The organism is Pseudomonas sp. S10E 269 (assembly GCF_002798465.1).
Lineage (GTDB): Bacteria > Pseudomonadota > Gammaproteobacteria > Pseudomonadales > Pseudomonadaceae > Aquipseudomonas > Aquipseudomonas pergaminensis.
In genome coordinates this window covers 4,633,115-4,748,457 of sequence record NZ_PHIJ01000001.1, presented here as the reverse complement: position 1 = coordinate 4,748,457, position 115,343 = coordinate 4,633,115, and the positions used below count along the sequence as shown (strand labels likewise).

Here is a 115,343-nt window from a genome sequence, read left to right as displayed (position 1 = left end):
GCCGTCACGTTGATCACCGGCGGACGACTCGGCGATCTTTACGGTCGCGGGCGGATGTTTTTCCTCGGCTTGATAGGTTTCGCGGCAGCTTCGCTGATATGCGGGCTTGCCTCTTCGCCTTGGGTTTTGATCAGCGGTCGTGCACTACAAGGCATCACGGCCGCGGTGATGGCGCCCCAGGCGCTCGCTTCGGTGCAGGCGATTTTCCCGGAATCCGAAAAGCCCTTGGCGCTCAGCCTCTATGGGGCTGTCTTTGGTCTGGCGTCGGTGATCGGCCAGGCTCTGGGCGGAATCTTGATTTCGCTCAATCTGATGGGCATGGGGTGGCGGGCGATTTTTCTAGTGAATCTGCCGATTGCACTGCTGGTCATTCTGTTTGGCATCCCCGCACTGAGGGAAACGCGTGCCCGCCATGCGAGCAAGCTGGATCTGGGCGGCACGGCGCTGTCGATGATGACGCTGGGCGCGCTGATCGTGCCATTGATCGAAGGGCGTGAAGCGGGTTGGCCTCTGTGGTCATGGCTTTCAATTGCTGCCGCGCCGTTGTTGGCCTGGTTGTTCTGGCAATACGAAACGCGTTTGCGCCTGGTCGGTGGCGCACCGTTGCTCGACCCGGCCGCGCTGCAGGCGCCGGGGCTGGGTCGAGCGCTGCTGGTTGCCCTGTCCTTCTACTCGATCGGTGTGTTTTTCTTGTTGTTTTCGATGTATCTGCAGAGCGCACTGCATGCAACCGCACTCAGCGCGGGGCTGATCTTCCTGCCATTCGGCACGGGATTTCTGCTTGGGCCGTTGTCGACTTCGCAAGGCAGGCGCTTGTTAGGCGCTTACGTAAATTGCGCAGGCATGGGATTGGAGGTCGTCGGGTTGCTGGCCTTGACCTGGCTTGTCTTGGTGACACCGACCGGCGTCACTCCGCCATCCCTGCTGCTTGCGGTGATCCTGTTTGTGATCGGCTTCGGGCAAGGGCTCGCCATGCCAACATTGATGCGAATGGTCACGGGGCGCGTGGCGCCGGCCTACTCCGGCATGATTGCAGGTATTACCAGTTCCACGTTGCAAGTCAGTACGTCGCTGAGCGTCGCGTTGATCGGCGGTATTTTCTATACCTTGCTAGGCGCGCGCACAGACGCGGCGGCCATCACTCACGCCTTCACCATGTCCATACTGTGTATTGCCGCGTGCCTGGCCCTGGGCGCGGGACTGAGCGTCACCCTGGCGCGCCAGCCTGCGCCCATACCGGATGCATCAAGGGTGCGCCCAAGCTGAGTGGACCGGCCCACCCCTCACTCGGAGCCGATCATGCTGGACGCTAGGTCGGCGAGCGCGCGCAGCCTGTCCATCTGCCGCATGTCCTGGTGATACCCCATCCAGATATCACGGCCCGGTGGCGGCTCATCCGGATCAAGCAGCTTGAGTGCAGGCACCTGGTCGCCAAGCGAACGCGGCAGCACTGCCACGCCGAAGCCTTGCGCACACATCTGGGCCTGAACCGTGCGGCTGCTGCTGGTGAACACGGTCCGGGCAAGCGGATAACGCTGCTGCAACCATTGCACATCCGGGTAGTGGGCTTGGGCGATGTTCATGGTGATCAAACCCAGGCCTTCACCCTGGGGCTTCGGCACAGGTAATCCAACGGCCGAATACAGGCCGTAGGGCATGGTTGTCAGCTTGCGGTGAACGATGTCGGGTTCTGTGAAGGGGACGATACGAAAAGCGATATCCGCATCGCGGCGAGACAGGTCAAATAGCCGATGCCCGGCGATAACCTCAGGGACGATCAAAGGGTAACGTCGCGCCAACTCGCTCAGGACCGGGGACAGGACGTAACAGGCAAACCAGTCCGCAGATGAAATCCGCAACAGACCTTCAGGCTGGGCACTGTCACCCGCCATGCGCCGCTCGATGGCCAGCGCACTGTGCTCCATCTCTTGCGCCAGGCTGAGGATCTTTTCACCACTGTCGGTCAGTACCAACCCTTGGGCAGTCCGAAGAAAAAACGGCTGCCCGCTGCCCTGTTCAAGTACCTGCAAGCGTCGCCCCACTGTCGGGTGGCTGACACCCAACTGTTTGGCAGCACCGCCCAAAGAGCCGCTGCGGGCAATCGCCAGGAAGACCCGCATGTCACTCCAGTCCATCCCTCACCTCGTACAAACATGAACGATGAGAGTGCAACAATGACCCTCCCGTAGCAATCCCCTCGCCCACATACTCAGCGGCCTGGATGCTCGCCCGAGCCGAAAAGCGGGGCCCCGTATGAATATCGGCTTAATCGGGACGGGAAGCCTGGGCAAAGCCATCATCCCGCTGCTGATCGTAGAAAAGGCCAAATCGCAGGCAAAAAAAAGCCACTCGTTAGAGTGGCTTTTTCTTTGTATTTGGAGCGGGAAACGAGACTCGAACTCGCGACCCCGACCTTGGCAAGGTCGTGCTCTACCAACTGAGCTATTCCCGCGTCTTGGTGATGCGCATTCTATAGAATTATCAGAACCCGTCAACCCCTTGATTCAAAAAAGTTTTATTTCTTTTCAACGGTGGTGCGCAGATGCGGCCAGGCGGCGCGCAGATACTGGAGCATGGACCACAGCGTCAGGCCCGCAGCAATGAGCAGCAAGGCGTAGCCCAGCAGGACCCAGAAGGTGAAGTCCGACGGGTTGGCCAACAGGATAACCAGCGCAAGCATTTGCGCAGCGGTTTTCCATTTGCCCATATTGGAGACGGCGACGTGAGCGCGGGCGCCGATTTCGGCCATCCATTCACGCAGGGCCGAGACCACGATCTCGCGGCCGATGATCACGGCGGCCGGCAGGGTCAGCCACAGGTTGCCATGTTCTTGCACCAGCAGGACCAGGGCGACGGCGACCATGAGTTTGTCGGCCACCGGGTCGAGGAACGCGCCGAACGGCGTGCTCTGTTCCAGGCGGCGGGCCAGGTAACCGTCGAGCCAGTCGGTGGCGGCCGCGAAGGCAAACACCGAACTGGAGGCCGCGTAGCTCCATTCATACGGCAAATAGAACAACAGGATAAAAATCGGAATAAGCAGGACGCGTAGAACGGTGATCAGATTAGGGATATTCATCGGCACAACTGGCTACGAGGTGGAAAGGCATTCTATTCGCTATGCAGATTCGCATAAATCAACTCAGCGAGCTTTTTACTGATACCGGGTGCTTTGGCTATTTCGTCAATGCTGGCACGGGACAGCTCCTGCAAGCCACCAAAATGTTTAAGCAAGTCGCGACGCCGTGTCGGCCCAACCCCCGCCACCCCTTCCAGGGTTGAGGTTCGCCGGGTTTTGCCACGCCGGGCGCGGTGGCCGGTAATTGCGAAACGGTGGGCTTCGTCGCGGATCTGCTGGATCAGGTGCAGCGCGGGTGAGTCACCCTTCAAGGTGAACTCATGGGCGGCATCATTCAAGTACAACGTCTCGAAACCAGCCTTGCGCGTGGCGCCCTTGGCCACGCCGAGCAGGATCAAGTCGGGCACCGCCAGCTCGTTGAGCACATCGCGGGCCATGGACAACTGGCCCTTGCCGCCGTCGACCAGCAGAATATCCGGCAACTTGCCCTCGCCGTCCTTCAACTTGCTGAAACGCCGGGTCAAGGCCTGGTGCATGGCCGCGTAGTCATCGCCGGCGGTGACGCCTTCGATGTTATAGCGCCGGTAATCGGATTTGATCGGCCCTTCCGGGCCGAATACCACGCAGGAGGCCACCGTGGCCTCGCCGCTGGAGTGGCTGATGTCATAGCACTCCAGGCGCTGCGGCGGTTCGTCCAGGTTGAGGACTTCGGCCAAGGCATCGAAGCGTGCAGCGACGTGCTGTCGATTGGCCAGCCTCGCGCCCAGGGCCTGTTCGGCATTGGTCACCGCCAGTTGCTGCCAACGCGCGCGGGTGCCGCGAACGCGGTGGCTGATGTCCAGCTCGCGGCCGCGCAGTTCGTGGATCGCCTCGATCAGTGTGGGGAAGTCTTCATGCACCACATTGACGATCAGTTCCGACGGCAGGTCGCGCTCGGGGCTGCTGACGTAGTACTGCCCAAGGAAGGCCGCCATGACTTCGGCCACTTCCTCATCGATACCGGTCTGCGGAAAGAAGTTCTTGCTGCCCAGTACCCGCCCGCCCCGCACGCTGATCAGGTGCACGCAGGCGCCGCCCGGATTGACGAAGGCCGCGATGACATCCACGTCACCGCTGCCGCCTTCTATGCTCTGCTGATCCTGCACACGGCGCAGCAGCGAGATCTGGTCACGCAGCTCAGCGGCGCGCTCGAAGTCCAGGGTGCTGGCGGCCTGCTCCATGGCGCCGGAAAGCTCGTCGGTGAGGGCATTGCTGCGCCCTTCGAGGAACATCACCGAATGGCGTACATCCTCGGCATACTCGGCCGGCTCGACCAGGCCGACGCACGGGGCCTTGCAGCGCTTGATCTGGTATTGCAGGCACGGCCGCGTGCGGTTCTTGTAGAAGCTGTCTTCGCACTGGCGGACAAAAAAGGTTTTTTGCAGCAGGCTCAGGCTTTCGCGGATCGCGCCGGCGCTCGGATAGGGGCCGAAGTACTTGCCCTTCTGCTTCTTTGCGCCCCGGTGAATGCTCAGGCGTGGGAAGTTGCCGTCGGACAAAAACACGTACGGGTAGGATTTATCGTCGCGCAGCAGAATGTTGTAGGGCGGCCGCCATTCCTTGATCAGCGTCTGCTCGAGCAGCAGCGCTTCGGTTTCATTGGCGGTAATGGTGGTTTCGACCTGGGCGATACGCGCCACCAGCGCCGCGGTCTTGGGCGCGAGACCGCTCTTGCGAAAGTAGCTCGCCAGGCGGTTTTTCAGGTTCTTGGCTTTGCCGACATAGAGCAGGCGTGCCTCGCTGTCGAACATGCGGTACACGCCGGGGCGGCCACTGCAGGTAGAGAGGAAGGCACTTGGATCAAACGGTGTGGTCATGTCAGGCGCTGGCGTCCACCATGCCGTGGCGCACTGCGAGCAGGGTCAATTCAACATCACTGCTGATGGCGAGCTTCTCGAAAATGCGATAGCGGTAGGTGTTGACGGTCTTGGGCGACAGGCACAGCTTGTCGGAGATCGTCTGCACCTTCTGGCAACCGACGATCATCAAGGCGATCTGGATTTCCCGCTCCGACAGCGCATCGAATGGCGAGTCGCTGACGGGCTGGAAAGATTTGATGGCCAATTGCTGGGCAATCTGCGGACTGATGTAACGCTGGCCGGCAAACACCAGGCGGATGGCTTGCACCATCTCGGCCAGGCCTGCACCTTTGGTCAGGTAACCGGCTGCGCCCGCCTGCAACAGGCGAGTCGGGAACGGGTCTTCTTCACACACGGTCACCACCACGACTTTGATGTCCGGATGGCTGCGCAACAATTTGGTCGTGGCGCCAAGACCGCCGATACCAGGCATCTTGACATCCATCAGCACCACATCGGGTTTCAACTCCCGGGCCTTGATCAGGGACTCTTCACCCGATTCGGCCTGGCCGACTACTTGCAGGCCATCGATGTCAGCCAGCATTCGTGTAATGCCTGTACGAACGAGATCATGGTCATCGACTACTAGCACCCTAATCAAGCAGACACCTCGCGATATGGTCTTATAGGTTGCTGAACACCTTAGCAAAAAACCAAGGCGCAGACCTAGCTGCAAGCGTCATATATATAGCGTTTGAACACACAGTGGCCGCCCACCAAGGGGTGAACGGCTGTATTTGTTGGGCAGCGGGTCAGGAATCCTGGGACTGCGGCTTGGTTTTCCCGTTCTGCAAAACGGAGTGCTCGGCCAGAGTTGACGTCAAGCGGCGGATCGCAGCCTGGTCTTCCTTGAACATTGCGCGGTAGTCACCCAGTACCTTTTCTTCGATCTGGCTGAGGTTTTCCAGCTGGATCGGCGTAGTCACACCGGTCAGCACGTACAACACATCTACTCCCTTTTCGGCCACACGCGACAAGTAGTCAGCCTTGGGTGCTCGCCCTCCGCTTTCGTATTTACCTTGCGCGTTGGCTTCAACGCCTCCTATTTCACCAAATACTTTTTGCGACAGGCCAAGTCGCTCTCTCTCTTGCCTCAAACGCGAACCGATTCCACTCATTTGGATGTATGATCCTTTTTGGCACACCCCAAGAGGTGACACCCTCATCTCATTGTTAAACGAATTTGAACGGTTTTGAACTATGCCCGGAATCCGTACTGCTGCACAAGCCAAGGCCTGGCTGGAACATCAAGGCAAGTCAGTCCAAGCGTTCGCTCGTGAACATGGCGTTGATCCGGCAACCACCTATCAAGTGCTCGCTGGGCGCAAAAAGGGACGGCGTGGAGAAGCCCACAAGGTGGCGGTCCTGTTGGGCATGAAAGAAGGGATCATCCTTGCTGAGGCCGATAGCCAGCACAACGCTCAGGAAGTCATTTCCTGAAGCCAGTATGCGCTTATTAGCGTCAGATGCATGGTTTAGCTTGAATGGCAGACGCGCTCCATGCGCCAGAAGCAGTCTTCCTCACCGACAATGCTCAACCCGCAGCGCTGATAGAGCCTCCTCGCCGGATTGGTCTTGAACACGGTCAGGCGCAACAAGCCCAGGGCCTGGGCCTTGATTGCCATCTGCTCCAACACCCAACTGCCCGCGCCCAGCCCTCGACAGGCCTCAAGCATATGCAACTCGCGGATATAGAGCGCTCGGCTGTCGCGGCTCAAACTGATAAAGCCCATCACCTCATCCTCGTTGCAGACCAGCCAGTTCTCGCGGCCCGCCCAGGCGACGTCGAAGCCATCGTTGGACCACACCAGGCCGTACTGCCGGTAGTAACGGCTCATGGCTGCAAAGGTCAGGTTTCGTGCAAACGGCAGGTCCTGGTCTGTCGCCGCGCGCAGATGGAACGCCATTCAGACGGCAACCACTTGACCGGCCCACTGCCCGCCCTGGCGACGGGCAATCACCAGCGCCTCGCCGACACCAGAGACAGCGGCGAGTAAACCGCCGTCAGCCGTCCAGATAGCGCTGCGACCGGCGCACACATAACCACCGGATGGGCCACCATGGTTAGCCATCAACACCAGCAGGCCATGCTCGGCCGCATAGCCCTGGAGCAACGCGCTGTCTGTGGCGTAGCCGCCCTCGCTGATCAACACGCCGGCGGCGTAAACCGTGGCGCCGGCCTCAGCCGCGAGACGCGGATGGCTGGCATGGGTGAAGTCCGCGCACACCGCCAGCGCAATTCGGTCGCTCCCCCGTTCCAGGGCCGCGCCGCCCTGCCCCGCGACAAATGCCAGTTCTTCGCCAGGATGCAAATGCTGTTTGGTGTAGACCGCCACGGAGCCATCCGCGGCCAACACCAGCGCACCGATCAACACTCCCCCTTCAGGCGCCAGGCGGATGGGCATACCCACCACCGCCGTCAGCCGCAGTTCCCGCGCCATGTCCCGCAGTGGCGTCAACACAGGGTCGTCAGGCGCAATCGCCAAGCCTGCCGCCAATGACGGTTCGTACCCGGTCAACGACAGCTCCGGAAACACCAGCACTTGCACGCCATGGCCGGCAGCTGCTTGCATGAATGCCAGGTGGCGTTCGATATTGGCCGGCAGGTCGCCCGCGATGGAAAGGGTTTGAGCAGCAGCAAGGGTCAGGGCAGTCATGGTCGCGTCCAAGCATCATCAAGTGCCTACAAGCATATCTCGCCCCATAGCGGTTGGGGTCGGTGCGCGATAGAAATTACTGATTGAATCCTCCTGCATGCCTCTAGTAAGCTCCCCCCATCATTTGGAGACCTACCATGTTGCAACTCACCCACACTCAGGTTTGCCCTGCTGCCAGCGCCTCGCGCTCGGTGTCGGCTACCCGTGTGAGCGGTTCGAGCGCAGCGGTAAGCTTTTATTTTGGGTATTGGTTTAGCCACTGGCGCGCCTGATACCTGAAATCGGCGCCCACTACTCAAGGGGTCGCCTACCAGAGAAATCTAAACCCCCGGTCGGCTCCCCGATCGGGGGTTTTGTTTTTTCAGGCCTCTATCAACTTTGCAGAACACTTTAAAGGACACACGACATGAACTACGCCACCTATTACCGCTACGACACCTCCACCGCATGGCGATTTAGCCAGCTCCGCTCGGGACAGCCTGCCGCCTCCGATCGGTCACCTATTGGTGGCAAGCCAACACACGTAGCCAACACGGCCAATTGTCGAACACCCCAGTAGGGCAAAGCGCGCGGGAACTGCCCGCCGCTTGCCCAGGAAGCCTTGAATATGAACTCTGCCACCGCCGCTCTGCCCGTTTCTGCCCTCACCAGTGCCAATGAAGCCCTGACCCAGCGTCTGCCCAGCTCCCTGGATGTAAAGCTCAAGCTGCCGCTCAGCCCCTTCCTCAACGAACAAGTCCACGCCCATCGCCACGCCGTGCGCGCCATCCTCAATGGCGAAGATTCGCGTTTGCTGGTGATCGTCGGCCCGTGCTCGATCCACGACCCGGAATCGGCCATGGAATACGCACGCAACCTGAGGAAGCTCGCGCTGGAAGTCAGCGACCAGATGCTGCTGGTGATCCGTGCCTACGTCGAAAAACCGCGCACCACCATCGGCTGGAAAGGCCTGGCCTACGACCCGCACCTGGATGGCAGCGATGACATGGCCGCCGGCATCACGCTGTCCCGCGAACTGATGCGAGAAATGCTGCGCCTGGGTCTGCCGGTCGCCACTGAACTGCTGCAACCGATGGCCGCCGGCTACTTCGATGACTTGCTCAGCTGGGTCGCGATTGGTGCGCGCACCACCGAATCGCAGATCCACCGCGAGATGGCCAGCGGCCTGGGCATGCCCGTGGGCTTCAAGAACGGCACCGACGGCGGCGTGGCGATTGCCTGCGACGCGATGCGCTCGGCCTCTCACCCGCACCGCCATTTCGGCGTCGACAGCCAGGGCCACCCGGCGATTATCCAGACCACGGGCAACCCCGACACGCACCTGGTACTGCGCGGCGGTCATCGTGGGCCGAACTACGATGCGCAGAACGTGGCGCAGGTGAAGCACGACCTGGCCAAGTCCAAGGTGGCGGCGCGGATCATGGTCGATTGCAGCCACGCCAACAGCGGCAAGGACCCGTTGCGTCAACCGGCGGTGTTCAACGAAGTACTGGAACAACGCCTTAAGGGCGACACCTCGCTGATCGGCATGATGCTCGAAAGCCACCTGTTCGAAGGCTGCCAGCCGCTGAGCGCGTCGATGAAATACGGCGTGTCCGTGACCGACGGCTGCCTGGGCTGGGACGGCACCGAGCAATTGCTGCGCAGTGCGGCGGAGCGTTTGCGCCAACCACACAAAACCAACTGATTGGTCGAGATCGAAATGTAGGAGCCGGCCTGCCTGCGATGGCGCAGTGTCAGGCTACAAATCTGTAGCTGATGTACTGTTATTGCAGGCAAGCCAGCTCCCACATTTGATCAGTGTTTGGCTCACGACAGGGGATACAGCGCCTCATCAAACTGCTCAAGCTTCGGAAACACCAAGGGCTGTTCATCCGCCAGCCCTTGCAACCGCTGCGCATACCCCACCAGGAACTCCTGTCGCGCTTCAGCACTGATATACGGCACATGCCACGCCACGTACGGTGCCAGCACGTCATAGCCCACATACGCCAGCGTTCCGCGCAGAATAGGCCGTAACATATCCTCCAGCGGCCCGTGGATCGCGCCCTCACCAAACATGTGCTCACGTCCGCCCAGGGTCACCGTGACCAGCGCACGCTTGCCCGCCAGCCCACCCTGATCGTAAAAGCGCTTGCCGCCGTAACACACCCCCGACACCAGCACCCGGTCGATCCAGCCCTTGAGCATCGCCGGCGCCGAGAACCAGAAGATCGGAAAGTTGAGGATCAACAGGTCAGCCCACAGCAGCTTGTCCAATTCGCCCTGGATGTCCGCCGCGATCGACTGCTTTTTCACCCCCAGGCGCTGCTCCAGGGCATACACCAGGTAGTCGGGATTTTCCCGCGACGAAAAGTCCGCCGCCGACGCCACCGGGTTCCACTGCATGGCGTACAAATCACTGACCTGAACCTCATGCCCCTGGCGCTCCAGCGTGGCGACCGCCTGGTCGCGCAAGGCAGCGGTAAACGACTGTGGCTCAGGGTGGGCGTGAACAATCAAAACCTTCATACAAATTCCTCAAACGGTGTGCGCTGCCCGTTGGGCCAGCAAGTGATCGAGCCAGTCCGGGTCCATTTCCGGCTCCGATGAAAACAGCAGGCCGGTGTAGTCCTGGTACGGCGGGGTAAAAATCGCGTTGCGGCTGCCCTGGTCCACCACCCTGCCCCGCTGCATCACCACCACCTCGTCGGCAATCGCACGCACGGTGGCCACGTCGTGGGTGATAAACAGGTAGGCCACGCCCAATTGCTGTTGGAGGCGGTCGAGCAGTTTCAACACGCCCTCGGCCACCAGTTGATCGAGGGCCGAGGTGACTTCGTCGCAGATGATCAGTTGCGGGTCGGCCGCCAGCGCGCGGGCGATGCAAATCCGCTGTTTCTGGCCACCGGACAGTTCGCGCGGCTGGCGCGCCATGAACACCGCCGGGTCCAACTCGATCATCTCCAGCAACTCGGCGACCCGCGCGCGCAGGGCCTTGCCCTTGAGGCCCAGGTAAAACGTGAGCGGCCGGCCGATGATGTCGACGATGCGCTGACGCGGATTCAGCGCGGTGTCCGGGATTTGATAGATCATCTGGATACGTCGCAGTTGCTCCTTGCTGCGCTTTCGAAAGTCCGCGGGCAAGGGCGCGCCGTCATACATCACCTGCCCCGCCGTCGCCGGCAGCAACCCGGTGATCAAACGCGCCGTGGAGCTTTTGCCACTGCCGGACTCGCCGATCACCGCCAGGGTCTGGCCACGATAGAGCTTCATCGACACCTCATGCAGCACCGGTTGATGCCCATAACTGGCGCTCACCTGCTGCACATCCAACAACGGCACTTGCTGGACCGGACACGCCTTGGGCTCGGTGCGAAAACTGCGCACTGCCCACAGGGACTTGGTGTAGTCCTGCTGCGGCTGGCTGAGCATGCTGCGGGTATCGGCCTCTTCCACCAGCTTGCCATGGCGCAGCACCATGATGCGGTCGGCCATCTGTGCCACCACCGCCAGGTCATGACTGATGTACAACGCGGCGCTGCCAAAGGTTTTTACCGCGTCGCGGATGGCTGCCAGTACTTCGATCTGGGTGGTGACGTCGAGGGCCGTGGTGGGTTCATCGAAGATAATCAGGTCCGGGTGACAGGCCATGGCCATCGCGGTCATCACCCGTTGCAACTGCCCGCCGGAGACTTGATGGGGGTAGCGCTGGCCAATGGTCTGCGGGTTGGGCAGGCGCAGCACACGGTACAATTGCACCGCTTCGCGCTCGGCCTGGGCACGGTCGACGCCGCCGTTGATCACCGCCGTTTCCACATGCTGGTCGATCAGGCGATGCGCCGGGTTGAACGACGCTGCCGCACTTTGCGCCACGTACGCAATGCGCAAACCACGCAGCTGGCGCAGCGCCCCGGGTTTGGCCTGCAGCAACTGGATGCCGTCGAAACACACCGAGCCGCCGGTGATGCGGCAACCGTCCCGCGCATAGCCCATCGCTGCCAGACCGAGCGTGGATTTACCCGCACCCGACTCGCCGATCAGCCCCAATACTTCACCGCGCTGCAAGGTCAGGTCGATGCCCTTGATCAGCGGGTGCCAGGCGTCTTCGTAATGCCCTTCGATCTGCAGGTTGCGGATTTCCAGCAGTGGCTTGTCCATCCTCAACACTCCTTCAGGCCGCTGGATTTATGCAGCATCCAGTCGACGACAAAATTCACGCTGACGGTGATCAACGCCACCGCCAGGGCCGGCAGCAACGGGCTGATGTCGCCGAAGGTGATCAACACCGCGTTGTCGCGCACCATGCTGCCCCAGTCGGCGGTGGGCGGCTGGATGCCCAGGCCGAGGAACGACAGCGCGCTGATAAACAGAAACACAAAGCAGAAGCGCAGGCCGAATTCGGCAATCAGCGGCGCGGCGGCGTTGGGCAGGACTTCGCGGGTGACCAGCCACCACAAGCCTTCACCGCGCAGGCGGGCGGCCTCGACAAAGTCCTGCACCACCACGGTCATCGCCACGGCACGCGAGAGGCGAAACACCCGGGTCGAATCCAGCAACGCAATCACCAGCACCAGCGACGTGGCGTTGGTGCCCACCACGCTCAGAATCAGCAAGGCGAAGATCAACTGCGGAATGGCCATGAGCACATCCACCACCCGCGACAAACCCTGGTCAATCCAACCGCCCTTGATCGCCGCCACCAAACCGCTCAAGCCGCCGAGCAGAAACGCCAATGTGGTGGTCAGGAACGCGATGCCCAGGGTATTGCGCGCGCCGTACACCAGGCGGCTGAACATGTCGCGCCCCAGGTTATCGGTGCCCAGCAGGAACTGGCCGCTCCAGGGCGCAAAACCCTCGCCCACCACCTGGGTTTCGCCATAGGGCGCCAGCAGCGGTGCGAACAGCGCAACCAGGACGTACAACACAATGATCAGCAGGCCGAACTTGGCGCTCAACGGCGCGCGGGCCACTTGGCTCAGCAGGTTCATGGGCTACCCCTTGGGATGCATCAGGCGTGGGTTGCTGGCGATGGACAACACGTCAGCCCCGGTATTGAGCAGGATGTAGGTCGCGGCAAAGATCAGGCTGCAGGCCTGCACCACCGGGATGTCACGCTTGGACACCGAGTCCACCAGCAACTGGCCGAGACCGGGATAGACAAACACCACCTCGACCACCACCACACCCACCACCAGGTACGCCAGGTTCAGCGCGACCACGTTGACGATAGGCGCCAGTGCGTTGGGTAACGCGTGCCGCCAGATAATCCGCGATTGACTGATACCCTTGAGTCGGGCCATTTCGATATAGGGACTGGCCAGCAGGTTGATCAGCGACGCGCGGGTCATGCGCATCATCTGCGCGATCACCACCAGGCTCAGGGTCGCCACCGGCAGTACCGAGCGTTCCAGGATCGTGCCAAGGGTGGCATCCGGCGCCAGGTTGGAAAGGCTGGGGAACCAGCCGAGTTTCACCGAGAACACCAGGATCAGCAGGTAGGCCACAAAGAACTCCGGGAACGACACCGCGCTCAACGCAGAGGTATTGAGCAGGCGATCGAACCAGCTGTTGCGATACAGCGCCGCCAGCATGCCCAGCACCAGCGCCGTGGGCACCGAGACCAACGCTGCGAGTGCGGCCAGGCTCAGGGTGTTGCCCAGACGCGCGCCGATCAGGTCGGCGATGGGTCGCTGGTTCGCCAGGGATGCCCCCAGATCACCGTGCAGCAGCCGCAGCAGCCATTGCGCAAACCGCGTGAACGGCGGCAAATCCAGGCCGAGTTGCGCCCGGAACGCCGCCACGGTTTCCGGGGTGGCAGACTGGCCGAGCATGGCCTGGGCGATATCTCCCGGCAGCATGCCCACGGCCAGGAAGATGATCACCGACACGGCAAACAACGACAGCAGGCCGAGGGCCAGGCGTTGGAGGACCAGTTTCAACAAGCTATTCATCGTGGGATTCCTTGAAAGGGCACGCGTTCAAAGACATCACAGCCCTGATGTAGGAGCTGGCTTGCCAGCGATGAGGCCAGCGGTATCACCGCCAACCTCCGGTCCGCCATCGCGGGCATGCCGGCTCCCACAAGGGTCAGGCCTGCCACCACCGCTCGATCAACCGCAACCCATCCAACTCGCCATAAGGCGCCGTCAGCGGCCCATGGTTGACCCGGTTCGAACGCGCCGCCACCGAGCTGGCAAACAGCGGCACAATCGCGCCGCCATCGTCCCGGCACAGCGCCTGCATTTCGTTGTACATCTCCTGGCGCAGCGGCGCGTTCATCTCGCCACGGGCGGCGTTGAGCAGTTGGTTGAAGCGCGGGTTGTCCCAGTGGGTTTCATTCCAGGCCGCCCCCTTGGCATAGCCGATGCTGAACATGCGGTCGGCGGTCAGGCTGCTGTACCAGAAGGAGGTGGTGAACGGCTGCTTCATCCACACATTGGAGAAGAACCCGTCGGCCGGTTCGCGTACCACATCGATGTCGATGCCGGCCTGGCGTGCCTGTTCCTTGAACAACACCGAGGCGTCCACCGCGCCGGTGTAGGCGGCGTCAGAAGCTTGCAGGCGTACCTTGAGCGACTCCACACCGGCCTTGCGCAGGTAGAAGCGCGACTTCTCCGGGTCGTAGGCACGTTGCTCAAGGGCGCTGTTGATAAAACGGCTGCCGGGCTGGATCGGATGGTCGTTGCCCACCAGACCGTAGCCATGCAGCACCGAAGCCAGAAGCGTCTCGCGGTTAATCGCGTGCTTCATTGCCATGCGGATGTCGTTGTTCTTGAACTCATTGCTGTCGCACAGCATCGGGAAGGTGTAGTGCTGCGCGCCCTTGGTTTCTTCAATCACCAAACCGGGGTTGCGCTTGAGCAGCGCCACGGTTTTCAGGTCGACCTTGTTGATCACATCCACCTGCCCGGTGACCAGCGCATTGACCCGCGCGGCGCCGTCGGCGATGGCCAGTAGCTCGGCGCTGGCGAAGTGCGCGCGGCCGGGTTTCCAGTAGTCGGGGTTGCGCTCCAGGTCCATGCGCACGCCGGGTTCGAAGCTTTTCAGGCGATAGCCGCTGGTGCCTACGCCGGCTTGCCAGTCAGCCACGCCGTCCTTGGCAGGCATGATCACCAAGTGGTAATCGGCGACCACGTAGGCGAAGTCAGCATTGCCCGAATGCAACTCGAACACTACCGCCTCCGTACCTTTGGCCGTGACGCTGGCGACATCGCCGAGGACGGTCTTGGCGGCTGAAGTAGACTTGGCGTCGAGGTGATGATTGATCGACGCCACCACATCCTCGGCGGCCAGGCTCTTGCCGTTGTGAAAGGTCACGCCGGGGCGCAAGTAGAAGGTCCACACCCGCGCATCGGGCGTGGATTCGAACCGTTCGGCCAATTCGGGAATCGCGCTGCCATCCACCGCGATTTCGGTGAGGGTGTTGTACACCGCCGAAAAGCCGACAAAGGTGAAGGTGTCGACCCAGGAGCCAGGGTCGCGGGAATCGGTGGTACTGCCTCCGGCCAGGCCCAGGCGCAACACGCCGCCAGGCTTGGGCGTGGCTTCGGCGGCAAAGGCGTGCAACGGCAGGCCCATGGAAAACGCCGCGGCCACCGCGCCAGCCACGGCGCTGTGTTTGAGGAAGTCGCGGCGGTGCATCGCTTGAGTCATTTTGTTGTTGTTTTCGCTCATGGTCTTGTCTCTCTAAAGGTCAACAGGCACAGGCATGTTTCAACTCGATCAAGGTCACGCCGTTGCGTTTGAACGCGTTGCGCAGGTCCGTCTGCAATTCATCCAGGTTGCGGGGCTGGTTCACGGTGCAGCCGAACGCCTGAGCGAACAGTGCGAAATCCGGGTTGCGTGGCAGCACGCCGATGGGTTCGATATCCAGGTCGAGCATGTCGTCGCGAATCTGGCCGAGGGCGTCGTTGTTCCACAGCAGCACCACCAGTGGGCTGTCCAATTCCTCGACGGCAGTGGCCAGTTCCTGGGCGGTGTAGAGAAAACCGCCATCGCCCACCAGCACCAGGCCCGGTCGTTGCGGCGCGCCGAACTTGGCGCCAATACCCGCCGGCAGGCCATAACCCAAGGTGCCGTAGCCGGTGGGATGCAGCCAGCTTCGAGGGGCGCGACTGCGGTAGGCGTAGTTGCCGGTGTAGGCCAACTGGGTCATGTCGCTGCTCACAAAGGCGTTGGCCGGAAGCTCCGCTGCAATGCGGTCGAGAATGGCTTGGTGGATGGACTGCAAGGGGCCGTGGCCCAACTCGACCGCCTGCAGCAAGGCAGACACCTTCGCGATGGCGTCATCCGCGTTACGCGGGGTGGACGGCAGGCGTTCCAACAAGGCTTGAACGGTCTGGCGGGCATCGCCTTGCAGCGCCACGGCACAGGGGTAGAAGTCATTGAACTTGCGCGGGTCGATGTCGACCCGCAGCAGCTCACCGCCGAGGGGCAGACGCTCGCGCCAATAGTCGGTGTCGGCCATTTCCGTACTCACCGCCAGCACCACATCCGCCTCGCTGATCAGTTGCCAGCCCGGAGCGACACACAGGGTGGAACCCGCATTGAGCGGGTCGTCGACCGGTAACAAGCCCTTGCCCGCCACACTGGTAAAGAAGGGCGCCGCCAAGTGAGTGCTCAAGCGCTGCAACGCCTCGCCCGCCCCCAGTGCACCGCCGCCGGCAATGATCATTGGCCGCTTGGCCGCCGAGAGCTTGGCCGCGGCCTGATCCAAGGCTTCAGCAGGCGGCAGGCCGCGACCTGGGCGACGCACCACTTCGTGGCTCCAGTCGCGCTTGATCGGCGCGGCCAACACATCCAGCGGCACCGAAATATGCACTGGGCGTGGTCGCTCACTGTCGAACACCGCGAAGGCGCGGGCGACCAGCTCGGGCAAATCCTCCGCGCTCAACGCCACCGCCGAAAACGCCGTGATCGGCGCGGTGATCGCACGCTGGTCCTGGGTTTCGTGCAGGCTGCCCCACCCTTTGCCGAGGCTGGCGGTGCTGTTGACGCTGGAGATCACCAACATCGGAATCGAGTCGGCATAGGCCTGGCCTATAGCGGTGGCCGCATTGGTCACGCCAGGGCCTGTAATCACAAAGCACACGCCCGGCTTGCCGCTGACCCTGGCATAGCCGTCGGCCATGAAACCGGCGCCTTGCTCATGGCGCGTGAGCACATGCCGAATGCCACTGCCGGGCAGGCCGCGATACAGTTCCAGGGTATGCACGCCGGGAATGCCAAACACTGTGTCGACGCCATACTGCGCCAGCAATCGCACCAGGGCCTGGCCGCCGGTCATGGTTTTATCGTGCATGTTCATCTCCTAGACGAATCAATGCATCGACCGCCACGGCGCCCTGGGCATTGACCAACAATGGGTTTACATCCAACTCCAGCAACTGCCCGGCGTTGGCGCAGGCGTAATCGGCGACCGCGCGGATCGCCGCCACCAGTGCGTCCATGTCCGCCCGGTCTCGACCGCGAAAACCGTGCAGCAACGCGGCGCTGCGCAGGCTGAACAGGGCATTGCGGATTGCGCTGTCGGTGGTGGGCAGCAGCAAGCTGCGGCTGTCCTTGAGCAATTCGACCAGGATGCCGCCGGCGCCAATGACCAGCGCCAGGCCAAAATCGTTTTCGCGCTTGATGCCCACGATCAACTCGGCCAGCGGTGGTGCAGCCATGGACTCCAGCAGCAGTTGGTCAAAGGCGATACCCGGCGCATAAGCCGCGATGTGCTCGCGCATCTGCGCCAGTGCGGTGGTCAGCGCCCTACCGTTTTGCAGGTTGAGCACCACGGCACCGGCTTCGGTCTTATGCGGCAGCTGGGTGCTGACTGCCTTGAGCACCAGCGGATAACCCAGTAGTTCTGCATCGCTGACAGCCCTTCCCGGCGTGCTCAGCACCCCGGCGGGCGTGGTCAGGCCGAATGCACGCAACGCCTGCTTGGAGGCCCATTCGTCGAGCGCCTCGCCGCTGCCCGTAAGGCCTTGGGGGCACAGCGGTTCGAGGATCGATTCGCCCCGCTCCAGCAAGACGCGTCGGTTGTTCTGGTAGTCGGCAATCCGCCCCCAGGCCGCCAGTGCGTCTTCAACTCCCTGCAACGCCGCAATGCCTTGGGCATGCAGGCGCTCACGGGCATGAGCCGGCAGCAATTCGGGAAAGGCTGAGGTGACAAAGCCGGGCTTGCCATGGCGACTGACCGCGTTACAGAACAGCTCCAACAGCAGGTCGCACTCCTGGCGCTCGCCCGTAAATTCGGCGGGGTAATCCAGCACCAGCATGGCGGCATCGGCTTCGGTGCGCAGGGCGGTGTCGAGCATGGTGTTCAGGGCTTCACGGTTGCCCCAGATGGCGGTCGTGAAATCCAGCGGGTTGACCAGGTTGGCATAGCTGGGCAATACCTGCGCCAGTTCACTGCGCTGGCGTTCATCGAGCTTGGGCAGGGCCAGGTGATTGCGCTCGGCATAGTCGGCAATCAGCCCCGCATCGCCTCCGGAACAGGCCAATGCGATCAGGCTATTGCCCGCAGGAAGATTGCCGCACGCCGCAGCCTTGAGGGTTTCGACAAAACTCACCGGCCCGCTGACGCGGATCACGCCCAGCCGTGCGAACAGGCTGTCGTACAGAACGTCGGAGCCGGACAGCGAACTGGTATGACTCAAGGCCAGCTCGGCACCGATCTGCGAGACACCGGTTTTCAGCGCGATAATCGGAATGCCTTTCTCCAGCGCTTTGTGCGCTGCGCGGGCAAACCCCGGCACGTTCTTCAAGCCTTCCAAGTGCAGACCGATAGCGGTGACGCGCGGCTCATCGAGCAGCACATCCATCAATTCCGCAACGCCCAATTGCGCCTGGTTACCCACCGAGGCCATGTAGGCCACCGGCAGCGAACGGTCGCTCATCGACAGGTTGTAGGCGAAGTTGCCGCTTTGGGTCAGCACCGCTACGCCCTGCTCTACCGCCTTGCCGCCGTGGGCTACCGGCCAGAGTGCCGAGCAGTGCAGGTAGTCCAGCAAGCCGTAGCAGTTGGGGCCGAGCAAGGCCATGTCACCCGCCGCCGTCAAGAGCTGTTGCTGCATGACCGCCCCGCTGGCCCCGGTTTCGGCAAAGCCCGAGGCATAGCAGATGGCGCCGCCCGTGCCGATGGCCGCGAGTTCGGCGACGCAGGTCAACGTGAGTTCGCGGTTGGTGGCGATAAATACCGCGTCCGGCCCACAGGGTAAATCGGCAACATGGCGCACACAGGGGACGCCATCGAGGCTGTCATGCTGCGGGTTGACCAGCCACATGGGCCCGGTGAACCCGCCATCGGCGCAGCGCTTGAGCGCACGCGCCATGCTGCGCCCGCCGACGAAGGCCAGGTGCCGGGGCGCCAGCAGGCGCTTGAGATTGTCGCGAATAGCCTGGGACATAAGCGTTCTCCGCGCCGATCAGCGCAACAGCGGCCGCAACAGTTCACGGGCAATGATATGGCGCTGGATTTCCGAGGTGCCCTCCCAGATCCGCTCGATCCGCGCGTTGCGCCAGATGCGTTCCACTGGCCCTTCGTCCATCAAGCCCATGCCGCCGAAAATCTGCACCGCCTCGTCGGCGACCTTGCCCAGGGTTTCACTGGCAAACAGCTTGGCCATGCCGGCCTCGCCGTCGGTCATGGTGCCCTGGTCCATCTTCCAGGCGGTGTGCAGGGTCAGCAGTTCGGCTGCGCGAATCTGCGTGGCCATGTCCGCCAGCTTGAAGCTCACGCCTTGATAGGTGCCGATGGGCTGGCCGAATTGCTTGCGGTCCGCCGCCCATTGCAGCGACACCTCCAGCGCGCGCTGGGCCTGGCCGACGCAGTTGGCGGCGACCATCACGCGGCCGGCGGTGAGCCAGGCGTTGGCCACGTCCCAGCCCTTACCCACTTCGCCCAGTACTTTGGAGGCCGGGACACGGCAGTCGTCGAAGAACATTTCATAGGTGTGGTAGCCCCGGTTGCTCACGCATTTGGGGCCACGGCGGATGGTCATGCCGGGGGTGCCACGATCCACCAGGAACGAGGTCACGGCGTTGCGCTGCCGGCCATTGTGTTCATAGGTATCGGTGACCGCGAACACAATGGCGAAATCGGCGTGCCCGGCATGACTGATAAAGTGCTTGCTGCCATTGATCACGAAGTCATCACCCCTGCGCACCGCACGGGTCTTGATGGCGTTGGCATCGGAACCGGCGCCGGGTTCGGTGAGGGCAAAGCAGTCGATTTTCTTGCCCTGCACGCACGGCAACAAGTAGTCGCCAATCTGCGACCCCGTGCACGCCATCAAGATCTTGGACGGCCGTGCGACAAACACGTGCAGTGCCCACGAGACCTTCGACAACTCCTTCTCGATCAGGGCCTGGGACAGGTAATCCAGGCCTCCGCCACCCACCTCTTCCGGCATGTTGAACGCGTAGAAACCGGCGGCAATCGCCTTGTCGCGAATCTGTGCAGCCAGTTCGGGCGAGACCTCATCGGCACGGTCCACCGCCTCCTCATGAGGCAACAATTCCTTGGCAACAAAACTGCGTACCGCGTCCACCAACATGTCTTGTTCTTGGCTGAGTTGGAAATTCATGGCGCTACCTGTTCGGAGGTGTTGTTGTTATTTGCCGCAGAAATTCGGGAGGCGTTTTTCCATGGATGCGCGCAGGGCTTCGGCGCCGTCGGCACTGCGACCGCACAACAGGCCGGCGGCCAGTTCGGCCTGCAACTGCTCGGGCAGGCTGCGGTCGGCGCCTTCGCGGATCAGGGTTTTGGTCTGGGCGAAGGCGAAGGTCGGGCCGCTGGCCAGGCGTGCGGCCAATTCGGTGGCATGCGCCTGGAGCTGATCATCGGCGACCACTTCACCCACCAGGCCAGCGACCAGCGCGCGGTCGGCACTCCACAGCTCGTCGAGGAACAGCAGGCGCTTGGCTTGCTCGCTGCCAATCAGGCGTGGCAAGTGCCAGCTGGCGCCTGCGTCCGGCGAGTAGGCCATGCTGGTGTAGCCAGCCTTGAAGCGCGCCGATTGGGCCGCGATGCGCAGGTCGCAGCACAACGTCAGGTCCATGCCGGCGCCGACGGCCGTGCCATTGATCGCAGCAATCGTGGGTTTATCGAGGGTGTGCAGGCGGGTCATCAGCGCGTGGGCGGTTTCGGTCCAACCGTAGGTTTCGAGGGCGCCACGGGCTTCGGCGTCGGCCCATTCGGCCAGGTCGGCACCCGCGCAGAAACTGCGACCGTTGCCGGTCAATACCACGACGCGCACAGCGGCGTCGGTGTTGAAGGCATCGAGCAAGGTGTGCAGGTGCTTGAGGGTGGGGATGTCCAAGGCGTTGCGCTGCGGGCCACGGTTGAGGGTGATCCAGGCAACGCCTGCTTGTACCTGACTGAGCACGGGCGAATCGGTCGTCATGGCTTCCTCGAATTATTTTATTTGGCTTGAGGGGTGCGACATGAGGCGATACTAAACAAGTGTTCAGTAAGAAGGCAATCAGCAAACCGCAAATATTTTCAAAGCGGGAAATGCCGGCCCGAACCTGGCGTTCGGGCGGCGGGATGGGCTCAGGGTTTGAGCTGATATCGCTGGCGACCACCGGCCTGCAGCCCGTCCACCCAGGCTTCACAGATTTGAATGCCCTGCTCGGGTGTGAAGGTGCCGGGGTTGAGCCCCGACTCCAGCCACAACCCGTCGAGCAATGCGCTCAAGCCGATGGCGGCGAGGTCGGCGTCGAAGTGCTTCCAGCCCTCCTCCCTGGCCATGTCGGTCAGCGCCGAACGCATGATGGTGCGGTACTCGCCGTAGGAATGCTCGTGGGCCAGGTTGATTGCCGGCGCCGTCTTTACCGCGCCCCAGAACACCAGCCAGGCGTCCAGCAGGTGCGGGTCGAGCAATTCGGCGGAAAACGAGCCACGGAACAACGCCGACAGACGCTCCCTGGGGTTCGGCGGTGCCTTGGCCATGGTCTCGCGCAGCAGGCTCATGACCTGGCCGGTGATGGTCCGGTAGGCCTCGGCCACCAGTTCATCCTTGCCCGAATAGTGATGGCTGATCAGCCCCACCGACACCCCGGCCTCGGCGCTGATCTTGCGGATCGACGCGCCCTGGAAACCATCACGCTTGAGGCACGTGAGCGTGGCCTGCACCAGCGTGGCCTTGCGCACTTCCGGCTCCATCCTGGAAAAACGGGATTCCTGGGTCATACGGCGGTGTCCTTGGGTTGAGTCGGCAGCACGACTCTACATCAGTCGCGATACCCCGGCGACACCCGATCCAGCATCCGCAGCAACGCCGCCCACGCCAATTGCATGGCGTCCAGGTCGACCAACTCGCCCTCCTCCAGTGGTCGGCCAGGGTTGTTGAATTGCTGCTCGGTGTAGGCGCAGACCTCGGCAGGCGGCAGCACCAGCGGGCCGCACGCCTGGGCGGCAATCTGGATATCGCAGGCCTTCTCCAGATAGTACATGCGCAGGAACGCCTGGCTGACCGTCTCGCCGACGGTGAGCAAACCGTGGTTACGCAGCATCAGCACCGGCTTATCGCCCAGGTCCTGTACCAGCCTCTGCTGCTCATCCATGTCGAGGGCCACGCCTTCGTAGTCGTGGTAGGCGACTTTGCCGTAGAACTCCATCGAAATCTGGTTAACCGGCAACAACCCGCACGCCAACGCGGCCACCGCACAGCCTGCACGGGTGTGGGTGTGCAACACGCACTGGGCGTCTTCACGCGCACCGTGGATCGCGCTGTGGATCACAAAACCCGCCGGGTTGACCGCATAGGCCGAGGGTTCCACGGCGTGGCCGTCCAAGCCGATCTTGACCAGGCTGGACGCGGTGATTTCGTCGAACATCAGCCCATACGGGTTGATCAGGAAGTGATGTTCAGGCCCAGGGATGCGCACCGAGATATGCGTAAAAATCAGGTCGCTCATGCGGTAGTGCGCGATCAATCGATAGCACGCGGCGAGCTGTTCACGCAGTTGTTGTTCGGTGGAGTGCGTCATTTTTATTCTCCAGGCACGGGTTGGTGAGGGCGACGCTAATCCAGCCGCCAGTAAAAAAACAAGTTGATTTTTTACTGGCGCTCGCCTCCTATAGAACGATAACAATAACAGCGCCTGGAGTATTCGCACCATGTCGCACCCTGCCTTTCCCCATCTGTTCGAACCCTTAGTGCTGCGCGGCAAACGCCTGAAAAACCGCATCATGTCCAGCGGGCATGACACCTCGATGCCCACCGATAACCGCGTCAATGCGCAGCTGATCGCCTACCACCGCGCCCGTGCCGAAGGCGGTGTAGGGCTGATCGTGTTGCAAGTCGCCGGGGTGCATGACAGCGCGCGGTACACCTCCCATGTGCTGATGGCGACTGACGACGGCTGCATCGACGGCTACCGCGAACTGGCCAACACCTGCCACGCCCAAGGCACCGTGGTGCTCTCGCAGATCTTTCACCCTGGGCGCGAAATCATGGAGTCGGCCGACGGCTTGCTGGCCGTGGCGTACTCGGCGTCCGGCGTGCCCAATGAGCGCTTTCGCGTGATGCCAAGGGCGTTGGACCAGGCGATGATCGACGCGATCGTTGCAGGTTATGCAGCGGCGGCCAGGCGCCTGCACCAGGCCGGGATCGACGGGGTTGAAGTGGTCGCCAGCCATGGGTACTTGCCGGCGCAATTTCTCAACCCTCGGGTGAACCGGCGCAGTGATGCTTACAACGGCTCCCTGGAGCATCGGCTGAAGTTCTTGAGAGACATCATCGCGGCGGTACGGGCCGCCACCGACGACCAGTTCATCATCGGCCTGCGCATTTCTGCCGATGAACGCGATGCCGAGGGGCTCACCGAAACCGAATCCCTGGAGGCCGTGCAACGTCTGCAGGCACAGCTGGATTACGTGCATATCGTCGCGGGTACATCAGCCTCCCTGGGCGGCGCGATCCATATCGTGCCACCCATGGCGATTGCCGCTGCGTACCTTGCCGATGAGGCGGCGAGGTTCAAGGCCAGCCTGTCGATTCCGCTTTTCGTCACCGGGCGGATCAACCAGCCTCAGGAGGCGGAGCTGATATTGGCGCACGGCCAGGCCGATGTCTGCGGCATGACGCGGGCGTTGATCTGCGACCCCCGGATGCCGGCCAAGACCCTCGAGGGGCGCGCTGAAGATGTGCGGGCGTGCATTGCCTGCAATCAAGCGTGCATCGGTCATTTTCACAAGGGTTTGCCGATCTCCTGCATCCAGCATCCGGAGACCGGCCGCGAGCTGATATTTGGTGAAATGCAAGGGGCGTTGAAGCGCAAACGCATCATGGTAGTAGGGGGTGGCCCGGCAGGCATGAAAGCGGCGGCAGTCGCCGCACAACGCGGGCATGACGTGACGCTGTACGAAGCCAGCGGGCAATTGGGTGGCCAAGTATTGCTGGCCCAACTGCTACCACGGCGCAGCGAATTCGGTGGCGCCAGTACCAACCTGCAACGCGAGATGGAACTGGCCGGTGTACGGGTGGTGCGCAATACCCGGGTCGACCGTGCCTTGGTGGAACAGGAACGTCCCGACCACGTGATCATCGCCACCGGCGCCGAACCTTACTGGCCAACCTTCGAGCAAGGCGGCGAGCTGCAGGTGGTGGACGCCTGGCAGGTGCTGCGCGAGCAAGTCCCCCTGGGGCGCTCAGTGGTGGTGGTCGACTGGCGTTGCGATTGGATCGGCCCCGGCATTGCCGAGCGCCTGACACGCGCAGGCCACCGGGTACAACTGGCGGTCAATGGCACTCACTGCGGGGAAAACCTGCCGCTGTACGTGCGCGATCAACTGGCGGGCGAACTGCATCGGCGGGGCATCCCGATCATCCCCTACGCCCGCCTCTACGGTTGCGACGACACCACGGTCTACCTGCAACACACCGCCAGCGGCGAGCCGATGCTGCTGGAGAATATCGACACCCTGGTGTTGTGCCAGGGGCACCAGCCGGTGGACACTCTGGGCGCGGAGCTGCATGGCCTGGTGCCCTTTGATCGGATCGGCGACTGCCTGGCCCCGCGCACCGCCGAAGAGGCGATCTACGAAGGACTCAAGGTAGCGTGGAACCTGTGACAGACGAACCCCAGCAACTGTTTCTCGGCACGCGCATTCGTGGCCTGCGCAAGGCGCGTGGGCTGACCCTCACCGCCTTGGCGCAGGCCAGTGAATTGACTGCCGGTTACCTCAGCCAGTTGGAGCGTAACCTGGCCTATCCCTCGATCCCGGCACTGTTCAACATTGCCCGCAGCCTGGGCGTGACCACCCAGTGGTTCTTCGCCAGCGAAACCGTGTCCGCAGTCGAGGACCAAGGCTACGTGGTCCGCAAAGGCAATCGCCAAAGCATTCACTACGAAGATGGCATCGTCGACCAACTGTTGACGCCCCTGCCCAACCACCAGCTGGAAATGCTGCAATCGAGCTTTCCGCCCGGCGCCTATAGCCAGCAGAGTTACAGCCATGAAGGCGAAGAAGCAGGCTACGTGCTGAGTGGTCGGTTCGAGCTGTGGGTGGGTGAGCGGCATTTTCTGCTGGAGGCGGGCGACAGTTTCAGCTTTGCCAGCAATGAGCCCCATCGTTACGGCAACCCTGGCAAGGTGAACACGGTGGTGATCTGGGTGATTACGCCGCCGACGTTTTAAGCCGCTGGCGGGAATGAGAACGTTGCTACGGGAACTGACGACAGTGGCAAGGCGGCCATTCGTGACCTGTGGTAAAGAGTCCTTTTCGGATTCGACTGTTTTTCCGAAGGAACGACGGGCGGATACTCGACTCCATTGTTCACACCCCGTCTGGAGTTACTGATGTCTACCCCTATGCAAAACGTTCCGGCCTTTGGCCTCGGCACCTTCCGCCTGCAAGGCCAGGTCGTGATCGATTCCGTCAGCACCGGCCTGCAACTGGGCTACCGCGTCATCGACACCGCGCAGATCTACGAGAACGAAGCCGATGTCGGCCAGGCGATTGCCGACAGTGGCATCCCGCGCGATGAGCTGTTCATCACCAGCAAGATCTGGATCGCCAACTTCGCCGAAGGCCAGCTGACTCCAAGCCTGAAAGAAAGCCTGCGCAAACTGAAAACCGACTACTTGGACTTGACCCTGATCCACTGGCCCTCGCCGGAAGACCAGGTACCTGTCGCCGAGTTCATGGGCCAACTGTTGGAAGCCAAGCGCCTGGGCCTGACCCGCCAGATCGGCATTTCCAACTTCACCGTCGACTTGATGAAGCAGGCGATTGCAGCCGTGGGCGCCGAGAATATCGCCACCAACCAGATCGAACTGCATCCCTACCTGCAAAACCGCAAGGTCGTGGACTTTGCCACCGCCCACGGTATCCAGATCACGTCCTACATGACCCTGGCCTACGGCGAAGTGCTCAAGGACCCGGTAATCCAGCAAATCGCCGAGCGCCATCAGGCCACCCCGGCGCAAGTTACGTTGGCCTGGGCCATGCAACTGGGCTACGCAGTCATTCCGTCGTCGACCAAACGCGCCAACCTGGAAAGCAACCTCAAGGCCCTGCAACTGACCTTGAACGCTGCCGACATGGCACAGATCGCCGCACTGGAACGCGGCCATCGCCTGACCAGCCCCAAGGGCATCGCGCCAAAGTGGGACTAAACCCTGGCCACGTGGCTGCGCGATAGCTCCCGCAGCCACGGCAACACCCGCAGGCCGGCCGTGGCTGCGGGTGGGTCGATGATGTCCATGAAGTGTTCAAGGTTGACTGTGTCCGGCACGCCGGGCAGGCGTACCAACACCGCAGGCTTTTTACCGGCGGGCGTGTCCGGGTTCAGGTCCAGGTGATCGTAGACCAGTACATGATGCGCCTGGGGTTGAGGCCCGCAAGTGTGGGTGGCCAGCCCAGCGTTGATGATCAGCACATCAAAAGGCTGGGCCGGGATGGCGGTGAGCAGTTGGACCTCTTCGAAGGTCTGCACCGGGACGATCCGGTGATACCCCAACTGGTTGAGCATCTTCTCGATGTACAAGCGTTGCAGGTGTTGCTCATCGGCAATCAGAATGGTCAGTGCTTTGTTTGGCATGGCGAACTCCTGGGCAGGCAGTGCTCGTCATTGAGCCTGGCCCATTTTCCAGACATACCTCGAAGACAAAATCAGGCTTGTTCCCTATCCATGTAGGAGTTCTCCCAAATCCACCGAATGGCTAACACACTCGGTCAAGCCTGCTTGCAGTGCTGGCTGAGACTACGGTGCAAGCCGTCAATGGCCACGCCTACGGCCTCAACCGCAGCCCATGACGCATCGTGGTCGCGCCGTTCACATACGCCCTCCAAGGTTTCGCAACAGGCGACCAGCACCTGAGCCTTGACCATGCGGGCCCCGCCTTTGACGCGGTGAGCCAGGTCATGCAGCCTGGCAAAGTCCACCGGATCAAGCAGCGCCGGTAGCAGCAGGCGGTCCTCGACGAGGCTGCCAAGCAATGGCTGCAACAACTCGTCGAGTGCGGCCTTGTCGCCGCCCGTCAAGGTAATCAACGCGCTCAAATCAAACACCGGTTCGGCTTTAGGCGTGGCAGCACTGGCCGTGCGTGATGCCAGCGCTGCGCGCAAATCATCCAAACCGGTCGGCTTGAACAAACAACCATCCATGCCCGCCTGTCTGCAGCGCTCCGTTTCCTCCGGCTGGGCGTTGGCGGTGAATCCCAATATCAGGCAAGGCACCAGGCCAAGTTGACGCTCTTGGGCGCGGATATCTCGCGCCAACGTGTAGCCGTCCATGATGGGCATGTTGCTGTCGGTGATCACCCCGTCAAAATGACCGGCCTGCCACAGTGCAAGGCCCTCGGCGCCATCGTCGGCGGTGACGATGCGGTGCCCCAGGAAACTCAATTGTCGAGCCAGCAGCAGACGGTTGGCCGGATAATCATCGACCACCAGCAGGTTCAAGGCCTGGGTAGGGGGAACGCGTGACACCGGTACGGAAACCGGCGTTTGCGTGGTCAACGCCAGCGTCAACGCCACGTCCACCCGCGTGCCTTTTCCGAGCACGCTGCTCAAGTGCAATTGCCCGCCCATCATCTCGCACAGGTTGCGGCTGATCACCAACCCAAGGCCGGAACCACTGCGTGCCGATTGGGCGTGATTGCTGCCCTGGATAAACGGGTTGAACAAGCGCTGCTGATCTTCGGCACTGATGCCTATCCCCGTATCTTCCACAGACAACCGCAGGTTTACGTGCTCGTCAGCGGACGCCGGCGCGCACTGGGCACCCAAGCGCACCTGGCCGGTGGCGGTAAACTTGATGGCATTGCCCAGCAGGTTGGACACCACCTGCTTGAAACGCAAAGGATCTATGAGCACCGAGCAGTCGGTCATCGGGTCGAGTTCGACATGCAGCGACAGCCCCTTATCCCGCGCCAACCCCTCGAACACCCGCGCTACTGACGCCAGCAACTCGCGCGGATTAGCCGGCGCCAGGGTCAGGGACAGGTGACCGGTTTCGATCCGCGCAATGTCCAGGATATCGCCGATCAGCTCCAGCATGCTGCGCGAGGCCATCGACGCCACCTCCAGCGCATCCTGATCGGCACGACCTTGCTCGGCGTTTTTCTGGGCCAACTCAATCATGCCGATCACCGCGTTCATGGGCGTGCGGATCTCATGGCTCATGGTCGCCAGGAACGTGGTCTTGGCGCGGTTGGCCGCGTCGGCCTCCTCCTTGGCTTCCTGCAACTGGCCCAGCAGGCGCTGGCGCTCACTCACATCGACCCACCCGGCAATCATGCCCACGACGTTGCCGTTGCTATCGCGGTACGGCAGCATCCACTGGTAAATGGTCAGTACACCACCACCGGGCACCTTGAGGACCCGGTCCTGGATCTGTGGCTCACCACGCGCCATCAGGCTCAAGTAATCAGCATGGAAAGACTGGGCCTGGGGCGGGTTACCGGTGTCGGTTTCCACGACCGTCTTGCCGATGACGTCCTCCAGCTTGAAGCCGAACACATCCAGGTAGGCGTTATTGCACGCCATCAACCGCCCCTGGCGATCGCGCACGTAAATCGGGTGGGGTGTGCCGTCGATCAGCACGCCCATGAACCGCATCTGGTCGCTCAAGGCCCGCTCGGCCTGGGCCCGCTTGCGAATCAGGTTGCGCAGGTAGAGCACCCAGCCCAGGGTAATCACCAGCAACAGCGCCGCCAGGCCAAACCCCTGGATAATCACGTTGCGGTGGCTGACCCAGTAACTGTCTTCGACGATGATCTCACTGCGCCAATGGTTGGACAGTTCGTCCATCTCTTCGGGTGTGATGCTCAGCAGCGCCTTCTCCAGGATCGAATACAGCTCCAGTTGGCTGCGGTTGACACCAAAGGCAATCCTCGCCGGTTCCGTCCCGACTGTGCTGGTGATCCGCAGACGATCCCGATAATCGCGCGCAATCATGTAGCGTGCGCTGATCAGCGAAACCACCGTCGCATCAACATTGCCTTTAGCGACCTGGCTCAGGGACGCTTCAGGGTTCTCGACGTCGACAAACTCGATACCTGGGTAATCCTTGGCAATTTGCGCGGCGAGGCTGTTGCCGCCGATGAACGCCAGGCGTTTGCCAGGCATGTCCTCCAGCGTAACCACGTGCTCATCAGCGGCGCGCACCACCAAAACATAAGGATTGGACAGGTAAGGCCGGGTAAAGCGGATCTTCTCGGAACGCTCGACGCTGGGCGTGATCACCGCCAGCATGTCCACTTGACCGGTGCTGACTTCGTCAATTTGCCGAGGCAGCGAACTGCCCTGCACCACGTCGAACTTCAACCCGGTGCGCAAACTGATCCGCGATAAAACCTCGTCACTCAAACCGGCGAACTGCCCTTGTTCATTAAAAAACGACAGCGGCATGAATTTATCGAGGGCCGCCACTCTTACCCGTGGATGCTTCTCCAGCCAACGCTGTTCGTTGTCACTCAGCCGCAAACGGTCGGCCTCCAGGACACCGGTGCCACCGGCACTCCAGCGCCGCAGGATATCCATCTGCTGGCTGGCCGGGATAACCGCCAGCGCCGTGTTGATAATGTTCAACAGGCGAAGATTGTCGGCGGTAAACGCAAACCCGAACGGATTGACTTCCAATGCGGAAAAATCCGCCATGCGCACATTGTTCAGGTGGTTCTTGTTGATCAGATAGCGGGTACTGATGGCGTCGCCCAGGTAGACATCCGCCTGGCCGAACGCCACGGCACCGATCGCCTGGTGCGTCGAGCCATACAACTGCAAATGTGCCTTGGGGTAAAAAGCCTGGACTGCGTCGGGCTGCATATAGTGGTAGAGCATCGCCACGCGCTTGTCGGCGAGGTCGGCGCTCAATGAATGACTGTCACCTGCACGGGTGACCAGCACAGGTTGATCATTGGCGTAGGAACGCGACAGTACCAACGCCTTGTCGGCCGCTTCGTAACCATTGGCCGACCCGACGAAATCCACATCGCCTGACTTGAGTGCCTCGATCACTTCATCGCGGGTATCGTAGCGCCGCACCTCGATGGGGATGTTCAAGACCTGGCTGACCAGCCCCGTGTAGTCAGCCGTGATGCCTTCAAAGTCGTCATGGTTGCTCAAATCGAAAGGGGCGTAGTCGGGTGCCGACACCCCCATCACCAACGTGCGTCGCTCACGCAGCCAGCGCCAATCGCTTTCATCAAGCGCAACATCGGGGTGTTCAAGGGTGGAGTGGCCAAGCAGGCGCAGGGGATAGGGTTGATCCAGGGCCATCGCCGCCAAGGGTAGCAGCCCTATCAGCAGAATGGCCGTGAGTTTCACCCGCCGAGAGGTGGTCATTTCAGATCAGATGGTTGCGCTGAGCGAACTTGGCCAGGTGCACCACCGAATCCATACGCAGTTTCTCCTTGAGGCGCGTCTTGTACGTGCTGACGGTCTTGTGGCTCAGCAGCATGTCCCTAGCGATGTCCTTGTTGCCCAGGCCCAGCGCCAATTTTTGCAACACTGTCAATTCACGGTCCGACAGCGCTTCCACCAGTTCATGCTCGGTGGTCTGCAGATCATCACGGCGTACCGAACTGCTCGGCAGGCTCGGAAAGCAACTGTAGCCAGACCGGATCGCCCTGATCGCCTTTTGCAACTCATCAAGTTCGCCCGTCTTGGCCACAAAGCCCATGGCCCCGGCGCGCATGCAACGGGTGGAAAAGAACACCGCCAGGTAAGAGGTCAGCACCAGGATCTTGCAAGGCAACTCCAGCGCTTTGATCCGACTGATGACCTCCAGACCACCGAGCTTGGGCATTGCCAGATCGAGAATGACCAGGTCCGGTTTCTGCTCACGGGCAATCTGCATGGCATCGGCCCCGTTGCCCGCCTCAAAAATCTCAACAAAACCTTCCTGCTTCAACAGGTACTTCACGGTGGCACGTATAAAAGGGTGATCGTCCACAATTAAAGCTTTGTTGCTCATAAGACTCCCCTAAGAGGATCAGTACGCTTACATATCACGCGGGACCTATCTACCTGTGAAAAGTAACAGTTCCGACGGACGGCACTGATGACTCTACGTAACATATCAGGCAGTACAGACCCCTCCTTTTGATCAAACACGGTAATAACGTAGAGCTGCGTCTTGGTTGCTGAGCAGACGCAAGCGCGCAACCTTATCAACGGCGTGTTGTTTCAAATGAAGGGATAGTCTCGAATGCTTGTAGGACTTTTCCTCTGAGTAGCATAGCCGGCTTTGCGCGGGGCATTGCCTGACAGACACAGCCTACTCCGTAGTACTTGGACTCCAGAATGCCTGCACCACCAGGGTCGACATCGAGATGCGCGCCACCAGGGCGTCCAACTCGTCACCGTCTACCGAGGTCACGGCCAAGGTGGCTTCGATTTCGACTTCTTCCGTGCCGAAGGGGCGAACATCCACATCACTGGCGGGGTAATTGCACCGTGCCAGCTCAGCTTCCAGCAACGCCAGAACGGCTTTTTGCTGGGTGCGCCGGGCGATCACATACAGGATGTTGGTGACTTCTGCCGACACCACATCCAGCGGCTGGCGGTTGATGTTGTTGACGATCGGGCGCAGCAAGGTATTGGCCGCCAGCACAAACAACGTGCCCAGCAGCGCTTCCAGGATCAAGTCGGCACCCGCGCAGGCACCCACCGCAGCCGAGGCCCAGAGGGTGGCGGCAGTATTGAGCCCACGCACGTTGCCCTCTTCGCGCATGATCACGCCGGCACCGAGAAAGCCAATACCCGACACCACATAGGCCACCACCCGCACAGCGCCTTCGGCACCACCAAGACGGTTGGCCATGTCGACGAAGATCGCCGCACCCACCGCCACCAGCACGTTGGTCCGCAGGCCCGCCGTGCGCTGGCGGTACTGGCGCTCGAAGCCGATCAGGCCGCCGAGAATAAAGGCCGCAGTAAGGCTGACCAGGGTATCGACCAGCGAATTGAGGTTGATGTTGTTGATTGCTTGCATGAAAACTCTCCTTGACCACTCACCCCTGTAGGCGCTGGCTTGCCAGCCCATACAAGGGGCGTTGTTACTGCTGTTACTGCCAGCCAAATTTACGGATGTAGTAGCCCTTCACCGCCTGGGTCAGGGCCATATACGCCAGCAGAATCACTGGCAGGAACACAAAGTACAGCGATGGCAGCGCCTGCAATTTAAAGTAGTGCGCCAGTGGGCCCATCGGCAGGAATATGCCCACGGCCATGATCACGCCCGTCATCACCATCAATGGCATCGCAGCACGGCTCTGCAGGAACGGGATTTTCGGGGTGCGGATCATGTGCACGATCAACGTCTGGGTCAGCAGCCCCACCACGAACCAGCCGGACTGGAACAGGGTCTGGTGGTCGGGGGTGTTGGCATCGAAGACATACCACATGAGTGCGAACGTGGTGATGTCAAAGATCGAACTGATCGGCCCGAAAAACAGCATGAAACGGCCGACATCGCCCGGCTGCCAACGTTGGGGTTTGCTGAGCATCTGCGCATCGACGTTATCGAACGGAATAGCAATCTGCGAAATGTCGTACAGCAGGTTCTGCACCAGCAAGTGCATCGGCAGCATCGGCAGGAACGGGATAAACGCACTGGCCACCAGCACCGAGAACACGTTGCCGAAGTTGGAACTGGCGGTCATCTTGATGTACTTGAGCATGTTGGCGAAGGTGCGCCGGCCTTCCAGCACGCCCTCCTCCAGGATCATCAGGCTCTTCTCCAGCAGGATGATGTCGGCAGCTTCCTTGGCGATGTCCACCGCACTGTCCACCGAAATGCCGATGTCGGCGGTACGCAGTGCCGGCGCATCGTTGATGCCATCGCCCATGAACCCCACCACATGCCCGTTGGCCTTGAGCAGGCGCACGATGCGCTCCTTGTGGGACGGCGTCAGCTTGGCGAACACATTAGTGGTTTCCACGGCCTTGGCCAGCTCGGCGTCGGTCATGTCCTCGATGTCGTTGCCCATCAGCAGGCCCTGTTGCTCCAGCCCCACTTCGCGGCAGATCTTGGCGGTGACCAGTTCGTTGTCGCCGGTCAGCACTTTCACGGCGACGCCGTGGGCTTTAAGCGCCTTGAGCGCAGGCGCGGTGCTTTCCTTCGGTGGATCAAGGAACGCCACGTAGCCGATCAGCGTGAGGTTTTTCTCATCCGCCAGGCTGTACGTATCTTGCCCCGGCGCCATCGGCTGCGCCGCCACAGCCACTACACGCAGACCTTCTTCATTGAACGCGGCAGTCACCTGGCGAATACGTGCCAGGAGGTCTTCGGTCAGCGCTTCGTTGACGTCGCCATGGCGCACGTTGGTGCACACCGACAGGATCTCTTCCACCGCGCCCTTGCAGATCAGCAGATGCGGCTGGCCTTGCTCGGCGACCACGACCGACATGCGGCGGCGATTGAAGTCGAACGGGATCTCATCGACTTTCTGGAACGCGGTGCCGACCTTCAGCTCAGGATGCACCTCCACATGTTCCAGCACCGCCACGTCCAGCAGGTTTTTCAGGCCCGTCTGGTAGTAGCTGTTGAGATAGGCCATTTCCAGCACATCGTCGGACTCTTCGCCCCACACGTCCACATGGCGTGCGAGGAAAATCCTGTCCTGGGTCAGGGTGCCGGTCTTGTCGGTGCACAGCACGTCCATGGCGCCGAAGTTCTGGATCGCGTCCAGGCGTTTAACGATGACCTTTTTGCGCGACAGAAACACCGCCCCCTTGGCCAGGGTGGACGTGACGATCATCGGCAGCATTTCCGGGGTGAGGCCCACGGCAATCGACAATGCGAACAGCAGCGCCTCGGTCCAATCGCCCTTGGTGAACCCATTGATGAACAGCACCAGCGGCGCCATCACAAACATGAAGCGGATCAGCAACCAGCTGACCTTGTTGACGCCGTGCTGGAACGAGGTGGTGGCGCGGTCGGTAGCGGTCACACGCTGGGCCAGCGCACCAAAATAGGTACTGTTGCCGGTGGTCAGGATCACCGCCGTCGCCGCACCGGACACCACGTTGGTGCCCATGAACAGGATATTCTCCAGGTCCAATGGGTTGCGGGTCTTGGCGTCCTGCTGCTGGGCGAACTTCTCCACCGGCATCGATTCGCCGGTCATCGCCGCCTGGCTGACGAACAGGTCCTTGGCGCTGAGCACGCGGCAGTCGGCAGGGATCATGTCACCGGCCGACAGGATGATCAGGTCGCCCGGCACCAATTGCTTGATCGGCAGCTCGATGCGCTTGGCTTCGTCCCGGCGCAACACGGTGGCGGTGTTGCTCACCATGGCCTTGAGGGCGTCGGCAGCCTTGTTGGACTTGGCCTCCTGCCAGAAACGCAGCAGCGTCGACAGCACCACCATGGAGAAAATCACCGTGGCGGCCTTCATGTCTTCGGTCAGCCAGGAGATCACCGCCAGCAAGGTCAGCAGCAGGTTGAACGGGTTTTTGTAGCAATGCCACAGGTGCACCCACCATGGCAGCGGCTGCTCATGCTCGACTTCGTTGAGGCCGTATTGCACGCGCAGCGCATCGGCTTCCTGGGTGTTCAAGCCTTCGGCGTGGCTGCCCAGGGTACCGAGCAATTGCACGGCACTGCTGTTGGCCGAGACCACCAAGGTGTGCGCCAGGGTCGGCGGCACTTCGCGGCTGACGCTGGCGTCGGTCACGGTTTCGAGCATCGCCAGGCGGCGGAAGTGCCGGGCGATGTGCCGGGTCCGCAGGAAGCCGGCGAAGAACTCTTTCAACAGAGTGAAGTTCATGGTGTTACTCCTGCGCGAGGAAACCGTCGTGCAGGTACCGCCGTCTGCACCGCGCCCGTTTCATGGGCACAGTCAGCTTGGCCCGCCTGCCGAAAAAAGGCAGGCGCGTCCGTAGCATCCCGAGGCGAGTCAGGTGCTGGTCAGCGTCGATGAGAGGGATTCGGGCAGGTGCCAGGATTGGCCGCTGCCGGGATGCCGCTTCTCGCTTTTAGTGGCGAGACAACGGCATCGGAAAAATGCGCGTTACCTTGCCAAGCCTGTGCCGGTTACCGAAACCGGCCGACTACTGTCACTCGAACAAGTACCCACTGAGGGTCTCCGCTATTGATGAAAACGCGCGAAGCTTACGCCCCGATGAAAGGAGAGTAAACCGTAGGAAAGTTTCCGTATGGGGAATAAGAAGATTCTTCAGGATGGGTTCAGGAAGGTAAATCCACTTGATCTCGCGGCACCAACGTCAGGTAATCACCCACCTGCCCACCTGTCAGGGCCTTGACCTGAATCGATACGCTGTTCACCTGACGCCCCATCGTGATCCCTTCGCGGGTGCGTACCTGCACATAGCCAAGTTTTGGCCAGAAACGGTCAGCCTTGGCATTGCCGATGACTACCGTCAAACGCAGCCATTGAGCGCCATTGCCCGCCGCCCAAGCCTCAAGATCGGCGTGCAGCCGCTGCGCCAACCCAGTGCCATGCAAGCGTGCATCCACCAGCAACAGCCCGATATGCCAAACACCAACAGCCAGCAAGTCCGCCGCAATGTTCACCACCGCCACCAGCTGGTTTTCCACATCGCGGTAACCCAGCCAATACATCCGACTGCACGCCCACCCCGCGGGCAACTGTCCCTGCAACTCCTCATGCGCTTCGGTCGCAGTGGCGGGTGCGCCGTTGACCGCGATGAAGTAATCCGGCGCCCGCTCAAAAAACCGCTGCAACTCGACCTCATCGCGATCACCCAGCTCAACGACCTGAATGCCCACGACGGAACACGCCGGCAACCCGTGTGAATCAACCTCCATGTCCATCGTCCTCAATCGTCCCGCGTCAGCACTTCCAGCAACTCAATCTCAAAACGCAGGTTGCTGTTGGGCTTGATATGCGCGCCCATCGACCGCTCGCCATAGGCCAGATGCGCCGGCACAAACAGCGTGCGCACACCGCCCACTTGCATGCCCATCAAGCCCAGGTCCCAGCCCTTGATCACACGCCCGGTGCCAATCACACACTGGAACGGCTTGCCGCGCTCCCAAGAGGAATCGAACACCGTGCCATCTTCCAGAGTGCCGGTGTATTGGGTGGTGATCAGCGCGCCCTTGACCACGGCTTTGCCGGTGCCAGGGCGGATGTCGGTGATTTGGAGTTCTTCGGGGCTCATAGGGCGCTCGTTGACGGTACAAAGGGTGGGGTTTTCCCAGAATTGGGTAGGTTTGGCAAGCGTAGGATCCGATGGAAAAGGCGAATGTGATGGTGGAACGGTCGCTGCTGTGCATGCAGCCGGTTACTACAGTAATGTTCAGGGTAAAGGAGCATGCTCCCGGCTCTTAACCACCTGCACCGCCCTTACGAAAAAACGCGACTTTCCTTCGCAAAAACCAACGTTTGCCTATTTCTGGCTAGCAGCGCTCACGCGCATCCTGTTTAGAGTACAACAACTCTGAACAGGGAATATCAGAATGACCATCGGTTCCAACTTCAATTACCCCGCAGATACCGCCCAACACCCTCCTCGAAAAAAGCGCTCTCGTAAGGGGGAATGGGTTGCCGAATTCCCTAACCCACCCGATTTATGTTTTGACTATCGCACTTTGGTGGAGCAAGTCGATGGTATTGCAAGAGCAACTGATCCCGCGCATAAAATATGCATTATTGGCGCAGGCATTACAGGCTTAACAACTGCACGCGAACTTTATAGGTGCGGCTTTACAAACATTACGTTAATTGAAAAATCGAACCGTATTGGAGGCAGGCATCTAACCGCCCTTGGGAACCGCCATACCCGCACACTAGGCAGACCGCCTTTCGAAATGGGTGCTATGAGAATGCCGTTCTTTAACAAATCAGGAGAACCTCCTAAAAACGGACGTTCACTTATGGCGTATTACGCCAATCAATTCGAATTGCACCATTCAGATTTCCCAAATCCAGGCAGCCAAGCGGTCCGCTCCACAGGAATATATTTACGAGAAGGAAGTATAGATAACAGCCCAGAGCCTACAATGCTTATCTGGAAAAATACTGATGGAAGAACATCACCCCCAGGTCAAACACTGGGGAAAGTTTTCGAAAAATGGAAAACCTTCGCCGAGCGCATGACATTGGTCGTATCCGAACACTACGGCACTGAAAACTGGGAAAAGATGTGGAATTTAATAGTTAAAAAATATGAGGGCATTTCCTTTCGCGACTTGGTAAAAATGCCAAGCATCGATAATTGGCTCCCCACTGACCCAGGAAACTTTGGCGGCATGGGAATGAGCGCTCAGGAATCCGCGGTTTTTTACGCTATAGGTATTGGTGATGGCAGTTGGGGGGCATTCTATGACGTGTGCTCTCTTTACCCTCTACGTACGGCAATATTTGGATTCAATAGTCACCTACAACTAATCCATGGGCGCGTCAACGCGGACGGCACACCGATGCCATCGCCTTACTTGGAACATTCGGAGACCTTTGACTCAAGAGGCCTTGCATTCAACAAACCAAACTACCTAGGCCTTGGGTCGCTGGCCGAATCCATGCTATTCATCAAACCCGGTGAAGCGCATGAGTCTTTATACGAACACCTCATAAAAAGTCATTCAGGTTTTTTGACTAGCAGTGCAGTGACAAAGATACAAAAACTAGAAAACGGAAAAATACGCGTCTATATCGACTGTGACCTTACACACAGAAAAAAGGCAAAAAAGGAATTCCACGATTACGACTCTGTCGTCATGACACTGCCCTCCTGGCTGATCGAAACACAAATTTCAATTGAAGACTTCAGCCAGGAAATGCTTCCGTTCGACATTACGGAAGCCTATAAAACCGCCCATTGGGAAACCAGTTGCAAAGTATACGCCCCACTCAAAAAGTCGTTCCTCTCTCACAACAAAAACATCCCTCAAATCATCGTGACTGATAGTTTGGTCCATGACGTATACACCTACCGCTACCACCATAACAATACTTATGACTGCATCCTGCTCAGCTACACGTGGGAAGACGACGCCACAAAGCTTTCGGTATTCAGTGATGAAGAACTCGTTGACCGATGCATCGAAGACCTTGACAGAATCCTTTTAAAATCCACCAACATCAAAGAAAGAATATCACCCTACATTGGACGCAATCACGCGGTGGTTCAACGGTGGATGAACAATAAAAACTCACTGGGTTGTGCGAAGCTCTACCGCGCAGGCACTTACTATGAAGCCATGAAATTATTGAAATACAACAGGGACTTTTCTCACAAGTCAGGCCTGTACCTCTGCGGCGAATCCTTTTCCGTAGACGCAGGCTGGACGGAACCCTGCTTCAGGGGAGCAATTGATACAGTGATAAATCTTTGCAATAGAACCCAAGCCAATTTCAACGGAAGCTTTACGATGCAAGACTACCCAATCTACAAAGCAGAACCATAAAAGAAAAAGACTACAACGCAAACGGAATCACCTGACTTTGAATTAAACATTTAGTGACCTCTTAATAAACGCCCAACCGACTCCCGGTTGTATAACAATAAGAGGTCACCAACATGAGCGAACCAGCAAGCCCCGCACGCGTAGCAGTCATCCAACTGGACCCTCAGGTTGGCATGAACAACCGAGCCAACAATCTGCGTCAAAGTCTTGCGCTGGCGACCGAAGCCGCAAACGGTGGAGCGAACCTGATCGTGCTGCCCGAGCTTACCAATTGTGGGTATTTCTTCAGCAGTCGCCAGGACGCTTTTGATCACGCCGAGCTGATTCCAGGAGGCGATAGTGTGCAGGCGTGGACAGATTTTGCCTGCACGCACCAGGTGTACCTGGTGGCAGGCCTGTGTGAAATAGACGGTATGCAGTTGTTCAATACGGCTGTGCTACTAGGTCCCGATGGGTTCATCGGCAAATACCGCAAGGCGCATCTATGGAACCTGGAAAAACTCTGGTTCACGCCTGGTGATACCGGGTTTCCAGTATTTGAAACACCGATAGGCCGTATTGGTTTGCTGATTTGTTGGGACATCTGGTTCCCAGAGGTGCCACGTATTCTCGGCCAGCAGGGCGCCGATATTATTTGCAGCCTGAACAATTGGGTGTGGACGCCACCGCCGCTGTTCGATGAGGCAGGCAAATGCATGGCGTCGTACCTGACGATGACTGCCGCCCACGTCAATAACGTGTTTATCGCTGCCGCCAGTCGCATTGGCGAAGAGCGGGAAGCGCGTTACCTCGGATGCTCGTTGATTGCCGGGACCAACGGCTGGCCGATTGGCGCGGTGGCTTCGGCCAATCGCCAGGAAATCCTGTTCGCCGACATTGATATCACCAGCGCCCGCAGTGCTCCGATCTGGAACAGCCTCAATGACCTGCAGCGTGATCGACGCAATGATCTCTACGATCAAATGCTCGGCTACTCCCGACACCCTGCCCTTCCACGCTGATCGGAGGGCACTGCATGAAAACACTCATTACAGAAACGAATCCCCGCCGGTCCAAGGCCGATATAACCATCCTGATATTGGGGTTAGCCGGCGTGCTACTGATGCTGTGGGTTGCACTTAGCAACCAATGGTCCTGGCCGGGCTACACCGAGATGATCACAAGCCTACCCCATCCCGTTGCCTGGCTACGATGGATAGTCGGGGATATCAGTGAAGTAGCCTTCTACAAGCACGAAATGGCATCGCTCGGTTTGTTGGGCGGCGCCTACCTTGCATGGTGGGCGAGCAAGCACGGTAAAGCCTGGCAAGGATTTTCTATTTCATACGGAACAGGGCTATGGCCTTGGTTGGTGACAAGTTCACTGCTGGGGCTGATGCTGAGTAATCTCCTGTGGGGTTGGAGCGTCACCGCACAGACGTGGCAACCCACGTTTGCGGCATTCGTCTCGTTACCGGCAGCCATGGTGCTGATGTTCGGCGGCGGCTGGAAAGTTGCCATAAACGGTGCGGTATTTGGCGCATTGCTGGTGACTCCCCTATGCCTGCTGATCGTGAACTTCGTATGCGTTCCACTGGGTCTTCCAGTGGTGATCGGCAACGTGGTAGGCATGGCGCTCGGCAGCGTCATTGCGTTTGTACTGTGTCGCCGAGTGCCGTCGTTGATGAGTTCTGATTACATAGCCCCCGCCAAACCCGCACCCGACAAACCGCCCACTTATGGTATTGCCTGGAGTCTGCGTCGGGTGCTCGCGGATTTTTCCGAAGCGCCTTTTTTCGGGAACGAACTTGCCAGTCTCGGGTTGCTGGCAGGTGTACTGGTGGCCTATGCGCTGAACCCGCTCAGCCCGGCGTATGGATCGGGCCTGCTGTTATCCCTGCTTGCGGCCCAGGCGCTGACATCGGCACTGGGTGTCGTGATCTGGCGAACACAGTGGAGGAAACGAGGATGGTACCCGACCTACGTTCCACTGGTCTCTGTAGTCCCGGCGGCTGTATTGACCCATGGTGGTAGTTGGACCGTCATCGGTTCAAGTGCACTGCTCGGGGCTCTGGTCGCGCCGCCACTGGCCTGTGCGATTGCGGGTCGCTTGCCAGCACACTTTCACCCGTATATTGGCAATGTCACCTCAATGGCGTTGAGCACACTGATGATAGTGCCTTTGGTGGGTTGGTTGATCCAGATGTAGCCCCTCCCCCCGCGCTGCGCTCTTCAGCAGCGTGGGAACAGCCTTTGCTCCTCACAACCACCGCCAAAACCGACTCCAAAACCCCCGCCCCAAATCATCCTTGCACCGCGCATATTGCGCCGCATACATCTGCGAGCGCGCCTGTACCTTGCTGGCCACCGGCGGCAGCCAGGCCTTGGCGGCGTAGGTGCGTTGGCGGTAGCCGCCCCAGCCTTCGTGGTAGTTCAGGTATTGGCCGTAGGCGTCGTATTTGTAGACGCCATTGATGGTGTAGGTCTTGTCCATGTACCAGCCGACAAAGTCGATGGCGTCGTCGAAGTCCTGGCGGCTGGCGCCGGTGCGGCCGGTGCTCTTGCGGTAGTCGTTCCACACTTCGTCCTTGGCCTGGGCGTAGCCGGCGGCGGTGGAGACGCGGCCCCAGGGGATGATCCACAGCAGGTATTTGCGGGGGGCCAGGGCGTCCTGGCGGAAGCCGGACTCCTGGTACATGATGGCGAACGGTACCTGGATCGGCACGCCCCAGCGCTTTTGCGTGACTTTGGCGGCGTCGTACCAGTCGTCTTTTTCGCGGAAGATGCCGCACAGGTCATTGGGCGTGCGTGGCGGCGAGGTGCCGCACGCCGCCAACAGGGAGGTGAGTAGTAACAGTCCGACGGCTTTGGCTGCGCTCAAGGGGCACCTTTGCGAGATACGCGTAAAAAAACCGGCATTTTACGCGTTCATTGAGGTGAGTGCCGATGTGTCATCCAGTCGTTTTGATAACGGCGGTGACCTCCAATTCCAGCATTCCGCCACTGGGCAACCCCGCCACGCAGACCGCCGACCGCCGACCGCCGACCGCCGACCGCGCATGCCGGCCCTGCTCGCCAAACACGTCAATCAACACCTGGGAAGCGCCGTCGACCACGTTGGAAAAGCGCTGGAAACCCTCGCCGCCAAACACAAAACCTCGCACAAACAGAATGCGCTCGACGTTCTCTAACCCTACCGCCTGATCCAGCACGCTCAAGGCGCGCAACGCGCAGGTTTGACCGGCCTGTGTCACCCGCGCTGGCGAGGTCTGGTCCGTCACCGGTCCGCTGATCACGCCATCGCCCAGCCGGTACACTTGTCCACTCACATAGGCCACACCCGCATGAATCGTCACTGGCACATAGTCACCCTTGGGTCCTGGCGCCTCGGGAAGTTGCAACCCCAAGGCCGCGACACGCGCGTGGTGACAGACTTGTGGCGCAAGGGATCGAGCCGGATCATGCGCGGGATCGGGACATCGGTGATTGGGGGTGCACCTGGAGGAACCGACTCGAATGTGGGAGCTGGCTTGCCGGCGATGGTCGTCAACGATGACGCGAAAAGCCAGAACGTATGCGGCGTCTTTACGTTTTTCACCGGCAAGCCGGCGCCTATAGGGTGAGTCGTGCGGCCAGTGCCTTGGCTTGCAGCGCTACATCGGTCACTGCGGTGCTTTCCCACCACATCCCGCGCAACGGCGGGCCCATGGCGAACAGGCGCCGACTGACATTGCCCTCGGCGTCCAGCACCGCGCCCGACGCGTCCGCCGCAATCCCCAACGCCAGAGGCCCCGGCTGGATCAGCCCACGCTTGAGCAATTGCTGCGGCAGCGCACGGGCCACGCGGCGCCAGTCGTATTCGATACCGCTGGAGTTGATCAGCGCTGCGCCCGAGACCTGAGTGATGGCTTGCTCGCCGCGATGACGCAAGCGAATGGTCACGCCTTCAGCCGAAGGTTCCAAGCCCTTGAAAGAGGCTGCCCGGATCCGTAACCGCCCCTCATCATGCAAGCGTGCCACTAACTGCGCGCTCAACGGCGGCGAACGGTGGTGATGGCTTTCCCACCACGGCCGCACATGCCGTACGAACTGGCGTTTCTCGCGCTCGCTGGCCTGGCTCCACAGGCGGCCGATGTGCGCGCGCACGGTGTCCAGCGGCGCTTGCCAATCGATGCCCTGCGTTTGCGCAATAGCGCATTGCCGACGCACTTCGCGCAGCAATTGCCGAGGGCTGCGCAGACGGTGATCCTCGCCGAGAAAATCCACCCAGCTCGGCGGTTGCCGGCGCACATGGGGCAGCAAGCCGTGACGCGAGAAAACCTCGATGGGTCCGCGATGCCCGGCCTGTTCCAGGGAGACCACAGCGTCGACCATCGTCAGCCCCGATCCGATGATCAGCACCGGCGCTTGTGGGTCAATCTCGGTCATCGCCTTGACATCCCACGGGTCCACCGCCGCCGCATTCAGCCCGCTGGATTCGGTTTGTGGCGTGCGTGCCGCCGGGAACATGCCGGTGGCCAGTACCGCAAACCCGCCGCGCAGTGGCTGGCCGTTATCGAGGGTCAGCAGCGTCGAGGCTTCCTCCACTTGCAGGTCGACCACTTCGCCGAGCACGTGCTCGACGCTGGATGCAGACTGCGCCTTGGCCTCAGCCAAGCGTTGCTGGGCGTACAAACCAAAAATCCCGCGCGGCGGGAACAATTCGCTGATCGGCACGCGTTGCTGGCCGGACTCCGGCCAGCCGCCGGCGCCGATGTAGTCGGTGAGCCATTGGGTCAGGTCGTCGGCATTGTCCGGGTCGACACTCATGCGCGCCGCATTGCCGTTGAGGGTGTGGCCCAGTTCGACAGCACTGTAGGCCTCGCCGCGCCCCAGTTCCGCGCGCGGCTCGATCACCAGGATCCGGCGTTGGCCGGGCAGGCGCAGCAGTTGCACGGCCAGCATCGTGCCGCTCAGGCCGCCGCCGATGATCAGTACATCAGCGTTGCGGATGGATTCAGTCATGCAGAGTTGCCCTTACTGTTTGCCCAGATAAATGTCATGCAAGTCGCCCCGCGCCAACAGTTCAGCGGCGCTGCCACTCAAGGCCACGCGCCCAGTATCCAATACGTAGCCGTGGGACGCATAGTTCAGCGCAACGTTGATGTTCTGCTCCGCGATCAGGAAGCTCATCTGCTGCTCGCGGTTGAGCTGCGCGATGATCGCGAAAATCTCCTGCACGATCATAGGCGCCAAACCCATGGATGGCTCGTCGAGCAGTACCAAAGTAGGACGGGTCATCAACGCCCGTCCAATGGCGACCATCTGCTGCTCGCCGCCCGAGGTGAGACCAGCGCGGGTGTGGCGCTTGGTCTTGAGCCGTGGGAACCAGGCGTAGATGCGTTCCAGGTCGTGCTCCATCTCCTTGCGGCTCAGGCGCCGGACAAAACCGCCGCTGCGCAGGTTGTCTTCCACGCTCAGTTGGCCGAACACATGGCGACCTTCCAGCACGTGGACCATGCCCTGGCGCACGCGCTGGCTGGGGTCGACGCCGGCCAGGTCGGCACCGGCGTATTCGATCGTGCCCCGGCTGACCTCGGCCCGCTCGGCACGCACCAACCCGGAGATGGCCTTGAGCGTGGTGCTCTTGCCGGCGCCATTGGCTCCGAGCAAGGCCACAATCGCGCCCTTGGGTACGCTCAGCGTCACCCCGGCCACCGCGAGGATCGCGCCGTCGTAGATCACTTCGATGTCGTTGACGCTCAACAGCGCCTGGCTGGCGGATTCAGCAGCGGGCTGGCTCATGGTTTATTCATCCCCGGTGCAGGTACGCGGCGTCAGGCCTTTTTCCTTGGCGAACGCTGCCGACTTTTCATCGATCAGCGGGCGCAACAGGGCGCGGTCGGCGGCGATCCAGTCGCTGATCAGCGTCCAGTTGGCGCCGTCCCACTGTTGCACCCGCGCCGAGCCGCCACCTTCGTGGTCGCGGCACGACAGCTTGAGGTTCTGCATCAGGCCCAGGTAGCCCATGTCCTTCAAGCGCGCATCATCGATGTTCAGGTGTTCCAGGCCCCAGCGGCCTTCTTCGCCATTGAGCGGGCGCTTGCCGAACTTGGCCTGGCCGGTGCGAATCGCTTCTACCGCCACGGCGGCGTTCACCAGACCGGAGTTGTAGTAGACGCTGCCGAAGTTCTTCAGGTCCTTGAGGTCACTGTGGCCCTTGTCGAGGATGTACTGCTTGAGGCGTTTGTGGATCTCGAAATCAGCCCCGGCCGGGTATGGCGTGAGGGCCAGGTAGCCCTTGGCGGCCGCACCGGCGGGCAACACGTCTTCGCTGGAGCTGGCCCAGATATCACCGACGATGTGGTCCACCGGGAAGCCGAAACGCGCAGCGGTCTTCACCGCGACCGGTGTGGACACGCCCCAGGTGCGCAGAAACACCCAGTCCGGGTTGGCCTGGCGCACCTGGCGCCATTGCGCGGACTGTTCGTTGCCGGGGTCAGCCACTGGAATCTGGATGTTTTCAAAGCCGTACTTTTCCGCCAGCAATTTCAGCGGGCCGAGGGTTTCGCGACCATAGGCCGAGTCGTGGTAGACCGTGGCGATCTTCTTGCCCTTGAGTTTGTCGAAGCCGCCTTCGCGCTGGGCGATGTAATTCACCAGTGTCGACGCCTCGCTATAGAAGGTCAGCATCACCGGAAAGTTGTAGGGGAACACGGTGCCGTCGGTGGCTTCAGTGCGGCCGTAGCCGAGGGTGATCAGCGGGATCTTGTCGACTTCCGCGCGCTCGCTCAGCGCATACGCCGCTGGCGCGCCGTTGGGCTGGTACACCGCAACCGGCGCGCCATCCAGGCCATTCTTGAAGCGCTCATAGCACTCGATGCCCTTCTCCGCCGTCCACTCGGTTTCGCACTCCTGCCACACCAGCTTCACACCATTGATGCCGCCTTCGACCTCGTTGATATAACGCAGGTAGTCGATCATCCCGGCCCACACCTGCACACCGCTGGAGGCGTAGGCGCCCACGCGGTAGGTGGCCAGGGGAATGAATTGCTGGTCCGGCGAGGCCATCGCCTGGGGGACCGCACCGGCCAGGGTTGCCAGCGTAAACGCGGCGCCGATCATGGAACGTTTCAAGGATGCACGCATGGGAATTCTCTTGAGGGAATGTTAGAAACGCAGCGGCCACTGCCGCACACGGTCACGCAGGTTGTGCAACAGGCGAATCAAACCCTCGGGTTCCTTGATCAGGAACACGATGATCAATACGCCAAAGATGATTTTCTGCAGGTTCTGCAACTGCCCCGCATCCACCGAACCGCCGAACAGTGCCTGGCCGGCATGGCTGAGGAAGATCGGCAGCAGGCTGATGAAGGCCGCGCCGACAAAGTTGCCGGCGATGCTGCCCATGCCGCCGATAATGATGATGAACAGGATTTGGAAGGAGCGATTGATATCGAAGCTGCTGGCGCTGGCCGTGCCCAGGTAGGCAAAGGCCCATAGCGCGCCGGCAATCCCTAAGTAAAACGAGCTGACCGCAAACGCCAGGCGCTTGTAGCGCACCACCGGGATGCCGACCACGGCGGCGGCGGTGTCCATGTCACGGATCGCCATCCAGTTGCGGCCGACCTGGCTGCGCACCAGGTTGATCGCGGTCCAGGTCAACAGCACCACGGTAACCAGGGTCAGCAGGTAACGGCCCAACGGCGTGTTTAGGTCATGACCGAACAGCGCCAGCTTCGGCGCGGAGATGGTCCCTGACGAACCGTAGTTGTAGAACCAGGGGAACTTGACGAACAGCCACTCCAGGAAAAACTGCGCGGCCAGGGTGGTGACCATCAGGTAGAAGCCCTTGATCCTCGAGCTCGGCAGGCCAAACAGCAGGCCAACCAAGGCGCTGATAATGCCACCACCGAGCAGCGCCACCGGCAACCCCAGCTCCGGCAGGCGCAGCAAAAAACCGTAGGTGGCAAATGCGCCGACAGCCATGAAGCCGGCCGCGCCCACCGAGGTCTGGCCGGTGTAGCCGGTGAGCAGGTTCAGGCCCAGCCCGGCCAGCGACAGCACCAGGAACGGGATCAGGATCGCGTTCAGCCAGTAGTCATCGCCCCACAGCGGCACCACGATAAAGGCCAGCGCCATCAGGCCGCTGAGGGCCCAGGGGATGCGCCGCTGAATCAGCAGCAACGGCGCGGTGTCTTGAGCAACGGGGATCGACATGGTTTCAGACTCGCTCGATGGCGCGCTCGCCGAACAGGCCGGCGGGACGGATATACAGGAAGGCCAGGGCCAATACGTAAGCGAACCACGGCGTGATGCCGCCGCCAATCAACGGGCCGATGTACACCTCGGCGAGGTTCTCCGCCGCGCCGACGATCAGCCCGCCGATTATCGCCCCGCCAATCGAGGTAAAGCCGCCGATGATCAACACCGGCAAGGCCTTGAGCACTACCAGCGACAAGGAGAACTGCACGCCCTGGCGCGCGCCCCACAGCAGGCCCGCCACCAATCCGACAATGCCCGCCACCGCCCAGACGATCTGCCAGATGCGGTTGAGGTTGATGCCGATGGACAGCGCCGCCGTGGTGTCATCCGCCACTGCACGCAGCGACACGCCGATGCGAGTCTTGTTGAACAGCAGCGCCAGCACTGTCACCAGCACCACGGCAGCAGCGGCAGCGATCAGGTCGAACTGGCTGAGCATCAGCGGGCCAACGAACAACGGTACGTCGTCGATGCCCAGGTCGAGGGCGCGCACCTGGGAGCCCATCAAGCCCTGGGCCAGGCCTTCGATAATGAACGACAGGCCCAACGTGGCCATGAACAAGGTGATCTGCGAACGGTTCACCAGCGGCCGCAGCACCAGGCGCTCGATGAGCAAGGCGCCGACGATCATCACGATCACGGTCAGTAGCAGCGCCAGGGCAAACGGCACGCCTTGGTCATGCAGGCTGACAAAGGTCAGCGCCGCAAACAGCAGCATCGAGCCCTGGGCGAAATTGAACACACCACTGGCCTTGTAGATCAGCACGAAGCCGATGGCGACCAGCGAATACATGGTGCCGGCGAGCAGGCCGCCGAGCAGGGTTTCGAAGAAGAACGTCATGGGTTTACAACTCCCAGGTAGGCCGCGATCACCTCGGGATTGGCCTGCACGTCGGCAGGCGTGCCATCGCCGACCTTGCGCCCGTAATCGAGCACCACCACATGGTCGGACAGGCCCATCACCACGCCCATATCGTGTTCGATCAACACCACGGTGGTGCCGAGGTCACGGTTTACGTCAGCGACGAAGCGCGCCATTTCCTGTTTTTCTTCGGCGTTCATGCCGGCCATGGGCTCGTCCAGCAGCAACAGGCTCGGCCCGGCGATCAACGCCCGCCCCAGTTCCACGCGTTTTTGCAGGCCGTAGGACAGGTTGCCGACCAACACGTCCCGGTGGGCTTGCAACTCCAGGAACTCAAGAATGCCCTGGGCCCGCAACCGGAATGCCTCGGCTTCTCGGCGTGCGCGGGGCAAGCCCAGGGCCTGCTCGATAAAGCTGCTGCGCATGTGACGCGACAGGCCGGTGAGGAGGTTGTCGAGCACGCTCATCTTCTTGAACAGCGCGTTGTTCTGGAAAGTGCGGCCAATGCCCCGGCGCGCGGCACCCAAGGGGTCGATGCGGTGGAAGTGCTGGTCTTCGAAGACAATCTCGCCAGCATCGAAGCGATACACGCCATTGAGCACGTTGAGCAGCGAGCTTTTACCGGCACCATTGGGGCCGATCAGCGCGCAGATTTCGCCGCGCGCCACCTCGAAGGACAAGGCATTGATCGCCTTGACGCCCTTGAACGACAGCGAAATATCCCGCACTTGGAGAATGGCCTGGCTCATGCGATGTCCCGCTTGAATTCCGCCAGCCACGCCGGCGAATAGGTGGATTTGACGGGTTGCCAGATATACGCCAGGCGCTGGAAACCCAGGAGTTTGCGCACGCGGTTTTTCAGCAGGCGACGCAGGCCGCTTTGCGGATGGGCGATGGCCCACTCGCAGAGGCGACGGCGCCAGGTGCCGTAGGGCGCCAGGCGGCTTTCGATCTCGTCGGCCAAGTGCTGCAGACGTGCGGGCGACAACAGCAGGCCAGTGGGGGCGACTTCACTGCGGTCACGTCGCGCCGACGCCAGGCTTTCCGGGAAGGCCAGGCCATGGCCGCTGTTCAGCCACTGCTCCAGGACCACCGCCAGGCCGCCCTGCCAATGGGTGCCCTCTTCGCTCCACAGCACGGTCTCCCCCGTGGGATGCCACCAACGTGCGAGGTGTTGCGCGGGCGCCAACGGACCGAGCAATTGGGCGAAGTCCATCAGATTGGCCGACTGCCAATGCCGCACGCTCTGGCGGCTCTGCACATAGGAATGGGTGGGGCGAATGCGCCACAGGTGCTGCTGGAGCGCCTCGGGTTCCAGGTCGTCGGCCAGGGTCAGGACCTGCCCGCCGATGGATTGCGCCGCCAGCGCCAGCAACAACAGGTTCGGCTCGAACGCGCCGCTCAGGGCCAGCCGCGAGTGCTCGCTGAAACCTTGCTGGCGCAAGCCATCGGCCAGGCGCTCGACTTCACGCAATGCGTCAATCCAGCGCCACGCGTACCACTGCCCCTGGCGCTTGTGGCGCAAGGCGGTATGCAGCGGCGTGATCTGCGCCCAGTGCTGCAGTTGTTCCAGCGCCTTGGGCAGGTTGCCGAGGCATTCGGCGGGCCATTCCAGGACCAGCGGACGTTTGAGTTCGTGCACGCTCATAGGGGTGATGCTCCTATTCAAGTGATGTGCGTGCGGTGGTCCGCTGGCCGTTTTTTTTGAATCGACACCGATTTACTGTGGGAGCGGGCTTGCTCGCGAAAGCGGCAAATCAGTCGACATACATGTTGAATGTCAGTCCGCATTCGCGAGCAAGCCCGCTCCCACATTGGAAGGGTGCAAGGCCGCCAAATCGCGGTAACCGGCCCCCGGATGATTCGCCGCCAACCTCGCACCATCGCCAAACAACTTCTCGCGCAGCGTGCCCTGGGCATACTCGGTCTTGTACACCCCACGCTTCTGCAACTCCGGCACCAGCAGGTCCACGGCGTCGATGAAGGTTTCGTGGGTCAGTGCATAGGCCAGGTTGAAGCCGTCGACATCGGTTTCTTCGACCCACTCCTGCAACAGGTCTGCCACGGTTTCCGGGCCGCCGACAAACAGCGGGCCAAAGCCGCCGATGCCGACCCAATCGGCCAGTTCGTTTGGCGTCCAGACCTTGTTCGGGTCCGCCGTGGAGAAGGCTTCCACCGCCGATTGAATCGCGTTGGTGTGCACGTGCTTGAGCGGTTCATCGGGCTTGAACTGGCTGAAGTCGATGCCGGTCCAGCCAGAGATCAGCGCCATCGCGCCCTCGTAGCTGACGTAGGATTTGTATTCGTCAAACTTGGCCTTGGCCTTGGCGTCGGTCTCACCGACGATCACCGTCTGCAAGTTGAAGATCAGGATCTTCTTCGGATCCCGCCCGGCTTCGGCGGCACGCCGGCGGATGTCAGCGACGGTCTTTTTCAGCAGCACCTTGGAGGGTGCGGCGACGAATACGCACTCGGCCTGTTCGGCGGCGAACCGCTTGCCACGGCTGGACGCCCCGGCCTGGTAGAGCACCGGCGTGCGCTGCGGTGACGGCTCGCAGAGGTGAATGCCGGGCACCTGGAAGTGTTTACCGACATGGCGTATTTCGTGGATCTTGCTCGGATCGCTGAAAATCCGACACTCGCGGTCGCGCAGCACGGCGCCCTCCTCCCAACTGCCTTCCCAGAGTTTGTAGCAGACCTCCAGGTACTCCTCGGCGTAGTCGTAGCGCGCGTCGTGTTCGGTCTGGGCTTTCTGCCCGAGATTCTTGGCGCCGCTTTCCAGGTAGGAGGTAACAATGTTCCAGCCGATGCGACCCTTGGTCAGGTGGTCGAGGGTGGAGAGACGGCGGGCGAACGGGTACGGATGCTCAAAGGACAACGAAGCGGTGAGGCCAAAACCCAGATGCTCGGTGACCAGCGCCATCGGCGCGATCAGCGACAGCGGGTCATTGACCGGCACCTGCGCGGCCTGGCGAATCGCCGCATCACCGTTACCGTTGTAGACGTCATAGATGCCCAGCACGTCAGCGATAAACAGGCCGTCGAACTTGCCGCGCTCCAGGATTTTCGCCAGGTCGGTCCAGTATTCCAGGTCCTTGTACTGCCACGAACGGTCACGCGGGTGCGCCCACAGGCCCGGGGATTGGTGGCCGACACAATTCATGTCGAAGGCATTCAAGCGGATTTCACGGGACATCAAAGCACTCCGTTGAGGTGGTAGTTGCCGACAACCTGGTATTTCCCGCGCAGTGGGTCGTCGAGGGTCGACGGCAGTGCGGTGCGTTGGCCGGTCAGTTCGAATTCGGCGTTGCTCGCGGCGATTAGGGCTTCGGCGGCGGCAATTTGCGCTTCGGTGGCGGCCACCGGGCTGGGATGGGTTTCGGCGCGTTCCAACAGGGCAGCGGCGACATCGACGCGAATCTGTAAGTCGCCAAAGCGGCTGATGACGTAGGGGTCATCACTTTTCTCGACATGCCGGCGGGTGCTGTCCAATAGTTGGCGCGCAAGGCTCAGTGCAGTCATGGTTAAGCTCCTTAGTTCCAGGCGTGGCGCGCGGGCTTCACACCGTTGAGCACGAAGTTGCCAATCAGGTGGTATTTCCAGCGGGCCGGGTCGTGCAGGGTGTGGGTGCGTGCATTGCGCCAGAAGCGGTCGAGGTTGTGCTTGCCGGTGACCGAGCGGGTGCCGGCCAGTTCGAAGAGTTTGCTGCTGGCGAGCAAGGCGGTTTCGGCCGACAGCACTTTGGCCTGGGCGACCACCAACGAGGCATGGGCCACGCTGTCTTCACTCGGTTCGGCGAGGGCGCGGTCCACCGCCAGGCCGGCCTTGGCGAGAATGGCTTCGGTGCCGTGCACCCGCCATTCAAGGTCGCCGATGGCGGCGATGGTGAACGGGTCTTGCCAGCCGTGATCCTGCTGGCTGTCGATCCAGGGCCGCGCTTGGCGCGCGTAGTGCTTGGCCTGCTCCAGCGCGCCGAGGGCGATGCCGGTGTCGACGGCGGCCTGGATGATCTGCGAGATCGGGCCATTGGCCGTGGGCTGGTCGAAGGCCAAGTGGGCTGGAATCACCGCGCTCACGGGCACGGTCACACCGTCGAGGGTCACGCCGCCACTGGCGGTGGTGCGCTGGCCGAAACCGTCCCAGCTGTCGATCACGTTCAGGCCGGGCGCGTCGCGTTCGACAAAGGCAATAAAGGCCTGGCCGTTTTCATTGTTGCCGACGGTGGGCACCAGATGGGCGAACAGCGCGCCGGTGCAGTAGAACTTCTCGCCGTTGATTTGCGCGGTATCGCCATGGAAGCGGATCTGCGTGTCGAAGGTGCCGGCGTTCTTGCTCTTGGCTTCGGAGAACGCGTTGCCGAAACGGTAGCCTTGGAGGACTTTGCCGAAGTAGTGCTGCTTTTGTGCCTCTGTGGCCGTTTGCAGCAGGATATCCACCACGCCCAGATGGTTCTGTGGGATCTGCCCCAGGGACGGGTCGGCGGCGGAGATCAATTTGATCACCTCGGCGACCGTCACATAGGACACCCCGGCGCCACCGTACGCTTTGGGAATGGTGATGCCCCACAGACCGCTGGCGGAGAACTCGTCAAGCTCGGCCACCGGCAGGCGCCGCTCACGGTCGCGCGCGCTGGCCTCGACGGCAAAGCGTTTGGCCAGGCGCGTGGCGACCTCGATGGCTTCCGCGTCCGAGCGGATGATATGGGCAGGGTGTTGAGGGTGGGCTGACATGGACCGACTCCAGGCTCCGAGGGGGTGACCTGGGTGATTGCAGGAGTCGTGCCTGAAAAATTATCTATCTAAATCAATAAATTGCAGCAACCAAAGAAAAGGCGCTTACTTATTAATCGAGCAAATTGTGTATTTGCTGTTGCTCGGCAGACAGTGCTTCATGAACCCAAAAAATAGATGCACAACGTCTCCGACGTTGCGAGTCAGCGCCATGGATTATCGGCAGTGACCCAGAAGCTGCAAAGAATACCGGAGCAGTTGTGTCGTCATTTATTGTGCTGTTCAGAAAGCGGCTCAGGGTTTGACTTCATATCTCGCGGTAGGGGATGTCATCGAATTTCCCTAGGAAGAAGTAATCCTGTAGTAAGCCGTCGAGTGCCCGATAACGAACGCCGACGACGGCACAATGAAAATCAGTGTATTGCCAACGTCGCTGGGGGCCACAATATAAAATGCCATTCACTCATCATTGCAACTCTAATAATTCACTGCCAACAAGTCACCGACAGCCATGCCTTGATAAGCCTCAACTACATAAGTACCGCCATTGGCGACATCTCTCAAATGAATCACCGAGCCGATGGTTCCTGAATACAGGGAGCGCTGAGTGAGGGGTTGGTGGCCGGAGCAAATTTATGTAGTTTAGTGATCATATTAGAATCTCCTTTTTTTGAAAACGTCAACATCACGTCCCGAGTGCTGACGCAACGACAGCGCTGTGCTGTGCTGTACGTCAACACTGTTCTCCAGAGCAAACAATCAAACTCATTGAATGTACTCTTGATATCCTCGTCATATAAAAATGCCTGACAACTTAACTATCCATATGAAGAGGACATCGACAGAAGCTTCTAAATCACATCGTAGTGTCTGTGCGCAGAATGCCCTACATCACTTCCATCAGCGCGCTGCACTGTATAATAAACAACTGTATACGAACCTCCGTTCGTATCCACTGGCCTAACAAGCACATTGACAGGAGCGCTTGGATCCGTTACGTCACGGAAGCTAAACCATGTCCCAGCCGAAGTGTCTTGAACACACATAATTCTGTCCCCCAACTTGATATCGCGGTATGGGTATATGTGTATGTAAGCAAGCCTGGCCGCAATATCAGCATGATTGATAGTGCCATCAGCATTCACGGGAGTAATCGAGGGATCTGGTAGAACCGCGCCTGGTAAATTTTCGCCTAGAACTGGAATAAACACATCCATAGCATGAATCTCCATTAATTAGTTGACTCGACACCTGCTAACAACTACTCGCTGTGGTATCGAGAGCCTAATCTACCACTCGGTGCGCGCATTGAAACCTGTCAAACTTGACAGTTGACATATGAAGACTGGTGCAGTCTTTAGTTGTCATGTCGACTTGATCAGGATCACTGATAACGCGCCGCGTGTTCAGCGGGACGACGCCCTATATTCTTGGCCTAACCTTTCAGATCACTACATTGCGCACAAAGCGCACCGCCACATCGCCGTCATTGCGATAGCCATGCACGTGTCGGCTGGCGAACATATAAAACTCACCGGCGGCAACGTGCTTCTCTTCATCGCCCACCAGCAATGTGAGGCAGCCTTCGAATACAAATAGCTGCACGCTCCAGCCATCCGGGTCGGGATCGGGACTGTAGCGATCGCCCGGCTCCAGTTGCATTTCCCACAACTCGACCTCACGCCGCGCCGTGGCCTTGGCCAGCAACACCGCCTTGCTGCCAGGAATTTCCCCCGCCCAGGCCAGTTCGTTGATACGGCTGTGGTCAGGCGCATCCGGGGCCTGGATCAGGTCGCTGAACGCCACGTCCAACGCTTCGGCCACGCGGTCGAGAGTAGACAGGCTGACGTTCTTTTCGCCCGCCTCGATGGCCACCAGCATGCGCCGGCTGACCCCGGATTTCTCCGAGAGCGCGGTCTGGCTCAGGTCGGCGGCATGGCGCAGGCGCCGGACATTCTGGCTGACGTGCTGCAGGACCGAGGCCCGGTGTGAATTTTCTTTGTGCACTATATTGCTCAATGGGTGGGTGTGCGCAGTATACTGCCCAGCGTGCGGCGCATTGTGCGGTCCGTGCCTTTCCCTTGCAAGACCGAGCCGCCATGACCACCCCGAACTCCCCTTCGCGTTTCAACCGTTTCAGTAAAGCCGAATGCATCCTGGTGGTGATCACCATGATCTGGGGCGGCACCTTTTTGCTGGTGCAGCATGCGATGACCGTCAGTGGCCCGATGTTTTTCGTCGGCCTGCGGTTTGCGGCGGCGGCCATCGTGGTGGGGTTCTTTTCCTTGCGCACCCTGCGCGACCTGACCCTGTTCGAGTTGAAGGCCGGGGTGTTTATCGGCGTGGCGATCATGTTTGGCTACGGGTTGCAGACCATTGGCCTGCAGACGATCCTGAGCAGCCAGTCGGCGTTTATCACCGCGCTCTATGTGCCCTTCGTGCCATTGCTGCAATGGCTGGTGCTGGGCCGGCGCCCGGGGTTGATGCCAAGCATCGGCATCATGCTGGCGTTCACCGGGTTGATGCTGCTGACCGGGCCGGCGGGCGCTTCGTTGAATTTCAGCCCCGGTGAAATCGCCACCTTGATCGGCGCGGTCGCGATCGCGGCAGAAATCATCCTGATCAGCGCATTTGCCGGGCAGGTGGATGTGCGCCGGGTGACCGTGGTGCAACTGGCCACGGCGTCGTTGTTGTCGTTCCTGATGGTGGTGCCGATGGGCGAGGCACTGCCGGGGTTTTCATGGTTATTGCTGTTCAGTGCCGTGGGCCTGGGCTTGACCAGTGCGGTGATCCAAGTGGCGATGAACTGGGCGCAGCAAAGTGTTTCGCCCACCCGCGCCACGTTGATCTATGCCGGCGAGCCAGTGTGGGCCGGCGTGGTGGGGCGGATTGCGGGGGAGCGTTTTCCGCCGATTGCGATGCTGGGGGCGGCGTTGATTGTGGCGGCGGTGATTGTCAGTGAGATGAAGACCAAGGGGCAGAAGGCCCTCGAATTGCGCGATGAGCGGGAACAGGAACAGCAGGGATAGGGTCCGAATGCTTGCGGTGGCCGTCAGATTGCCATCGCGGGCAAGCCCGACTCCCACAGGGAGCGGTGTCGCCCGTAGGAATGCGGTCACTTTAAACAAGGCTAAATGAGCAGTTTCGACCTATCTTGTAGGATCCTGCCACATGTTGCCGTTTGGTGATCGTTAAAGCGGCACGTATGATGCATCCCAAACTCCCGCAGATTAGAAGCCTATGTCCCTGATAGTTCTACTGCTTCTGCCGTTTATTGGCAGCTGTCTTGCGGCCTTGCTGCCGCACAATGCACGTAACACCGAATCCCTGCTGGCTGGCCTTGTGGCCCTGGTCGGTACCGTTCAAGTCGCCCTGCTCTACCCCCAGATCGCCCACGGTGGCGTGATCCGCGAAGAATTCATGTGGTTGCCCAGCCTTGGGCTGAACTTCGTGTTGCGCATGGACGGGTTTGCCTGGCTGTTCTCGATGCTGGTGCTGGGCATCGGCACGCTGGTGTCGCTGTATGCGCGCTACTACATGTCGCCGGATGACCCGGTGCCGCGCTTCTTTGCGTTTTTCCTGGCCTTCATGGGCGCCATGCTCGGGCTGGTGATCTCCGGCAACCTGGTCCAGATCGTGTTCTTCTGGGAACTGACCAGCCTGTTCTCGTTCCTGCTGATCGGCTATTGGCACCACCGCGCCGATGCGCGACGCGGTGCATACATGGCGTTGATGGTCACCGGCGCCGGTGGTTTGTGCCTGCTGGCGGGCGTGATGCTGCTGGGGCACATCGTCGGCAGCTATGACCTCGACCAGGTGCTGGCAGCGGGCGATCAGATTCGCGCGCACGCGCTGTACCCGGTCATGCTGGCCCTGGTGCTGATCGGCGCCTTGAGCAAAAGCGCCCAGTTCCCGTTCCACTTCTGGCTGCCCCACGCGATGGCGGCGCCCACGCCGGTGTCGGCGTACCTGCATTCGGCGACGATGGTGAAGGCCGGCGTGTTCCTGCTGGCCCGCCTGTGGCCGTCGCTGTCCGGTAGCGAAGAATGGTTCTGGATCGTCGGCGGTGCCGGCGCTCTCACCCTCCTCCTCGGCGCCTACTGCGCCATGTTCCAAAATGATCTCAAGGGCCTGCTGGCCTACTCCACCATCAGCCACCTCGGGCTGATCACCTTGCTGCTGGGGCTCAACAGCCCGCTGGCTGCCGTCGCAGCCGTGTTCCATATCCTTAACCACGCCACGTTCAAGGCCTCGCTGTTCATGGCGGCGGGCATCATCGACCACGAAAGCGGCACGCGGGATATCCGCAAGCTCAGCGGGCTGGTGCGGTTGATCCCCTTTACGGCGACCCTGGCGATGGTGGCCAGTGCGTCCATGGCCGGCGTGCCGTTGCTCAACGGCTTCCTGTCCAAAGAGATGTTCTTCGCCGAAACCGTGTTCATCACCTCGACCGCTTGGGTGGAGTTTGCCCTGCCGTTGATCGCGACCATTGCCGGCACGTTCAGCGTGGCCTACGCGCTGCGTTTCACGGTCGATGTGTTCTTCGGCCCAACCGCGACCAACCTGCCGCACACGCCCCACGAACCGCCGCGCTGGATGCGTGCGCCGGTCGAGCTGCTGGTGTTCACCTGCCTGCTGGTGGGCATTTTCCCGGCCCAGGTGGTGGGTTCGATCCTCGCCGCTGCAGCCCTGCCAGTGGTGGGCGGTGTGCTGCCGGAGTACAGCCTGGCGATCTGGCACGGCTGGAACGCGCCGATGATCATGAGCCTGGTGGCCATGTCCGGCGGCGTTGTGCTCTACCTGCTGCTGCGCAAGCAACTCAAGCGCGGCCGCTTCAAATACCCACCGGTGATCAGCTACTTCAACGGCAAGCGCGGTTTCGAGCGCAGCCTGGTAGTGATGATGCGCGGCGTGCGCAAGATCGAGAAACGCATCAGCACCAAGCGCCTGCAGACGCAACTGTTCTTGCTGGTGTTGGTGGCGGTGATCGGCGGCATGATCCCGATGCTCAACAGTGGCCTCAGTTGGGGCGACCGACCGAAGATCCCCGGTTCCATCGTGTTCGTGACCCTGTGGCTACTGGCGATTGCCTGTGCCCTCGGCGCCGCCTGGCAAGCCAAGTATCACCGACTGGCAGCCCTGACCATGGTCAGCGTGTGCGGCCTGATGACCTGCATCACCTTTGTGTGGTTCTCGGCGCCGGACCTGGCGCTGACGCAGTTGGTGGTCGAAGTGGTCACCACTGTGCTGATCCTGCTGGGTCTGCGTTGGCTGCCACGGCGGATCGAAGAAGTCTCGCCACTGCCCAGCTCGCTGCGCAAGGCTCGCATCCGTCGCTTGCGTGACTTCCTGTTGTCCACGGTGGTGGGTGGCGGCATGGCGCTGCTGTCCTACGCGATGCTGACCCGCCAGACACCCAACGACATTTCCTCGTTCTACCTCAGCCGCGCCCTGCCCGAAGGCGGCGGCAGCAATGTGGTGAACGTGATGCTGGTGGATTTCCGTGGCTTCGACACCCTGGGCGAGATCACCGTGCTCGGCGCCGTGGCGCTGACGGTGTACGCCCTGCTGCGGCGCTTCCGCCCATCCAAGGAAAGCATGCAACTGCCCGCGCAACAGCGCCAGTTGGCGCCGGACGTGGCCACCGACCTGGTCAACCCGCGCCAGGCCAGCGACACCGCCCTGGGCTTCATGATGGTGCCGGCGGTGCTGGTGCGCCTGCTGCTGCCGATAGCGCTGGTGGTGTCGTTCTACCTGTTCATGCGCGGCCACAACCAACCGGGCGGCGGGTTTGTCGCCGGCCTGGTGATGTCGGTCGCGTTTATCCTGCAATACATGGTTGCCGGCACGCAGTGGGTCGAGGCACAGATGAGCCTGCGGCCGATGCGCTGGATGGGCTTCGGGCTGTTCTCGGCGACGCTGACCGGGCTCGGTGCACTGTTTGCCGGCTACCCGTTCCTCACCACCCATACCTGGCATTTCAGCCTGCCGGTGCTGGGCGACATCCATGTCGCCAGCGCCTTGTTCTTCGACGTCGGCGTGTACGCCATGGTCGTCGGTTCGACGCTGCTGATGCTTACCGCCCTCGGTCACCAGTCCGTGCGGGCCCATAAACCGAGCAACCAGGCCAAAGTGGTTGCCGCAACGGAAGGAGCCGCCTGATGGAAGAAGTCATCGCAATTGCCATTGGGGTCCTGGCGGCCTCCGGCGTCTGGCTGATCCTGCGGCCACGGACGTTCCAGGTGGTGATGGGCCTGTGCCTGCTGTCGTACGGGGTCAACCTGTTCATTTTCAGCATGGGCAGCCTGTTTATCGGCAAGGAGCCGATCATCAAGGACGGCGTGCCGCAGGACCTGCTCAACTACACCGATCCACTGCCCCAGGCGCTGGTGCTCACGGCCATTGTGATCAGCTTCGCCATGACCGCGCTGTTCCTGGTGGTGTTGCTGGCGTCCCGGGGACTGACCGGCACTGACCATGTGGACGGCCGGGAGCCCAAGGAATGACGTGGATGAATCAACTGATCGTCGCGCCGATCCTGCTGCCGTTGCTTACCGCCGCCCTGATGCTGATGCTCGGCGAGAAGCATCGGCCGCTGAAAGCGCGTATCAACCTGTTCTCCAGCATGATCGGGCTGGGCATCGCCATCCTGCTGCTGTACTGGACGCAAAAAGGCGGCCCCGGCTCCATCGGCGTGTACCTGCCGGGCAACTGGCAAGTGCCGTTTGGCATCGTGCTGGTGGTGGACCAATTGTCGGCACTGATGCTGGTGCTCACCGGGATCATCGGCGTGAGCGCGCTGCTGTTCGCCATGGCCCGCTGGGACCGCGCGGGCACCAGCTTCCATGCGCTGTTCCAGGTGCAGATGATGGGTTTGTACGGGGCCTTTCTCACCGCCGACCTGTTCAACCTGTTCGTGTTCTTCGAGGTGCTGCTGGCGGCGTCCTATGGCTTGATGCTGCACGGTTCCGGGCGTGCGCGGGTGTCCTCGGGGCTGCATTACATTGCGATCAACCTGCTGGCCTCGTCACTGTTCCTGATTGGCGCGGCGATGATCTATGGCGTCACCGGCACGCTGAACTTCGCTGACCTGGCGCTGAAAATCCCGCTGGTGCCCGAGGCGGATCGCGGCCTGTTGCACGCCGGTGCGGCCATCCTCGCGACGGCATTCCTGGCCAAGGCCGGCATGTGGCCGCTGAACTTCTGGCTGGCCCCCGCTTACTCCTCGGCGAGTGCGCCGGTGGCGGCGATGTTCGCGATCATGACCAAGGTCGGCGTGTACACCGTGCTGCGCCTGTGGACCCTGCTGTTCTCCGGCCAGGCCGGTGCCTCGGCGCTGTTTGGCGGCGACTGGCTGGTGTATGGCGGCATGGCGACCATCATCTGCGCGGCGCTGGCGATGGTGGCGGCGCAGCGGCTGGAGCGCATGGCCAGCTTGAGCATCCTGGTGTCGGCCGGGATCCTGCTGTCGGCCGTGGGTTTCGCCCAGCCGAGCCTCACCGCTGGGGCGCTGTTCTACCTGGTCAGTTCGACCTTGGCGCTGAGTGCGCTGTTCCTGCTGGCCGAACTGATCGAGCGGTCACGCTCGGCCAACGACCTGCCGCTGGATGAAGAGATCGATGCGCTGCCCAAGGCCATGGAATCCCTGCATCCGCGTCCTGGCGTCAACCTCGATGACGAGCAGAAAGCCGTGATCGGCCAGGTGATTCCCTGGACCATGGCCTTCCTGGGCCTGAGCTTTATCGCCTGCGCCCTGTTGATCATCGGCATGCCGCCGCTTTCCGGGTTTATCGGCAAGCTCAGCCTGTTGAGTGCGCTGGTCAATCCACTGGGCCTGGGCGTCAGCGTTGACGCGCCGATCCGCCCGGCTGCCTGGGGCTTGGTGGCGTTGCTGATTCTTTCCGGCCTGGCCTCATTGATCGCCTTCGCGCGCCTGGGCATCCAGCGCTTCTGGACCCCGGAAGAGCGTCCATCGCCACTGCTGCGTCGCTACGAGTGCCTGCCGATCTTCTTCCTGCTCGGTCTCAGTATCCTGCTGACGTTCAAGGCTGAGCCGCTGATGCGCTATACCCAGGACACCGCCGTCAGCCTGAACAACCCGGAGCACTATGTTATGGCGGTGATGGCGACGCGACCGGTGCCGAGCCCTGAGGCCAAAGCCGCCGCGCTGGAGGTGCAGCCATGAAACGCCTGTTACCTGCCCCGTGGTTGTCGCTGGCGTTGTGGGTGTTGTGGCTGGTGCTGAACCTGTCGGTAAGCCCCGGCAACCTGCTGCTGGGCGCGCTGTTGGGCTTTCTCGCGCCGCTGCTGATGGCGCCGTTGCGGCCGTTGCCCATACGCATCCGCCGCCCGGGGGTGATTATTCGTCTGTTTTTCCTGGTGGGCCGCGACGTGATCGTCTCCAACCTGCAAGTAGCTTGGGGCGTGCTGATGTGTGGCGCCCGCCCGCCGCGTTCGCGCTTCATCAAGATCCCCCTGGACTTGCGTGATGCCAACGGCCTGGCCGCGCTGTCAATGATCACCACGGTAGTGCCTGGCACCATCTGGTCGGAACTGGCGCTGGACCGCAGCATCCTGCTCCTGCATGTGTTTGACCTGGAGGATGAAGCGTCTTTCATCGAGCACTTCAAGTCCGCCTACGAGCGGCCCCTGATGGAGATCTTCGAATGAGCGCCCTGCTCTCCAATGCGATCCTGTTCAGCCTGTTCCTGTTCTCCCTGGCCATGGTGCTGACGCTGATCCGCCTGTTCAAGGGCCCGTCGGCCCAGGACCGGGTACTGGCGCTGGACTACCTGTACATCCTGGCGATGCTGATGATGCTGGTGCTGGGCATTCGGTACGCCAGTGACACCTACTTTGAAGCGGCGCTGTTGATCGCGCTGTTCGGCTTCGTGGGCTCGTTTGCCCTGGCCAAATTCCTGCTGCGTGGGGAGGTGATTGAATGATGCCGTTGTGGATGGAAACCGTCGTGGCGGTGCTGCTGGTGCTCAGCAGTGTGTTTGCGCTGATCGGCGCGATCGGGTTGTTGCGCATGAAGGACTTCTTCCAGCGCATGCACCCGCCAGCACTGGCCTCGACGCTGGGAGCGTGGTGTGTGGCGTTGGCGTCGATCATTTATTTTTCGGTGCTCAAGTCCGGGCCGGTGTTGCACGGGTGGTTGATTCCGATTTTGCTGTCGATCACCGTGCCGGTGACCACGTTGCTATTGGCGCGCACTGCGCTGTTCCGCAAGCGCATGGCCGGTGATGACGTACCAGCCGAAGTCAGCAGCCGCCGCTGATCCATCAAGCGAACACAGTAAAAAAGTGTGGGAGCGGGCTTGCTCGCGAATGCGGTTTTTCAGTCAGCACATCAGCGACTGACCCACCGCATTCGCGAGCAAGCCCGCTCCCACATTTGGTTTTGCATTAGACAAATGATCTGATGTGCGCTGCCAACTCCGCTAGCTCGGCATCATCCGCCCGCACAAAATCGTGGGACGAGATATAGCCCTCATAGGCGTCGAAGAACTTCTCCACCTTGGAGCTGATGGGCTTGAAGGTACTGTCCCCGCCCGTCCCATGCATGGGAAACAACTTCGCATGCAGATGATCCACCCCGTACCCTTCCAGCATCATCCCAGTACGGGCCACATCGGGAAACGCACGGTCGATCTGAAGCGCGGTTTTCTTCGCTGCAACGGCAAGCCCGGCCAACACCTCATCCGACTGCGCAAACGCATAGCTGCCGTAGTGCTGCTTGGGGATTACCACGCTGAAACCCGGTGTATTGGGAAAGATCGAAAGAAACGCCATATGCTGGTCGTCTTCCCACAGAATGTGCGCTGGGGAGGTCTTTTGAACAATGCTGCAGAAGATACAATCCATTTTAATCACCGCTGGTTTCATCGTGGGTTTGGTCGTGTCGACCATCTAAAGCCAGGCTGCGGCGGACGTCAAAAAAAATGGCAACTTTCCGAAATGTCCTAGGACTTATGCGATGAGTAAACCCTACACCCCTGCCACCGCCGCCGCTGACGTCGAAACCACGCTCGCCTGGCTTGGCGGGCGCTGGAAGCTGATCATTCTGTTCCACCTGTTCGGCGGCCAGGTGCAGCGTTATTCCGACCTTGAGCGACTGATCCCGGATATCTCGCAGAAGATGCTCGCCCAGCAATTGCGCCAGCTCGAAGCCGATGGCCTGGTACAGCGCACGGTCTACCCAGTGGTGCCGCCCAAGGTGGAATACCGTATGACCGAGTGGGGGCAGAGCCTGTGCCCGGTACTGGATGGCCTGCTCAAATGGCAGGCCGCCAAACCGGCGATTTAGACCGTAGGGACGGTGCCGCCGTCGATCACGTACTCGGTGCCGCTGATCGACGCGGCGCGGGGCGAGACCAGGAAGGCGATCAAGTCAGCCACCTCCTGGGGCTTGGCCGGCCGTCCAAGCGGAATACCGCCGAGCGCCTGCATGATGATCTGCTTGCCCCCCGCGTAATCCGTTCCCGCCTGCTCCGCCAGGCGCTCCGCCAGTGCCACCGCCGCGTCCGTCTCCACCCAGCCCGGCGAAACCCGCACCACCCGAATACCCTTGGGCGTGACTTCTTTCGACAGGCTCTTGCTGTAGGTCGCCAACGCTGCCTTTGCAGCGGCATACGCCGTGGTCGACTCCGGCAACGGCAACTCCCGCTGGATCGACGTGACATGAATAATCACCCCGGCGCCGCGCGCGAGCATCCCGGGCAGGAGCGCCCGATCCACCCGCACTGCCGCCATCAGGTTCTGGCCCAGGGCATTCGCCCACTGCTCATCATCGAGCACCGCAAAACCACCGCCGGGCGCGCTTGAGCCGCCGAGCACATTGACGATGATATCGACGCCGCCAAGCCGAGCCTTCACCGCCTCAGTAGCACTCGCACAACCGGCGGCAGTGCCTAGGTCGGCAGCGATGAAATGCACGCCTTCGGGCGTCGAATCCGCCGCCGAACGCGCGACCGAAATCACCTGGGCGCCTTGTTCACGCAACACCGCCACCACGGCGGCGCCGATACCTTTGGTGCCACCGGTGACCAGCGCACGAAGGCCTTTCAGTCCGAGATCAAAGCTCATGGAACCTACTCCTGGATAAACGAAGACCGCAGGATAGGCACCGGGCGGACAGCCCACAAGAACGCACGAAAAGGTAATGGGCTAACCCAAAAGTGAGTATCTGGATTCAGGGGCCCTCGTAACACAGCCAACTGTAGGAGCCGGCTTATCGGCGATGGCGGCGTGTCAGTCGCCGTCAATATAGCGGATACGCCGCCATCGCCGGCAAGCCAGCTCCTACAGGGGTAATGAGGGCTTGTCCTTACAGGATCGGCGCGCCAAATCTGTTCAGGCGTGGCATCCAGTGATCCAGGATCTGCGCCGACGCCAGCACATGATGCGCCCGCCCGATCAGCAGCCGGCGTGGCACAACGCCGATATACCGTGAGTCATCGCTGTTATCACGGTTGTCCCCCAGCATGAAGTAACTGTCGGCCGGCACCACCACCGGCCCGAAATTACGCATTGCCCGCACCGTCGGCATGAACTACACCGTGCGCTGTCGGTTGGCCGCCCGCTCGTTCAGCTTGATTCCTGGCACGGTATGGCCGGGCAGGATGGGTTCGCTGATGTCCTGCGCGTCACTGTAGGTGGCAGGCACGCCGTTGACCCACAACACCTCATCTTTCATTTCCAGGGTGTCACCGGGTATGCCGACGATACGCTTGATCAGGCGCATACCGTCCTTGGGCGATGAAAACGTCACCACATCGCCACGTTGGGGGTTATCGAGCTTGGCCAGGGAAATGTCCGTGAGCGGCAGCTTGAGGTCGTAGGCCACCCGGTTCACCAACACCACATCGCCCTCCAGCAAGGTCGGGCGCATGGAGCCAGAGGGAATAGGATTCCAGTCGGCCAGGGACGTACGGAAAACGCCGAAGCACATCCAGAAAATGATTGCGTAACGGTAACGGATCAACCAACTTCGCATACATCCTCGCACGGCAGAAAGGGGCATCAGGATTGTGTCTAGACGCCCGGTTGTTGCACCCGAGGATTAAATGAGTATTAGCGTCCACGCGCACTAAAAGGAGTTTTCGCCATGGATAACCAATGTTCGGTCTTCATCGCAGCCAGCATCGACGGCTTTATTGCCCGCCCGGACGGTAATATCGAGTGGTTGCACCGACCAGAGTACGAAACCGCCGAGCTGAACGGCGTGACCTATGAACGCTTCATCGCCATGGTCGATGCACTGGTAATGGGTCGCAAAACCCTGGAGAAAATCTTGTCCTTCCCCGAGTGGCCCTACGAGGGCACGCCCGTCATTGCGCTGTCCCACCAGCCTCTGCAGATCCCTGCGCACCTGGAGGGCAAGGTCGAGGTCATGGCAGGAGACGTCACCTCACTCGTGGCAACGTTAGCCGAGCGCGGCATGAAGCACCTCTATATCGACGGAGGCCAGACCATCCAGGCGTTTCTTGAAGCGGGCCTGATCGATGAGCTGATCATTACGCGTATCCCGGTTTTACTCGGGCAAGGCGTTCCACTGTTCAGCCAGGTTGGCAGTGAGCGGCAGCTTCACCATGTAGGCACCTACGTGTCGGACAATGGTTTTGTGCAGAGTCGATATCAAGTGACGGCAGGCGCTCACGCCGCGCAATAATGGACTTCTCTGAAGGAACAGACCATGTACCCACCCCTCGCATTGGTCGCAGGCATAGGAAGTCGTAACCGCTCCATCGGCAAAGCCGGCGGGTTGTTGCGAATGGTGCCGGATGATTTTTACGTGAGGCGTGGATCAGCAACTGAATGAAGCAGGCACCGTAAAAAATGTGGGAGCTGGCTTGCCAGCGATAGCGGAATATCAGTCTGCATCTTCGGTGACTGGCACTCCGTCATCGCAGGCAAGCCAGCTCCCACAGTGGATCGAGTGAGCCGTTAAAACGGTGTGCAAAAAAACGCCCCGAACCACTCGGGGCGTTTTTCGTTCAGCGTTTATCGATCAGGCCTGATCAGCCAACCGCCACGTCGTCCCGCCCTTCCCGTCTTCCAACACCACACCCATCGCGGTCAGTTGGTCGCGGATACGGTCGGATTCCGCCCAGTCTTTATTGGCACGCGCAGCCAGACGCGCCTGGATCAACGCATCCACTTCAGCCGCATCCACACGCCCTTCGGCGCCGGCTTGCAGGAAATCTTCAGGCTTCATTTGCAGAACCCCCAGCACGCTGGCCAGTTCTTTCAAGCGCGCCGCCAGACCCGCCGCCGCATCAAGATCGCTCTCACGCAAACGGTTGATCTCGCGCACCATCTCGAACAGCACCGCGCAGGCTTCCGGGGTGCCGAAGTCGTCGTTCATGACTTCGGTAAACCGTGCGACGAAGGCTTCGCCGCCGGCCGGTGCCACGGCTGGCAGGCCTTTCAATGCGTGGTAGAAACGCTCCAGGGCGCCCTTGGCGTCCTTGAGGTTGTCTTCCGAGTAGTTGATGGCGCTGCGGTAGTGGCTCGACACCAGCAGATAACGCACGACTTCCGGATGGTACTTTGCCAGCACGTCGCGGATGGTGAAGAAGTTGTTCAAGGACTTGGACATCTTCTCGCCATTGATGCGGATCATGCCGCAGTGCATCCAGGCGTTGGCGTAAGTCTTGCCGGTGGCGGCCTCGCTTTGGGCGATTTCGTTTTCGTGGTGCGGGAACTCAAGGTCGCTGCCGCCGCCATGAATGTCGAAGGTCTCGCCCAGGCAGCAGGTGGACATCACCGAGCATTCAATGTGCCAGCCCGGACGCCCGGCGCCCCACGGCGATTCCCAGCTCGGCTCGCCGGGCTTGGTGCCTTTCCACAGAACGAAGTCGAGCGGGTCCTGCTTGGCTTCGTCGACTTCGATACGTGCGCCGATGCGCAGGTCTTCGATTTTCTTGCGTGACAGCTTGCCGTAGCCCATGAACTTGGCGACGCGGTAGTACACGTCGCCGTTGCCTGGGGCGTAGGCATAACCCTTGTCGATCAGGGTCTGGATCATCGCGTGCATGCCCGGGATGTGGTCCGTGGCACGCGGTTCCATGTCCGGCTTGAGGATGTTGAGGCGGGCCTCGTCCTCGTGCATCGCGGCGATCATGCGCTCGGTCAGCGCGTCGAACGACTCGCCGTTTTCATTGGCGCGGTTGATGATCTTGTCGTCGATGTCGGTGATGTTGCGCACATAGGTCAAGTCATAGCCGCTGAAACGCAACCAGCGGGTCACCAGGTCGAAGGCAACCATGCTGCGGCCGTGGCCGATGTGGCAGTAGTCGTACACGGTCATGCCGCACACGTACATGCGCACCTTGTTGCCATCCAGCGGCTTGAAGACTTCTTTGGTCTTGCTGAGTGTGTTGTAGATCGTTAGCACAACGGCTTCCTTAGAGAATCACTGGCCCCACGAATCACGCAAGGTCACGGTACGGTTGAATACCGGCTGACCTGGTTTCGAGTCCTTGATATCCGCGCAGAAGTAACCTTCGCGCTCGAACTGGAAACGGTCTTCCGGCTGTGCGTCGCCAAGCGATGGCTCGGCACGACAACCAGTGAGTACTTGCAGGGAGTCAGGGTTGATGTTGTCGAGGAAACTGGCGCTGTCTTCGGCCTTTTCAGGGTTCGGCGAGCGGAACAGGCGATCGTACAAACGCACTTCGCACTCGATGCTGGCCGCGGCTGGCACCCAGTGGATCACGCCCTTGACCTTGCGGCCTTCAGGGTTCTTACCCAGTGTTTCCGGGTCGTAGGAGCAACGCAGTTCGACGATGTTGCCATCGGCGTCCTTGATCGCTTCGTCGGCACGGATCACGTAGCTGCCGCGCAGGCGCACTTCGCCGTTCGGCTCCAGGCGCTTGTAGCCCTTTGGCGGCTCTTCCATGAAGTCATCGCGGTCGATGTAGATTTCACGGGCGAACGGCAGCTTGCGCACGCCGAGTTCTGCTTTTTGCGGATGACGTGGCAGCTCGAGGTGGTCGACCTTGTCTTCCGGGTAGTTGGTGATCACGACTTTCAACGGACGCAGCACGCACATGGCGCGCGGGGCGTTGGCGTCGAGGTCCTGGCGGATACTGAATTCGAGCATGCCAAAGTCGACCACGCCGTCGGAACGGTTGGTGCCGACCATGTCGCAGAAGTTGCGGATCGATGCCGGGGTGTAGCCGCGACGGCGGAAACCCGAGAGCGTCGACATGCGCGGGTCGTCCCAGCCGTTGACGTGCTTTTCATCGACCAGTTGCTTGAGCTTGCGCTTGCTGGTGATGGTGTAGTTCAGGTTCAGGCGGCTGAACTCGTACTGACGCGGGTGCGCCGGTACCGGCAGGCTGTCGAGGAACCATTCGTACAGCGGACGGTGGCTTTCAAACTCCAGGGTGCAGATGGAGTGGGTGATGCCTTCGATGGCGTCCGATTGGCCGTGGGTGAAGTCGTAGTTCGGGTAGATGCACCACTTGTCGCCCGTCTGGTGGTGATGGGCGTGGCGGATGCGGTACATGATCGGGTCGCGCAGGTTCATGTTCGGCGAGGCCATGTCGATCTTGGCGCGCAGCACGCGAGCGCCGTCCGGGAACTCACCGGCGCGCATGCGGGCGAACCAGTCAAGGTTCTCTTCTACCGAACGGTCGCGGAACGGGCTGTTCTTGCCCGGCTCGGTCAGGGTGCCGCGGTATTCCTTGGCCTGCTCCGGGGTCAGGTCGTCGACGTAGGCCTTGCCGGCCTTGATCAGCTCGACGGCCCAGTCGAACAACTGGTCGAAATACTTCGAGGCATAGCGCACTTCACCGGACCATTCGAAACCCAGCCACTTGATGTCGCTTTCGATGGCGTCGATATATTCCTGGTCTTCCTTGGCCGGGTTGGTGTCGTCGAAACGCAGGTGCGTGACGCCACCGAACTCCTGGGCCAGGCCGAAGTTCACACAGATCGACTTGGCGTGACCGATGTGCAGGTAGCCGTTGGGCTCTGGCGGGAAGCGGGTGACGATCTGCGTGTGCTTGCCCGAATCCAGGTCCGCCTGGATGATCGGGCGCAGGAAATTGACCGGGACGGCAGGTCCGGCCTTGGCATTCGAGGTAGGGTCGACAGTGGGCTTGCTCATAGGATCCTTGAACAGACAGGTTCGTGGCCGGGTGAGGCCAGATAAAACAAAGGCGATATCATAGCCGATGCTGTCAAGCACCTGACAGGGCAGCACCGAAAACTGCAGCATTTATTGCACAGGCGGTAAAAAACCACCTCGAAATTCCCGCCGGGCACGCTAAACTGCGCCCCTTGGCCGCAGTTTCGCCATACCGGTCGTGGTGCCCAGGCACCCAAACCCACGAATTCCCTGAAAAGAGTAGTGAACATGACTCAAGTCAAACTGACCACCAACCACGGTGACATCGTCATCGAGCTGAACGCCGAGAAAGCGCCGATCACCGTCGCCAACTTCATCGAGTACGTGAACGCCGGCCACTACGAAAACACCGTTTTCCACCGTGTCATCGGCAACTTCATGATCCAGGGCGGCGGTTTCGAGCCTGGCATGAAAGAAAAGAAAGACAAGCGTCCAAGCATCCAGAACGAAGCGGACAACGGCCTTTCCAACGACAAGTACACCGTCGCCATGGCCCGTACCATGGAGCCGCATTCGGCCTCCGCGCAGTTTTTCATCAACGTCGCCGACAACGCCTTCCTGAACCACAGCGGCAAGAACGTGCAGGGCTGGGGCTACGCGGTATTCGGTAAAGTCACCGAAGGCCAGGACGTCGTCGACAAGATCAAAGGCGTGCAGACCACCGGTAAAGCCGGTCACCAGGACGTTCCGGTAGACGACGTGATCGTCGAGAAAGCCGAGATCGTTGGGTGATATTGCTGATTTCAGATTTGCATCTGGAAGAGGAGCGCCCGGATATTTCCCGGGCGTTTCTGGATCTGCTCCACCACCGCGCTCGTGGCGCCCAGGCGTTGTACATTCTGGGGGACTTCTTTGAAGCCTGGATTGGCGACGATGGGATGACCCCCTTCCAGCGTTCGATCTGCGAGGCTCTGCGCGAGCTGAGCGACAGCGGCACCCCGATTTTCATCATGCACGGCAACCGCGATTTCCTGATCGGCAAGGCGTTCTGCAAAGCAGCAGGTGCCACCTTGCTCAAGGACCCGAGTGTCGTGCAGCTCCATGGCGAGCCCGTGCTATTGATGCACGGCGACAGCCTCTGCACCCGCGACGTCGGCTATATGAAGCTGCGGCGCATCCTGCATAACCCGATCGTGCTGTTTATCCTGCGGCACCTGCCGCTGGGCACGCGCCATAAACTGGCACGCAAGCTGCGCAGTGAGAGCCGTGCACAGACACGCATGAAGGCCAACGACATCGTCGATGTAACCCCCGAGGAAGTGCCCCGGGTGATGCAGCAGTTTGGCGTGCGCACCCTGGTCCACGGCCACACCCACCGCCCCGCCATTCACAAGCTGCAGATTGGCGACCAGGCGGCCAAGCGCATTGTGCTGGGGGATTGGGACAAGCAGGGCTGGGCGTTGCAGGTGGATGAGCAAGGGTTTCAGTTGGCGGCGTTTGACTTGGTCAATCCGCAATTGGCGTTGCCTGGGGCTTGAGCCACCAACACCCCAGATCCCCCGTGAAAAGAGATCAAAATGTGGGAGGGGCTTGCCCCCGATGGCTGTGGATCTGTCAGCATATTTTTGACTGAGCCACCGCGATCGGGGGCAAGCCCCCTCCCACAGTTGATTGCATTCCAGCCCTTGCGGATCAGTGGCCGGAAGCCTCCGGCCCTGCCTTGGCGCCAAACGGCGGCTTGGCCAGCCACACCAGCAGCATCAACCCCATGAACATCCACCCCAGCAACGTGAAGTAATCCACGGTGGACATCATGTACGCCTGGCTGGTGAGGATCTGGTCCAGCTGCGTGTAGGCCTTCTGCCCTGCCCCGCCCAGCGCCTGCAAGGCATCGCGGGTCGCGGAGTCGTAGGTGGTCATGTTCTCGCTCATGTACGCATGGTGCTGGTCCGCCCGGCGAATCCAGATCCAGGTGGTCAGCGACGCCGCAAAGCTGCCGCCCAGGGTCCGCAGGAAAGTCGCCAAGCCCGCACCGTCGGCAATCTGGCTCGGCGGCAGGTCGGACATCAGGATGCTCAAGGTCGGCATGAAGAACAGCGCCACACCGATACCCATGAACAGCTGCACCAGGGCGATATGCTGGAAGTCCACCTCATTGGTGAAGCCCGCCCGCATGAAGCAGCTCAAGCCAATCGCCAGGAACGCCAGGCCCGCCAGCAGGCGCAGGTCGAACTTGTGCGCGTACTTGCCGACAAACGGCGACATCAGCACCGGCAAGATGCCGATCGGCGCCACTGCCAGGCCGGCCCAGGTGGCGGTGTAGCCCATCTGGGTCTGCAACCACTGCGGCAAGATCAGGTTGATGCCGAAGAAGCCCGCGTAACCGAGGATCAACACGATGGTGCCGATGCGAAAGTTACGGTACGCAAACAGCCGCAGGTTGACCACCGGGTGTTTGTCGGTGAGCTCCCAGATGATAAACACCGCCAGGGCAATCACCGAAATCGCCGCGCCAATGATGATGAAGTTGGATTCGAACCAATCCAGGTCGTTGCCCTTGTCGAGGATGATCTGCAAGGCGCCGACCCCGACGATCAGGCTCAACAGCCCCACATAGTCCATTGGCTGGAAACTGGTGACCACCGGGCGTTTCTTCAATTGTGAACGCACCACCATCACCGCAAAGATGCCGATGGGCACGTTGATAAAGAAGATCCACGGCCAGCTGTAGCTGTCGGTGATCCAGCCGCCGAGGATCGGCCCCGCAATCGGCGCCACCACCGTGACCATCGCCAACAGCGCCAGGGCCATGCCTCGCCTCGCCGGTGGGTACACGGCGATCAACAGCGTCTGGGTCATTGGGTACAACGGCCCGGCCACCAGGCCTTGTATGACCCGAAACGCAATCAGCTCCGGCATCGAGGTGGAAATACCACAGAGGAACGACGCCAGCACAAACAGCAGGGTCGCCCACAAGAACAGCTTCACCTCGCCAAACCGGCGGCTGAGCCAACCGGTGAGCGGCAAGGCGATGGCGTTGCTCACCGCAAACGAGGTGATGACCCAGGTGCCCTGCTCCGAACTCACGCCAAGGTTGCCGGAAATGGTCGGCAACGCCACGTTGGCGATGGTGGTGTCGAGCACCTGCATGAAGGTCGCCAGCGACAGGCCAATAGTGGCCATCAACAGGCTGGGTGGCGTGAAGGAGGCGTTATTGCTCATCAGCGTTGCGCAGCCTTGGGTGCGGCGGTGCTGTTGTCATGGATCAACTGGTTGATCATGGCGTCAGCCTCGGCCAATTGGCGGTCATACACGTTGGTGGTGAACGAGGCCTTTTGTGGGGGCTGTTGCGCCAGTACCGGGCCGCTCTGGTCATGCAGGTCCACGTTGACCACGGTGCTCAAGCCCACGCGCAGTGGGTGCTTGGCCAACTCGTCGGCGTTGACGTGGATGCGCACCGGTACGCGTTGCACGATCTTGATCCAGTTACCGGTGGCGTTCTGCGCCGGCAGCAGGGCAAACGCACTGCCGGTACCGGCACCCAGGCTGTCCACGGTACCGCTGAACTTCACGTCACTGCCGTAGATGTCCGACTCGATGTCCACGGGTTGGCCGATACGCATATTGCGCAGTTGGGTTTCCTTGAAGTTGGCATCGATCCACAGCTGGTTCAGCGGGATCACCGCCATCAACGCGGTGCCCGGCTGGACGCGCTGGCCCAGTTGCACGGTGCGTTTGGCCACGTAGCCAGTGACCGGTGCGATCAAGGTGCTGCGCGCATTGGTCAGGTAGGCCTGGCGCAATTGCGCGGCAGCGGCCTGCACATCCGGGTGGGAACTGATCACTGTGTCGTCCACCAACGCATTGGTGGTTTTGAGTTGCTGCTCAAGGTTGGTCAGGGCGTTTTTGGCCGCAGTGAGGCTGTCACGGGCATGAGACAGCTCCTCCTGGGAAATCGCCCCGCCCTGGGCCAGGGTTTTACGACGATTGAAGTTGTCCTGGGCGGTTTGCACGTCGGCTTTCTGTGCATTGACCTGGGCCTTCATGCCGTCGACGTTGCTGTACAGGCCGCGCACTTGGCGCACGGTACGGGCCAGGTTGGCCTGGGCACTTTGCAGGCCGACAGCGGCGTCGTTCGGGTCGAAGTTGATCAGCACCTGGCCTTCGTGGACCAGGTCGCCATCATCGGCGCCGATGCTGACCACGGTGCCGGTGACCAACGGGGTGATTTCCACCACGTTGCCGTTCACGTAGGCGTCGTCGGTGCTTTCGTTGAAACGGCCGTAGAGCTCATACCAGCCCCACACGCCGACCACGGCGAGGATGACGATCAGCGCCAGGCCGATCAGCATCACTTTGCGTTTGCGTGGGTTGTTGTCTTTGGGTTGTTCGGTTGCGTTGGTGTTTTCGGCAGTGGCCATGACAAATACCTCAAATTATTCCGTGCGTGTGGCTGGGGTGGTCGCTGCCACGTTGTCGGCGCTGTAGCCGCCGCCCAGGGCCTGCATCAATTGAATCGACAGGTCGATCTGCGCCGCATTCAGGGTCGCCAGCTGGCGCTGGGCCTGCAGCAATTGCTGCTCGATGCTCAGCACATCCAAGTAGTTACCGATCCCGGAGCTGTAGCGCTGCACGCCGGTGTCGTAGGACTGCTGGGCAATGTCCGCGGCGTGTTGCTGGGCCTGGATCTGCCGGCCGGTGTCGCGCAGTTGCGAAAGGGTGTTGCCGATATCGCCCAGGGCTTGCACCAGGGTCTTGTTGTACTGCGCCACCGCCAGGTCGTAGTCGGCGTCACGGGCGTCGAGGTCGGCACGCAGGCGGCCGCCGTCGAAGATCGGCAGCGAGATCGTCGGCGCAATGTTGAAGAAGCGGCTGGCCGATCCGAACATCGCATCCCCCAGCAACGACTCGGCCCCGGCACTCGCGCTCAGGTTGAGATTGGGATAGAAGCGGGTCTTGCTCGCATCAATGTTCTTGCCGGCCGCCTCCACACGCCAGCGCGCGGCAATCAGGTCCGGGCGACGGCCAAGCAGCTCGGCCGGCAGCACGGATGGCACCGCGACGGCGCTGGGTTTCAGCACGGCGGGCCGCGCCAGTTCACTGCCCCGGTCCGGGCCTTTGCCAAGCAACACCGCCAAGGCAATCTTGGCGCTTTGCAGTTGTTTTTCCGCGTCGATCAGTTGCGATTGGGCGCTGGCTTCAAGGCTTTCGGTCTGCTGGAACTGGTACTGGCTGTCGATGCCCGAGTTCAGGCGACGCTTGCCCAGGTCGAGCATCTGCCGGGTGCGCTTGAGGTCGTCATTGGCCAGGTCCCGCACGATATGGGCCTGGCCCAGGTCGCTGTAGGCCTTGGCCACGTTGGCGGCCAGGGTCAGGCGTGCCGCCTGCTGGTCGACTTGGGCGGCACGCGCCTCACCCAAGGCAGCTTCCCAGGCAGCCCGCTGGCCGCCCCAGAGGTCGAAGTTGTAGTTGAAGCTGGCGCCGATGTTGCGCACGGTCGAATAAGCATCGCCTTCACCGCGCGGGTCCTGGTCTTTGGCCAGGCGCGAGCGGCTGACACCGGCGCTGGCGTCGAGGGTCGGCATGCGCTCGGCGTTGGCGGCGTAGGCAGCGGCTTCGGCCTGGTGGGCACGGGCGCTGGAGACTTGCATATCGGGGCTGTTTTGCAGGGCTTCCTGGATCAGGCCGTCGAGCTGTGGGTCGCCGAGGCTTTTCCACCAGTCGGCGGTCGGCCAGGCAGCGCTCGACAGGGTCATGCCGCTCAGGGACTTACCGGTTTGCAGGGTGTTGGCGTCGAGGCGTTTGCCTTGGGTGTCGAGGCCACTGTAGTTGGCACAACCGGCCAGTGTCATCGCCACCAGCACCAGGCTGAATGCGCGTGTGTTCATGAGTTACCTACCCGCTGGATGACGATGGCGTCACCGGCTGCGACGAGAATTTTCTTGAGGATTTTTTCCAGGGTTTGCAGCTCGCCAGGCTCCAGGGCGCCGGCCAGCTCGTTCATCGACTGGGCGCCGATGTGCGGCAGCATGTCTGCCAGGCGCTGGCCGTCTTCCGTGAGGACCAGCCGCACCTGGCGCCGGTCCTGCTCGGAACGCTGGCGCGCCAGCAAGCCCTTTTGCTCCAGGCGATCGAGCATGCGGGTCATGGAGCCACTGTCCAGGGACAGGTTGCGGCACAGCTCCGCCGGGGTATCGACGTCGAACTGGGCAATGATGATCAACACTTTGAACTGCGCGGCAGTCACGCCGTGCGGTTCCATATGGGTGTCGATAATGCGGTCCTTGAGCAGCGCCGCCCGGCCCAGGAGCAGGCCGAGATGGCAGTTGCGAAAGCTGTCAGGGGTGAAGTGGGGCATCGGAAGTCACCTTATTACTGCCTAGGCAGTGAATGTATGACAAGATGTTACTGCTTAGGCAGCGAATGTCAAATGGAATTATTAGCTTGCTTGGTATCTGGCGGACAAACGGCGGGATGCACAAGACTGTAGGCGCCGGATTGCCGGCGCCTACACGGTTGGTGGGGGTTAGAAATCGCGCTTGTAGAAGATGTCCAGGGAGCTGGCCACGCCGCTCGCCACCTCCAGGTACACCTTTTTGCTCAACAGGTAGCGCAAGGCAATGGTACTGGCCGGCTCGAACACCCCCACCCCGTAACGCAGGCTGAGTTTTTCGGTGATCTTGCCGCTGGCGACAACAGATGTGTTGTTTCCGGAGCCTTGAGTGTCGAGGTCGAAGTCCTGGATACCCAGCTTAGTGGCAATATCTGAAGTCACTCCAGCACTGCCCATCAGGCCAAGGCCCAAGGCCGCTTCGGCCAGCATATTGTTGTCTTCACCGGTGTTGTTGCGCGAACGTCCCAGCACCAGATAAGACAGCGCATCCTCCTGAGCCATCGCGGGCTCGGAGAAAACCTGCGTGGTCGGCTGTTCGGCGCTGCCACTCAGGCGAATACCTGCAGTCACCGTCCTGGAGGGCTCGGTGACGAGGCGCACCGCCTCAACATCCAGGAACGGTTGATCGAGCGGCCCCGTAAATAGCAGCCGCGCACGGCGCACATCCAGGCGCTGCCCATAGGCACGGTAGCGGCCATCGTTGAGCCAAAGCTCGCCACGGGTGTCGAGGTTGTCGCCGATGTGCACATGGCCCTGTACCTTGGCGGTGAGGCCAAAGCCCGAGAAGTTGAGCTTGTCCTCGCCCACTACCACGTCGATGTCCATGGCCATCGCCATCGGCGGCTTGCCCTCTTCGGTCTGGCTGCCGACGATCACCGTGTCATCGGAGACCTTGACGGTGGACGGCGGCAACTCGCGCACGGTGATATCGCCACGTGGGATGTGCACCTTGCCGGCAACCGCCAGCTTGTCGTTCTTCAGGCTGATCTTCAGGTCGGGCGCCACCTCCAGCACGGCGTAAGGCTCGACCGTGACCGGCAGTTGCGTGCCCTGCAAGCTCAGGTCCACCACCAGCGCCTGGCCCCAGTCAATCTGGCCCTTGAGGCTGCCCTGCCCCACCTTGCCACTGTGCCAGGCGCCGTTGAGCTGCACGCTTTCGCCCGCGATCAGCGCTTGCACATTCAGGCCTTCCAGGCTGATCGGCAGTTCCGGACCGGATACCTCGCCGCCCACCAGGTTCACGTTGCCGTTGACCTGGGGTGCCAGCAAACCACCGGAAATACGGCCATTACCATTGAGCTTGCCGCTGAGGGTTTCCACCATCGGCACAAACGGCCGCGCCACGGAAAGGTCAAGGCCGGCCAGGTTGAAATTGCCGGTGATCGGCTTGTTCTTCGGCAACGGGTTGATTTGCGCCTGCACCATCAATTCACCCAACTTGCCGCCACGGAAGTTGAGCTGCGTGTCGATGCGCTTGGGGTTAAGGGTGGTTACGAGCTTCAAGGTGTCGTACGGGAAATCCAGCCACTGGTCCTTGTCCTTGACGCGCAGGGTGCCGCCACTGGCGTCCACCGAAACCACGCCTTTGGGGCCGCTGTCCGGGAGGTCCAGTTGCAGGTCGGCGTTGAGCTTGCCCTGCCAGGCAAAATCCTTGGGCAGGAATGCCGCCAGGCTGTCGATGGGGAATTGCTTGAGGTGGTAGCGCAGCTTCGGCTCGGGCATCAGACGCTGGTCTTCGCCACACAGGCTGGCGGGCCCGGACACCCAGCAATGCGCGGCAAAGGTGAGCTTGCCATCGGCCATGCGCTCGATCTTTGCCGGCGCCTGCAGTTTCCAGTCCTGGCCACCGGCCTGTACATCACCACTGGCCAGGCGCCCGCGCCAATTGCCTTTGTCGAGATTGCCGTCCAATGCCAGGGCCAGCTTGACCAACGGGCCGGCCAGGTCCAGTTGGACTTTCTGGTTCTTGATATCGCCCTGGGCGCTGGCCGTCAGGGTGCCGACCTGGGTGTCGCCGGCCTGGATACCGCTGCCCTTGAGGTCGATTTTGGCGCGCTGGGCATTATCCAGGTTGGCATCGAGGGTGAGGCTTTGCAGGCGGTTCTCGGCAAACGCCAGTTGCTGGCCCTTGAGGGCGAGTTTGCCCTGAGGCGCGTTGAGGCTGCCAGCCACGTCGAGCCGGCCATTGACCTGGCCGCGCAACTGCGGCCACAACTGGGCCAGGCGCGCCAGCTTGATATCGATCTGCCCGGCCAGGCGTTGTTGCAGGCTGCCACTGCCGTTGATGCGGTTGTCGCCGAGGCGGATGTCCAGGTTGGCCAGGGTCCACTGCTCGCCCGCGCCTTCGGCCTTGGCCGCCAGCACCGCGGTTTGCCCGCGCAGGCGGCCCTTGAGGTCGAGGTCGGCATTGAGCTTGAGTTGCTCGTTCTTGAACGCGCCCTTGCTGCGCAACGGCCCTGCCAGGGTGCCGGGCAGTTCGGCCACCCAATATGCCGGGTTCAGCGCCGACAGGTCGAGGGCCGTGTCCCAGGCAATGCCATCGGCAAATTGCAGGTTCAGGTGGCCTTCGGCCTTGCCTTGGCCGGCGGTGAGTTTCAGCTCGGGCAGGAAGATTTGCGTGAGGTCGCCACTGAACGGCGTGACCACATTGAACTTGCCCGCCGGGCCATCAAGGTCGGCCTTGAGATTGCCCAGGTAGTTGCCGTCTTTATAGGAAATCTCGCCATTGAACGTACGCAGGGTGACTTGCGGCTCGTCGATCACCGGATAGAGGCGATGCCAGGGGAAGTCCAGCCAATCGATCTTGGCGTCGGCACTGAAGCCTTGTTGCCAGTCCAGCTGGGCCGTGAGCTTGAGGGTTTGCTTGTCACCGGCATTCAGGTCCAGGCCGGCGATCTGTGCACCCTTGGCGTCGACCTTGCCTTGCAGAAGCAAGTCCACCGGGCCTTTTTCCGCCGGCAGCACGGCTTTGCCCAGCAGTTGGTAGCCACGGCTCAAATCACCTTGGGCGGTGAGGTCGAGTTGATTGAGTTGCAGGGTGTCGGGCAGCTCGGCGCTGGGCTTGAAGCCGTCGGCGGTGATGTGTAATTGCGCTGGGAGGTTTTCCACCAGGGGTTGAAGTTCCCCCGTGAGCTTGGCCGGCAAATAGCCCGTGCTGTCGGCGTCAAGCTTGAGGGTCTTGAGCAGGTTGCCCTCAACCTTGAGCGCCACCTTCCAGGGTGCATCACCTGGCGCGTAGGGCAGGCTCAGATTACCGCTGGCGCTCAACGGCCAGTCGCCGGTGGGTTGCAGCAGGCCAGCCAGATCCAGCACCAGGCCATCGCGCTGCAGGTGCACCGAGTCGATCTGCATACCGGCGGCGGTCCAATGCGCCGCCAGTTGCAGGCCCTTGAGCTCTTCGCTGCCGTTGAACAGCAGGCTACCGACGCGCACGTCGCCCAACTGGATGGCCACGGGCAGCTTCAAGTCAGGCAGTGCGATGGGGCCGCTGCTGTCTTCGGTGCTCGGTGGAAATTGCAAGCTGACCTGTTCCACGTCCAAGCGGTCGATGCACAAGGTCATGCGCAACAGGCACGCCGGTGACCAGTCGAACTGCGGCGCCTGGAGTTCGACGCGGCTGCTGTCCTGCTGCCACAGCAAATGGTCGGCGCTCCATTGGCCGCCCAGATGCCCCTGGAAATTGTCGACACTCAAGCCCGGCACGCGTGCCAAGGCCCAGCGGCTGCCCGCCTGGGTGCCGAGCACCGCCCACACTGCCAGTAACAGCACGGCGAGGATGGCCACCAAGGCCAACCCCGCTATTTTCACACCACGCATCACAGCTCAGGCCCCATGGAAAAGTGCAATCGAACGCCACCCGGATCTTCGAGGGCATGGGCCAGGTCAAGGCGGATCGGGCCGACCGGAGACACCCAGCGAATACCGACGCCCACGCCGGTTTTCAGGCTGGGCATTTCCAGGGTATTGAACGAGTTGCCCTGGTCGATAAAGGTCGCGATTCGCCATTTTTCGGCGATGGAATATTGGTACTCGGCGCTCAGGGCGACCATATAGCGGCCACCAATGCGGTCGCCACGGTCGTTCTCGGGCGACAGCGTCTGGTACTCGTAGCCGCGCACGCTCTGGTCGCCACCGGCAAAGAAGCGCAGCGACGGCGGCACCGACTTGTAGCCATTGGTGGCACTGCCGCCCACCTGGGCACGCGCCAGGAAGCGGTGGTTGTCCCACAAAGTGGTCAGGCCTTTGACCATGGCCGTGCCGTAAAGCAGGTTGGTGTCGGACCCCAGGCCTTCCTTGGCCACCTTGGTATCGAATTGCAGGCGGTAGCCGTTGTGCGGATCGATACGGTTGTCACTGCGCAGGTAGGAGTAGCTGACCCCCGGCATCACCAGGTTGCTCAGGCCGGAGTCATTGCCCAGGCGATATTCTTCGCGCTGGTACTTGAGCGAGATGACCCGGGTCCAGCCGCTGGGCAACTTGCTGTGCCACTCGGGGCCGAGGGTGAGCAATTTACTCAGGGTGTCGGTGTTGGCGATTTCTTCATTCTGGTAGCCACCGGCGAAACGCAGCTTGTCGGTGAGCGGCGGGTCGAGCGGGATGTCGTACCACAGGCCGACGTTCTGGCGCGGTGCCGACAGCTCGGCTTCCCAGCCATAGCTGTGCCCTTGGGGGTTGACCCAGTGGCGGGTCCAGTTGGCTTTGCCGCGCGGCCCCACGTCGGTGGAAAAACCCAGGCCCAGGCCCATGGTGCGCGGCTTGCGGGTTTCGAGGCGCACAGCGACCGGGATGATGTCATTGCTGGAGGCTGCCGGGGCAGCGTCCACGCGCACGCCTTCGAAAAAGCCGCTGGCTTGCAGGTTCTGGTTGAGTTCGGCGATCAGTTCGGAGTCGTAGGGCGTGCCGCTTTTGAACGGCACCATGCGTTGCAGCAGTTCTTCGTCAAACGGCGTATCGCCGGCAAAGCTGACCTTGCCAAGGGTGTAGCGCGGGCCGCTGTCGTAGATGAGTTCGATATCGGCGACACCGGCCTGCGGGTCTACCGAAAGTGTCTGGTGGGTGAAGCGTCCGCTGAAAAAGCCGTAGCGCGACGCCTGGTTCTGGATCAGACGCTTGGCGTCTTCGTAATGGCCGTGGTTGAGCACGGCACCGGATTTGAGGTCGTCGCTGACGGGCACGCGAAAGGCCTTGAGGTCGGCGGCAGGGCCGTCGACCCGAATGGTCACGTTACGCAAATGCACCGGCTCGCCGGGGTCGATGGTAAGGATCAGGCGCGGGTTCTTGCCGCCCTTCACATCACTTTCGATCTGTGGCTGATAGAAACCCAGCGCCTGGGCGGCTTTGCGCGCCTGCTCCTCGGCGCCACGGCTGAACCGCAGCAGGGCCTCTTCATCACGATCACCGACCCCGCCGATATAGCCTTCGATGTTGGCTTTCAACGCGTCGTTTGAAGGCTTGATCCGCACGTCCAATTCGCTTTGCGCAAACGCGCCGCAGCTTGTGAACAGCAGAACCAAGCCGCTGGTAAATCTTCCTGGAAACTTCATAGGCGCGGATGCTACACGAGCTGGGGAGAAACTTAGAACTCAGACAATTCTGAAAAATTCTGCGCTAAGCCGTTGCAGCATGTAACGGCTGGGGGTTCGGATGAAAAAACACGTGTTCCAGGATGGGGCCTATAGCGACTTCACCAATTTCCTCGTAGCCCTGACGTTTATAGAACTCCAGGTAGCGTGAATTGCCCGTATCGAGCACCACACCGGCCGAGTGCGGGTCTTCGGCGCACCAGTTATGCACGGCCTCCAGCAACTGCTCGCCATAATGCTTGCCTTGGAATTGCGGGTGAATCCCCAGCAATGGCAACACATGCACCGACTCACTCGGCAGGCATGCCAGCACTGCATGATGGTAGTCGAGGTAGCGCCGCGTCCCGCGCACGCCGGTGCTCAGCCACATGCGCAATTGCCAGGCCCAGCTCTCGGTGATGCCCAGGCGCCGTTGCGGAGGCGCAATCAGGGCGATGCCGATCAGCCGGTCGTTGACGAACAGGCCAATGGCCGGCAGTTTCTGAAAGAAATGCTGCTTGACCAACTCGCGCACGGTGGCGCGTACCCGCTGCTCGTAACCCGAGCGCTCGGCTTCGAAAATGTAGGCAAAGGTCGGCTCGTGACGATAGGCCTGGTACAGCAGTGAACGAGCCTCGCGGGAATAGCCGCTGTTGAGCAGGCGGATTTCGGCAATGGCAGTCGAGGTGTCAGGCATACAATCAATCTCCCTGGGCACCGCTCAGGAGGCGGCGTTCTTATGGGTACGAACCCACGCAGCACGAGTCGTTCCCAGACATTAGCAGCGCATCTGGCCTACCGCCACGCTGGCCCCCGTCCGACTTGTCCGCTAGCATCGCCCTTTTGCCAGGACTGGACAGCCGACCATGAAAATCGTCTCCTTCAATATCAACGGGCTGCGCGCCCGCCCTCATCAGCTGGCGGCGCTGATTGAAAAGCACCAGCCCGACGTGATCGGCCTGCAGGAAACCAAGGTCCACGACGACCAGTTCCCCCTCGCCGAAGTACAGGCCCTGGGCTATCACGTGTACTACCACGGGCAGAAAGGCCACTACGGCGTGGCCATGCTCTCGCGCAAAGAAGCCTTGAGCGTGCACAAAGGTTTTGCCAGTGATGAAGAAGACGCCCAGCGCCGCTTCATCTGGGGCACCTTCGCCGACGAGAACGGCCACCCGGTCACCATCATGAACGGCTACTTCCCCCAGGGCGAAAGCCGCGACCACCCCACCAAATTCCCGGCCAAGCAGCGCTTCTATGAAGACTTGCAGCACCTGCTGGAAAGCCAGTTCAGCAATGACCAGGCACTGGTGGTGATGGGCGACGTAAATATTTCCCCGGAAGACTGCGACATCGGCATCGGCGCCGACAACGCCAAGCGCTGGCTCAAGACTGGCAAGTGCAGCTTCCTGCCAGAAGAACGCGAGTGGATGGCCCGCCTGAAAAACTGGGGCCTGGTGGACAGCTTCCGTCACCTCAACCCGGACGTGGCCGACCGCTTCAGCTGGTTCGACTACCGCAGCCGCGGCTTTGAAGATGAGCCCAAGCGCGGACTGCGGATCGACGTGATCCTGGCCTCCAACGGCCTGATGCCGCGCGTCAAGGACGCCGGAGTGGACTACGACCTGCGCGGCCTGGAAAAGCCATCGGACCACGCGCCTATCTGGCTCGAATTGAGCTGACAACACCGTCCAGCCAGGTAACTACAGAACGCTGTAGCAGCCACGGTAACCACGATGCGAAGCGAGCCGCTCTTGATCTTGATCTTGATCTCGCTTTTGATCCTAGGCGCCCCATCAAACACGCTGGCCGGAATTCGACAGGGATTTGGGGGGTAAACCGGCAGGGATGCCGGTTTAGCCGCCCCGCGCCATGGATGGCGCGTGGCGGCGGCCCCCCAAATACCTGTCGGATTACGGGCACACCGAGCCTAGGCGAGGTGCCGAGTGTTGGGGCAAGAGCCCTTTGGTTACTTTGGGGCTTTTCCAAAGTGACCCGCCGTAAGGGCGGAACCCATAGCAGCCGTTACCCAAATAACGGATATGTCCCCGGTCTGATCCAATATCCTGGTCGGCTGTCAGGCCGCCTTCGCAGGCAAGCCAGCTCCCACATTTTTGGATCGCGGGGTGACAGTTGGATTGTGGTCGGCTGTCGGGCCGACATCGCTGGCAAGCCAGCTCCTACCGTTGAGTCATATTTATGCAACCTGCCTGACTTATTCTCGCAGCACTCCCTTTGGCTTGAGAAGGTGGCGGCATGAGGCTGCGCGTTCTGTTCCTGCTGACCCTGTTACCCCTCGTTTCTGTTGCTGCCCCCCTACCCGCTCCCGACCAAGGCCCTGCATTGCGCATCCAGGGTTCCAACACCATTGGCGCAGCGCTGGGTCCCGCGCTGGTCAAAGGCTTGATGGAGCACCAGGGCCTGCAGGCCGTGCACAGTGAGCCGGCCGAAGGCGCCAATGAACAGCGCGTGGTCGGCAAGACGCGCCAGGGCAAGACCGTCACCATCGAGGTCGCGGCCCATGGCTCCAGCACCGGTTTCACGGCGCTGAAAAAATCCACCGCCGACCTGGCGGCTTCGTCCCGCCCGATCAAGGACAGCGAACTGGTCGACCTCGAACCCCTCGGCGACCTGAAAAGCCCCGAAGCCGAGCAGGTGATCGCCATCGACGGCCTGGCGATCATCCTTAACCCGCAAAACCCGTTGAACAGCCTGAACACCGAGCAACTGGCGCAGATCTTCAATGGCGAAGCCAGTACCTGGGAGGCCGTGGGCGGCGTCGGCGGGCCGATTCAGGTGTACGCACGTGATGACCAATCCGGCACCTACGACACCTTCAAGGACCTGGTGCTGCGCCTGCGCGGCAAACCGCTGGCGCCCTCCGCCAAGCGCTTCGAGTCCAGCGAGCAGTTGTCCGATGCCGTCAGCCGGGATCCCCAGGGCATCGGTTTTATTGGCCTGCCCTACGTGCGCCAGGCCAAGGCGGTGGCGATTGTGGATGGCGACTCACAACCCATGTTGCCGCTGAACAGCTTGATCGCCACCGAGGATTACCCGCTGTCCCGCCGCTTGTTCTTCTACCTGCCGCCGTCGGCGCGCAACCCGTGGGCCAAGGCACTGGTGGACTTTACCCAGAGCAGCAAGGGCCAGGCGATTGTCGCGGCCAGCGGGTTTATCGCCCAGCAGGTGCAGGCGATCGCCGTGGAGCCCCGTACTTCGATGCCCGAGGACTATCAGGCTATCGCCCGCGAGGCACAGCGTCTGACCGTGAATTTTCGCTTCGAGGAAGGCAGTGCGAGCCTGGACAACAAGGCGCGCCAGGATCTGCAGCGGGTGGTGGCGTATATAAAGAGCCATGGCAAGCTCGACAAACAGGTGTCGCTGGTGGGCTTTGGTGATGCCAAGGATGACCCGCAGCGAGCGGCGCTGCTGTCGAAGTTGCGGGCGATGGCAGTGCGCCGGGAGTTGGTAAAAAACGGTGTGGTACTGCGGGATATTCGCGGGTTTGGCGCGCAGATGCCGGTGGCGGCGAATACGGCGGATGAAGGCCGGATCAAGAATCGGCGAGTGGAAGTTTGGGTGTACTGAGCATTGGGTTTTGTGTTGCTGGTACTGGCCTCATCGCGGGCAAGCCCGGCTCCCACAGTTGACCGAGTTGTTCAGGAGAACACGGTCAACTGTGGGAGCCGGGCTTGCCCGCGATTGCAGGCGACGCGGTGTTACTGGCCGCTGCGCATCAGCTCTTTAGGCACATACTTGCCAATCTCGAACTTGCCGATCGCTGCGCGGTGCACTTCGTCCGGGCCGTCGGCCAGGCGCAGGGTACGTTGCATGGCGTACATGTAGGCCAGCGGGAAGTCGTTGGACACCCCGGCACCGCCATGAATCTGGATCGCGCGGTCGATCACCTTCAAGGCTACGTTCGGCGCCACTACCTTGATCTGGGCGATTTCGCTTTTCGCCACTTTGTTACCCACGGTGTCCATCATGTACGCCGCCTTCAGCGTCAGCAGGCGCGCCATGTCGATTTCCATGCGTGAGTCGGCGATCTTGTCGATGTTGCCGCCCAAGCGGGCCAGTGGTTTGCCAAACGCGGTACGGCTGACGGAGCGCTTGCACATCAATTCCAGCGCGCGCTCGGCCATGCCGACGGAGCGCATGCAGTGGTGGATACGGCCTGGGCCAAGACGCCCCTGGGCAATCTCAAAGCCACGGCCTTCGCCCAGCAGTACGTTTTCGTACGGTACACGCACATTGTCGAACAGCACTTCGGCGTGGCCATGGGGCGCGTCGTCGTAGCCGAACACCGGCAGCGGGCGCACGATTTTCACGCCGGGGGTATCCACCGGTACCAGGATCATCGAGTGCTGCTGGTGGCGCGGCGCATCCGGGTTGCTCAGGCCCATGAAGATCAGGATCTTGCAGCGCGGGTCGCAGGCGCCGGAGGTCCACCATTTCTTGCCGTTGATCACCCACTCGTCACCCTGGCGCTCGGCGCGGGCGGCCATGTTGGTCGCGTCCGAAGATGCCACGTCCGGCTCGGTCATGGCGAACGCCGAGCGGATCTCGCCGCGCAGCAGCGGCTCCAGCCAGCGTTGCTTCTGCTCTTCGTTGGCGTAGCGCACCAGCACTTCCATGTTGCCGGTGTCGGGGGCGGAGCAGTTGAACGGCTCCGGCCCCAAGAGGGAACGGCCCATGATTTCAGCCAGCGGCGCGTATTCAAGGTTGGTGAGGCCGGCGCCCAGTTCGGATTCAGGCAGGAACAGGTTCCACAAGCCTTCGGCTTTAGCCTTGGCTTTCAACTCTTCCATGATTGCGGTGGGCTGCCAGCGGTCGCCTTCGCTGACTTGGCGTTCGAACACCGGCTCGGCCGGGTAAACGTAAGCATCCATGAACGCAGTGACGCGTTCACGCAGTTCCTGAACCTTGGGCGAATAGGCGAAATCCATGAGCAGCTCCCTTCTCTGAGAGGTTGTTTAGGTCATGCAATCGATGCTAGAACAGCGTTGATAATTTACCTAGCCTATTCTCGGCGTGTATTAACATTCATCACCGATATATGATCGACGTATGGCCACCTAACAATAAGAGCGCTACGAAATGAATCTGAGCAAGGTCGACCTCAACCTATTTATCGTCTTTGACGCGATCTACACCGAAGCCAACCTGACCCGCGCCGGGCAGATTGTCGGCATCACCCAGCCGGCGGTGTCCAACGCGCTGGCGCGTCTGAGGGAAACCTTCAACGACCCGCTGTTCGTGCGTACCGCCCAGGGCATGGTGCCCACGCCCATGGCGCAGAACATCATCGGCCCGGTGCGCAATGCGCTGTCGTTGCTGCGGGTGTCGGTGCAGGAAAGCCGCATCTTCAACCCGCAACAGGCGGCCAAGACCTACCGCATCAGCATGACTGACCTCACCGAAGCGGTGATTCTGCCGCTGTTGTTCCAGCGCTTGCGCCGCCTGGCGCCGACGGTGGTGATCGAGAGTTTCTTGTCCAAACGCCGCGAGACCACCAAGGAACTGGCCGCCGGGCGCCTGGACTTTGCCGTGGATGCGCCGTTGAACACCGACCCGCAGGTGCGCCACGTCAAGCTGATGGAAGACCGCTACGTATGCGCGATGCGCAAGGGCCACCCCCTGGCCAGCAAGGACAAGCTGACCCTGGATGACTACCTGTCGCTGACTCATATCCATATCTCCAGCCGCCGCAACGGGCTGGGCCACGTCGACCTGGCCCTGGGCAAGATGGGCATCCAGCGCAAGATCGCCCTGCGTTCCCAGCATTACCTGATGGCCTCGCAAGTGTTGCAGCAGACCGATATGGTCATGACCGTGCCCGAGCGCTTCGCCCGCCGCCACGAACTGCACTGGTTCAACCTGCCGGTCAACGACGTGCCGCCGGTGGAAACTCACCTGTACTGGCACGAAAGCACCGACCAGGACCCGGCGAACCGCTGGATGCGCGAGCAGATGATCGAGCTGTGCCAGCAGGTGACGGCGCACGAAAAGAAACTCGACAAACAACAATCCTGAGATTGCCCTCCCTGTAGGAGCCGGCTTGCCGGCGAAAAACGCACAGTCACCGCAGTTGTCCGGGCTGGCTGCGTCATCGTTGACGACCATCGCCGGCAAGCCGGCTCCTGCAGTGATTCGCTTGACGTTTACGTCAACCTGCCATTAGCTTAACGCCAAGACTTTCTTGAGCGCCGCCATGAGCACCACCTACAGCATTTCCGACCTCGCCCGCGAGCTCGACATCACCACCCGCGCCATTCGATTCTACGAAGAACAAGGCCTGCTGGCCCCGGAACGCCGGGGCCAGGAGCGCATCTACTCCGCGCGCGACAAGGTCAGCCTCAAGCTGATCCTGCGGGGTAAGCGCATCGGCTTTTCCCTGGCCGAATGCCGCGAGTTGATCGAGCTCTACGACCCCACCAGCGGTAACCACGTGCAGCTCAACAGCATGCTGGCGAAGATCACCGAGCGCCGCGAGCAGTTGGAACAGCAACTGCTGGATATCGAACAGATGAAGCTGGAACTGGACACCGCCGAAGAGCGCTGCACCCAGGCCCTGGCCCACACCATGCGCCAGGCTGGCCATTGATCACGAAGGTAACTGCCATGTCCCTCCCCTCACACGTACGCCTGGTGGAAGTCGGCCCGCGCGACGGCCTGCAGAACGAAGCCCACCCCATCAGCGTGGCGGACAAAGTCCAGTTGGTGGACGCCCTCAGCGCGGCCGGCCTGAGCTATATCGAAGTCGGCAGTTTCGTCTCCCCCAAGTGGGTGCCGCAGATGGCGGGTTCAGCCGAGGTGTTCGCGCAGATCCAGCGCAAGCCCGGCGTGACCTACGGGGCACTGGCGCCGAACCTGCGCGGGTTCGAGGACGCATTGGCGGCCGGCGTAAAGGAAGTGGCGGTGTTTGCGGCGGCGTCCGAGGCGTTTTCCCAGCGCAATATCAACTGCTCCATCAGCGAAAGCCTGGAGCGCTTCGCGCCGATCATGGCGGCCGCCAGGCAGCACGGGGTCAGCGTGCGCGGTTATGTGTCGTGCGTGCTGGGTTGCCCGTATGAGGGTGAGATCGCGCCGGAGCAAGTGGCGGCGGTCGCGCGGGAGTTGTATGCCATGGGCTGCTATGAGGTGTCCCTCGGCGACACCATCGGCACCGGCACGGCGGGCGCGACGCGGCGGTTGTTCGAGGTGGTCGCCGCGCAGGTGCCACGGGACAAGCTGGCCGGGCATTTCCACGACACCTATGGCCAGGCCATCGCGAATATCTACGCCAGCCTGCTGGAAGGAATCACGGTGTTCGACAGCTCTATCGCGGGCCTCGGCGGCTGCCCCTACGCCAAGGGCGCCAGCGGTAACGTCGCCACCGAAGACGTGCTGTACCTGCTCGACGGCCTGGGTATCCACACAGGAATCGACCTGGAGGCATTGATTGGCGCGGGCCAGCAAATCAGCACGGTGCTGGGCCGGCCTACAGGATCGCGTGTAGCGAAGGCGCGTAACGCCGGTTGAGTCGCTTAGCCGTGACAATGTGTTACCGCACGGCTACACATCGAGTAACACGGGAACATATTTTGTCGTATTTGCCGTAGGCCATTCCCTACACAAAAGTTATCTCACTGATTTTAAAGGAATTTTAAAAGTTGGCACGGGTTCTGCTATCTCTATGGCATAACAAGAATAAAAAGCACCAAACCTAATAAAAATAAGACGAAACGACTCTGACATAACAAAAACAACACGGCAGAGACGCAGCTAACAGATTTTTTTGGAGAAGATGTGCTTCGCAGGGTACGGCGTGCCGAAACCCGCAACCGGTTAGAGAAAAATAAAACTACCTCAGGTAGCTACCCACTGGTTGGATCGTTCACGAAGAAGCAGATCAGCGCTCAAAAAAATACGTTTGCTCTTGACCCCGGATGGGGGTCGCCAAAAACAGCGGTAAAGGGTAACGGTTGCCAAAAACAACAATAGACCGCCCCTCAATAATAAAAAAAGAGCACGCAACGGCACATTAAAGGGGACCCTCGGGTCCCCTTTGTGCTGTGTGCCCCTCCCTCAGAGCGATGTCCCGCTCACCGCCGCAACGTTGTTCAATACAGTGCGCGTCAAGGTTTTCAGCGAGTTTTGCTCCAGCATTTGCCGCTCCACCCCCAATTGATCGAGCTCCCGCTTGTAAAAAGCACTCGGCATCGCGCCGTTCACCAGCACTTCATCCCTGCGTGCGCCAAACAGGCGGGCCACCCGGTCGGCGGCCTCAGCGTGCTTTGCCTGCCATTGCTCTATTGCGTCCTGGCCAGCAGCGGTATCCCGTTGACCTTCCAGATCCGAAAGTTCGAATAACGCTTCGCTCTTCTCTCCCAGCAACCCGCGACCGGGTGCCATCAGTGCATCGAGCGCTTGAGAGTAGCGGGTGCGAAGGTGTTTCTCCCAGAACAGGCACCCGACAAAAAAAGCCTCCTCGGCAGCCGGATTGCGCTCGCCCCTGAGCACCTGTGCATACGCGGCGTCGATCGTCTCCGGGCTTACATTGGCCATCTGGGGAAACAACATGTCCCGGGACAGGACCGGTAACGCCAGCCGCTCTGCAAGCCGTACGCGATAAGCCAGGACAACTTCAACCTCCTCGGTAAATCCAGGGCCTCTTGCCGCAACGTCCCGTAGGGCAATGTCGTCTACCAGCATCAAACGGTACAACGTCCTGGCCGTTTCGATCAGCGTGCTTTCGGCATTCTCCGTTCCGGCTAGTTCAAGTGCCTTTGCCCCTAGCAGCTCACGCTCAAGGTTCATGAACTCGACCGAACTGCCGTCACCACAGGTCACTCGATCGTCGGCCACGGTAAATAACGCCTCGCGAATAGCCTGGCTTTCGCTTGCGGCCTCCAGCATGCCCCACACCCGCTCGGCCAGCGCTGGGCGAGTCACCGCGCTGGCGTACTCGGCACTGCGGGTTGTGTCGGCCACCACTGCAAAAAAAGCATCCGAACTCAGACTGACCCTGAGTTCATCCCAGATCACACCCAGCCGCGCCGAGTCACCGATCGACGACGCGCCCAACCACAAACCACGCGCTTCATCGACCGTCACGTGCTCACCCAGTTGTACCTGGGCGGCTGCCAATACCGGATTGCCGTGCACAATAACGCGATCCGGATGCTCATAGGCGTATTCAGGCAATGTCCTGATCCGGTTGTCATGCAGATCGGTACGGGCCAGATAGGGCAATTGTTCGGCACCGACGGGAAAGCTGACCGTACCTGTATTGGGCAGGTAAAGCTGGTTCAGGTTGCGCAGGCCACGCAGATCGGCCTGCCACCCCAAGCGGGGATTATTGCCAAGATTGAGTATCTTCAGGCTCCGCATACCCTCCAGGCGCCGACGGCTTTGGTCGGTCAACTGGATATCATTTCCGCTCAAATTGAGTTTGGTAAGCCCCACCCCCTCGTTCGCAAACGTCGGCAGTTGCGTCAGGTTGTTATTGCTCATGTTCAACCAGCGCAGCCCGCCGAATGCATTCAGAAAAGGCAAGGAGCTGTCTGAAAGCGCCATCCGGCGTAAAAACAGACTGCCTACGTGATCCATGTTTGCGCTGATCGCCGGTAACTCGCCGATCACCTCATCCGACAGGTCCAGCACATGGCCGATTGGTGTCCCATCCCCTGCAAATGCCTGCGCAGAGGCCCTGCGCCAAGCCGCCTTGAGGGTACCCGAGACTCTGCGCCGGGCGCTCGCATAACCTGATCCCCCTTGCTGTTGCCACTCGAGCAGCGTCTTGTTCAATGCGGCAAATTCCGCTTCAAGCTCGGTCAGTTTTGCCAGCAGAACGGCGTCACTGGCCTGTTGAAGGCCAAGCAGGGTCTCGACCTCTTCCATGGACTTTGTTGGATAGAGCGCCATCGCAGCACTCTTGCAAGCTAACGGACGTTCGACGGCGCCACCTACCGGGCTGAGCGGATAACCCACGCGCCCATCCGCCAGGCGCATGGGGGATTTGAAACCGGGCTTGATCGCCTGCAAGCCCAGTGCACGTCGACTCACCGGCTCACTCAGCGGCTGCTGCGCAAGCTTGCGCTTGAGCCGTTGCGCAGCCGCATTGAACTGCGGCCAACTGGTGAACTTGCCACTGCTAGCCATCCAGAGCGCGTTGAAAAAGGCGTCCTTGTCGCTTCGCCAGTATTCAATTTTCCCCGGTCCGCTGCAGAGTTTCCACGTCTTCATGTCGGTGTGGATAAGCTGCAGTTGCCGGGGGGCACTACTGTCTCCCACCCGGTCCAGCAAAGGGCCGTCGTAGGCCCCCGACCGAAGCTCAATGCACACGCCGTCCAGGAGTTCAGGCAGCGCGGCCATCTTGTGCAGTGCCAGGTGCACGCTGTCCAGGGTGAGTTGATTGTCGAATAACAGATCGGCCTGTGCCCGCATCACGCGCGCCTTCTGCAAGTACCCTCGCGCTTCTTCGGCCAGGCGCAACGGCACACGCGATGGGGTCTGCATGCGTGCCAGTTCCTGACTGTTGGCATGGCTCAGAATTTCTTCAGCCGCTAACCTGGGCAAGCCTGGAAAGCTACGCTGGAGCAGCTGCACGTTGGCATCACTGGAAACCTCACCGGCCGAGATCTCGCGATTTAACAGCGTGCCTCGGGTGCTCTCGGCGGCTTCCAGCAAACAATCCCGGTATCGCACGACCCTTGCCAATGGTGTACGCAGGTATTGCATCAGTGGATCGACCTCATTGCCCTCCTGCACCTGGCCCGCAGCAGCCGTATCCTGTATCACGTCTCGGGTCTGAAGAAACAGAAAGGCCATCGCTTCCCTTGTAACCCTCTGCTCTCCCAACAATCGGCGAATTTCAGGTTCCGTCAACTGCTTGATGAACGACGGAAACAGCAGGCCACTTTGCAATTGCTCATGTTCCAGTGTGATCACTTGGTTTGCATCGCTCGGTACACCTGAACGCCATATCGGGTTGCCCTTTGCATCCAGCGCCACCAATACACGTGACTCTGGCCACATCCCGCTCTCGATCAATACCTGGACTTGCATGAACCAGTCGACGCGAGAAAACACCTCAGGGTCCGGGTGCCTTAACCGGTCGATAAATGCCTGGTGCCTGCCAGCGCATTCAAACCGCCGAAGCATATCCTTGAACAGCGGCGCGGGCGCTTGATGCTCAATGAACACCCGACGCAACTCGTCGTCCGACACACCACTGAACGCCCTGGCCTGCTCCAACTGGCTATCGCTCAAGTTATCCACGCTATGGCCTATGCGGCGCAACAGGGTCTTGCGATCCCAGGTCAAGGGTTGTTCGAACTCATGCACCCATGCGCCCTCACCGTTGTGGCGAATCCGGGGGGCATAACGTGAATCGCCATCGGGGTGCAGCAGCCTGAATTCGTCAGAGCGATTGCTGGCCTGGAGCTTGTAGTAGCCGCCGCCCGCTGCCTGCAGGTATAACCCTGCGTCGTGGGCATACAAGCCTTGTGTGTTGGGGCGGTGTCCGTCGGGCAGGTTGATCTTGTGCAGGTAGTGCGCGGGATTGAACGCGTAAAGACGCCTACGCCCACCGAACTCTACCTGCACCAGGCGCTTGATCAGCGCGGCGTCCTTGGTTGCCGACAACACGGCTGGCACCGCCAACCCAGCCAGGTTGAGCCCCACCGCCGAAAAATGCGCCCACGCCGTTTGGGTGTCGTCCTGCGACCAGGCCTCAATGCCTTCGCCGATCTCGTAAGCCATCTGCACGGCGCCGACGACCAGCATCACCTCACCCAGCACAGGCACCACGAACGACGCAAGGTTGAGAATATCCAGCGCCGTACTGCCGAACGACCACAGCCAGGCGTTGTAGACCCGATCGTCGACGTCCTGTGTCGACACCACACTTGCGCGGGCATTCGCCACGAGCGAACGTATACGCTGAATCGCGCAGTCCGCCCAGACATCACCCCATGCAAGCGCGTAGCTGCCCTGATGATTGACCCGGCCTTTTTGCGCCGGGTCAAAGTCCTGGGCGGTGCCGTGCAGCGCGCTCGGATCCAGCGAAGCCTTGAGCCTCGTGAAGAATGCATCCTGGCTGGCCAGCGGCACGAACTGGCTGAAGAAGGTGCGGTACTCGACACGACACAGGCGCGTGGTCAGGTGGTCGGTAAAAGCGCTGATCGTGTCATAGGCTTTGAGCGGATGAAGGGGGTCGCCTGGGATATAGACCAAGCACGCTCGGGGCATGAGATCCGCCCCTCTCGAATGTGCCTGCCACACGACCGGACCGATGATCAGAATATTCTCGAGCACAAACGAGAATAGCCGAAACGGCGAACACTTGACCGCCTCCCCTGCCCATTTGACCTGCGACTGGCTGCGCAACAGATCGAAGATCACTTGGTGGCCGTCGGGCTGGATATCGCCCTTCATCAAGGCAATCTCTGCGGCCAGCTCCAACTGGTTTCGATGACTGACAATCAAGGTGCTGTAGAGTTTGCCAATGCCTGCTTCAGTGGTGGTGGTACGGATCAGGCTATTGATGAAGGTGCGCACGTACTCGTAGTAAGTGTTGCCCAGGTCGAGCTCGCGGCACAGCTTGGCAAACGCATGGGGTTCAATGGCTAGCTTGACCGACTTGACGTTTGCAAGCGGATGAAACTTATCGCTGGGGTACCCGTGAAAGTTGTAACGGGTGATCAGGTGGCAGTCTTTGCACACCGACTCAGCCGCCTCCTGTGCGGTGAAGTTGTTCAGCGCTGCCTCCAGCAGGCTGATACCCCGGTAGAAATAGAACTGCGCAGCCAAGGGGCTGGCCTGGCTCGTCGAGACCTCCTCAGGCTCGATGTCGCACTCTCTCTGCTCCATCTTGCGGGCATAAAATACCGTCCTGGTATCCAACCGTTGCCCGAGTTTCTTCTCAATCGCGGCCGCCAACAACGGCTCGGCGTAGGCTGCCGGCCCTTTGAAGTCCCTGAACATCTGATCGAGTTGATTCAAGGACCGCCTGCTGCGCACATGGACCGACCTCATGCGGTCCTTCGCCGTCGACGAGGCATTTTTGTACCAGTCGGGAATACTCAGCGCCAACCCGGCCAATTCAGTTTTGCGCTCATCCAGCGCATCGGTATACCAGCTTGGGGTGTTGTCCCGGATCACCTGCCAGTGGGGACTCTGTTCGTCCCCAACCGGACGCACGGGGGGATCAATGGAGGGGGTTGTCATGGGCGTGGCCTTCAAGTGGCGAAATAATCCGCCACTTTAGGCACCACGGTTCAGCGCAGAGCCGTAGACATGCACCCCGTTTCAGCGGTCGTCGCGCAGCTCCTCGATGCTGATCTCGCGCATGCGGAATTTCTGGATCTTGCCCGTCACCGTCATCGGGAACTCGTCCACGATCTTGAAGTGCTTGGGCGTCTTGAAGTGTGCGATGCGGCCCTTGCACCAAGTTTGCAACTCAAGCTCATTGGCCACATGCCCTGGATGGAACTTGACCCAGGCGACGATGGCTTCGCCGTAACGTGCATCCGGAATGCCGATAACCTGCACATCCGCCACTGCTGGGTGGGTGAAGAAAAACTCCTCCAACTCACGCGGGTACACGTTCTCGCCGCCGCGGATGATCATGTCCTTGTTGCGCCCGGCGATGCACACGTAGCCGTGGGCGTCCATGCTCGCCAGGTCGCCGGTGTGCATCCAGCCGGCGTCGTCGATGGCCTCGCGGGTGGCGTCGGGGTTGTTCCAGTAGCCGAGCATCACGCTGTAGCCACGGGTGCATAACTCGCCGATTTCACCCCGCGCCAGCGTGTTGCCGTCGGCGTCGATGATCTTGTTTTCCAACTGCGGCTGGGTGCGCCCGACCGTGGTCACGCGGCGTTCCAGGTCGTCGTCCGCCCCGGTTTGCAAGGACACCGGGCTGGTTTCCGTCATGCCGTAGGCAATCTGCACCTCGCTCATGTGCATCTCGCTGATGACCCGGCGCATCACTTCGATGGGGCACGTGGCGCCAGCCATGATGCCGGTGCGCAGGGTGGACAGGTCAAAGTCACCGAGGCGCGGGTGATCGAGCATGGCGATGAACATGGTGGGCACGCCGTACAGGCCGGTGGCGCGCTCTTCGGCGACGGCGGTGAGAGTCAGCAGCGGGTCGAAGCCGTCATTCGGGTAGATCATGGTGGTGCCGTGGGTGATGCAACCGAGGTTGCCCATGACCATGCCGAAACAGTGATACAGCGGCACCGGGATCACCAGGCGGTCTTGCGCGGTCAGGCCCAGGCTTTCGCCGACCATGTAGCCGTTATTGAGGATGTTGTGGTGACTGAGGGTGGCGCCCTTGGGGAAGCCGGTGGTGCCGGAGGTGTACTGGATATTCACGGCCTGGTCGAAGTGCAGGCTGGCCTGGCGGCTGTGCACCTGTTCGGGCGGGATGCCTGCCCCGAGCGCGGCCAATTGCGACCAGGGCAGAAATTCCGGGGGCGGGCTGGGGTCGAGGCTGATCATGCCGCGCAGGTCAGGCTTCAGCTCTTGCAACATGGCGTGGTAATCAGAGGTCTTGAACGACCCGGCGCACACCAGCCACTGGCAGCCGGACTGCTTGAGTACATAGTCCAGTTCAGTGCTGCGGTACGCCGGGTTGATATTGACCAGGATCACGCCGAGCTTGGCACTGGCGATCTGGCTGATGCACCACTCGGCGCCATTGGGCGCCCAGATACCCAGGCGGTCGCCGGCTTGCATGCCCAAGGCAAGAAAGGCACGGGCGTGCAGCTCAACGGTCTCGGCCAACTGCCGCCAGGTGTAGCGGCGCTGTTGATGGCGCACCACCAGGGCCTCGCCCTCGGGATACTGCGCGACGGTGTGATCAAAGGCCTGGCCGATGGTCATGGCCAGCAAGGTCTTGTCCTGAGAGCCACGGCTGTAGCTCTGATTCGGTTGATCCATAACGACCCCTGTTGTCTTTTTTGTAGGTTGACGTAAACGTAAACTACGATTGACAGCGCCGTAACGCAAGCTTACGTTAACGTAAAGGTTAGCGCCCTCCCCTGGCGTCCTCCCCACAACAACAAAGCTCACATTAAGGTGCCTGTCCATGAGTTACCCGTCCCTGAACTTCGCCCTCGGTGAAACCATCGACATGCTGCGCGACCAGGTGCAGTCCTTCGTGAGCAAGGAGATCGCGCCCCGCGCGGCCCAGATCGATATCGACAACCTGTTCCCCGCCGACCTGTGGCGCAAGTTCGGTGACATGGGCCTGCTGGGCATCACCGTGCCGGAAGAATACGGCGGCGCCGGCCTGGGCTACCTGGCCCACGTGGTGGCCATGGAAGAGATCAGCCGGGGCTCGGCATCGGTGGCGCTGTCCTACGGTGCGCACTCCAACCTGTGTGTGAACCAGATCAACCGCAACGGCAACCACGAACAGAAACTCAAGTACCTGCCCGCACTCATCAGCGGCGAACACGTCGGCGCCCTGGCCATGAGCGAGCCGAATGCCGGCTCCGATGTGGTCTCGATGAAGCTGCGCGCCGATAAACGCGGTGATCGCTACGTGCTCAACGGCAGCAAGACCTGGATCACCAACGGCCCCGATGCCAGCACCTATGTGATCTACGCCAAGACCGACCTGGAAAAAGGCCCGCACGGCATTACCGCATTCATCGTCGAGCGCGACTGGAAAGGCTTCAGCCGCAGCAACAAGTTCGACAAGCTGGGCATGCGCGGCTCGAACACCTGCGAACTGTTTTTCGATGACGTGGAAGTGCCGGAAGAAAACATCCTCGGCGCGCTCAATGGCGGCGTCAAAGTGCTGATGAGCGGCCTCGACTACGAGCGCGTGGTGCTGTCCGGCGGCCCCACCGGCATCATGCAAGCCTGCATGGACCTGATCGTGCCCTACATCCATGACCGCAAACAGTTCGGCCAGAGCATCGGCGAATTCCAGCTGATCCAGGGCAAGGTCGCCGACATGTACACCCAACTCAATGCCAGCCGCGCCTACCTCTATGCGGTGGCCCAGGCTTGCGAACGTGGCGAGACCACGCGCAAGGATGCGGCCGGCGTGATCCTCTACAGCGCCGAACGTGCCACGCAAATGGCCCTCGACGCAATCCAGATTCTCGGCGGCAATGGCTACATCAACGAATTCCCGGCCGGGCGCCTGCTACGTGACGCCAAGCTATATGAGATCGGCGCCGGCACCAGTGAGATCCGCCGGATGCTGATCGGTCGCGAACTCTTCAACGAAACCCGCTGAAGGAGCGCACCATGGCCACCTTGCACACCCAACTCAACCCGCGCTCGGCGGAGTTTGCGGCCAATAGCGCGGCGATGCGCCAACAGGTCGACGCCCTGCACACCCTGCTCGCCCACGTGCAGCAGGGCGGCGGCGCCAAGGCCCAGGAGCGGCACACGTCGCGCGGCAAACTGTTGCCCCGCGAGCGCATCAATCGTTTGCTCGACCCGGGCTCGCCGTTTCTTGAACTCAGCCAACTGGCCGCCCATCAGGTGTACGGCGAAGACGTGCCGGCTGCCGGGGTGATCGCCGGGATCGGCTGCGTGGAAGGTGTCGAATGCATGATCGTCGCCAACGACGCCACGGTGAAAGGCGGCTCCTACTACCCGCTTACGGTCAAAAAACACCTGCGCGCCCAGACCATCGCCGAGCAGAACCGCCTGCCGTGCATCTACCTGGTGGACTCCGGCGGCGCCAACCTGCCGCGCCAGGATGAAGTGTTTCCCGACCGCGAGCACTTCGGGCGGATCTTCTTCAACCAGGCCAACATGAGTGCCCAGGGCATCCCGCAGATCGCCGTGGTGATGGGTTCGTGCACGGCCGGTGGTGCCTACGTGCCGGCGATGGCCGACGAAGCGATCATGGTGCGTAACCAGGCCACTATCTTCCTTGCCGGCCCGCCGCTGGTAAAAGCCGCGACCGGTGAAGTGGTGAGTGCCGAAGACCTCGGCGGTGCCGATGTGCACTGCAAGATCTCCGGCGTGGCCGACCACTATGCCGACAGCGATGAACATGCGCTGGCGCTCGCCCGACGCAGCGTGGCCAACCTCAACTGGCGCAAACAGGGCGAGTTGCTGCAACGCCCGCCCGTGGCGCCGTTGTACAGCAGCGAAGAGCTGTATGGCGTGATCCCGGCCGACGCCAAGCAGCCCTTTGATGTGCGCGAAGTGATCGCGCGCCTGGTGGATGGCTCGGTATTCGATGAGTTCAAGGCACTTTTTGGTACCACCCTGGTGTGCGGTTTTGCGCACCTGCACGGCTACCCGATTGCGATCCTGGCCAACAACGGGATTCTGTTTGCCGAGGCCGCGCAAAAAGGCGCGCACTTTATCGAACTGGCCTGCCAGCGCGGCATTCCGCTGTTGTTCCTGCAGAACATCACCGGCTTCATGGTCGGCCAGAAGTACGAAGCCGGCGGCATTGCCAAGCATGGCGCCAAGCTGGTCACCGCCGTGGCCTGCGCCAAGGTGCCGAAGTTCACGGTGATCATCGGCGGCAGCTTTGGGGCCGGCAACTACGGCATGTGTGGCCGCGCCTATGACCCGCGCTTCCTGTGGATGTGGCCGAACGCACGCATTGGTGTGATGGGCGCCGAACAGGCGGCCGGTGTGCTGGTGCAGGTCAAGCGCGAGCAGGCTGAGCGCGCCGGCGTGGGCTTTAGCGCTGAAGAAGAGGCGGCGATCAAGCAGCCGATCCTCGACCAGTACGAAACCCAGGGCCACCCCTACTATTCCAGCGCGCGCCTGTGGGACGACGGTGTGATCGACCCGTTGCAGACCCGCGACGTGCTGGCCCTGGCCTTGTCCGCCGCGCTGAACGCCCCCATCGAGCCGAGCCGCTTCGGCGTGTTCCGCATGTAAATGGAGCTGTACCCCATGAGCGATTTCAATACCCTGGAACTCATCACCGACCCCCGTGGCTTTGCCACGCTGTGGCTCAGTCGTGAAGCCAAGAACAACGCGTTCAATGCCCAGATGATCCGCGAACTGATCATCGCCCTCGACCAGGTGCAAGGCGATCCGTCCCTGCGCTTTTTGGTCCTGCGTGGGCGCGGCAAGCACTTCAGCGCCGGCGCCGACCTGGCCTGGATGCAGCAGTCGGCCGAGCTGGATTACCACACCAACCTGGACGACGCCCGCGAACTGGCAGAGCTGATGTACAACCTGGCCAAGCTGAAGATCCCTACCCTTGCGGTAGTGCAAGGCGCGGCCTACGGTGGCGCGCTGGGCTTGATCAGTTGCTGCGACATGGCGATTGGCGCGGATGACGCGCAGTTCTGCCTGTCGGAGGTCCGCATCGGCCTGGCGCCGGCGGTGATCAGCCCGTTCGTGGTGCAGGCCATCGGCGAACGCGCGGCGCGGCGCTATGCCCTGACCGCCGAGCGCTTTGGCGGCCAACGCGCGCGGGACATCGGTTTGCTGGCGGACAGTTATCCGCTTGGCGAGTTGGACGCTCAGGTCGAACAGTGGATCGCCAACCTGCTGCAGAACAGCCCGGCGGCCATGCGCGCCAGCAAGGACTTGCTGCGTGAAGTGGGCAACGGCGCCCTCACCCCGGCCCTGCGCCGCTACTGCGAAAACGCCATTGCGCGCATTCGGGTCAGCGCCGAGGGCCAGGAAGGCTTGCGCGCCTTCCTGCAAAAACGTCCACCGAGCTGGCAGCCCCAGGAGCCACGTTCATGAGCACATTGACGACCCTGCTGGTGGCCAACCGTGGCGAGATTGCCTGCCGGGTGATGCGCACCGCCAAGGCCATGGGCCTGACCACCGTGGCGGTGCACAGCGCCACCGACCGCGATGCGCGTCACAGTCGCGAGGCTGATATTCGTGTCGACCTGGGCGGCAGCAAAGCCACTGACAGCTACCTGCAAATCGACAAACTGATCGCCGCCGCCCAGGCCAGTGGCGCCCAGGCGATTCACCCAGGCTATGGTTTTTTGTCCGAGAACGCCGGCTTTGCCCGCGCGATTGAAGCAGCCGGGCTGATCTTCCTCGGCCCGCCCGCCTCGGCGATTGATGCCATGGGCAGCAAATCGGCCGCCAAGGCACTGATGGAAACCGCGGGCGTCCCCCTGGTGCCCGGTTATCACGGCGAAGCCCAAGACCTGGAAACCTTCCGCGCCGCCTGTGAGCGCATCGGCTACCCCGTGCTACTCAAGGCCACGGCCGGTGGCGGCGGCAAAGGCATGAAAGTGGTCGAGGACGTCAGCCAATTGGCCGAAGCCCTCGCGTCGGCCCAGCGTGAAGCACTGTCGTCCTTCGGCAATGGGCAGATGCTGGTGGAAAAGTACCTGCTCAAGCCGCGTCACGTGGAGATCCAGGTGTTTGCCGACAGGCACGGGCACTGCCTGTACCTCAATGAACGGGACTGCTCGATCCAGCGTCGCCACCAAAAAGTCGTCGAGGAAGCACCGGCGCCGGGCTTGAGTGTCGAACAGCGCAAGGCCATGGGCGAAGCTGCTGTGCGGGCTGCCCAGGCGATCGGTTATGTCGGTGCCGGTACGGTGGAGTTTTTGCTCGACGCACGCGGCGAATTCTTCTTCATGGAGATGAACACGCGGCTGCAGGTGGAGCACCCGGTGACCGAGGCGATCACCGGCCTGGACCTGGTGGCCTGGCAGATTCGTGTCGCCCAGGGCGAGGCGTTGCCGATCACCCAGGCGCAGGTGCCGCTGATTGGCCATGCGATAGAAGTGCGGCTGTATGCCGAGGACCCGGCCAATGATTTCCTGCCCGCCACCGGGCACCTGACGCTCTACCGCGAATCCGCATCGGGGCCGGGGCGGCGCGTGGACAGCGGGGTCGAACAAGGCGACAGCGTGTCGCCCTTCTACGACCCCATGCTCGGCAAGTTGATTGCCTGGGGCGAGGACCGTGAACAGGCGCGACTGCGCTTGCTGGGCATGCTGGATGAGTTTGCCATTGGCGGGCTCAAGACCAACCTGGGCTTTTTGCGGCGCATTATCGGGCACCCGGCGTTTGCGGCGGCCGAGCTGGATACCGGGTTTATCCCGCGCTATCAGGATGAGTTGCTGCCGGCGCCTGGGGAACTGAGTGATGAATTCTGGCAGGCGGCGGGCTCGGCCTTTATTCAGAGCCTGCCGTCGGGTGAGGGACCGTGGGCGGATAAGCGCGGGTTTCGTGCCGGGCTGCCTGCCGAGGTTTCACTGCATTTGAGCTGCAATGGCCAGGATCGGCTGGTCACACTGGCCGCAGAGCCGCCAGAGTTGCGCGGCGAACAGTTGCTGATCGAACATCAGGGCGTGCGTCGCAGCCATCTGGCGGTACGGCACGACCGCACGGTGTACCTGCGTTGGGACGGCGAAATGCAGGGCGTGACGCTGTTCGACCCGATCGCCGCGGTCGAGGCCGGCCAGTCTCACCAAGGCGGCCTGACAGCACCCATGAACGGCAGCATCGTGCGCGTACTGGTGGAGCTGGGCCAGCACGTCGAGGCCGGTACGCAACTGGTGGTGCTGGAAGCCATGAAAATGGAACACAGCATCCGCGCGCCCCAGGCCGGGGTGGTCAAGGCCCTGTTCTGCCAGGAGGGCGAAATGGTTGCAGAAGGTTGCGCGCTGGTGGAGCTTGAAACAGCAGGTTAAAACTTCGCCGTGGCCTGCACGACGACGCCGAGAAGACGGCAATCTTCGGTCAACAACTGTTTGGGATAGGTGGGGTTGAGCGGTACCAGGTAAAGCTGGCCGCTCTCCTCCAACAACTGGCGGAAGGTGGCCTGGGGGCTCCCGGCCCATTGGGCGACCACCAGTTTGCCGGGCTCGGCGGCAATGGCCGGGTCGACCAGGATCATCATCCCCGCACTGACGCTCAGGCCTTTGGGCGCGGTCATGGCATCACCTGTGACCGGCAGCCAGAACGCCTCACCCTGGGCATGATAATCGCTCAATTCGAAACGGGCCGCGCCATAAGCCGCCCGCGCTTCGCGGACCTCGCACAGCTCTCTCCAATTGCTGACGGGGTAGCGGAAATACGGGTTGTAGTTTTTCTCTGGGGGCGCCTCAGCGACTCGCTCGCGAATATCCAGGGCGACTTCCAGGTACCCCAGCCCCAATGCCGCCAATACCCGATTCATGTCCACCAGGCTCGGCGCGCGGCGCTTGTTGAGCCAATGGCCCACGCCGCCCTGGGACATGCCCAGGCGCTCTGCCAGTTCACCTTGCGTGACCTTGCGGTCTTCCATGTTGGCCTTGACCAACGCGATCCAGTTATCCATGGGCGCTGACAATACGTCACGCAGTTTCCAGGGCAATAAACAGTTTGTAGTAATCCATAAAACGACATAAATACGATACGTACTATTATCGGGCATAAGGTTTTCGACACCCACCCAGAGTACCGCCCCTTATGACGACAAGCCCGTACCTCCTGCCCGAACTCCCCGAAGACACAGAGCTGCACGACCTGCGCAGCAGCGGCGCCGCCCAGCGCGCATTGGACTTTTACTTGAAAGAAGATATGTCGGCATCCATGCCTGACGACGCACTGTTTGCCATCAAGCCAGGCATCAGCCAGGAAGAAGCCCTGGTGCACGCCTCGGACCTGTTGCGCAGTGCCGCCGCCACAGCCTATGAATCTGCGAGCAGCCATCAGGGCTATCAGCGCGACCTGGCGTTTTCAGTGGTGTATTTGATTGATATGGCGAAGGCGATGGTGGAGCGGTCGTTGCGAGCGCCCGAGGCTCAAGCGAACGGATAACAGGCGCGAAGAAAAAATATTTCTATCCAGGGGATAAAAACATTTGACTTGCAAATGATAATGATTATTATTGGACCTAGCTGATCGCGAGATCAGTCGATAGACCAAGGGACCTTAGGTCGGACTCTTGGAATATCTCCTCATCAGGCTAATCACGGTTTTTGACCCGGCTCTTTGGCCGGGTCTTTTTTTTGCCAGTTTTCCTGGCATGGCTTCAGGCTAATGAAGACTGTGTGTTGCTCGATGGCGCGCATGGTAGCAAAAGACCATCGCCAAAAGAAAGCCAGTCGAACGCGCTAGCGCAGATCTTTGCGAAATAGCGCTTGAGAATCAATCTCATAGATTCTAAGCTGCTGCGGCGTCACGGATGACGCCCCCCTCCCCCCTGCAACAATTTTGCATCCAGCCTTTACCAGACTCCTGTGTAATATGGCCGCCACAACACTCATATTCAGGCACCCAGACTATGACCGTGGCCTTGACCTCCATCAAAATCAGCTCCGACTTCGACAGTGGCAATATCCAGGTACTGGATGCCCACGATGCCTATCAGTTATTGCTGGCAATCAAACCCGACACACGCAGCCAACACTACCAATGGTTCCACTTCAAGGCCGAAGGCATGCACGTGGGCCACACTCACACCTTCCGCCTGAGCAACGCGGGCAAGTCTTCCTACCCGCACGCGTGGAGCGGTTACAACGCCGTGGCGTCCTACGACCACATCAACTGGTTCCGGGTGCCTTCGCGCTTTGATGGGGAAATCCTGCATATCAGCCTGGAAACCCGCGAGAAGCATGCGTGGTTAGCTTATTTCGAACCCTACAGCCGTGAGCGTCACGACTGGCTGATCGAGCAGGCCCTGAGTCGCGCCGGCACGCAGTTACTGGCCACCGGCAAGAGTGCCGAGGGGCGTGACATCCAGTTGCTGCGTCGCGGCAAAGGCGGTGAAGGCCGCCGCAAGATCTGGATCATCGCCCAACAGCATCCTGGCGAGCACATGGCCGAATGGTTCATGGAGGGCATCATCGAACGCCTGCAACAGGACGGTGATGCCGAGCTGAAAAAGCTGCTGAAAGTCGCCGACCTGTACCTGGTGCCCAACATGAACCCGGACGGGGCGTTCCATGGCCACTTGCGCACCAACGCCATGGGCCAAGACCTCAACCGTGCCTGGCAGAGCGCCAGCCAGGAGATCAGCCCGGAAGTGTGGTTCGTCCAACAACAGATGGAAACGTACGGCGTGGACCTGTTCCTCGATATCCACGGTGACGAGGAAATCCCCTACGTCTTCACCGCCGGCTGCGAAGGCAACCCCGGCTACACCCCGCGCATCGAGGCATTGGAAAAACACTTCCGCAGCCACTTGAGCGGCCTGACCCGCGACTTCCAGACCACTTACGGCTATACCCGCGACCTACCGGGCGAAGCCAACATGACCCTGGCGTGCAACGCTGTTGGCCAGCAATACGACTGCCTGTCCCTGACCCTGGAAATGCCCTTCAAGGACAACGACGACGCGCCCAACCTGAAAACCGGCTGGTCCGGTGAGCGTTCCAAGCAGCTGGGCAAAGACGTACTGAGCACCGTCGCCGACATCGTGACCACCCTGCGCTAACGCCTTGTTGGAGCCGGCTTGCCGGCGATGAGGCCCTTGATGATGCAGACATTTCAAGGACGCCATCGCCGGCAAGCCGGCTCCTGCACCGTCAGCGCTTACTGCCGGTCATGCTTTGCAATACGCCATCGCGCCGGATCAACCCATGGAACAACGCCGCTGCCAGGTGCAACAGCACCGTCAGGAACAGCAGGTAGGCCAAAAACCCATGGGCCTTGCGCAACACCGCGAACAACGGCGCGTTCGCGCCTACCAACGCTGGCAATTGCACCGAACTGCTGAGCATCACCGGGTCGCCCGCCGCTGAAATCATCGCCCAGCCCAGCAACGGCAACACCAGCATCAAGGCATACAGCACCACATGGGAGGCCTTGGCCGCCAACACTTGCCACAACGGCAAGTCAGCCGGCAACGGCGGTTGGCGCGTGGAGAAGCGCACCACCAACCGTACGATCACCAACGCCAGGATCGCGATCCCCAGCGGCTTGTGCAGGTGGATCAACCACTCATGCCGCTCCGACACAGAAGCCGCCAGGCCCGCGCCGATAAACAGCATGGCGATGACCATCAGCGCCATCAGCCAGTGCAACAGACGCGCCAGCGGCGCGAAGAACCGTGGTTGGGAATTCATGGCTTCGACTCCTGAGGGGCGCTGTGCAACGGGCTGACTTCACCGGCGCGGCGCAGGTACGAACTGGCATAGGCCGCCGAACGTGCCGCCAGCAAGGGATCATTGGAGGCTTCGATGCCACTGGGCAGAATCAGCGGGTCAAAGTTGATATCACGGCAATCACCGTCCGCTTGCGGCTGACTGCTTTGCAGCACCAGGGTGCCGGCGTTGATGACCTTATGCTCGCCGGTCCAGGCCTTGCTCGCATCGTCCAGCGGGTCCCCAGGGTTGGCCAGGGTCATGTTCAACTGCCAGCGCAACGGCCCTGCCGCCAGGCGCTGCACCAAGTCTTTTTCGAGGAAGTCACTCCCGGCCGGTGCAACATCGCCCGCCGCATCCTGAAGCTGCGGTACCACACCCCAACGCACTGCCTGACGCTTGCCATCGGCACCCACCAAGTAAAACGCGTTGATACCGTTGTAGGTTTCAGTCGCATAACTGGCCGATGGCTTGGCGGTCTTGACCCACGCCAGAAACGGCGCGGTCTCGGGATGAGCGGCAAAGAACGCCGGCATGCTCGCCGGGTTCGGTTTGCCAGTGGCCGGCTCCGGTGTACCGGCCTTGAGCATCTGGTAGAACGCTTCAGGCGTACCCACCGGGAACACCGGCATGCTGTTCATGCCCGTACGCCACTGCTGGCCGTTGGCCTGGGTGAATTGCACGGCAAAACTGCGGATCGGCACACTGCTGTCGGGCGCATAGGGGTTGCCGCTGGGCAAGGCAAACCGGCCGACCAGCGGGGTCTTGGCCTCGCTGAACACCTGGGCGCTGGAGTAGGTACGGGCTTCGGGGCTGCTCTCGAAATACCCCGCGACACACACACCCTTGGCATGGTTACGTCGGAAGCCGGGGTGCACGCCATTGTTGGTTTCCAGGGCATTGACCAGGGTTTTAGGGCGCAGGCGCTGTGGGTCGAGGGTGCCATTGACGTAGGCAAATGCCCCCGCCACAACCGCAACCACGGCACCGATACCCGCCAGGCGCGCGATCAGGCTCGCAGTGCTCAACGGGGGACGGGGCGGTGATGAGTGATCTACCATGAAGGAACTCCAGGGCCAAAGGCCTTAGGGGTGAACATAAGGTCGGAGCATTAAGACGAACGCCGGTCGGCTCTATTCCCTGGCCTTGAATTTATTTTCAAGCAAGGGGAATAACCCTCAACGCCGCACGTCTCTCTAGTCCCAGCGTAGTGACCAGCCAGATTCCCATGCATGAACTCGACGAACAGTTACGTGAACTCATCCCCAGGCTGCGGCGCTTTGCCGTGTCCCTGACCCGTAACGCCAGCAGTGCGGACGATCTGGTGCAGTCGACCCTGGAACGGGGGATCATCAGTTGGGCCGACAAACGCATCGAAGGCGACTTGCGCGCCTGGCTGTTTTCAATCCTCTACCGCCAGTTCCTCGATGCCCACCGCCGCACCCGGCGCTATGCACGCATGCTGGAATTCTTTACCGGACGCGACGACGCGCAGCCGTCGGTGGAACGCACCGTGATCGCCCAGTCGACCCTGCAAGCCTTCGATCAACTCAACACCGAGCAGCGCGCACTGCTGCTATGGGTCTCGGTCGAAGGCTTGAGCTACAAGGAAGTCGCCGAGATCCTCGAAGTGCCCATCGGCACCGTGATGTCGCGCCTGTCACGGGCGCGCCAAGCCCTGCGCCAACTCAGTGATGGCGAAATTGCCAGCCCTTCCCTGCGGATACTCAAATGATCAGCCTGCCCCCCAGCGAACGCGATTTGCATGCCTACGTCGATCACCAACTGCTGGAGAGTGATCGCCGCATGCTTGAAACCTATCTGGCGGCCCACCCCGACGTCGCGGCCCAGGTCCATGCCTGGCAGCACGACGCACAATTGCTGCGCGCGGCGTTGGGCGGTGCCCTGCAACAGCCGCCCAACCCGGACCTGGACCCGGCATTGATTCGCCAGCGCATCAAGCGCCAGTCGCGCCGCCATTTCGCCACGGCAGCCGTGCTGCTGATCGCCGTCAGCCTTGGCGGTGTCGGTGGCTGGCACGCCCGTGAAGCCACCCAGCCCGCCCCATTGCCGATGGCCGATGCGATGCAGGCGTTCCGCTTGTTCGCCCAGGACGGCATCATTCCCGCCGATTATCAGGTTCAGGGCAGCGGCACAATGCAGGCCTGGCTCGATCGCTACTTCAACCAGGCCCATCGCTTGCCTGACTTGAGCGGTTCCGGGTTCACACCGGTCAGCGGGCGCCTGCTCACCACCGAGCAAGGCGCGGCGGCCATGGTGCTGTACGAAGATCCAAAAGGGCGGCGCATCAGTTTCTATATCCGGCCACCGGGACCGGAGAACGGCTTCCTGCCCCGTGGCAGCCGCAGTGCCGATGGCTTGCAGGCCCAATATTGGTCCGGCGCCGGCTACAACTATGCGGTGGTCAGCCCGGCAGACCAGCCCACTCCGGCGATGCTGAAGTTCTAGAAGCCCACGTCGAGTACCACGTTGTCGAGGTAGGTGCCGGCCGGCGGAGTGGTTTGATCGCTATAGATCCTGGCGTTGTAGTTGAACACCTGGCTGCCTATACCCAGGCCATTGCCGGGGTTGACCTCGGCGGTGGAGCTGTCGCGACGCGCCGCCCCCACACTGCCCCAACGGGTGGTGCCGGCACTTTTGAAGATGTCGTAGGCCAGGTAGTTGCTGCCTGAGACCATCCGCCGCCGCCCGCCCGCGCTGACTGAATTCTGGCCGTCGCTCAGCCCTACGCTGTACGCACTGCCCTTGGTGCAGGAAATGCTCGCCTGCCCGGTCACCGTGGTGAAACCACTGATCACCGGGGCGCTGCCGAAACTGATATTGGGTGCAGTAATCTGGCAGTCATTGGTGACGGTCATGCTCACCGTCAAAGCAGCCGTACCGCTGCCGATGTCGCGGCCCAGGCAGATACCGCCAATGCCAACCCCCGAGCAGTAGTTCCAGTTCCAGGCAATGTTCAAGGTTTCGGTGTACAAGCCGGCGGCGACGTTGCTGCCGGTGATGCTGCTCACGTACAGCGGCACCGTTTTAGCGCCAGGCCCCGCGATCAACCCGATGCTCTGGGCGATGCCCCCCGCCCCGCCAAAATCGAATTGCGCCCCACGGGTTATCGGAAAGCTGGTGCTGTTGTTGGCGTAGATCGTATAGCCGATGACGTCACCGGTAGGCCCGACCATGCCGGTCTTGGAGGAGGTGATCGTCGCGTAGAAATGGTCGGAGGACACCAGCAGCGAGATCAATGCCGAGGTGCAGCTCAAACCTGAGTTGGCTGTCGACGTGGCCTGCGCCGCCGTGCGTACCGTCATCGAGCTGATCGACCCGAAGCTCGCCGGCAGCGTGGTTACCACCGAACACGCTGCCATGGCCTGGCCCGACAACACTAAACCTACGACAGACAGCCACCCCAGTCCCCTCATTGGCACACCAACGGCCCGATCAGCGGCACGCCTTGTTGCTGCTCGTCCATGTCGAACCGCGCCTGGCACGTACGCCCCTCACCCAACGTGACCTGCAAGGTGTTATGCGCCGAGAGGTTTTCCAGGTAAACCAGGCCATCCCAGCCGACCACCGCCTGCTGGTTGCTTTGCTCGTGCACCACCAGGCTGCCCAGGGGCAGTTCCTGATGCTGGGTGTCCACCAGGGTGACGCTGGCCGCGAGCACCCGGCGCAGCGGGAACTCCAGTAGGTAGCCGCTGCCACGGCGCACCGACACACGCTGCTCCACATTCGGGCTCTGCACGTTGAGCGGCAGGTTCAGCGGATCGATTTCATATTTGCCGCGGTAGTACGCGCTGCTCCACGGCACCAGCAGGTGGCCGTTGCGGTCGGTTTCGCCCACCAGTTGGTTCTCGTAGCGCACCGGGATCCCGGCGAAACCCTGGGTACTCACCACCACAAAGGCATCATTGATCCGGTTGGCGGCAAAGGTGTCACCGCCCATCCACACCAGCGAGCCGCTGGCATCCGCCCAGCGGGTCTGGGCATCGCTGCTGCCGTACACGCCGGCCTGCAACTGCACCGACTGCAAGCGCCAGGTCAGGTCGGCCTGCCGGTACGTCGCGCCATCGCCCTGGGCATAACCGAGGTTGTAGCCCACCCCGCCCTCGCTGGGCACCGCGCTGCTGTAATTGAGGCGCTGGCGACTGGCGCCGTCCTTGCTGCGCTCGGTGCTCAAGGCCAGGCTGCCGTTGAGGTCGAACGGAATCACCCACTGCGCCTGCATCGCCCAGTTGCTGTCGCCGATCTCGCGGTTGGCCGACAGGTAGAAACTGGTGTTGCGCCACAGCGGTTTACTCCAGCTCAGGTTGAGCAGGCGCGTGCGCGAATCGTCCGCCGCCTGCACGTCGAAATAGCCCATGCCCAGGCTGCCGAAGCGCTCGAGGTTGAGGCTCAGCGTTACCTGTTCGCTGCGCTTGCTGAGGCTGGCGTAAGGGGTGTCGACCAGGGTCAGGTCGGCGTACTCGTCGCGTCGCTCGACTCGTTGGTACGAGAGGCTGTAGCGCGTGCTGTTGTACTGATACCCCAGGCTCAGTTGCTGGCCGGTGCGTCCTTCGAACTGGCTTTGGCTGACAGCCGTGTTGAGCACGCCGAAGTTGCCCAGCCGCAGGTTGCCGCCCAGGCCGCCCAGGGTCAGGTCACTGGAGGCCTCGACATGGCTCTCCAGGGTCAGGTTGTCGGAATAACCATAACGAAAGGTGCCGCTGGCCACGCCAGGGCCATAGGCGAAATCCTTCAGGGTGTATTCCCGGCGCAAGGAGCCGGCGGCCACCGAGAAATCCGTCAGGCCTTTTTGCAACAACGTGCTGGTCACGTAGAACGGTACGGTGGTCGACACTTGGCGACCGAGGGCGTCGGTCGTCACCACCACCGCTTCGCCGGCGCCGTTGATAAACGGCACGTTGGTCAGGGTGTACGGCCCCGGTTGCAGCAGCGCGCTGTCAGATTTGTAGCCGTTGATAAACAGGTCCACCGACGACGGCACCGCGGCCTCACCGGCAAATTGCGGCAGGGGGTAAGTCACCAGGTCCGGGCGCACCGCGAAGTCCCGCGAGAACTGCACGCCGCCCAGGCGCACCGAACTGCTCCAGGGCAGGGCGCCGCTGATCACGTCACCGGCTTCGTAGGTCAGCAGCCGCTCATCATCAGAGAACCGCCAGGTAGTGTCGTAGCGCCGGTAACCGTTGTTGAACGTACTGCTGCTGACGCCATCGGCCAAGGTCTGGCGGTACTGGCCGCTATTGGACAAAGTGCCCCAGTTGTCGAACAGCCGCACTTCGTTCCAGGCGGCGAGGTAGCTGCCGCCTTCGTCGGTGTCGTTGAAATACAGGTCATAGTTGAGCAAGGCGCCGAAGCTGCTCATCGCCTGGGTGCGCGGGTAAGTGTTGCGGTTGCCGATAAATTGTTCCTTCAGCCACGACGGCGGCACATCCAGCAGCAGGCGCTGGCCGTTGCTGTCGTAATCGCTGTGCAGGCCGGGGATCTTGTCCAGCGCCACGCTGCCGCTCAATTCGCCGGGCAGCTTCATGCCCACGTCCTGCAGTGCGCTGGCCGGCACATAGAGTTGCCCGGCCCGCTGATCGACCGCGATGACGCGGCCGGTGTCCATCTGGTTGACCACCAGCTCCAGAAACAACTGTGCATCGGCGACAGCCTCCATACTGCTCGGGGGCGGTGGCAGGTCGCCAGCCACGCCCGGAAGCGCAATCATTGCGCCGCCCAGCCCGCCTACCACCGACAGCCATAGACTGCGAGCCCGACCACGACTCACCATGGCGTTGTGTCCTTCAATGGACATCTCCATCCGTTTAAAACCCGGGGCCTCCCAGCCCCGCTACACTGCCGTTACCGCTTCGGCGCAAGGTTCTCCAGCTGTTGCGCACCGTTGATCCTGACCTGCAACGGCTGGTCGGCCGACAGCCCGTCCGGCACCGGCCAGCGCATGGTCGCGCCGGGCAATACATAGCCCAGCAGGCCGTCCACCAGGGGCCGGGTCTGCCCACCCTGTTTGAACGAAGCATCGGTAAGGCGCGCATGCACGGCGCCCTGGTTGCGCACTTCGAGGTATTGGCGCCCCGCCACTGTGACTTTCTGCCAGCTCAACTCCGGTTTGCCGGCGCCCTTGGGATCGCGCTGGCGCGTGCTGTCTTCCTTGCTCCACAGGCCTGCGCCGTAGGCAAACAGCGGCACCGAATAACGCATCTGAAAGCGGATCGCCGCTGCGGTGTTCTTGCCTTCCGGCGGCGTGGGCACCTGCAGGGGTGAAGGGATTTCATCGATGATGATGCGGTAGGCCAACTCTTGCCCCGGTGGTACTTCGCGGGTGCGGGTCAGGCGTACCAGTTGCTTTTGCCCCGGCTCGATTCGCGCCACGGGCGGGCTGCCGATCACATCGCGCTGGTTCTGGTACTGCTCGTCAAAGCCGCTCTGGCTCCAGGCGAACACGCGAATCTGCAGGCTTGCAGTCTCGGTCCCGCGGTTTTCCAGCCACAGCGCGCTGGCCTGTTGATCGGCCTCCAGCACCGGGTCGATGGGCCAGATCAGCACCGAGCTGGCCGCCTGCACAAGCCCTGCCGTGCACACCGCACTCAAGGCAATACCCGCGGCCCACAGCCGCCGGGAAGGTGAACGCATAACCCCACTCCTTATACCGATAGCCTTACCACGTCAGCTGCACCTGCAGCGTGTCGCTGTATGTCCCCCCAGGCTGATTGCCCGGCAATTGCACCCGCCCGTAGATCGGCAGGCTGATGTTGTTCGCGTCGCTGTAGGCCACGTTGACGCTCTGGCCGATCCCCAGGCTCTGGCTGAACGCCGCATCCCGAAACAACTGGTAAGCCACCCGCGCGCTACCACTGTTGAGCTGCAAATTGCGCCCGGTGCTGCTGTGCTGCCCGCCATCGACGCTCATGCTCAGCGTCACCCCCGGTGTGCATTGCAAGGTGACGCCCCCCGTCAGCGCAGCCGTGACCGTGCCTGTCGCCAGTGCCGAGTAACTGCCGTAGGTCAGCGCACCGTAATTGGCGCCGCCGCCCACGATCAGGCAGCCGGGGGTAATGGTCGCGCTCACCTGGAAGCTCTGGCTGGTCACCGCCGACAATGGCAGCGGCAACGCCAGCCCACAGGCCAGCAAGGCTCTGAGCCACATCGCTAGAACGTCAGTTCCACGGCCACGGTGTCGGTGTAGGTGCCTGCCGGCAGCCCTGCCTTGCCCACCGCCCGACCGTAGAGGTTGACGGTCTGCGCCACGCCGGTACTGGTGGCGAGGGTAATCACACCGTCGATCGCCAGCAGCGCGGAGTGGCCGCTGTCGGTATAGAAGTCGTAGGGCACGAAGTTACCCGCACCGTCAGCCAATGCGCGGCTGCCTCCCGGTGATGCGCCGTCATGAGCACCGGCGCGTACCTTGACCGCTGGCGTGGTGCCACTGGAGCACAGGATCGACAACGCCCCACCGGTGCCGGTACCGCCCAACAACTGGGCATCGGCATTGGTGAACAGGCTGTTGGTGGTACCAAAATTCAAGGAGCCGAAGTTCAGGCCAGTGGCCGCCCCGGAGCCATTGACCTGGCAACTGGCAATCAACGTCAGGCTGGAGGTGATCTGCCCCGTCACCGTGGTTGCCGCGTTGAGGCTGGAGGCCATTGCCAGGCCCAGCGCACAGACGCCTAATCGCGAAACAAGTACATGCATGGTTTTCATCCTCTTGAGTTACCAGTCCAGTGTCACCGTCAACGTGTCGGTGTAGATCCCTGCCGGTAAGGCACTGGTATTTGCCACCACGGAGCCAAACACCGGGATCGGTATCTGGGTGCCCTTGGCCACGACAAAATTGCGTTGCTGCCCGATGCTGTAGGTGCTGCGCCCCTGCGGGTCGGCGGACAGTCGATAAGGAATCATCTGGCGCCCATTGCTCAGGCGCCGGGTGGTGCCGTCGCCGTTGGTGCCACCGTCGATGGTCACGGTGAAGCTCGAGACCGAGGGGTTGCACGACACCGCCAACGGCGCCTTGTCGCCATCGGTGATGCCGGCGCCCAACGGGTTGCCCCAGGTCGGGCCCTGGCTGCCGAAGTCGAGCATGGCCGTGCCGCCCGTGGGGTTGACCGGCGCACTCTCGACGCCTTTGCTCACCTCACAACTGGCGGTGATCACCAGCCGCGCCTGGATAAACCCGCTGGCGACAGCCGCCTGCGCGTCTTCTGCCAGCAACAGCAGGCCGCCCATGGCCACCAGGGCCAGACAGCGGCTTACCATGTCACCGTCACCTTGAGCAGGTCGGTGTAGCGGCCGACGGCGGGGATGTCCTTGAGCGGCTCAATGCGCCCGTAGAGCGGCAGGTCGACGAACCCAGCGTCCGGCACCCGGCCGCTGAGCGGCACATCCACCGGCAACGGCACGCGCCGCGCGGCGTCGGCATAGATGCGATAGGGAATGGGTTTGGTCGATGGGGTGGCGCTGAGGTAACGCACTTCGCCGGTGCCGCCATGCAGGCCGCCATCGACGCGTACCTGGTACGGCGTGTCGGGGTTGCACTCCAGGCGCGGCTGGCGCTGGCTGATCAACGCCGCACTCAGGGGCCCGGCCGGGTCATCCAGACGCGGGCCGCTGCCAAAATCCAATACGCCAAGTTGCTCGATGCCAGCGCTGCGGGTGGTCCCCACCAGCTGGCAGCCCCGCTGCACGTCGATACGCACCTCCACCTGGAGTTGTGCACCGTAAGCCGTGTTGCAGAACATCGCGCCCATGACTGCCAATACTGCTCGTCCCTTCACTGCCCCAAGTCCTTGTACAGGGGTGACTGCTGTGTAGGAGGTTAGACACTCAGCGAAAAACTGCCAGTCTGGACAGGATTACCTGCGTGACATGCTTTTTCGAGATAGCTGGCAGCGCCCTTCTCTATTGGTCAAAACGCGGCGAGCGCCCTAAAGTGAGCGACCACTGAAATACAGAGTGACTTGCATTGGCCGCGCTTTCCCTGATCCGTCGCCTGCTCGGCAAAAAGCCCGACACCCTCGACGCCTCGCCCATCCCCGCGTTCTTTCAGCAAAAGGCCGAGCAACAGGGTTACACCCTGAGCACCGGTCAAACCCGCGCCATTACCGCCTTGGCCCGGGAAACCCAACACCTGCTGGCCGGCCAACCCGCCCGCAGCCTGTACCTGCACGGGCCGGTGGGGCGCGGCAAAAGCTGGTTGCTGGACGGGTTTTTCCAGGCGTTGCCGATCGCCGAGAAGCAGCGCGTGCACTTCCATGACTTTTTCGCCCACCTGCATCGCGGCATGTTCACGCACCGTGCGCAGGACGATGCCCTGGCCGTGACCCTCGATGAACAGTTGGCAGACTGCCGGGTGCTGTGTTTCGACGAATTCCACGTCCACGATATCGGCGATGCCATGCTGATTACGCGGCTGTTCAAGGCCCTGTTCGAGCGCGGTGTGCTGGTGCTGGTGACATCCAACTATGCACCGCAAGGGCTGCTGCCCAACCCGCTGTACCACGAGCGCTTCAAGCCGGTGATCGACCTGATCAATGCGCGCATGGAGGTGCTGGAAGTCAGCTCGCCCCAGGACTTTCGCAGCCTGCCCCAAGCCCAAAGCGCGCAACGTTTTACCTGCGGTCAGTACGTGTGGCCGGGCACCCCGAGCCAGCGGGCGGCGCTCGACCTGCCCGCTGCGGACTGCCCGCCCCTCCCCCTGGCCGTCGGCCATCGAACGTTGATGTGTCGCCGCCATGAAGGACGCAGCGTCGCCTTCACCTTCAACGACCTGTGCGAACAACTGACGGCGGTGATGGACTACCTGCTGCTGTGCCAGGACTATGACCACTGGATCATCGACGGCCTGCCCCGACTGGCGGACTGCCCGATTGCCGTGCAGCAGCGTTTTATCAACCTGGTGGACGTGCTCTACGACCGCGACAAGCACCTGGTACTGATCGGCGAATTGCCGCTCGACGTTGCCTTGAGCGGCCAAGCCATCGACCTGGCGCGCACTGCCAGCCGTCTCGGACAATTGCAGCCGGCCAACGCGCAACACGCGCCCGACCCGGTATCATGAGCGCCATTTACGCCTTCTCGCCGAGTGACCGCGCCGTTCATGAATACCCTTGCCCAACTCAAGGCCGGCCAATTGGCCGGCATCACGCGCCTGGACCTGTCCTGCGGGCTGACCGAATTCCCCCGGGAAATTTTCGAGCTGGCCGACACCCTGGAAATCCTCAACCTCAGCGGCAATGCCCTGAGCAGCCTGCCGGACGACCTGCACCGCCTGCCGCACCTGCGCGTGCTGTTCTGCTCGGACAACCTCTTCACCGAGCTGCCAGCCAGCCTGGGCCAATGCGCCAAGCTGAGCATGATCGGCTTCAAGGCCAACCAGATCAGTCACGTGCCCGCCACCGCCCTGCCGCCGCTGTTGCGCTGGCTGATCCTGACCGATAACCGCATCAGTCAGTTGCCGAGCGAACTGGGTGAACGGCCGCTGCTGCAGAAACTGATGCTGGCCGGCAACCAACTGGACCACCTGCCGGAAAGCCTGGCCAACTGCCACAACCTTGAGTTGCTGCGCATCGCCTCCAACCGCTTTACACATTTGCCCGAGTGGCTGCTGGCGCTGCCCAGCCTGACGTGGCTGGCGTATGCCGGCAACCCGGTGGAAATGGCAGTGGAGGTGGCGGGCGATGACGCCACGCCAGATATTCCCTGGTCCGAATTGGAACTGGCCGAAGTCCTCGGCGAAGGCGCTTCCGGTGTCATCCGCAAAGCACTGTGGAAACCGTCAGGCAGACCTGTCGCCGTCAAACTGTATAAAGGCAGCATCACCAGCGACGGCTCGCCGCTGCACGAAATGCAGGCCTGCATTGCTGCTGGACTGCACCCCAACCTGATCAAGGTCGAGGGCCGCGTGGTCGGCCACCCTGACGACCAGGCCGCGTTGGTGATGGACCTGATCGACCCGAGCTACCGCAACCTCGCAGCCCTGCCGAGCCTGGCCTCGTGTACCCGCGACATCTACGAAGCGGGCACTCGCTTCAGCCTGG

General features: G+C 61.4%; 97 protein-coding genes, 1 tRNA gene and 1 pseudogene (2 of these 99 running past the window's edge). 35 read left to right on the top strand and 64 right to left on the bottom strand.

Going from position 1 to position 115,343, the window contains the following annotated elements; translation table 11 throughout:
* Positions 1-1,266, top strand: partial view of an MFS transporter gene (locus CWC48_RS22125; RefSeq protein WP_100490318.1) — the 3' portion only. The gene continues 189 nt to the left of window position 1, outside the view; only the last 1,266 of its 1,455 coding nucleotides appear in the window; the start codon falls outside the window, past its left edge; the stop codon is at positions 1,264-1,266.
* Positions 1,267-1,283: 17 nt separating this feature from the next.
* Here CWC48_RS22125 and CWC48_RS22120 read toward each other — a convergent pair whose 3' ends face one another.
* The 6 genes from CWC48_RS22120 to CWC48_RS22095 all read right to left on the bottom strand — a co-directional run bounded on the left by CWC48_RS22120 (position 1,284) and on the right by CWC48_RS22095 (position 6,092).
* Positions 1,284-2,135: a LysR family transcriptional regulator gene (locus CWC48_RS22120; protein WP_078049177.1), complete on the bottom strand. Its 852-nt coding sequence runs from the start codon at positions 2,133-2,135 to the stop codon at positions 1,284-1,286.
* Between the two features lie 241 nt (positions 2,136-2,376).
* Positions 2,377-2,452 (bottom strand) — tRNA-Gly (locus tag CWC48_RS22115).
* Positions 2,453-2,515: 63 nt separating this feature from the next.
* Positions 2,516-3,076, bottom strand: coding sequence for a CDP-diacylglycerol--glycerol-3-phosphate 3-phosphatidyltransferase (pgsA, locus tag CWC48_RS22110; protein ID WP_099492790.1), 561 nt, complete (start codon positions 3,074-3,076; stop codon positions 2,516-2,518).
* A gap of 32 nt (positions 3,077-3,108) precedes the next feature.
* Entirely contained in the window at positions 3,109-4,932 is a 1,824-nt protein-coding gene (uvrC, locus tag CWC48_RS22105) for an excinuclease ABC subunit UvrC (RefSeq protein WP_100490317.1), read from the bottom strand.
* 1 nt (position 4,933) lies between these two features.
* Positions 4,934-5,575, bottom strand: coding sequence for a UvrY/SirA/GacA family response regulator transcription factor (uvrY, locus tag CWC48_RS22100; RefSeq protein WP_032886613.1), 642 nt, complete (start codon positions 5,573-5,575; stop codon positions 4,934-4,936).
* Between the two features lie 151 nt (positions 5,576-5,726).
* Entirely contained in the window at positions 5,727-6,092 is a 366-nt protein-coding gene (locus tag CWC48_RS22095; protein ID WP_099492792.1) for a helix-turn-helix domain-containing protein, read from the bottom strand.
* Between the two features lie 82 nt (positions 6,093-6,174).
* Here CWC48_RS22095 and CWC48_RS22090 point away from each other — a divergent pair, with 82 nt between their 5' ends.
* Positions 6,175-6,414: a DNA-binding protein gene (locus CWC48_RS22090; protein ID WP_078049181.1), complete on the top strand. Its 240-nt coding sequence runs from the start codon at positions 6,175-6,177 to the stop codon at positions 6,412-6,414.
* A 35-nt stretch (positions 6,415-6,449) separates the two neighbouring features.
* Here the strand turns inward: CWC48_RS22090 and CWC48_RS22085 are convergent, their stop codons facing one another.
* Positions 6,450-6,881, bottom strand: coding sequence for a GNAT family N-acetyltransferase (locus CWC48_RS22085; RefSeq protein ID WP_100490316.1), 432 nt, complete (start codon positions 6,879-6,881; stop codon positions 6,450-6,452).
* Positions 6,882-7,631, bottom strand: coding sequence for a carbon-nitrogen hydrolase family protein (locus CWC48_RS22080; protein WP_100490315.1), 750 nt, complete (start codon positions 7,629-7,631; stop codon positions 6,882-6,884). It abuts the gene before it with no gap.
* Between the two features lie 607 nt (positions 7,632-8,238).
* Here CWC48_RS22080 and CWC48_RS22075 point away from each other — a divergent pair.
* Complete coding sequence (locus tag CWC48_RS22075; protein WP_100490314.1) at positions 8,239-9,318, top strand: 3-deoxy-7-phosphoheptulonate synthase; 1,080 nt, start codon at positions 8,239-8,241, stop codon at positions 9,316-9,318.
* Between the two features lie 122 nt (positions 9,319-9,440).
* On the opposite strand, the gene CWC48_RS22070 is transcribed toward CWC48_RS22075, so the two are convergent.
* From CWC48_RS22070 to CWC48_RS22020, 11 genes are all read right to left on the bottom strand, one after another.
* Entirely contained in the window at positions 9,441-10,142 is a 702-nt protein-coding gene (locus tag CWC48_RS22070) for an NAD(P)H-dependent oxidoreductase (protein WP_099492796.1), read from the bottom strand.
* 9 nt (positions 10,143-10,151) lie between these two features.
* Positions 10,152-11,771: an ABC transporter ATP-binding protein gene (locus CWC48_RS22065; RefSeq protein ID WP_100490313.1), complete on the bottom strand. Its 1,620-nt coding sequence runs from the start codon at positions 11,769-11,771 to the stop codon at positions 10,152-10,154.
* Positions 11,772-11,773: 2 nt separating this feature from the next.
* Complete coding sequence (locus tag CWC48_RS22060; RefSeq protein ID WP_099492799.1) at positions 11,774-12,601, bottom strand: ABC transporter permease; 828 nt, start codon at positions 12,599-12,601, stop codon at positions 11,774-11,776.
* 3 nt (positions 12,602-12,604) lie between these two features.
* The gene (locus tag CWC48_RS22055; RefSeq protein WP_100490312.1) at positions 12,605-13,564 is read right to left on the bottom strand and encodes an ABC transporter permease; all 960 of its coding nucleotides are present in this window, start codon (positions 13,562-13,564) and stop codon (positions 12,605-12,607) included.
* 136 nt (positions 13,565-13,700) lie between these two features.
* The gene (locus CWC48_RS22050; protein ID WP_100490311.1) at positions 13,701-15,287 is read right to left on the bottom strand and encodes an ABC transporter substrate-binding protein; all 1,587 of its coding nucleotides are present in this window, start codon (positions 15,285-15,287) and stop codon (positions 13,701-13,703) included.
* Between the two features lie 19 nt (positions 15,288-15,306).
* Positions 15,307-16,914, bottom strand: a complete 1,608-nt coding sequence (locus tag CWC48_RS22045) for a 5-guanidino-2-oxopentanoate decarboxylase (protein WP_100490310.1) — start codon at positions 16,912-16,914, stop codon at positions 15,307-15,309.
* Positions 16,904-19,012 (bottom strand): acetate--CoA ligase family protein, encoded by a 2,109-nt coding sequence (locus CWC48_RS22040; RefSeq protein ID WP_100490309.1) that lies wholly within the window; start codon positions 19,010-19,012, stop codon positions 16,904-16,906. Before CWC48_RS22040 ends, CWC48_RS22045 begins: the two co-directional genes overlap by 11 nt.
* 18 nt (positions 19,013-19,030) lie before the next feature.
* Positions 19,031-20,191, bottom strand: a complete 1,161-nt coding sequence (locus CWC48_RS22035; RefSeq protein ID WP_100490308.1) for an acyl-CoA dehydrogenase family protein — start codon at positions 20,189-20,191, stop codon at positions 19,031-19,033.
* Positions 20,192-20,218: 27 nt separating this feature from the next.
* Positions 20,219-21,010 carry an enoyl-CoA hydratase/isomerase family protein gene (locus CWC48_RS22030; RefSeq protein WP_100490307.1) on the bottom strand — a complete coding sequence of 264 codons (792 nt, stop codon included), beginning with the start codon at positions 21,008-21,010 and terminating at the stop codon, positions 20,219-20,221.
* 149 nt (positions 21,011-21,159) lie between these two features.
* The gene (locus CWC48_RS22025) at positions 21,160-21,798 is read right to left on the bottom strand and encodes a TetR family transcriptional regulator C-terminal domain-containing protein (protein WP_078049192.1); all 639 of its coding nucleotides are present in this window, start codon (positions 21,796-21,798) and stop codon (positions 21,160-21,162) included.
* A gap of 41 nt (positions 21,799-21,839) precedes the next feature.
* Positions 21,840-22,598 (bottom strand): class II aldolase/adducin family protein, encoded by a 759-nt coding sequence (locus tag CWC48_RS22020; protein ID WP_078049193.1) that lies wholly within the window; start codon positions 22,596-22,598, stop codon positions 21,840-21,842.
* A 130-nt stretch (positions 22,599-22,728) separates the two neighbouring features.
* Here CWC48_RS22020 and CWC48_RS22015 point away from each other — a divergent pair, with 130 nt between their 5' ends.
* The 3 genes from CWC48_RS22015 to dkgB all read left to right on the top strand — a co-directional run bounded on the left by CWC48_RS22015 (position 22,729) and on the right by dkgB (position 26,231).
* On the top strand, positions 22,729-24,684 hold the full coding sequence (locus CWC48_RS22015; protein WP_100490306.1) for an FAD-dependent oxidoreductase: 1,956 nt from the start codon (positions 22,729-22,731) through the stop codon (positions 24,682-24,684).
* Entirely contained in the window at positions 24,672-25,250 is a 579-nt protein-coding gene (locus tag CWC48_RS22010) for a helix-turn-helix domain-containing protein (RefSeq protein ID WP_100490305.1), read from the top strand. Before CWC48_RS22015 ends, CWC48_RS22010 begins: the two co-directional genes overlap by 13 nt.
* A 162-nt stretch (positions 25,251-25,412) precedes the next feature.
* Positions 25,413-26,231, top strand: a complete 819-nt coding sequence (dkgB, locus tag CWC48_RS22005) for a 2,5-didehydrogluconate reductase DkgB (RefSeq protein WP_100490304.1) — start codon at positions 25,413-25,415, stop codon at positions 26,229-26,231.
* Here dkgB and CWC48_RS22000 read toward each other — a convergent pair.
* From CWC48_RS22000 to CWC48_RS21965, 7 genes are all read right to left on the bottom strand, one after another.
* The gene (locus tag CWC48_RS22000) at positions 26,228-26,656 is read right to left on the bottom strand and encodes a chemotaxis protein CheY (protein WP_078049197.1); all 429 of its coding nucleotides are present in this window, start codon (positions 26,654-26,656) and stop codon (positions 26,228-26,230) included. The genes dkgB and CWC48_RS22000 overlap by 4 nt on opposite strands.
* Positions 26,657-26,790: 134 nt before the next feature.
* Positions 26,791-30,405 carry a transporter substrate-binding domain-containing protein gene (locus CWC48_RS21995; protein ID WP_100490303.1) on the bottom strand — a complete coding sequence of 1,205 codons (3,615 nt, stop codon included), beginning with the start codon at positions 30,403-30,405 and terminating at the stop codon, positions 26,791-26,793.
* 1 nt (position 30,406) lies between these two features.
* Positions 30,407-31,036, bottom strand: coding sequence for a response regulator transcription factor (locus tag CWC48_RS21990; RefSeq protein ID WP_100490302.1), 630 nt, complete (start codon positions 31,034-31,036; stop codon positions 30,407-30,409).
* Between the two features lie 303 nt (positions 31,037-31,339).
* The gene (locus tag CWC48_RS21985; protein ID WP_049708994.1) at positions 31,340-32,056 is read right to left on the bottom strand and encodes an MgtC/SapB family protein; all 717 of its coding nucleotides are present in this window, start codon (positions 32,054-32,056) and stop codon (positions 31,340-31,342) included.
* A 73-nt stretch (positions 32,057-32,129) separates the two neighbouring features.
* A complete protein-coding gene (mgtA, locus tag CWC48_RS21980) occupies positions 32,130-34,835 on the bottom strand; it encodes a magnesium-translocating P-type ATPase (RefSeq protein WP_100490301.1) in 2,706 nt (901 codons plus the stop codon).
* A 419-nt stretch (positions 34,836-35,254) separates the two neighbouring features.
* On the bottom strand, positions 35,255-35,857 hold the full coding sequence (locus CWC48_RS21970) for an N-acetyltransferase (RefSeq protein ID WP_100490300.1): 603 nt from the start codon (positions 35,855-35,857) through the stop codon (positions 35,255-35,257).
* A gap of 11 nt (positions 35,858-35,868) precedes the next feature.
* Complete coding sequence (locus CWC48_RS21965) at positions 35,869-36,213, bottom strand: FKBP-type peptidyl-prolyl cis-trans isomerase (RefSeq protein WP_061436125.1); 345 nt, start codon at positions 36,211-36,213, stop codon at positions 35,869-35,871.
* A gap of 298 nt (positions 36,214-36,511) precedes the next feature.
* On the opposite strand from CWC48_RS21965, the gene CWC48_RS21960 reads away from it, so the two are divergent.
* The 3 genes from CWC48_RS21960 (at position 36,512) to CWC48_RS21950 (ending at position 40,649) form a co-directional block, all read left to right on the top strand.
* Positions 36,512-38,461 (top strand): FAD-dependent oxidoreductase, encoded by a 1,950-nt coding sequence (locus CWC48_RS21960; protein WP_100490299.1) that lies wholly within the window; start codon positions 36,512-36,514, stop codon positions 38,459-38,461.
* 113 nt (positions 38,462-38,574) lie between these two features.
* Positions 38,575-39,462, top strand: coding sequence for a nitrilase family protein (locus CWC48_RS21955; RefSeq protein WP_078049203.1), 888 nt, complete (start codon positions 38,575-38,577; stop codon positions 39,460-39,462).
* A gap of 14 nt (positions 39,463-39,476) precedes the next feature.
* Entirely contained in the window at positions 39,477-40,649 is a 1,173-nt protein-coding gene (locus tag CWC48_RS21950) for a hypothetical protein (RefSeq protein ID WP_177409447.1), read from the top strand.
* Positions 40,650-40,700: 51 nt separating this feature from the next.
* Here CWC48_RS21950 and CWC48_RS21945 read toward each other — a convergent pair whose 3' ends face one another.
* The 13 genes from CWC48_RS21945 to CWC48_RS21885 all read right to left on the bottom strand — a co-directional run bounded on the left by CWC48_RS21945 (position 40,701) and on the right by CWC48_RS21885 (position 54,283).
* A complete protein-coding gene (locus CWC48_RS21945) occupies positions 40,701-41,321 on the bottom strand; it encodes a hypothetical protein (RefSeq protein ID WP_078049204.1) in 621 nt (206 codons plus the stop codon).
* 70 nt (positions 41,322-41,391) lie between these two features.
* Positions 41,392-41,958: a RidA family protein gene (locus tag CWC48_RS21940; protein ID WP_256581779.1), complete on the bottom strand. Its 567-nt coding sequence runs from the start codon at positions 41,956-41,958 to the stop codon at positions 41,392-41,394.
* 94 nt (positions 41,959-42,052) lie between these two features.
* Positions 42,053-43,444 carry an FAD/NAD(P)-binding protein gene (locus CWC48_RS21935; protein WP_100490297.1) on the bottom strand — a complete coding sequence of 464 codons (1,392 nt, stop codon included), beginning with the start codon at positions 43,442-43,444 and terminating at the stop codon, positions 42,053-42,055.
* A gap of 12 nt (positions 43,445-43,456) precedes the next feature.
* A complete protein-coding gene (locus tag CWC48_RS21930) occupies positions 43,457-44,224 on the bottom strand; it encodes an ABC transporter ATP-binding protein (RefSeq protein WP_100490296.1) in 768 nt (255 codons plus the stop codon).
* A 3-nt stretch (positions 44,225-44,227) separates the two neighbouring features.
* Complete coding sequence (locus CWC48_RS21925; RefSeq protein ID WP_078049208.1) at positions 44,228-45,568, bottom strand: ABC transporter substrate-binding protein; 1,341 nt, start codon at positions 45,566-45,568, stop codon at positions 44,228-44,230.
* 21 nt (positions 45,569-45,589) lie between these two features.
* The gene (locus tag CWC48_RS21920; protein ID WP_100490295.1) at positions 45,590-46,639 is read right to left on the bottom strand and encodes a branched-chain amino acid ABC transporter permease; all 1,050 of its coding nucleotides are present in this window, start codon (positions 46,637-46,639) and stop codon (positions 45,590-45,592) included.
* 4 nt (positions 46,640-46,643) lie between these two features.
* Positions 46,644-47,525, bottom strand: a complete 882-nt coding sequence (locus CWC48_RS21915) for a branched-chain amino acid ABC transporter permease (protein WP_078049210.1) — start codon at positions 47,523-47,525, stop codon at positions 46,644-46,646.
* On the bottom strand, positions 47,522-48,295 hold the full coding sequence (locus CWC48_RS21910) for an ABC transporter ATP-binding protein (protein ID WP_078049211.1): 774 nt from the start codon (positions 48,293-48,295) through the stop codon (positions 47,522-47,524). The genes CWC48_RS21915 and CWC48_RS21910 overlap by 4 nt, the downstream gene beginning before the upstream one ends.
* Positions 48,292-49,194: an AMP-binding protein gene (locus tag CWC48_RS21905; protein WP_100490294.1), complete on the bottom strand. Its 903-nt coding sequence runs from the start codon at positions 49,192-49,194 to the stop codon at positions 48,292-48,294. Before CWC48_RS21905 ends, CWC48_RS21910 begins: the two co-directional genes overlap by 4 nt.
* 132 nt (positions 49,195-49,326) lie before the next feature.
* Positions 49,327-50,742: an LLM class flavin-dependent oxidoreductase gene (locus CWC48_RS21900; protein ID WP_100490293.1), complete on the bottom strand. Its 1,416-nt coding sequence runs from the start codon at positions 50,740-50,742 to the stop codon at positions 49,327-49,329.
* A complete protein-coding gene (locus CWC48_RS21895) occupies positions 50,742-51,068 on the bottom strand; it encodes an acyl-CoA dehydrogenase (RefSeq protein WP_100490292.1) in 327 nt (108 codons plus the stop codon). The genes CWC48_RS21900 and CWC48_RS21895 overlap by 1 nt, the downstream gene beginning before the upstream one ends.
* An 11-nt stretch (positions 51,069-51,079) precedes the next feature.
* Positions 51,080-52,276 carry an SfnB family sulfur acquisition oxidoreductase gene (locus CWC48_RS21890; protein ID WP_100490291.1) on the bottom strand — a complete coding sequence of 399 codons (1,197 nt, stop codon included), beginning with the start codon at positions 52,274-52,276 and terminating at the stop codon, positions 51,080-51,082.
* Positions 52,277-53,719: 1,443 nt separating this feature from the next.
* Entirely contained in the window at positions 53,720-54,283 is a 564-nt protein-coding gene (locus CWC48_RS21885) for a helix-turn-helix domain-containing protein (protein WP_100490290.1), read from the bottom strand.
* 92 nt (positions 54,284-54,375) lie between these two features.
* Between CWC48_RS21885 and CWC48_RS21880 the strand changes: the two genes are divergently transcribed.
* The 7 genes from CWC48_RS21880 (at position 54,376) to CWC48_RS21850 (ending at position 61,556) form a co-directional block, all read left to right on the top strand.
* Positions 54,376-55,305, top strand: a complete 930-nt coding sequence (locus CWC48_RS21880; protein ID WP_099492835.1) for a DMT family transporter — start codon at positions 54,376-54,378, stop codon at positions 55,303-55,305.
* Positions 55,306-55,516: 211 nt separating this feature from the next.
* Positions 55,517-58,438: a monovalent cation/H+ antiporter subunit A gene (locus CWC48_RS21875; RefSeq protein WP_078049218.1), complete on the top strand. Its 2,922-nt coding sequence runs from the start codon at positions 55,517-55,519 to the stop codon at positions 58,436-58,438.
* Complete coding sequence (locus CWC48_RS21870) at positions 58,438-58,782, top strand: Na+/H+ antiporter subunit C (protein ID WP_003192163.1); 345 nt, start codon at positions 58,438-58,440, stop codon at positions 58,780-58,782. The genes CWC48_RS21875 and CWC48_RS21870 overlap by 1 nt, the downstream gene beginning before the upstream one ends.
* A complete protein-coding gene (locus CWC48_RS21865; protein WP_099492837.1) occupies positions 58,779-60,461 on the top strand; it encodes a monovalent cation/H+ antiporter subunit D in 1,683 nt (560 codons plus the stop codon). Before CWC48_RS21870 ends, CWC48_RS21865 begins: the two co-directional genes overlap by 4 nt.
* Entirely contained in the window at positions 60,458-60,946 is a 489-nt protein-coding gene (locus tag CWC48_RS21860; protein WP_078049220.1) for a Na+/H+ antiporter subunit E, read from the top strand. Before CWC48_RS21865 ends, CWC48_RS21860 begins: the two co-directional genes overlap by 4 nt.
* Positions 60,943-61,221 carry a K+/H+ antiporter subunit F gene (locus tag CWC48_RS21855; RefSeq protein WP_005789171.1) on the top strand — a complete coding sequence of 93 codons (279 nt, stop codon included), beginning with the start codon at positions 60,943-60,945 and terminating at the stop codon, positions 61,219-61,221. Before CWC48_RS21860 ends, CWC48_RS21855 begins: the two co-directional genes overlap by 4 nt.
* Entirely contained in the window at positions 61,218-61,556 is a 339-nt protein-coding gene (locus CWC48_RS21850; protein ID WP_078049221.1) for a Na+/H+ antiporter subunit G, read from the top strand. The genes CWC48_RS21855 and CWC48_RS21850 overlap by 4 nt, the downstream gene beginning before the upstream one ends.
* Positions 61,557-61,683: 127 nt before the next feature.
* On the opposite strand, the gene CWC48_RS21845 is transcribed toward CWC48_RS21850, so the two are convergent.
* On the bottom strand, positions 61,684-62,142 hold the full coding sequence (locus CWC48_RS21845; protein WP_100492440.1) for an HIT family protein: 459 nt from the start codon (positions 62,140-62,142) through the stop codon (positions 61,684-61,686).
* Between the two features lie 112 nt (positions 62,143-62,254).
* On the opposite strand from CWC48_RS21845, the gene CWC48_RS21840 reads away from it, so the two are divergent.
* Positions 62,255-62,584, top strand: coding sequence for a helix-turn-helix domain-containing protein (locus tag CWC48_RS21840; RefSeq protein ID WP_078049222.1), 330 nt, complete (start codon positions 62,255-62,257; stop codon positions 62,582-62,584).
* Here the strand turns inward: CWC48_RS21840 and CWC48_RS21835 are convergent.
* Together CWC48_RS21835 and lepB are read right to left on the bottom strand one after the other, a co-directional pair.
* Positions 62,581-63,363, bottom strand: a complete 783-nt coding sequence (locus CWC48_RS21835) for an SDR family oxidoreductase (RefSeq protein ID WP_028616869.1) — start codon at positions 63,361-63,363, stop codon at positions 62,581-62,583. The genes CWC48_RS21840 and CWC48_RS21835 overlap by 4 nt on opposite strands.
* 241 nt (positions 63,364-63,604) lie before the next feature.
* Positions 63,605-64,273: pseudogene (lepB, locus tag CWC48_RS21830) on the bottom strand (signal peptidase I).
* A gap of 111 nt (positions 64,274-64,384) precedes the next feature.
* Here lepB and CWC48_RS21825 point away from each other — a divergent pair.
* A complete protein-coding gene (locus tag CWC48_RS21825; protein WP_100490289.1) occupies positions 64,385-64,948 on the top strand; it encodes a dihydrofolate reductase family protein in 564 nt (187 codons plus the stop codon).
* A 339-nt stretch (positions 64,949-65,287) separates the two neighbouring features.
* On the opposite strand, the gene cysS is transcribed toward CWC48_RS21825, so the two are convergent.
* Positions 65,288-66,676 carry a cysteine--tRNA ligase gene (cysS, locus tag CWC48_RS21820; protein WP_100490288.1) on the bottom strand — a complete coding sequence of 463 codons (1,389 nt, stop codon included), beginning with the start codon at positions 66,674-66,676 and terminating at the stop codon, positions 65,288-65,290.
* 18 nt (positions 66,677-66,694) lie between these two features.
* Complete coding sequence (locus tag CWC48_RS21815; RefSeq protein WP_100492439.1) at positions 66,695-68,395, bottom strand: glutamine--tRNA ligase/YqeY domain fusion protein; 1,701 nt, start codon at positions 68,393-68,395, stop codon at positions 66,695-66,697.
* Between the two features lie 249 nt (positions 68,396-68,644).
* Here CWC48_RS21815 and CWC48_RS21810 point away from each other — a divergent pair, with 249 nt between their 5' ends.
* Positions 68,645-69,148, top strand: coding sequence for a peptidylprolyl isomerase (locus CWC48_RS21810; RefSeq protein WP_078049226.1), 504 nt, complete (start codon positions 68,645-68,647; stop codon positions 69,146-69,148).
* Positions 69,145-69,894, top strand: a complete 750-nt coding sequence (gene lpxH, locus CWC48_RS21805) for a UDP-2,3-diacylglucosamine diphosphatase (protein ID WP_100490287.1) — start codon at positions 69,145-69,147, stop codon at positions 69,892-69,894. Before CWC48_RS21810 ends, lpxH begins: the two co-directional genes overlap by 4 nt.
* 154 nt (positions 69,895-70,048) lie before the next feature.
* Here lpxH and CWC48_RS21800 read toward each other — a convergent pair whose 3' ends face one another.
* From CWC48_RS21800 to CWC48_RS21770, 7 genes are all read right to left on the bottom strand, one after another.
* Positions 70,049-71,578: a DHA2 family efflux MFS transporter permease subunit gene (locus CWC48_RS21800; protein WP_078049228.1), complete on the bottom strand. Its 1,530-nt coding sequence runs from the start codon at positions 71,576-71,578 to the stop codon at positions 70,049-70,051.
* Positions 71,578-72,777 (bottom strand): efflux RND transporter periplasmic adaptor subunit, encoded by a 1,200-nt coding sequence (locus tag CWC48_RS21795; protein WP_078049229.1) that lies wholly within the window; start codon positions 72,775-72,777, stop codon positions 71,578-71,580. Before CWC48_RS21795 ends, CWC48_RS21800 begins: the two co-directional genes overlap by 1 nt.
* A gap of 15 nt (positions 72,778-72,792) precedes the next feature.
* The gene (locus CWC48_RS21790; protein WP_100490286.1) at positions 72,793-74,244 is read right to left on the bottom strand and encodes an efflux transporter outer membrane subunit; all 1,452 of its coding nucleotides are present in this window, start codon (positions 74,242-74,244) and stop codon (positions 72,793-72,795) included.
* Positions 74,241-74,714, bottom strand: coding sequence for a MarR family winged helix-turn-helix transcriptional regulator (locus tag CWC48_RS21785; RefSeq protein WP_078049231.1), 474 nt, complete (start codon positions 74,712-74,714; stop codon positions 74,241-74,243). Before CWC48_RS21785 ends, CWC48_RS21790 begins: the two co-directional genes overlap by 4 nt.
* A gap of 168 nt (positions 74,715-74,882) precedes the next feature.
* Positions 74,883-78,566, bottom strand: a complete 3,684-nt coding sequence (locus tag CWC48_RS21780; protein WP_100490285.1) for a translocation/assembly module TamB domain-containing protein — start codon at positions 78,564-78,566, stop codon at positions 74,883-74,885.
* Positions 78,566-80,293, bottom strand: coding sequence for an autotransporter assembly complex family protein (locus CWC48_RS21775; RefSeq protein WP_078049233.1), 1,728 nt, complete (start codon positions 80,291-80,293; stop codon positions 78,566-78,568). The genes CWC48_RS21780 and CWC48_RS21775 overlap by 1 nt, the downstream gene beginning before the upstream one ends.
* A 64-nt stretch (positions 80,294-80,357) precedes the next feature.
* Positions 80,358-81,008: an N-acetyltransferase gene (locus CWC48_RS21770; protein ID WP_078049234.1), complete on the bottom strand. Its 651-nt coding sequence runs from the start codon at positions 81,006-81,008 to the stop codon at positions 80,358-80,360.
* A 169-nt stretch (positions 81,009-81,177) separates the two neighbouring features.
* Here CWC48_RS21770 and xthA point away from each other — a divergent pair, with 169 nt between their 5' ends.
* Entirely contained in the window at positions 81,178-81,990 is an 813-nt protein-coding gene (gene xthA / locus CWC48_RS21765; RefSeq protein ID WP_100490284.1) for an exodeoxyribonuclease III, read from the top strand.
* A 574-nt stretch (positions 81,991-82,564) separates the two neighbouring features.
* A complete protein-coding gene (locus CWC48_RS21760) occupies positions 82,565-83,896 on the top strand; it encodes a substrate-binding domain-containing protein (RefSeq protein ID WP_099492920.1) in 1,332 nt (443 codons plus the stop codon).
* A 131-nt stretch (positions 83,897-84,027) separates the two neighbouring features.
* Here CWC48_RS21760 and CWC48_RS21755 read toward each other — a convergent pair whose 3' ends face one another.
* Entirely contained in the window at positions 84,028-85,257 is a 1,230-nt protein-coding gene (locus CWC48_RS21755; protein ID WP_078049237.1) for an acyl-CoA dehydrogenase, read from the bottom strand.
* Between the two features lie 151 nt (positions 85,258-85,408).
* Here CWC48_RS21755 and CWC48_RS21750 point away from each other — a divergent pair, with 151 nt between their 5' ends.
* The 3 genes from CWC48_RS21750 to CWC48_RS21740 all read left to right on the top strand — a co-directional run bounded on the left by CWC48_RS21750 (position 85,409) and on the right by CWC48_RS21740 (position 87,832).
* Positions 85,409-86,344, top strand: a complete 936-nt coding sequence (locus tag CWC48_RS21750) for a LysR family transcriptional regulator (protein ID WP_100490283.1) — start codon at positions 85,409-85,411, stop codon at positions 86,342-86,344.
* A 178-nt stretch (positions 86,345-86,522) separates the two neighbouring features.
* A complete protein-coding gene (locus tag CWC48_RS21745; protein WP_078049239.1) occupies positions 86,523-86,915 on the top strand; it encodes a MerR family DNA-binding transcriptional regulator in 393 nt (130 codons plus the stop codon).
* Between the two features lie 17 nt (positions 86,916-86,932).
* Positions 86,933-87,832: a hydroxymethylglutaryl-CoA lyase gene (locus CWC48_RS21740; protein ID WP_100490282.1), complete on the top strand. Its 900-nt coding sequence runs from the start codon at positions 86,933-86,935 to the stop codon at positions 87,830-87,832.
* Positions 87,833-88,378: 546 nt separating this feature from the next.
* Here the strand turns inward: CWC48_RS21740 and CWC48_RS21735 are convergent.
* Entirely contained in the window at positions 88,379-93,523 is a 5,145-nt protein-coding gene (locus CWC48_RS21735; RefSeq protein WP_100490281.1) for an NEL-type E3 ubiquitin ligase domain-containing protein, read from the bottom strand.
* A gap of 81 nt (positions 93,524-93,604) precedes the next feature.
* Complete coding sequence (locus CWC48_RS21730; protein ID WP_099492924.1) at positions 93,605-95,239, bottom strand: AMP-binding protein; 1,635 nt, start codon at positions 95,237-95,239, stop codon at positions 93,605-93,607.
* 148 nt (positions 95,240-95,387) lie between these two features.
* On the opposite strand from CWC48_RS21730, the gene CWC48_RS21725 reads away from it, so the two are divergent.
* Genes CWC48_RS21725 through CWC48_RS21710 form a run of 4 tightly spaced genes read left to right on the top strand, consistent with a single transcriptional unit; the run spans position 95,388 to position 100,914 of the window.
* Entirely contained in the window at positions 95,388-96,551 is a 1,164-nt protein-coding gene (locus tag CWC48_RS21725) for an isovaleryl-CoA dehydrogenase (protein ID WP_078049243.1), read from the top strand.
* 11 nt (positions 96,552-96,562) lie between these two features.
* The gene (locus CWC48_RS21720; RefSeq protein ID WP_099492926.1) at positions 96,563-98,170 is read left to right on the top strand and encodes a carboxyl transferase domain-containing protein; all 1,608 of its coding nucleotides are present in this window, start codon (positions 96,563-96,565) and stop codon (positions 98,168-98,170) included.
* A 15-nt stretch (positions 98,171-98,185) separates the two neighbouring features.
* Positions 98,186-98,992, top strand: coding sequence for a gamma-carboxygeranoyl-CoA hydratase (locus CWC48_RS21715; protein WP_100490280.1), 807 nt, complete (start codon positions 98,186-98,188; stop codon positions 98,990-98,992).
* Positions 98,989-100,914 (top strand): acetyl/propionyl/methylcrotonyl-CoA carboxylase subunit alpha, encoded by a 1,926-nt coding sequence (locus CWC48_RS21710; RefSeq protein ID WP_100490279.1) that lies wholly within the window; start codon positions 98,989-98,991, stop codon positions 100,912-100,914. Before CWC48_RS21715 ends, CWC48_RS21710 begins: the two co-directional genes overlap by 4 nt.
* Here CWC48_RS21710 and CWC48_RS21705 read toward each other — a convergent pair.
* On the bottom strand, positions 100,911-101,543 hold the full coding sequence (locus CWC48_RS21705; protein ID WP_100490278.1) for a LexA family transcriptional regulator: 633 nt from the start codon (positions 101,541-101,543) through the stop codon (positions 100,911-100,913). The two genes, CWC48_RS21710 and CWC48_RS21705, sit on opposite strands and share 4 nt — an antisense overlap.
* Positions 101,544-101,674: 131 nt before the next feature.
* Between CWC48_RS21705 and CWC48_RS21700 the strand changes: the two genes are divergently transcribed.
* Together CWC48_RS21700 and CWC48_RS21695 are read left to right on the top strand one after the other, a co-directional pair.
* Positions 101,675-102,025: a DUF6124 family protein gene (locus tag CWC48_RS21700; protein ID WP_078049248.1), complete on the top strand. Its 351-nt coding sequence runs from the start codon at positions 101,675-101,677 to the stop codon at positions 102,023-102,025.
* A gap of 466 nt (positions 102,026-102,491) precedes the next feature.
* Positions 102,492-103,643, top strand: coding sequence for a M14-type cytosolic carboxypeptidase (locus CWC48_RS21695; protein WP_078049249.1), 1,152 nt, complete (start codon positions 102,492-102,494; stop codon positions 103,641-103,643).
* A 91-nt stretch (positions 103,644-103,734) separates the two neighbouring features.
* Here CWC48_RS21695 and CWC48_RS21690 read toward each other — a convergent pair whose 3' ends face one another.
* Positions 103,735-104,274: a cytochrome b gene (locus CWC48_RS21690; protein ID WP_100490277.1), complete on the bottom strand. Its 540-nt coding sequence runs from the start codon at positions 104,272-104,274 to the stop codon at positions 103,735-103,737.
* Positions 104,271-105,353 (bottom strand): catalase family peroxidase, encoded by a 1,083-nt coding sequence (locus CWC48_RS21685; RefSeq protein ID WP_100490276.1) that lies wholly within the window; start codon positions 105,351-105,353, stop codon positions 104,271-104,273. Before CWC48_RS21685 ends, CWC48_RS21690 begins: the two co-directional genes overlap by 4 nt.
* 167 nt (positions 105,354-105,520) lie before the next feature.
* Here CWC48_RS21685 and CWC48_RS21680 point away from each other — a divergent pair, with 167 nt between their 5' ends.
* Positions 105,521-106,027 (top strand): sigma-70 family RNA polymerase sigma factor, encoded by a 507-nt coding sequence (locus CWC48_RS21680; RefSeq protein ID WP_078049252.1) that lies wholly within the window; start codon positions 105,521-105,523, stop codon positions 106,025-106,027.
* On the top strand, positions 106,024-106,761 hold the full coding sequence (locus tag CWC48_RS21675) for an anti-sigma factor (RefSeq protein WP_100490275.1): 738 nt from the start codon (positions 106,024-106,026) through the stop codon (positions 106,759-106,761). The genes CWC48_RS21680 and CWC48_RS21675 overlap by 4 nt, the downstream gene beginning before the upstream one ends.
* Here CWC48_RS21675 and CWC48_RS21670 read toward each other — a convergent pair.
* The 7 genes from CWC48_RS21670 to CWC48_RS21640 all read right to left on the bottom strand — a co-directional run bounded on the left by CWC48_RS21670 (position 106,758) and on the right by CWC48_RS21640 (position 113,045).
* Positions 106,758-107,675 (bottom strand): spore coat U domain-containing protein, encoded by a 918-nt coding sequence (locus CWC48_RS21670; protein ID WP_100492438.1) that lies wholly within the window; start codon positions 107,673-107,675, stop codon positions 106,758-106,760. The two genes, CWC48_RS21675 and CWC48_RS21670, sit on opposite strands and share 4 nt — an antisense overlap.
* A 50-nt stretch (positions 107,676-107,725) precedes the next feature.
* Positions 107,726-110,083: a fimbria/pilus outer membrane usher protein gene (locus CWC48_RS21665; protein WP_100490274.1), complete on the bottom strand. Its 2,358-nt coding sequence runs from the start codon at positions 110,081-110,083 to the stop codon at positions 107,726-107,728.
* A gap of 71 nt (positions 110,084-110,154) precedes the next feature.
* The gene (locus CWC48_RS21660) at positions 110,155-110,943 is read right to left on the bottom strand and encodes a molecular chaperone (protein WP_078049255.1); all 789 of its coding nucleotides are present in this window, start codon (positions 110,941-110,943) and stop codon (positions 110,155-110,157) included.
* Between the two features lie 25 nt (positions 110,944-110,968).
* A complete protein-coding gene (locus CWC48_RS21655) occupies positions 110,969-111,457 on the bottom strand; it encodes a spore coat U domain-containing protein (protein WP_078049256.1) in 489 nt (162 codons plus the stop codon).
* A gap of 2 nt (positions 111,458-111,459) precedes the next feature.
* Positions 111,460-112,002 carry a spore coat protein U domain-containing protein gene (locus tag CWC48_RS21650; protein WP_078049257.1) on the bottom strand — a complete coding sequence of 181 codons (543 nt, stop codon included), beginning with the start codon at positions 112,000-112,002 and terminating at the stop codon, positions 111,460-111,462.
* Positions 112,003-112,020: 18 nt separating this feature from the next.
* Positions 112,021-112,563, bottom strand: a complete 543-nt coding sequence (locus CWC48_RS21645) for a spore coat protein U domain-containing protein (protein ID WP_100490273.1) — start codon at positions 112,561-112,563, stop codon at positions 112,021-112,023.
* Positions 112,557-113,045: a spore coat U domain-containing protein gene (locus CWC48_RS21640; protein ID WP_100492437.1), complete on the bottom strand. Its 489-nt coding sequence runs from the start codon at positions 113,043-113,045 to the stop codon at positions 112,557-112,559. The genes CWC48_RS21645 and CWC48_RS21640 overlap by 7 nt, the downstream gene beginning before the upstream one ends.
* Positions 113,046-113,269: 224 nt before the next feature.
* On the opposite strand from CWC48_RS21640, the gene zapE reads away from it, so the two are divergent.
* Both zapE and CWC48_RS21630 read left to right on the top strand, forming a co-directional pair.
* Entirely contained in the window at positions 113,270-114,364 is a 1,095-nt protein-coding gene (gene zapE / locus CWC48_RS21635; protein ID WP_078049260.1) for a cell division protein ZapE, read from the top strand.
* 39 nt (positions 114,365-114,403) lie between these two features.
* Positions 114,404-115,343 carry the 5' portion of a protein kinase gene (locus CWC48_RS21630; protein ID WP_100492436.1) on the top strand. It continues 344 nt past the right edge of the window, so 940 of the gene's 1,284 nt are visible here — the first part of the coding sequence; it begins with the start codon at positions 114,404-114,406; the stop codon falls past the right edge of the window.

Bases quoted from the DNA above. Each gene is read 5' to 3' on its own strand.
- CWC48_RS21655 (WP_078049256.1), bottom strand. From the start codon at position 111,457: ATGTGGCTCAGAGCCTTGCTGGCCTGTGGGCTGGCGTTGCCGCTGCCA.
- xthA (WP_100490284.1), top strand. From the start codon at position 81,178: ATGAAAATCGTCTCCTTCAATATCAACGGGCTGCGCGCCCGCCCTCAT.
- CWC48_RS21850 (WP_078049221.1), top strand. From the start codon at position 61,218: ATGATGCCGTTGTGGATGGAAACCGTCGTGGCGGTGCTGCTGGTGCTC.
- CWC48_RS21865 (WP_099492837.1), top strand. From the start codon at position 58,779: ATGACGTGGATGAATCAACTGATCGTCGCGCCGATCCTGCTGCCGTTG.
- CWC48_RS21730 (WP_099492924.1), bottom strand. From the start codon at position 95,239: ATGGATCAACCGAATCAGAGCTACAGCCGTGGCTCTCAGGACAAGACC.
- CWC48_RS22070 (WP_099492796.1), bottom strand. From the start codon at position 10,142: ATGAAGGTTTTGATTGTTCACGCCCACCCTGAGCCACAGTCGTTTACC.
- CWC48_RS21995 (WP_100490303.1), bottom strand. From the start codon at position 30,405: ATGACCACCTCTCGGCGGGTGAAACTCACGGCCATTCTGCTGATAGGG.
- CWC48_RS21890 (WP_100490291.1), bottom strand. From the start codon at position 52,276: ATGTCAGCCCACCCTCAACACCCTGCCCATATCATCCGCTCGGACGCG.
- CWC48_RS21825 (WP_100490289.1), top strand. From the start codon at position 64,385: ATGGATAACCAATGTTCGGTCTTCATCGCAGCCAGCATCGACGGCTTT.
- CWC48_RS21845 (WP_100492440.1), bottom strand. From the start codon at position 62,142: ATGGATTGTATCTTCTGCAGCATTGTTCAAAAGACCTCCCCAGCGCAC.
- CWC48_RS21775 (WP_078049233.1), bottom strand. From the start codon at position 80,293: ATGAAGTTTCCAGGAAGATTTACCAGCGGCTTGGTTCTGCTGTTCACA.
- pgsA (WP_099492790.1), bottom strand. From the start codon at position 3,076: ATGAATATCCCTAATCTGATCACCGTTCTACGCGTCCTGCTTATTCCG.
- CWC48_RS21715 (WP_100490280.1), top strand. From the start codon at position 98,186: ATGAGCGATTTCAATACCCTGGAACTCATCACCGACCCCCGTGGCTTT.
- CWC48_RS21690 (WP_100490277.1), bottom strand. From the start codon at position 104,274: ATGAATTCCCAACCACGGTTCTTCGCGCCGCTGGCGCGTCTGTTGCAC.
- CWC48_RS21855 (WP_005789171.1), top strand. From the start codon at position 60,943: ATGAGCGCCCTGCTCTCCAATGCGATCCTGTTCAGCCTGTTCCTGTTC.
- CWC48_RS21750 (WP_100490283.1), top strand. From the start codon at position 85,409: ATGAATCTGAGCAAGGTCGACCTCAACCTATTTATCGTCTTTGACGCG.
- CWC48_RS21920 (WP_100490295.1), bottom strand. From the start codon at position 46,639: ATGTCGATCCCCGTTGCTCAAGACACCGCGCCGTTGCTGCTGATTCAG.
- CWC48_RS21790 (WP_100490286.1), bottom strand. From the start codon at position 74,244: ATGAACACACGCGCATTCAGCCTGGTGCTGGTGGCGATGACACTGGCC.
- CWC48_RS21880 (WP_099492835.1), top strand. From the start codon at position 54,376: ATGACCACCCCGAACTCCCCTTCGCGTTTCAACCGTTTCAGTAAAGCC.
- CWC48_RS21745 (WP_078049239.1), top strand. From the start codon at position 86,523: ATGAGCACCACCTACAGCATTTCCGACCTCGCCCGCGAGCTCGACATC.
- CWC48_RS21760 (WP_099492920.1), top strand. From the start codon at position 82,565: ATGAGGCTGCGCGTTCTGTTCCTGCTGACCCTGTTACCCCTCGTTTCT.
- CWC48_RS22045 (WP_100490310.1), bottom strand. From the start codon at position 16,914: ATGCACGATAAAACCATGACCGGCGGCCAGGCCCTGGTGCGATTGCTG.
- CWC48_RS21955 (WP_078049203.1), top strand. From the start codon at position 38,575: ATGAGCGAACCAGCAAGCCCCGCACGCGTAGCAGTCATCCAACTGGAC.
- CWC48_RS21660 (WP_078049255.1), bottom strand. From the start codon at position 110,943: ATGCGTTCACCTTCCCGGCGGCTGTGGGCCGCGGGTATTGCCTTGAGT.
- CWC48_RS21755 (WP_078049237.1), bottom strand. From the start codon at position 85,257: ATGGATTTCGCCTATTCGCCCAAGGTTCAGGAACTGCGTGAACGCGTC.
- CWC48_RS21740 (WP_100490282.1), top strand. From the start codon at position 86,933: ATGTCCCTCCCCTCACACGTACGCCTGGTGGAAGTCGGCCCGCGCGAC.
- CWC48_RS22025 (WP_078049192.1), bottom strand. From the start codon at position 21,798: ATGACCCAGGAATCCCGTTTTTCCAGGATGGAGCCGGAAGTGCGCAAG.
- CWC48_RS21815 (WP_100492439.1), bottom strand. From the start codon at position 68,395: ATGAGCAAGCCCACTGTCGACCCTACCTCGAATGCCAAGGCCGGACCT.
- CWC48_RS21870 (WP_003192163.1), top strand. From the start codon at position 58,438: ATGGAAGAAGTCATCGCAATTGCCATTGGGGTCCTGGCGGCCTCCGGC.
- CWC48_RS21835 (WP_028616869.1), bottom strand. From the start codon at position 63,363: ATGAGCTTTGATCTCGGACTGAAAGGCCTTCGTGCGCTGGTCACCGGT.
- CWC48_RS22080 (WP_100490315.1), bottom strand. From the start codon at position 7,631: ATGACTGCCCTGACCCTTGCTGCTGCTCAAACCCTTTCCATCGCGGGC.
- CWC48_RS21800 (WP_078049228.1), bottom strand. From the start codon at position 71,578: ATGAGCAATAACGCCTCCTTCACGCCACCCAGCCTGTTGATGGCCACT.
- CWC48_RS21650 (WP_078049257.1), bottom strand. From the start codon at position 112,002: ATGCATGTACTTGTTTCGCGATTAGGCGTCTGTGCGCTGGGCCTGGCA.
- CWC48_RS21670 (WP_100492438.1), bottom strand. From the start codon at position 107,675: ATGGCAGCGTGTTCGGTGGTAACCACGCTGCCGGCGAGCTTCGGGTCG.
- CWC48_RS21680 (WP_078049252.1), top strand. From the start codon at position 105,521: ATGCATGAACTCGACGAACAGTTACGTGAACTCATCCCCAGGCTGCGG.
- CWC48_RS22035 (WP_100490308.1), bottom strand. From the start codon at position 20,191: ATGAATTTCCAACTCAGCCAAGAACAAGACATGTTGGTGGACGCGGTA.
- CWC48_RS21960 (WP_100490299.1), top strand. From the start codon at position 36,512: ATGACCATCGGTTCCAACTTCAATTACCCCGCAGATACCGCCCAACAC.
- CWC48_RS21720 (WP_099492926.1), top strand. From the start codon at position 96,563: ATGGCCACCTTGCACACCCAACTCAACCCGCGCTCGGCGGAGTTTGCG.
- CWC48_RS22055 (WP_100490312.1), bottom strand. From the start codon at position 13,564: ATGAATAGCTTGTTGAAACTGGTCCTCCAACGCCTGGCCCTCGGCCTG.
- CWC48_RS21910 (WP_078049211.1), bottom strand. From the start codon at position 48,295: ATGAGCCAGGCCATTCTCCAAGTGCGGGATATTTCGCTGTCGTTCAAG.
- CWC48_RS21875 (WP_078049218.1), top strand. From the start codon at position 55,517: ATGTCCCTGATAGTTCTACTGCTTCTGCCGTTTATTGGCAGCTGTCTT.
- CWC48_RS21685 (WP_100490276.1), bottom strand. From the start codon at position 105,353: ATGGTAGATCACTCATCACCGCCCCGTCCCCCGTTGAGCACTGCGAGC.
- CWC48_RS22120 (WP_078049177.1), bottom strand. From the start codon at position 2,135: ATGGACTGGAGTGACATGCGGGTCTTCCTGGCGATTGCCCGCAGCGGC.
- CWC48_RS21780 (WP_100490285.1), bottom strand. From the start codon at position 78,566: ATGCGTGGTGTGAAAATAGCGGGGTTGGCCTTGGTGGCCATCCTCGCC.
- uvrC (WP_100490317.1), bottom strand. From the start codon at position 4,932: ATGACCACACCGTTTGATCCAAGTGCCTTCCTCTCTACCTGCAGTGGC.
- CWC48_RS21935 (WP_100490297.1), bottom strand. From the start codon at position 43,444: ATGACTGAATCCATCCGCAACGCTGATGTACTGATCATCGGCGGCGGC.
- CWC48_RS21675 (WP_100490275.1), top strand. From the start codon at position 106,024: ATGATCAGCCTGCCCCCCAGCGAACGCGATTTGCATGCCTACGTCGAT.
- CWC48_RS21700 (WP_078049248.1), top strand. From the start codon at position 101,675: ATGACGACAAGCCCGTACCTCCTGCCCGAACTCCCCGAAGACACAGAG.
- CWC48_RS21930 (WP_100490296.1), bottom strand. From the start codon at position 44,224: ATGAGCCAGCCCGCTGCTGAATCCGCCAGCCAGGCGCTGTTGAGCGTC.
- CWC48_RS22085 (WP_100490316.1), bottom strand. From the start codon at position 6,881: ATGGCGTTCCATCTGCGCGCGGCGACAGACCAGGACCTGCCGTTTGCA.
- CWC48_RS21840 (WP_078049222.1), top strand. From the start codon at position 62,255: ATGAGTAAACCCTACACCCCTGCCACCGCCGCCGCTGACGTCGAAACC.
- CWC48_RS21895 (WP_100490292.1), bottom strand. From the start codon at position 51,068: ATGACTGCACTGAGCCTTGCGCGCCAACTATTGGACAGCACCCGCCGG.
- CWC48_RS21990 (WP_100490302.1), bottom strand. From the start codon at position 31,036: ATGAGCAACAAAGCTTTAATTGTGGACGATCACCCTTTTATACGTGCC.
- CWC48_RS21725 (WP_078049243.1), top strand. From the start codon at position 95,388: ATGAGTTACCCGTCCCTGAACTTCGCCCTCGGTGAAACCATCGACATG.
- CWC48_RS22000 (WP_078049197.1), bottom strand. From the start codon at position 26,656: ATGCCAAACAAAGCACTGACCATTCTGATTGCCGATGAGCAACACCTG.
- CWC48_RS21985 (WP_049708994.1), bottom strand. From the start codon at position 32,056: ATGCAAGCAATCAACAACATCAACCTCAATTCGCTGGTCGATACCCTG.
- CWC48_RS21965 (WP_061436125.1), bottom strand. From the start codon at position 36,213: ATGAGCCCCGAAGAACTCCAAATCACCGACATCCGCCCTGGCACCGGC.
- CWC48_RS22020 (WP_078049193.1), bottom strand. From the start codon at position 22,598: ATGACGCACTCCACCGAACAACAACTGCGTGAACAGCTCGCCGCGTGC.
- CWC48_RS21900 (WP_100490293.1), bottom strand. From the start codon at position 50,742: ATGTCCCGTGAAATCCGCTTGAATGCCTTCGACATGAATTGTGTCGGC.
- CWC48_RS21770 (WP_078049234.1), bottom strand. From the start codon at position 81,008: ATGCCTGACACCTCGACTGCCATTGCCGAAATCCGCCTGCTCAACAGC.
- CWC48_RS21705 (WP_100490278.1), bottom strand. From the start codon at position 101,543: ATGGATAACTGGATCGCGTTGGTCAAGGCCAACATGGAAGACCGCAAG.
- CWC48_RS21665 (WP_100490274.1), bottom strand. From the start codon at position 110,083: ATGGTGAGTCGTGGTCGGGCTCGCAGTCTATGGCTGTCGGTGGTAGGC.
- CWC48_RS22075 (WP_100490314.1), top strand. From the start codon at position 8,239: ATGAACTCTGCCACCGCCGCTCTGCCCGTTTCTGCCCTCACCAGTGCC.
- CWC48_RS21970 (WP_100490300.1), bottom strand. From the start codon at position 35,857: ATGGAGGTTGATTCACACGGGTTGCCGGCGTGTTCCGTCGTGGGCATT.
- CWC48_RS22040 (WP_100490309.1), bottom strand. From the start codon at position 19,012: ATGTCCCAGGCTATTCGCGACAATCTCAAGCGCCTGCTGGCGCCCCGG.
- CWC48_RS21785 (WP_078049231.1), bottom strand. From the start codon at position 74,714: ATGCCCCACTTCACCCCTGACAGCTTTCGCAACTGCCATCTCGGCCTG.
- CWC48_RS22065 (WP_100490313.1), bottom strand. From the start codon at position 11,771: ATGGACAAGCCACTGCTGGAAATCCGCAACCTGCAGATCGAAGGGCAT.
- CWC48_RS21735 (WP_100490281.1), bottom strand. From the start codon at position 93,523: ATGACAACCCCCTCCATTGATCCCCCCGTGCGTCCGGTTGGGGACGAA.
- CWC48_RS22095 (WP_099492792.1), bottom strand. From the start codon at position 6,092: ATGAGTGGAATCGGTTCGCGTTTGAGGCAAGAGAGAGAGCGACTTGGC.
- CWC48_RS21810 (WP_078049226.1), top strand. From the start codon at position 68,645: ATGACTCAAGTCAAACTGACCACCAACCACGGTGACATCGTCATCGAG.
- CWC48_RS22050 (WP_100490311.1), bottom strand. From the start codon at position 15,287: ATGAGCGAAAACAACAACAAAATGACTCAAGCGATGCACCGCCGCGAC.
- CWC48_RS21640 (WP_100492437.1), bottom strand. From the start codon at position 113,045: ATGTTCTGCAACACGGCTTACGGTGCACAACTCCAGGTGGAGGTGCGT.
- CWC48_RS21860 (WP_078049220.1), top strand. From the start codon at position 60,458: ATGAAACGCCTGTTACCTGCCCCGTGGTTGTCGCTGGCGTTGTGGGTG.
- CWC48_RS21925 (WP_078049208.1), bottom strand. From the start codon at position 45,568: ATGCGTGCATCCTTGAAACGTTCCATGATCGGCGCCGCGTTTACGCTG.
- CWC48_RS21710 (WP_100490279.1), top strand. From the start codon at position 98,989: ATGAGCACATTGACGACCCTGCTGGTGGCCAACCGTGGCGAGATTGCC.
- CWC48_RS21950 (WP_177409447.1), top strand. From the start codon at position 39,477: ATGAAAACACTCATTACAGAAACGAATCCCCGCCGGTCCAAGGCCGAT.
- dkgB (WP_100490304.1), top strand. From the start codon at position 25,413: ATGTCTACCCCTATGCAAAACGTTCCGGCCTTTGGCCTCGGCACCTTC.
- CWC48_RS21645 (WP_100490273.1), bottom strand. From the start codon at position 112,563: ATGGTAAGCCGCTGTCTGGCCCTGGTGGCCATGGGCGGCCTGCTGTTG.
- CWC48_RS22015 (WP_100490306.1), top strand. From the start codon at position 22,729: ATGTCGCACCCTGCCTTTCCCCATCTGTTCGAACCCTTAGTGCTGCGC.
- mgtA (WP_100490301.1), bottom strand. From the start codon at position 34,835: ATGAACTTCACTCTGTTGAAAGAGTTCTTCGCCGGCTTCCTGCGGACC.
- CWC48_RS21795 (WP_078049229.1), bottom strand. From the start codon at position 72,777: ATGGCCACTGCCGAAAACACCAACGCAACCGAACAACCCAAAGACAAC.
- CWC48_RS22060 (WP_099492799.1), bottom strand. From the start codon at position 12,601: ATGAACCTGCTGAGCCAAGTGGCCCGCGCGCCGTTGAGCGCCAAGTTC.
- CWC48_RS21695 (WP_078049249.1), top strand. From the start codon at position 102,492: ATGACCGTGGCCTTGACCTCCATCAAAATCAGCTCCGACTTCGACAGT.
- CWC48_RS22090 (WP_078049181.1), top strand. From the start codon at position 6,175: ATGCCCGGAATCCGTACTGCTGCACAAGCCAAGGCCTGGCTGGAACAT.
- CWC48_RS22030 (WP_100490307.1), bottom strand. From the start codon at position 21,010: ATGACGACCGATTCGCCCGTGCTCAGTCAGGTACAAGCAGGCGTTGCC.
- CWC48_RS21915 (WP_078049210.1), bottom strand. From the start codon at position 47,525: ATGACGTTCTTCTTCGAAACCCTGCTCGGCGGCCTGCTCGCCGGCACC.
- CWC48_RS21905 (WP_100490294.1), bottom strand. From the start codon at position 49,194: ATGAGCGTGCACGAACTCAAACGTCCGCTGGTCCTGGAATGGCCCGCC.